The following is a 93,316-nucleotide window of genomic DNA, read 5'->3' as shown; positions in this document are numbered from 1 at the left end:
CTTGAACGAAAGAAATCCGCAGGGGGCAGAACGCCCCCTTTTCTCCGCTTGCTCTACTAGGGTTTGCTTAGGAGCATCGCACGGAATTGTTTCCGACGTTCTGCAACTCACAAATACCTATACACGCAAAAAACCGACAGCCGCTCTATTTCGAGCAAGCTGTCGGCTACATAACAACGAACATAAAAGTTAAACACGTCCTTATTCAGTTGTTTGGGCTCGCGTAAACCGCGTGTTCACGCGACTGTGTATTGTACGTTCAGCTGAAACCGTTTTGGAGATCTCAATATCATCCAAATTTGCGCGCTTGGTTTTCGAAAAACGAATCGTACAGGGAAATATGTCACACCCCAACCGTTGGGGCTGACTGCGCCGGAGCCATTCCTTGCTGACACAATGCCATATGAGGTCAACGACCTGCGTTGCCTCGCCTCTTCTTCAAAGATGCATTCCCATCAGGGGGCATGGTCACTGCGCTGAATGAAATGTGTCAATAGACATTCTCCTTTCCTCATTATACACGTTTCTAGGAGATATATCTCTTTCCTTGCATTTATCATATCATAAATCGGACTGTCATGCAATAGTTTTTTAGGGGGCATCATATCCCTGCTCCTGAGACTGCTATCGGAGAAATCAAAGTGCTTTCAATCATCATGGACTTCATCTTCCCGCCGCGCTGTCCGAACTGCTCCGCCTACGTCGAGCGCAGGGGGACTTTTTGTGCGCCCTGCATGCGCCGCCTCAGCACGGTGCATGCACTCGCGCACGCGGCGGAGATGATGGCGTATCTCGACGGAATCTGGGCGTTTGCCCACTATCGCGAGGCGGTGCGCGACCTCCTGCGCGCACTGAAATATCAGAAGCAGCGCTCCGCGCTCCCGGCACTCCATACGCTCCTCGTGGCGGGCGAGGACGTCCTTGATGATCTGCCGCGCCCGCTCGTTGCCGTGCCCGTGCCGCTTGCGCCAAAGCGGCAGCGCAAACGCGGCTTCAATCAGGCGGAGGAGATCTTTGCACCGTGGCTTGCAGCACATGGCATCGCACTCCGCCCCCTGCTCGTCCGCACGCGTGAGACGGCACCGCTCTACGAGCACACGCGCACGGAGCGGCAGCGGGAACTCAGAGGGGCGTTTGCCCTTGCGGCGGATGCAGATGCTGCGGGCAGAGATATTCTGCTTGTAGATGATATCATGACATCGGGTGCAACGCTGACGGAATGTGCGCGTACACTGAAACGTGCGGGGGCACGCCGCGTCTATGCCTTTGTTCTGGCGAGTGAGCATCTGTGATGTATGTCATAGGAAGCGTGGCAATTTGCTTGTAAAAAATACGGAAAAGTCCTATAATGAAAGAGTGTTATTATAGGGGGATTCCATCGAAAGTACCGATATGAGTCCCTTATAGGGGCGGATGATCGGTACTTTTGTTGTTTAGGAGGGGTTCTATTGCAGATGAATGGTGCACGCGCTCTCTTGGAGAGCTTGAAGGCGGAGGGCGTCGAGGTTGTGTTCGGCTATCCGGGCGGGGCAGTCCTCACGCTCTACGATGAAGTATATAAGATGAATTTTCCGCATGTCCTGACGCGCCACGAGCAGGGGGCAGCGCACGCGGCGGACGGCTATGCCAGAGCGTCGGGCAAGGTCGGCGTCGCCTTTGCGACCTCGGGACCGGGCGCGACAAATCTCGTGACGGGCATCGCGACGGCGCATATGGACTCCGTACCGATGGTCTGTATCACGGGACAGGTGGCGAATCCGTACATCGGCAAGGATTCCTTTCAGGAGGCGGATATTGTCGGCATCACGACGCCGATCACGAAGCACAACTATCTCGTAAAAGATGTGAACGACATCCCGCGCGTCGTGAAGGAAGCGTTCTACATCGCGCGAACGGGGCGCCCCGGCGTGGTTGTCATCGATGTGGCAAAGGATGTATTTGACACGCCGATCGACTATGAATATCCTGATGCCGCCATCCTACACGGCTATACGGGGGATGTCCCCTTTGATATGGAGGCGGTGCATGCGGCTGTGGAGGCACTTGCCTCTGCTCGTCAGCCGCTACTCTTCGTCGGCGGCGGCGTCGTGCTTTCGGATACGTCGGACTACGTGCGCGAGCTCATTGCGCTCACGGGGATGCCCTCCGTGGCGACCCTCATGGGAATCGGCGGCGTTGCAGCTGAGACCGAGGGCTATACGGGCATGGCGGGCATGCACGGTGCCTATGCCTCGAATATGGCGATTCAGGAGTGCGATCTCCTGCTTGCGCTCGGCACGCGCTTCAGCGACCGCGTGACGGGGAATACGGCGGCGTTTGCACCGAAGGCAAAAATTGTGCACTTCGACATCGACCCCGCAGAGCTGAACAAGAATGTGCGCGCGGACATCCCTGTCATTGGCGATTTACGCGAGACGCTGCCCGCGTTTGTGGATGCCGTGCGCGCGGTGCAGGAGGAGCTCAGCGTTCGCTACCGTCCGTGGCGCGGCGAGGTGCTCTCAATGGAGCGCGCCCATCCGCTCGGATGGAAGGCGTCGGAGGACATCCGCCCCGAGGAGCTCATCAGCCGCGTGCGTGAGCTTGTCGATGCGGATGCAATCTGTGTCACGGATGTGGGACAGCATCAGATGTGGGCGGCGCAGTTCTTTGGCTGTCACGACCCGCGTCGCTTTCTCACCTCGGGCGGACTCGGCACGATGGGCTACGGTCTGCCGGCAGCGATTGGTGCGAAACTCGCTTGTCCAGACAAGGAGGTTGTCCTCATTACGGGCGATGGCAGCATCATGATGAACTGTCAGGAACTTGCGACGATGGCGGACAACGACATCGATGTGAAGATTGTCATTGTGCACAACTCAATCCTCGGCATGGTCGGACAGTGGCAGCGCCTCTTTTACAGCCATCATTACTCCGCCTCGGAGCTCAAGGGCAAGACGGATTTTGTAAAGCTCGCTGAGGCAATGGGGGTCGCGGGCTGCCGTATCGAAACGCGGGAAGAGTTTGCGGAGGTGCTGCCGCAGGTTCTGCGCGCCAAGGGTGCGCGTCTCATCGATGTGATCGTACCCGAGGAGGCGGATGTCGTACCGATGGTGCCGGGCGGCAAGCGACTCGATCAGATGGTGCTCGGAGGGAGATAAGATGGATAAGTATTTGCTCGCCGTGCTCGTCGATAACAAGCCCGGCGTCCTCACGCATATCGCGGGGCTCATCAGCCGCCGCGCGTTCAACATCGAGAGCATCTCCGCCGGCTATACGGAGGAGGCGGATGTCACGCGCATCAACATCGTCGTCTCCGTTGCGTCGGAGAACGAACTGCGGCAGGTCGTTACACAGCTCTCGAAGCTGATCGACGTGGTGAAGATCGTCAACCTCACGCAGTTCGAGTCCATCACGCGCGAGCTGGTGCTCATCAAGGTACACGCGACGAAGGAGAACCGTGCGGAGATCATCGACGTGGTGAACATCTTCCGCGCGCGCATCGTGGATGTTGGCGTGGAGAATGTCGTCATTGAGCTGACAGGCGATGCAAAGAAGATCGATGCCCTCTCGGAACTGCTGTCCGACTACGGCATCATCGAGATCGCACGGACAGGGGCGATTGCGCTTTCGCGCGGCTCTGTGCCCGTCAAGCAGATGTAGTTTTTCGGTAGAGAAGGAGCGGTTTGACATGAATCTCAGGAAATGGGGGCTTCTGCTCCTGCCTGTAGCGTGCCTTTCGCTGACAGGCTGCGGACTGACGGGGGCGAGTTCGGATCGCGTCGTCTATGCAAACTACGACGATGCGGATGGTTTCTGTGCACAGATCAAAGATGCATTTGCAAACAAGGCAAAGGCGGACGGCATCGAGGTCGAGTTCCTCGACGCGAAGAACGACGGAAATATGCAGATTGACCAGCTGAACGAGGCGATTGGCAGGGGTGCGGGGGCGATTGTCCTGCTTGCAGCGGACGGCTCCAGCATCGTCAAGACCATCGAAAAGGCGAACGATGCGGGCATCCCGATCATCACGGTCAACCGCAGCGTTGCGGGCGGCAAGGTGCTCCGTGCCTACTCCGACGATGTGGAGGCAGGGCGTATGCAGGGGGAGTACATGGCCTCGCATCTGCCACCGAACGCGAAGATCGTGTATTTGCAGGGCGATGGGATGCAGAGCAGTGCCGTCGGCCGCTGGGATGGGTTCAAGGCAGCGTGCCTGGACAAGCGCCCCGACATTCAGCTGCTCTCGTTCGTGGATGCAGGATGGAGCAAGGCAGAGGCACTCAAGACCATGATGCTCTGGATGAATATGTTCCCCGAGATCAACGGCGTCGTTGCAGGAAACGATGAGATGGCACTTGGTGCAATTGCCGCGCTCAAGGGGGCAAACCGCCTCAGTGGATGCCTTGTCTCTGCGGTCGATGCCACTCCTGCGGGTCTCGCAGCAGTCGAGGCGGGAGAGATGGCGCAGACCATCAAGCAGGATGCAAAGGCGCAGGGTGAGGGGGCACTCACACTCGTAGAGGGCTTCCTTAAGGGAAATCCGCCCTCGGGTGACCTCGCCATACCGTTTACATCCATAACAGCGGACAATCTCGCGCAGGCGAAGTGAGGAGGGGAGTGCCATGAATTTACCATTCATCTCTGCGGAGGCAATGAAGGACTATGCCGTGCGGACAAAGGTGTTCATCCTGTCCGTATTCCTCTTGGCAGCCATCCTCGTTGTCGCGGTCGTCGGCATCTACTCGAACCATCAGGCTCAGCGGTCACTTGACGATATGTATCACCATAACCTCATGTCGACGCAGTATCTGAACGATGCAAATACGCGCTTGCGGAAAATCAGCGTCAACGTTCCGTACATCCTGCAGGAGAACATCACAGCGGATAACCGTAAGATTCTCGTGGATGATGTACTCGGCAATCTTGCGGTGATCCGCCACGATATGGAGGAACTGAAGGAGATCGATACGAGCGATCGCGCACAGGCGACGATCGCGGAACTGGAAAAGAATCTGAGCGTCGCGACGGACAAGGTCGGCGCGGTCAACAATATGGGGACGACACCCGAGGATCGTGTCGCGATCTTTGACAATCTCGCTTCGCTCACTGTCATCTCAAGCAATATGGCGGTGCTCACGCCTGACAACGTATTCCAGGGGAAGCAGCTCTTTGAGGCGAACAATGTACGCTATGAGCGTACGGTCTATAGCTTTGCCATCATCATCGTCATTGCAGTAGGTTTTGGCATCCTCGTGTCGCGGCGCATTGCAGATAATATCTCCGATCCGCTCGTTGCCTCCATCGGACATCTGAGTGCTGTCGCGTCCGGAGACCTTTCGCGTGAGATTCCGCGCGAACTCTCTGACCGTGCGGATGAAATCGGTACGGTCGTCAAGGCACTCGGAAAGATGCAGGGCTTTATGAAGCAGGTGCACGAGGAGGCGGAGCAGACCGATGCGATGGTTGCCGAGCTTGAGGAGATGCTGCAGGGGCTCAACAATGACACGCAGGACATGTCTGCCGTGACCGAGGAGATGTCTGCAGGCATGGAGGAGACAGCGGCGTCCACCTCCAGCGTCCAGCATCTCAGCGAGGGGCTCAGCGAGGGGATCAAGGGCGCGGCGGATGCAGCGCATGCCAGCGAGGCGTATACGCGTGAGGTGGAGCAGCGCGCTGCCGATCTCCAGACGAGCATGGAGCAGTCGCGCCTGAACACACGGCAGATCTACGGCGGCACGAAGGCCTCAGTGGCAGAGGCCATCGAGTCCGCGAAGGTCGTCGAGCAGATCGACCAGCTCACACTCGAGATTTCCGAAATCGCCGAGCAGACGAACCTCCTAGCGCTCAACGCGAGCATTGAGGCGGCGCGTGCGGGCGAGCAGGGACGTGGCTTTGCCGTGGTCGCGGGCGAGGTCGGCAAGCTCGCCGAGCAGTCGCGCGGCACGGCAGAGAAGATCAAGGGGCTCACGGGGCAGGTCACGGGCTCCGTGCAGGCACTCTCAAGCGGAACTTACAAGCTGCTTAGCTTCATTGACGAGAATGTTCGCAGCGACTACGACCTCATGGACAAGACGGCTGAGCAGTATAAGGGGGACGCAGAGTATTTCCGGAAGACAGCGGAGGTGACGACCTCGCGCTCGCGGAAGCTGCTCGACTCCGTCAGCGAGATGAACGCGGCGATGGAGGGCATCCGCAACGCGACCCACGAGGGCGCGGAGGGCAACACACGCATTGCGGAGAAGGTCGTCAGCATGGCGGCCGAGTACGAGAATATCCTTGCCAAGATTCAGAGCTTCAAGGAGGGGACGGCACGCCTCAAGAACCTTGTGGCGGCGTTCAAAGAATAAGATTTCACGACAAACAACAAAGAGCTTTTCGCGGCTCTTTGTTGTTTTTTTGACTTTTTTACAAAAAACTATTGACTTTTTGACTTAAAACCTTTACTATAGACATCGTAAGTTAGCACTCAGCAAATGAGAGTGCTAACACGATGAAAAATTGTTATGAAAACTAGGAGGCAGATACCATGATTAAGCCACTGGGCGAACGTGTTGTCATTGAAGTCGCGGAGAGCGATGTCACGACGGCGAGCGGCATTGTGCTCCCCGACACGGCGAAGGAAAAGCCGCAGAAGGGCAAGGTCGTTGCCGTTGGCACAGGCAAGCTGCTCGATAACGGACAGCGTGCAGAGATGGAGGTCAAGGTCGGCGACGGCGTTGTCTTCTCAAAGTACTCGGGCTCCGAGATCAAGGTGGACGACAAGGATTACCTCATCGTTCGTGAGAGCGATATTCTGGCGATTCTGTAATAGATAAATTTTGGAGGCAGTATAAATGGCAAAGCAGATTCTGTTTGACGAAGAGGCACGCCGCGCACTTGGCCGTGGTGTGGATGCACTTGCAAACGCGGTCAAGGTCACGCTCGGCCCCAAGGGACGCAACGTCGTGCTCGACAAGAAGTATGGCGCGCCGACGATCACGAATGACGGTGTGACGATTGCACGCGACATCGAGCTCGAGGATCCGTTCGAGAACATGGGCGCACAGCTCGTGAAGGAAGTTGCGACGAAGACGAACGACATCGCGGGCGACGGCACGACGACGGCGACCCTCCTCGCACAGGCGATGATTCAGGAAGGCATGCGCAACGTCGTTGCGGGCGCAAACCCGATGATCGTCAAGAAGGGCATCGAGACGGCTGTCAAGACGCTCGTCGAGGAGATCAAGAGCAAGGCGCAGAAGGTTGAGACAAAGGCGAAGATTGCACAGGTTGCGGCAATCTCCTCCGGCGACACCGAGGTCGGCGACCTCATCGCAGAGGCAATGGAGAAGGTTGGCAAGGATGGCGTCATCACAGTCGAGGAGTCCAAGTCCATGGACACGAACCTCTCGGTTGTCGAGGGCATGCAGTTCGATCGTGGCTACATCTCCCCGTACATGGTGACGGACACGGAGAAGATGGAAGCCGTCATGGACGATCCGTACGTACTCATCACGGATCGCAAGATTTCGTCCGTTGCGGACATCCTGCCGGTGCTCGAGCAGGTCGTAAAGCAGGGCAAGCAGATCGTCATCATCGCTGAGGATCTCGACGGTGAGGCACTCGCAACGATCGTTGTCAACAAGCTGCGCGGCACGTTCAAGGCGCTCGCAGTCAAGGCTCCGGGCTTCGGCGACCGCCGCAAGGCAATGCTCGAGGACATCGCAATCCTCACGGGCGGCACGGTCATCAGCGAGGAGATCGGCCGCAAGCTCGACAGCGTGACGCTCGAGGATCTCGGCCGTGCACGTCAGGTTCGTTCCTCCAAGGAGGAGACGACCATTGTCGACGGGGCAGGCGACAAGGCACAGATTGCGGCGCGTGTCGATCAGCTCAAGAAGCAGATTGCAGAGACGACGTCCGACTTCGACCGTGAGAAGCTGCAGGAGCGCCTCGCAAAGCTCTCCGGCGGCGTAGCTGTCGTTGAAATCGGTGCGGCAACGGAAGTCGAGATGAAGGACAAGAAGTACCGCGTCGAGGATGCGCTCAATGCAACGCGTGCAGCGGTTGAAGAGGGCATTGTTGCGGGCGGCGGCACGACGTTCATTGACATCCTCCCGGCACTCGACAAGATCCAGGCAGAGGGCGATGTGAAGGTCGGCGTTGAGATCGTCAAGCGCGCAATCGAGGCTCCTGTTCGTCAGATTGCGGAGAATGCAGGCCTTGAGGGCTCCGTTGTCGTCGACAGCGTGAAGAAGGCAGGCGATGGTGTTGGCTTCAACGCACTTGAGAACACCTATGTTGACATGATCGGCGCGGGCATCGTGGATCCTGCGAAGGTTACGCGCTCCGCACTCCAGAACGCAGCGTCGATCGCGGCGATGGTGCTCACGACCGAGACGCTCGTCACGGACAAGCCGGAGCCTGAAGCTCCGATGCCGGCAGGTGCGCCGGGCATGGGCGGTATGGGCGGCATGATGTAAGCCCTCCGCGCAGCGGTCTGATGTAAATACGAAAAGGTACGTTTCTTTACAAATGGAAACGTGCCTTTTTTTTGCGATAATGTTTACGCAAATTCAGTGAAAGTGATATTGTATGAATAGAAATGCGGTGCTATACTAAGTTCAGCACACAGCTGTAGATGTTCCACCGATGGGTGGGCGAAAGGAGTTTCGCAATGCTGAATATGGACAAGAAACTCGCCAAGCGCGAGGAAGAGGGCAAGATCATCCGTGCCGGCATCGTCGGCGCAGGTCAGATGGGGCGCGGTATGGTCACACAGATGGCGCTCATGAAGGGGATCATGCCCGCCATCGTCTCGGATATCAAGTTTGAAAACGTCATCAACGCCTTCCACTATGCGGGCATCAGCGACGAGGATATTGCCGTTGCAAAGACGCTCGAAGAGGCGAACCGCTACATGGAGCAGGGCAAATACGTCGCGACGGAGAACTCGGACTTCATCTCGCATGCGAACCTCGTTGAGGTCGCCATCGACGTGACGGGCGTGCCCGAGGTCGGCGTCAAGATCGCAATCGATGCGATGAACAACAAGAAACACGTCGTCATGATGGATGTCGAGACGGACGTCGTCATCGGCAGCTACCTCAAGAAGCTCGGCGACAAGAACGGCGTCATCTACACGGGCTCGGCGGGCGATGAGCCGGGTGCTGTCATGGAGCTTTTCTCCTTTGCGCGTGCGATGGGGATGGAAGTCGTGGTCATGGGCAAAGGCAAGAACAACAAGCTCGACTACGATTGCAACCCCGACACCGTACTCGAAGAGGCAACGCGCCGCAAGATGAGCCCGCGCATGCTCACCTCGTTCAAGGACGGCACGAAGACCATGGTCGAGATGACCGCCATGTCAAATGCGACCGGCTTCGTCCCCGATGTGATCGGCGGCCACGGCCCTGCGGCCTCGCCGAAGGATCGCTGCGCCGAACTCAACGAGATCTTCAAGCTCAAGAAGGACGGCGGTATCCTCAGTAAGCATGGCGTCGTTGAGTATGTCAACGGCATTGCGCCCGGCGTCTTTGTTACCGTGACCACGAAGAACGAAGAGATCGCGTATCAGATGGGCTATCACAGCATGGGCCCCGGCCCCCTCTGGACGCTCTACCGCCCCTATCACCTCTGCAACCTCGAGACGCCGCTCACCGTTGCGAGTATTGTCATCGACGGCGAGCCGACCATCATCCCGCTCGACGGCCCTGTCAGCGAGTGCATTACCGTCGCCAAGCGCGACCTCAAGGCGGGTGAGACCATCGACGGCATTGGCGGCTACACAACCTATGGCTCGATTGCAACCGCGCAGGAGACCTATGAAAAGGGGTACGTCGTCTATGCGCTTGTCAACAAGAACACGCGCATGAAATGCGATGTCAAGAAGGGCACCCTCCTCACCCTCGACATGGTTGACCTCGACACCTCGACGCAGCTCTATCAGGTACGCAAAGAGCAGGACAAGATGTATAACAACGGTTATGCGCTGAAGTAACTCATCGCCGGTATAACGAAAAATCCCTGCGGCATTGCTGCGGGGATTTTTTCGCTGTCTGGTTTTGTGCCTACTCAGAATGTCATGTGTACGCCGCCGCGCCAGATGCGGCCATCGTAGGCGAGCGCGTCGCTCTCCTTGTCGAAGATGTTGTCAATACCGAGGTAGGCGCTGAACTGCTCGTTGAACTTCTTGGTAACAACGAAGTTCGTCAGTGCGAGAGCCGCGTCCTTATAAACGGTGTGCGCAGCCCTGCCTCTGCCGACCTGCTCCGCATAGCGGTAGCCTGAGATCCAGTCCTGCCAGAGTGTTGCGTTCCAGCCATGACGCGGGTCATCGTAGCTGAGCTGGAGGCTCGCCTTGTGGCGGGCGCGTCCCATTAGGCGCGTGTTAGTCTTATCGTCCTGTGCGTCGAGGTAGGTATAGAGCCCACGCAGGGCGAAGCCGCTGCCGAGATCCTGTTTCGCCTCAAGCTCGACACCCTGTATCGTGGCGCTGTCGATGTTCTGATATGTACCAGTTGAGAGGATAGTAGGCGGCGGAGGACCGGGGATGACGGTGTTGACTACATTGACGTTGATCAAGTCTTCCACTTTGTTGTGGAAGTACGTGAGCTTACCGAAGGTCTTGCCGCGCTCGCCCTCGATTCCAAGGTCGAAGTTCAGCGCCTTTTCGGGCTTCAGATCGGGATTTCCAACAATATGGACATTCACCCGCGCAGCAGGTGTATGCCGCCAGTCAAAGTAGAGTTCGCTTGCCGTCGGAGCGCGGTAGGCAGTGCCAACATTCGCCTTGAAGCGCAGTCCTTTGCTCATTTTGTAAGTTGTGCCGAGCTTACCCGTCACCTCGCTGCCGAATACGTCGCTGTGATCCCAGCGGACAGACGGGATGATCGTCCAGCGCGGGCTGGCGAGCCACTCATCCTGCACATAAAGTGCGGCAAAATCCATCGAGCTGTCGCCAAGTTGATTGGTCACACCTTCAAGCGTCGTTGTCTTGGAGCCTCTGATGCGCGTGCTCTCGTAGTCCTCCTTGCGGTATTCGCCGCCGACGGTCAGCAGATGATCCTTTGCGATCTGCATGGAGCGTCTGCCGTCGAAGATCAGGGAGTTGTACGTCATATCGTCAAAGCTGTGGAGGCTGCCGTTGGTGCGGCTTCTTGTTCGCTGATTCTTGTCAAAATAGGTATAGTACACTTGCATCTCATAGTCGCCGCGGCTGTCGCGTCCCGAATACTTTGCGCCCGTCGAGATGCGGTCATGGTCGTAGGTTGTTTTCTGCGTGGCGGAGTCCTTCATGTCGAGATCTTCCTTCAGATAGTCGAAGAAGACATCGAGCCACTTGTCCCTTGCCACGTCCATACGGCCGTCGATGTTGAAGAAATACTTCTTGCCGTATATATTACTGATCGTGTCGGTACCGCGCTCGCGCACGCCCGTGCGCTTGAAGCTCGTGCTGAACGCCCATTTGCCGACCTTGCCGGAGTCGAGACGGAGACCTTCATTGTTCTGGCGCGTCGTCCAATCGAGGGTAACAGAGGTCTGCGCCTCGGCGGGGCGCTTCCGTATGACGTTGATGACGCCGCCGAGCGCCTCCGAGCCGTAGAGGGAGCTGACCGCGCCGCGCACAATCTCGATCCGTTCCACGTCGTCCATGTTGACGCGTTGCAGCTCATAGTAGTTCATCGTCTCGCTCGTATTCTCCGTACGGACGCGACGTCCATCGATGAGGATGAGCGTCTGATTTGTATTCATGCCGCGGATGGCGGAGCGGTTGCCGACCATCGTGTTTTCCTGCAGATCAATGCCGAGGGCGAGTTTGAGCGCCTGTACAAGGTTTTCCGCGCCCATCTTGTCGATGTCCGCGCGCGTGATGACCTCGACGGCGCTTGGTGTCTCCTTGATCTCCTGCTCCGTGCGGGATGCAGTAACGATAATCTCATCTGTTCGCACGTTCGTATTGGATGCACTTTCTGCAGCATAGGCGGGAACAGACATCGCGCCGAGGACGGCGGCGGTCAGAAGGAGTCTTTTCTTTGTGTGTCTGTGTAACATCTTTTCATCTCCGATCACTGTATATCAAAACTGTCTGCACCGAGTTCCATGTGCGAAACAGCGGCGCAGGCCCTGCTTTTCGTTCTGCTCTCCTATGAGTGTGTGCTGTTTTCCTGTGGATTCCTCCTTTCACTGTGATGCAGGATACATGATGTCTGCGAGCGTTTGGAGTGCATCCGCAGCGCGGATACCCGGGTTCACCGCAAAGAGATCATACGGCAGTACGTAGACGCGGCCGTTCTTCACTGCATCGACATCGGCCCATGCCTCGCTTTCCTGCAGATCGCGTCGCATCTTCGGTTCGAGGGTCTCTGCAGGACCATGTACGATAACGAAGATGACGGCTGGATTCTCGCGTGCGACGAACTCCATGGAGAGCGGCAGGTAGGCGCCGTCTCCGTCCGCGTGATCGGCAATATTGCCGCCGCCTAGCATCTCGATCAGACCGCCGGTAAAGCACTTTGACGTGCCCATGTTAAAACTGTCGGGCGCCCCGAAGACGAGGAGATTCTTCGGCGGCATACGCCCTTCGGTTTTTTTCTTTACGGAATCGAGCTTTTGCTGAATCGCTGCAATTTGTGTCTGGGCATTCTCTTCGTGTCCTGAGAGCTTGCCATATAGCTCGAGTGCGCCGAACAGTGAGGGGACGTCATCGAGCGCTCGAATGTAGAGCGGTACGCCTGCATTGCTAAGTGTTTCGACGAGTCCCGTGTGAAATGGTACATTCGTACCAATGACAAGATCCGGATGCAGCGCGAGGATCTTTTCGATATCGGGCTGATGTATGATGCCGACCTCTTCTGCGTCAGCTGTCTTTTCCTTTACCGTTTCGGAGAATACCTGTGAGGTCGGCTTCCCAACAATGTTTTCGGCACCGCCTGCTGCGACGTAGAGGTCGAGGTTTGAGGGATTGAGGATGACGACGCGTTGAGGATGCGCCGGGAGTGTGACTGAGCGTCCTGTACTGTCGGTTACCGTGAGCTCCGTTTCTTCCGGTGGCGCCTGCTCGTGCGGCCAGAGAAGGAAGAGGGCTGCCGACGCAAGACAGAGAATCGCTGCAATGATACCGAATTTTCGCATAGGAACCTCCGTGATGTATAGGTGATTATGTGTGTGAGGGAGCGCTTTGCTCATGCGCAAGATCCTTTGCAACACGCTCCGGCAGGCAGAGCTTCGTCTGACGCCCTGCAATCTCGATATCGCTGACGCGGCTCTCCACACCGTAAAGACCACGCACGAGTTCGCGTGTGAATACGGCGTTCGGCGACCCGTCTGCGAGAATCTCTCCGGCGCAGACGGCAATGAGCCGCTGCGCGCTGCGTACGGCCTGGTTGAGATCGTGCAGCACCATGACAACGGTGAGGCCGAGCGCATCGTGAAGCTCTTCCACGAGCTCCATGAGAGCGAGCTGGTGACGGATGTCGAGATACGTCGTCGGCTCGTCGAGGAGCAGTGCCTCCGGCTGTTGGGCAAGCGCCATCGCAAGGCGTGCCCGCTGACGCTCACCGCCGGAGAGGGCGCGGATCGGGCGCATGGCAAAGGACTCCATTCCAGTTCGCATCAGTGCCTCACGACAGATATCTCCGTCCTCTTTTGAAAACGTATCCCAGAACTTTCGATGCGGCAGCCGTCCCATGTGAACGAGTTCGAGCACCGTGATGTCGTCCGGGGGATCTGCACTTTGTGGAAGAAAGGCAATCCTCTGTGCGACCTCCCGCTCCGTTCTGCTCCAGATATCCGTGCCGAGGAATTCGACCACTCCACTGCGCGGTTTCAAGAGCCGGGCAAGTGCCTTGAGGAGCGTCGATTTGCCTGAGCCGTTCGGCCCGATGATGGCGGCGATCTCCGCGCGCCGAATGGAAATGTCGACGGCGTGAATGATCTCAGTACTGCCGTAGCTAACGGAAAGATCGTGTGTGCGCAGCAGTTCCTCCATGTCGTCACTCCCTTCTCATGCCCTTCTTGAGCAGGTAGAGAAAGAAGGGGGCACCCAAAAAGGACATGAATACGCCGACGGGGACTTCGATCGGAGCAAATGCGACGCGCGCTGCAGCGTCTGCACCTGTCACCAGCGCCGCGCCCCAGACCGCTGAGGCGGGGAGCAGCCAGTCGAAATCAGAGCCGGTCAGCAGACGTACCATATGCGGTACGACGAGACCGACAAAGCCAAGCATGCCGGCGGCGCTCACGGCAGACGCGGCAAGCAGCGCAGCGAGCAGGAGGAGGATGAGTCGGGCACGCGCGACATTTACACCGAGGCTGCGCGCCGTCTCTTCTCCGAGCTGCAGGGCATTCAGCCAGCGGCTGCCGAGCAGCGCTCCTGCGATTCCTACGAGTGTGTAGGGGAGCACCATTTCGGCATGGCTCCAGCTGCGTCCGGCAAAGCCTCCCGCCATCCAGTTCACGGTACCCTGTATGCGGTCGGAGTAGAACACCATCAGTGCCGTCATCGCCCCACCAAAAAATGCGGCAATGGCAACCCCTGCGAGTACCATGCGTATCGGATGTACGCCGTTCTCCCAGGAGAGGGCAAAGACGAACGCTACAGCGATCATTGCACCAACGAATGCGCCGAGCGGAACGAACTTCGTCTCAGCCGGGAGCAAAATCATGATGCACATGGCAGCAAGTCCTGCGCCTGCTGAGACACCAATGATACCAGGGTCAGCGAGCGGATTTTTCAGAATACCCTGTAGGATGCAGCCCGCCAGTGCAAGATTGATGCCCGTTAAAGCACCCGTGATGATGCGTGGCAGGCGAATATGCCAGAGAATACGGTAATCCTCAGGCGTTCCGTTTCCCAGCAGCGTCGGCAGAATATCATGAGGCGCAACCCTGACCGCACCCGATGAGGCGCTCGCAATCAGGGCAAGTATGAGTATGAAAAGGCCGATCCCGAGAGCCAGTCGCCGGCGAAACGCACGCGGGTGCGTGTCCGTGCAGGAGTTTCGTTCCAACACTTCCATAAAACACTCCATTCAAATATGATATAGATAATTGTTATCAATAATGAGGTAAAATAAAAAGGGAATACATCCCTCTATGATTATGCAGCAATGCGTTTATTGCAGAAATTTCCTTCTGTAATGATTCCATCATTTTCTCGTTGGTAGAATACATTATTGTGTGAATCTTGTCAACTTAAAAAATCAGATAAAAAAGGGATTACCGTATGAGGAAATTTTACATCCTCATACGGTAATCCCTTTGAATGAGTTTATTCGCCCATCACGACAATCGTGCATTTTCGCGTGCGGGCACGCGTGCGGTCGAAGTCGACGAAGTAGCAGTAGCCCGTTGTGCCGACGGCGAGCTTGCCATCCGCAACCTCGAATGTCTCCGAGGAGCCGATGAGGGTCGCCTTGAGATGCGCATCGCAGTTCCAGAGCGCCGTGCGGTCACCGGCAGGGAGGTATGCTTCGGCATCCGGCCAACTCTCGACGGCGCGGTAGTGCTCTTCGCCCGGATACTGGTACTGGTTCCAGCCCGTCTGGTTCGGGATGAGCTTCTCGAGGACGGCGTTCAGATCGTTCTGCAGGAACTCCGTGCCCGTCTCGTCTACATCGTGCACGAACTCCTCGAAGAAGACGGCGCAGGTGGTATGCGGTGAAATGACGGTTGCAATGCCCTCCTGTATGCCACTCTCGGCGATGGCGGAACGCAGCTCCTCCGTGATGTTGATAAAGGTCGGCGTATTTCCGTGAGATGTGAGCGACAGTTTTTTCTTGAATACAGCCATTTGATCTCTCCTCCGCGCCTATGCCGCACTGTCCTGTGACTCACGCACCTCGGCGGCGCGTACAATGGCCTCTGCCATCTCAAGAATCCGCTTTGCCGGATCGGGGGCGCTGAGGATGCCGCTCGTTGCACCGCTGCCGTCTGCACCGAGGCGTACGACACGATAGACATCGTCCGCCGTCGTGATGCCCGAGGCGATCATGATGCCGATGCCGGGGTCGATCGTGCGGATCTTCGCAACGATGGCGGTTGTGTAGCTGTCGTCTGCTGTCTTGCCCGTACCGATAAGGTCGGTCGGCTCGCAGAGGAGGATGTCGGGGCGGAATGCGGCGATTGCCGTGCCCTCGGCGAGGGAATCCGCGCAGGCAATCGTCTCGATGCCGAGCTCGCGCGCACGCGCAATCGTCTTGGCGAGCTCTGCCATCGTCATCGGGTTCTCCGCGTGGTTGAGGAAGGTCGCACGTGCGCCTGCCTCATAGATCGCCTCGGGGAGAAGATGTCCCATGCCGCGGCCGGGTCGCAGGCTCTCCATCGCCTGTGCCGTGACGATGATCGCCTCCGTGTTCTCACGAATGTAGCGGATGTCGGAGAACGGGCAGGTGAAGTAGATCTTCAGACCCGTCTCTTTGGCGGCATGATCGGCAGCGTGCGCGAGTGCGAGCGACTCCTTGCCGTAGAGATAGGACTTCGGGTTGACAACGAGGAATGGGGCAAGACTGCTCTTCATGATGCTGACCTCCTGTATGAGATAAATGATTACCATTGGTTAATAAAATGTTACCACAGGTAAAATACACTTGCAAGGGAATTTTTGTTGACAAAAGGACAAGTAATTCTATACTATAACAAAGGTAAAAGAGGAGGGCTGTTCATGACGGGCAAAAAACGCGAGCGTCTGCACGAGAAGATTCGCGATGCGATGGAGCGGCAGTTTGCCGACCTTGCGTATTTCTCTCCGATTCCGGGCGAGCGGGAGCTGTGTCAGATGCTCGGTGTGAGCCGTCCGACCGTGCGCAAGGCGCTCGAGCTGCTCGAGGCGGAGAACAAGATTGTGCGCATGCAGGGGCGCGGCTCGTTCTACACGGGGGAGAAGATCCCCGTGGATTACTCCGAGGCGGCAGAGCGCGGCTTCGGGTTGGCGCAGATGTTCTCGGCGGAGGGGCGCGTGACACGCAGCACAGTTCTGCAGCAGGTGGTCGAGCCCGCGCGCGGAAACCTCGCGGCGATGCTCAGCCTCACCGAGGGGACGCTCGTCTTTCATCTCAAGCGTCTGCGCTATGTGGACGAGAAGATCTATGCGGTCACAGACGACTATATCCCGCTTGCGTTCTGCCCTGAACTCGTGCACACGGATTTCACGGCGCATGGGCTGCTGCGTACACTTGCGGCACATGATGTCCACCCCTTTGCGGAGGACAAAACAATCGAGGTGATCCGCGCGACGCCCGAAATCGCGCTCTACCTAGAGGTGGAGGAGCAGGCGCCGATCTTCGTCACGCGCATATTGACAACAGATCGCGAGGGGCAAATCATCCAGTATGCAACCTCGAAGGCGGATGCGTTCCGCAGCCGATTCCGTGTGCGTTCGACAAAGAATTAACCACTGGTAAATAAAACGATTGACAAATGGACTCCTCTGAAATATGATAAGCACGAAATCAATGTGTTTTCAGAAAAGGAGGAGTCATTATGTTGGTCGATGGAAAATCCGTGCTTGATGCGGCAAAGGTAGGGCACTACGGTATTGTTGCGCCCGATTTTCTCACGCTGAACGCGGCGCGCGTCTTTGCGCAGACGGCGGACGCGCTCAGGACGCCGATCCTCCTCTCCTTTGCGCAGGGGCATGCGGGGCTGATCTCCCTCGAGGAGGCGGCTCTCGTCGGCAAGTACTGGGCGGAGAAGGTGGCAACCCCGATCGTTCTGCATCTCGATCACGGGCAGGATTTTGACTTCCTGCACCGCGCGATCGAGCTTGGGTTCACCTCCGTTATGCTCGATGCCTCGATGAAGGATATGGATGAGAACATCCGCCTGACGAAGGAGGTTGTCGCGTACGCGCATACGCAGGGCGTCAGTGTCGAGGCGGAGATCGGCCATGTCGGCGGCGCATCCGAGGGCGTTGAGGGCGAGACCTCCGAGAGCGTCTATACGACGGTGGAGGAGGCGGTGGCCTTTGTCGAGGCGACGGGTGTGGACTCGCTCGCCGTCTCGGTCGGCACATCGCACGGCGTCTACAAGAGCAATAAAACGCCGGAGCTGAACTTCGAGCGCTTGCGCGCACTTTCTGCCGCCGTACCCGTGCCGCTCGTTCTGCATGGCGGATCGGGCACGGGGGATGAGAATCTGCGGCGCGCCGTGCGCGACGGCATCACGAAGCTGAACGTCTATACGGACTTCCTCGTAGGTGCAATGGCGGAGATCAAGGCGGCGCATACGGATTCTCTCATCGAGACGCAGAAGGCGGCGGACGAGGGGATGCGCAAGGTGCTCACGCACTACATCAACCTCATTTCAAAAATAGCATAAACGGATACACGGAGCTGTCGCAATGCGGCAGCTTCTTTATATGCTGAACAAATGACAAATGATGGCGGCACAGCAAGATACATTTACAAAAATTCAACCAAGAATTTATTGTAAAAATATGTTTTATATGGTATAATTCAAATCGTTTCCATAGCAGAGTAGAGAGGAGGTAATTCCTTGCAGACAGAGATGCTCCTCGGCGGATTGTTCCTGCTCTTCGTCATTCAGGTTGTCGGCACACATCTGCAGGTCAAGGAGTATAAACACGCCGTGCGCGAGATGCACAAGCTCGGCAATGTCGGTATCGGTGCGCGCAGGCGCAAACTCGGCCCGTCGAACATTGTCGTGATTGCGTGCAATTCCGACGGCGTGATTCTGGACGGGCGGATCATGCAGGGGATGACCATCCTCAGCCGCTTTCGTCCGATGGCGGACATCGTCGGGCGGACGATCTACGACCTGCATGCGGAGTATGCGGCGCTGCCCGAGAAGCGGCGTGCGCACTACAAGGGGCATATGCAGGCGCTCGATGCCCTGATGATACGGCTGCACAATGAAGGAAAGCATGCGCCCGTATAGTTTTGTGTTTTGTTTTTGTGTTTTGTAAGACCCCGCATGAAGAGGGGATTTTATCACATAGGAGGAAAACGAATGCATCAATCAGTCAAGATTGTCGCCGGAAAGGGCGGATGGGGCGGACCTCTCGTACTCGTTCCGACGGAGGCGCGCAGCAAGATCGTCAGCGTGACGGGCGGCGGCATTCACCCGCTCGCGGCAAAGATTGCAGAGATGACGGGCTGCACGGCGGTCGACGGGTTCTCGACGGGGGTGCCGGATGAGGAGATCCTGCTCGCTGTTGTGGACTGCGGCGGTACGGCACGCTGCGGTGTCTATCCGAAGAAGGGCATCCTGACGGCGAATGTGCTGCCCGTCGGCAAGACAGGGCCGCTTGCGCAGTTCATCACGAAGGAGCTCTACGTGTCGGCGGTCGATCTCTCCTGCCTCTCCTATGCGGATGAGGCGGAGAGTGCAGCAGCAGCGGAAGCTGCGCCCGCACATGCACCGAAGAGTAAGGATCAGGCAAAGGCGGAGATCGCTGCAATGCAGGCGGGGCGTGAAAAGAATTTCGTCACGCGCCTCGGTATTGCGATCGGCGGCGTCGTCAACAAGTTCTACGCCGCAGGGCGTGAGACGATCGACATCACGGTCAAGAGTATCCTGCCGTTCATGGCGTTCGTCTCCATGATCCTCGGCATCATCTCTGTGTCGGGGCTCGGCAATGTCATTGCGAATACGATCTCGCCGCTTGCGAGTTCGCTGCCGGGCATGCTCGTCATCTCGCTCATCTGTGCGATTCCGTTCATCTCTCCTGTGCTCGGCCCCGGCGCCGTCATTGCACAGGTTGTCGGTACGCTGCTCGGCGCGCAGATCGGCATGGGGAACATACCGCCGCAGTATGCGCTGCCCGCGCTCTTTGCGATCAACGCACAGGTCGGCGCAGACTTCGTTCCCGTCGGTCTCAGTCTCGGTGAGGCAGACCCCGAGACGATTGAGCTCGGTGTTCCCGCCGTCCTCTACTCGCGCGTCATTACAGGCCCCTTGGCAGTGCTGATCGCCTACGCAGCAAGCATTGGGCTTTACTAATCGGGAGGGATATAGTATTATGGAACTGATAGCAGCAGCGGCAAACGGCTTTATGGATCTCTTCCGCGCAGGTGCGGCGACATTTACCTCGTGGGTCACGGGGATCATCCCCCTGCTCGTCATCATGATGACGGCAGTCAACTCGCTCATCAAACTCATCGGAGAGGATCGCGTGAACGGCGTGGCACAGCGTGCAACGCAGAACATCATCACGCGCTATACCGTCCTCCCCGTGCTCGCCGTCCTCTTCCTCGGCAATCCGATGTGCTACACGTTCGGCAATTTTGTCGATCAGAAGTATAAGCCCGCCTACTATGACGCAGCGGTCAGCTTCGTCCATCCCGTGACGGGACTCTTCCCCCATGCGAACGGCGGAGAGCTCTTCGTCTACATGGGCATTGCAGCGGGCATTACGACGCTCGGGCTGCCGCTCGGCGATCTCGCCGTCCGCTACTTCCTCGTCGGCATTGTCGTCATCCTGATTCGCGGCATTGTCACGGAGAAGATCTATCTCTACATGAAGAGCCGCGAGGCAAAACAGGCATAGGAAACGCAGCCCCTCGCTCCATATCCCGGAGCAGCGCGTTTTCGTCAGACAGGAGGATGCAGCATGAAGTATTATTGCGAAATCACAAGCTGGGGCGAGGAGTCCCTTCTCTTTCTCGATGATCCAAACGCCAATTTTATCATTATCTTCAACAACAATGCCCCGGCGGAGCTCGCCGAGTTCTCTGTTCTGCACACGCCTGCAAACTACAACGAGGATCCCGCCGTCGGTGATACGATGATCGTCTGCGACAAGGCATTTACGATCACGGCGATCGGTGACGAGGCGCTCCACACGCTGAAGGAACTCGGGCACTGCACGCTCTCGTTCAACGGCGGTACAACACCGGAGCGCCCGGGCTGCATCATGCTGGAAGGCGATGTGCCGCTCACGAAGGATGATGTCAAGATGGGGGCAAGCATCGAAGTACATTGAGTGTAATTTATGGGGAGCTGTCGCAGCAGCGGTAGCTCCCTTTTTCGGCAAAGTTATAGAAAATATGTCAATAAAGAATACAAAAGATAGAATGTGTTCCGAAGGTCATGAGAGGTTTTCCCGATGAAGAAAATTGTTGACGATGTGCGCCTCATCTTCAAATGCTGCAGTCTCTACTATCAGGACGGGCTGGGGCAGAAGGAGATCTGCGAGGCGCTCGGCATCTCGCGTCCGACGGTCTCGCGCATGCTCACCATCGGTAAGGAGCGCGGCATTGTCCGCATCGAGATCCAGAATCCGGACAATATCGCATATGGGAAGATGGAGCGCGCGCTGGAGAAAAAATACAACCTCCAGGAGGTCATTATCGTTCCGTCCAGTCCGATCTCGGACGGGCAGTACCCCATCAACTCCGAGATCGGCAGCGCGACGCTCGAGTATCTCTCCCGCGTCCTCATGGACGGCTACCTCGTCGGCATTACGATGGGGCTCGCGATCCAGAATGTCGTGCGCTCGGATTATTTCATCCGCAGCCCGATCAAGGCGACGTTTGTCCCGCTTGTTGGCGGTGTGGCGGAGAGCCGGCTCGACATCCACTCGAACTACCTTGCGCAGGAGTTCGCCGACCGCTTCGTCGGGGACTGCGTGCAGTTCTTCGCGCCTGCAGTGTTCTCGCGGCGGGAGGTGCTCGAGGGATTTCTGGAGGAGAAGACGATCCGCAATGTGATCCGCCTCTATTCGCGTCTCGATCTCGTGCTTATGGGCATTGGGATTCCCTCGACGGAGCACTCGACGATCCTGCAGACAGGCTATGTCGACCGCGCAATCCTCGATGAGTTCACGGCACGCGGGGCGGTAGGGGACATTGCGCTGCGTTATTTTGATGCCGATGGCGACACTACGCCGTTTACGGATTTCAACGAGCGCGTGGCGGGCATCCCTCTCGATACGCTGAAGAAGATTCCGCGCCGCGTTGGTGTGGCAGGCGGGCGCGCAAAGAAAGACGCCGTGCTCGGCGCAATTCGCGGCGGCTTCATCAACGTGCTCATCACGGACATCGACTGCGCGGAGAACCTTGTTTAATGCAGTTGTAAAAAATAAAATATATGGTACAATGCAGATGATTTCTTTCGGATGGGTGAGGTGCATATCTGCATGAACGATGAGAAAAATCTTGCGTGGCCGGTCTATCTCGTGCTGCTCGGCCTCATATCCTTTCAGATCCTCTTCGGGATCGGCGGGACGGCACTGCTCGATCCCGATGAGCCTGTCTATGCGGAGACGGCAAAGGAGATGATCCGCTTCGGCGACTACCTCTCGCCGCGGATCTACAATGAGTTCTGGTATGATAAGCCGCCGATCTTCTACTGGCTCGTCGTGGCGTCTCTGAAGATCTTCGGCGGATTCAGCGAGCTCGCGGCGCGCATCCCTGCCGCGCTCATGGCGATCGGCTCCATCCTCATGACGGCGCTCGCATCTGCACGGCTCTTTGGTGCGCGCACGGGCTTCTGGTCGGGGATCGTCATGGGGACGAGCATCATCCTCATGTATATGGGCAAGGCATCCGTGACGGACTCTACGCTCCTCTTCTTCATGACGGCGGCGCTCTTCTCGTTCATCCATCGACAGTACTGGCTCATGTACCTCGCCTGCGGGCTTGCGGTGATGACGAAGGGCCCCATCGGCGTGGTTTTCCCTGCGGGGATTGTCTTCTTCTATCTGCTCGTTACACGTCAGCTCGAGCAGATCTTTCGCATGCATGTCCTGCGTGGCCTGCTGCTCGTCGTTGCTGTGGGACTGCCGTGGTATCTCTATATGTACGAGGTGCACGGCATGGCGTTCATCTACGAGTTCATTGGCTTTCACAACGTCACTCGCTTCACTGCGCCGCTCCATCCCGTGCGCGCGCATTGGTGGTTCTACCTGCCCGTTCTCATTCTCGGGTTCTTCCCTTGGACAGGGCTGCTGATCCAGTCGGTCAAAAATGCCTTCCGCCGAAGTTTCGGTGAGGAGGCGCAGATGCTCGCCTTCTTTCAGGTCTGGTGGATCTTTGTGCTTGTGTTCTTCTCGATCGCCCAGACGAAACAGGTCTCCTATATGCTGCTGTTGACGCCTGCGCTCTCGACTATCATTGCATGGAATCTTGCACGCATGCTCGAGGACTGGAGGCAGACGCATTTCGCATGGGCGGGCGGGAGCGCTGTCATGTTTCTCCTGCTCGGGCTCGGCTGGCTCATGAGCGGGGACAGCCTCGCGCCGCTTGCAGAGGGCGGGCTCTGGCTCGGGGCGATTACGCTCATTCTCGGTGCGGCGATTGTCTACAGCATCACGGCATCACATAACCTCATCTTCGCTGCGTGGCTGCATGTCCTCGCGGGTGTTGTGACGATGGTCATTGCGTTCGCCTTTATGATGCCTGCAATCGAGGGGCATTTCAGTGTCAAGCAGGTTGCACTCAATTATGCAGCGAACTACCACGCAGCAGCTGAGGCGGAGGGGAGAGCCCTCTACATTGACAAGCAGCTGCGCCCCGGTGTCATGCTCTACACGGATATCCCTGGCATCGAGGTGGACACGAACCACGCGGAGTCGCTTGCTGCTCTGCGCACGGATGCACGCCCGAAATACATCATCATGCGTGACTCCATGTACCGCAAGATGATGGCTCAGCTCGACGCGGAGAAATGGCAGCTCGTCGAGGAGCGTGACGGACTCTGTATCTTTAAGGATGATAAAGAATGAGCGTACCTGTCCTCTATCTCGTCGTGCCCTGCTACAACGAGCAGGAAGTGCTCCGCGATACGGCAGAAAAACTGGAGCAAAAGCTGACACGGTTGATCGATGTGGGGGGTGTCGATGCAAAGAGCCGCATCGCCTTCGTCAACGACGGCAGCCGTGACAATACGTGGGAACTGATCCGTCAGTGCACGGAACGCAGCCCACTTTTCTCAGGGATCAATCTCGCGCACAACGAGGGGCATCAGAATGCCCTGCTCGCGGGGCTGATGACCGTGCTGCCGCACGCAGACGTGACCATCAGCATGGATGCCGACCTGCAGGACGACATCCATGCGATTGACCTCATGCTCGAGAAGCACGCTGCCGGGGCGAACATCGTCTACGGCGTGCGCGAGAATCGCGCCTCGGACACCTTTCTCAAGCGCTTTACGGCGGAGAGTTTCTACCGTGCCATGCGTGCCCTCGGTGCAGACATCGTGTTCAACCACGCGGATTTTCGCCTGATGGATCGGCGTGCACTCACGGCGCTTGCGGAGTACCCTGAGGTCAATCTCTTCTTGCGCGGCATTGTGCCGATGATCGGACTCTCGCATGAGATCGTCTACTACACGCGCAAACAGCGCCTCGCGGGCGACTCGAAATATCCGTGGCGGCGCATGGCGTCATTCGCTTGGGAGGGCGTGACCTCTCTCTCGGCGCGCCCCATCCGCATGATCTCGCAGATGGGCATGTTCATCTCATTCATCAGCGGACTGATGCTCATCTGGTCGATCGCCCGTCACTTCGTGGGCGAGACCATCGTCGGCTGGACGAGTCTCGTTGTCTCGCTCTGGTTCCTCGGCGGGCTCATCCTCCTCTCCATCGGTGTGATCGGCGAATACGTCGCGAAGATCTACCTCGAGGTCAAGCGCCGCCCGCGCTATCTCGTGCAGGAATTCATCGACGGAAACGCGCGTGGAAAAAAATAAATTTTTATTGAAAAATTTTTGGGAGAAAAGAAGGAGAATACTATTTTGTGGAGAATTATTATTTGTGAAAGACAAAATAGATAACGACTATGGCGTCTTCACACTCCACATTTGAAGGAATACTTCCTTCCATTTACTTTGCTGTGTATTTACGAAGAGGAAGCTCCAGGCTTCCACAATAGGAGGGTTATTTATGTCAGTTTTTTACGTTGCAGACAAGAAGCATATGATTGAGGTCTACGGGGATGAGGTTCTGGATCTCACGTGCGCAGGTGCTCCGCTGAAGGCGATTGTGCCGAACACGGTGGATGCGGCGAAGGAGAAGCACGTTCCCGTTGCGACCTATGATGCTGCGAAGAACGAGGTGCACGTGAGCGTCGGCTCCGTCGCGCATCCGATGACCGAGGAGCATCTCATCGAGTATATCATCCTCGTGACGAAGAAGGGCGTTCAGCGCGTTGATCTGACGGCGACGGATGCACCCGAGGTCACATTCCGTCTCATGGACGGCGATACCCCGGTCAAGGTGCTCGAGTACTGCAACCTGCACGGACTCTGGCAGGCAGAGATCTAAGAAATCTGTATAGAGAGAAAGCTGCTGCGCATTCGTGCGGTGGCTTTTTTACTGCATGGGCTTTGCACGCTGAAAGGAAGGTCATATCATGTTAGAGGCTCTGAAAAAACAGGTCGTTGCCTATGCGCTTCAGGCAGATCGAATGGGGCTGTGCAGGCATCGCTCCGGAAATTTCAGCATACGGGATGAGGAGACGCAGCTGGTCTGCATCACACCGACCGGCATGGATCGCGAGGAGATGTCCTATCATGACATTGTCGTCATGACAATGGATGCCAAAGTTGTCGAAGCAGAGACCGGGCAGCGTCCGACCAGCGAATCTCTGATGCATCTCATGGTGTATCAGACACGCCCGGATGTGCATGCGATTGCGCATACGCATTCGAAGATTGCGACGGCATTTGCAGTGCTCAACAAGCCGATTCCTGCAGTTGTCTATGAGATTATGGCGCTTGGCTGCAAGGAGGGCTACATTCCTGTGGCACCGTACGGCAGACCTGGCACACCCGCACTTGCGGAGTCCATCGTTGAGCCGCTGAAGATTTCAGATGTTGCTCTGATGGAGAAGCACGGCGTCATTGCCGTTGACAGCAAGGAACTCAAGGAGGCGCTGCTCAAGGCGTCCTACGTCGAAGAGATGGCAGAGATCTATCTCACGACGCTGACAATCCTTGGAGGCAAGGAGCCGCAGGCGGTACCGAAGAGCGAACTGCAGAAGTGGGAGTATCCGAAGGAGATCAAACTCCTTCCAAAGTAAATTTCTATCGCATTTCCAATATTTTTCGTGTATAATAACTCTCAGCGAGAGAGAAAACTTGGGTAAAAAGTAGGGGGCGATGGCATGCGATGGGCACAGGTGAGTGTTGTCACAACGCATGAGGGCGCGGATCTCATCGGGAATATTCTGATGGAACTCGGTGCTGCGGGCACGGAGATCGACGATCCGTCTCTCGTCAATGAGTACATTGATGCTGGGCTCTGGGACTATACCGATCTGCCGCGCGCCGAGGATACGGATACGGTGACCGTGCGCGCCTATCTGCCCGAAGATGCGCGTCTGGAGGGGAGTCTTCTTTCGCTCGCGGAGCGCATTGAGGGGCTGCGCCGTGTGGATGCGCCCATCGGTGCGGGCACGGTCTCACATACGTTCGTCGCGGATGAGGACTGGGCGGAGACGTGGAAAGCCTACATTCACACGGAGAAGATCGGACAGCGCATTGTCGTCCGTCCGACGTGGGAGGAGTATACGCCGACGGGTGACGAGATCGTCATCGACCTAGACCCTGGTGCGGCCTTCGGCACGGGGGCACATGCAACGACTGCGATGTGTCTGCGCTGGCTGGAACGTCTCGTATGTCCGCAGATGCGCATCTATGATGTGGGCTGTGGCTCGGGCATCCTCGCCATCGCCGCGTCGAAGCTCGGCGCGGGCGAAATCATTGCAATGGACTACGATCCCGTGGCGGTCTCGGTAGCGGAGGAGAATATCCGTGCGAACCATGTCACAAATGTCGCTGCCATTGAGAGTGATCTCCTTGCCGTCTGCACAGGTCTCGAACCCGCCCAACTCATCACGGCGAATATCATTGCGGACATCATCATCCGCCTGTTCGACCAACTGGATGCGTATCTTGCTCCCGGAGGCGTTCTCCTCGTCTCGGGCATCATCGACGACCGCATTGCGGATGTAGAACGCGCGGCGCGTGAGCACGGCTATACCGTCCTCGATATGACCTGTGAAAAGGAATGGGCGGCGATGATTATTCGCCGCAGTGAGGAGTTGGAACTCTGATGCGGCGTCTCTTCTATGCGGGAACGCTTGCGGAGGAAATCATGATCACGGGCGACGACGCTCACCATCTCGCACGCGTTATGCGTGCGCAGATCGGGGATGAAGTCATGGTTGCGGATGCGGACGGTAGGGTCGCCCGTATGGCGGTGGCATCCATTGCCTCGGATTCCGTATGTCTCAACCTTGTGGAATATCTGCCGCAGGAGGAGGAGGCTTCTACTGAGGTTATCCTTGTGCAGGCGCTCCTCAAGGGCGAGAAGATGGACTTCGTCGTCCAAAAGGCGGTGGAACTCGGTGCTGCGGCATTCTATCCCGTTATAACAGAGCATGTTGTTGTGCGCTATGATGCGAAAAAGGCGGCGGCAAAGGCTGCGCGCTGGCAGAAGATCGCGGACGAGGCGGCAAAGCAGTGCGGGCGGCGGGTGCTCATGTCCGTTGTAGACGTTGCGCCGCTCTCCTCACTTTTGCAGAATGCTGATCTGTTTGCGGCCTCCGACGCGGCAGTTATCTTTTGCTATGAAGGAGAAGAGGAGCAGTCTATGCGGACGGCACTGCGTGCGCTCACGGCACGGCGCATTGTACTCATTATCGGCGCGGAGGGCGGATTCTCTCCTGCCGAGGCAGAGGCAATCCGTGCATCGGGTGCTGTGTCCGTTTCCCTCGGACGACTGATCCTGCGTGCGGAGACGGCGGCACTTACAGCACTCTCCGTCACGCAGTACGAACTTGGTAACTTTGATCTTTAGGAAGGAAATTTATGAAGAAGAGATATACAGCACTGTTTGCAGCAGCATTTGCACTCAGCATGATCGCGGGCTGCGGCGGCAATGAGACTGCAGACAAGGGGACGACGGCGAGCGCACAGCCTGCCGCAGAGCAAGGCAAGGGCTCCGGTCTGCGTGGTGAGGCTGCGCCGACGTTTACGCTCAAGAACCTCGCGGGCGAGGATGTCGCCGTCGAGGCGAAGGGAAAGCCTTACATCATCAACTTCTGGGCGACGTGGTGCCCGCCCTGTCAGGCGGAGATTCCCGATCTCGCGGCGTTCCATGCGGCGCATAAAGATGCAGTTGACTTCTATGCCGTCAACCTGCAGGAAGACGCTGCGCCCGTCGAGAAATTCATGGCAGAGCGCAAGGCGGATCTGCCCGTCGTCCTCGATACACAGGGATCGGCGGCAAATCTCTACGGTGTGCGCGCGATCCCAACAACTGTCGTCGTGGACAAGGATGGTAAGGTCGCCTACCGAAAGACAGGCGGCGTGACGAAAGAGGAACTCGAAGATGTCATTGGCAAACTCTAAGCGCTTCGTGCAGGGAGGCTGCGGCACATGGAACTGACCCTGCTCGGCGGCGCGTTCCTTGCGGGCTTCCTCTCCTTTATCTCGCCCTGCGTTCTGCCGCTCCTCCCGACGTTCTCGCTCATTCTCGCGAAAAGCAGTCAGCAGGATGGCGGTGAATCGCGGCGACTCTATGTGAATACGACGGCGTTCCTCGCGGGCTTTACCCTCGTCTTCGTCCTGCTCGGTGCAACGGCATCGCTTATCGGTGCGTGGCTCTTCTCCTATCAGGAGATCCTACGGCAGGGCGCGGCAGTCCTCATCATCGTCATGGGACTCTTCATGACGGGATGGATCAAGATCCCCCTGCTTCTACGTGAGTATCGCCCGTTCCAGCGGCGCGGCTTCGGCGGCATCGGGGGCGCTTTCCTCCTCGGCTGCGGGTTCACCCTCGGGTGGACGCCGTGCACGGGTCCCATGCTTGCGACTATCCTCCTCTATGCGGGAGATACGACAACTGTCGCACAGGGGGCGCTTCTGCTTCTCGTTTACAGCCTCGGCTTCGCCGTGCCATTCTTCCTACTCGCCGTCATCTGGCGGCGGCACATCATGAAGCTGCGTGCGTTCTACCAGTATCTGCCGCGCATTCAGCAGGTCGCGGGCGTCGTCCTCGTCCTCCTCGGCGTTCTGCTCTGGTCGGACTCTCTCAGCTATCTCGTGCGTATCTTGTCGTAAAATCAAACTGAATATAAAAACCATGACATGGTGGGACTCACCTCTGTCATGGTTTTTTCTTTGTGAACTTATGCTTTTTGATATTCTCTCAAGATGCTTTCAAAGATACGCGAGCGTCCAACGCGCAGCACTGAGTCGGATACGCCCGGCGTGGTGAATCGCTGTACCATCATGCGCTCGATGTAGTCAACGAGGGATGCATGCGTAAATCCGTAGCGCTTTTCGAGGGCTGCGGCAGACTCCAGTATGGCCGCCTTGACCTCATCCAGCAGATCAGGGGGGTGCAGGACATCCTGCACGGTGGCAAGACCGTGGCGTTGTCCGAGATAGGCACTGACGGCACGACCGCAGTTGATGATGTAGATCTTGCGCTGCAGGTACATGGCGAGATCGTCGACGTACTCCGCACCCTTGATTGGTGTGCTGTCGGGATCGTCGAGCTTCTGCCGCTCGATGACAAGCTCGTAGGCGTCGCCAATCTCTACGCCCTCTTTCCCATGATGCACGCCGTCGAATACCATGCGGTCAACAGCGGTGTTGGGATAGACGGCCGCCTGATCGAGCTCCGCCTCCGTGATCTCGCCGCACGCCACCATTGCGCGCTTTAGATTGTCAGTGTTGCAAGCTTTGCACCTGCCGCCTTTGCCTTCTTGGCATTGACCGCGAGGCTCGCCGTCGTACCGGAGCCGGAGCCGATGACGAGGAGGTCGCCCGCACCGATTGAGGGCGTGGTTGGCTCGCCGACGAAATACGCCGTGAGGCCGAGGTGCATGAGGCGGTTTGAAAATTCCCGTGCGGCAAAGCACTGCTCCGCCTCGTATTCGCCCGCATCCATGATCTTTGCATCCGCTAGGATCTCCTTTTCCGGGAATGCCTTGCGGAACGCGCGGACAGCCGACATGCCGTACTCAATGATCATCGGCGTGCCGATCTCGATGATGTCGATGGAGCTGCGTACCTTCTCGCAGATGCGCGCATGACGCATTGGTATGATTGACATGGACGAACTCGTTCGTTAGACTTGGGAAAAGGGGAGGACGTGTCACATGGCTAAATTGAATGCGGCGTTACCCCAGCGCATGACTTCGGCATAGCTCCGGTGTTTGAGTGACTGGCAGAGAACTACGATACGAAGATGAAAATATGTCAGACGGCATTGGAACTTGTGCCGGAGCGATCGGCGGTATTCATTGACTCCGGCAGCACACTGCTCTGCTTTGCGCGTCTCCTGAAAAGCCGTGTGGGCTACACCGTCATTCAAGAAGATCGTCATTCAGAGTGCCATGACGCGCATTGTTGTCGCCGACAGCGCAAAGGCGCATTACTCCTCGATGGTGCAGTAGGCCTCGTGGAGTGAGATCGACTATCTCGTTACGGACAGCGGTCTGCCCGTGAAGACTCTGGAAGAGCTCAATAAGGAAACAAAGGTCATCTGCGCTGAGTGAACGGCAGATATGAATTTTGACAGAACAGCCGGCATAGCACAACAATAACCTCCGTGATGCAGATATAGAAGAACTGCATCACGGAGGTTATCTCATTCCTGCCATTGAATTTTAATGAGGTGAATGATATGATAGATAAAAGGAGATTCGATAACATGCAGAATAAAACGTATTTTACCACACAGGAAATTGTCTTTATCGCGCTGATGACGGCGCTCGTCTTTATTGCGACCTATCTGCCGCATATCCCGATCCCGCTCGGCTATGCACATCTCGGGGATGCAGTGATCTTCCTGCTTGCACTGCTTGCGCCGCGCCGCGCGGCACTTTTTGCCGCCTGCATCGGCTCGGCGCTCGCTGACCTCCTCGGAGGCTTTGCGCTTTGGATTGTGCCGACACTCGTCATCAAGCTCGTGATGGCGGAGATCGTCTATCGTGCGGCGCGCAGCGGTTCGAAGCTCGACGGGCGTACGCGCGTCCTCGCGGCGCTCCTCCTCTCAAGCCTTTGGATGGCGGCGGCATATACGCTTGCGGGCGCAGTCCTCTACGCGAGCCTGCCCGCCGCGCTCGCCTCGTCCCCGGGACTTCTCATGGAGGGGCTTGTCAACTCCGTTCTTGCACTGCTGCTTCTGCCCATGCTGCGGGAGCGGTTTCCGAAGTTTTGATATGGAGCTGTCGCTTTAGCAATACGATGTTTCTTTGACATAGCATATGTGGATAACATGCTGCGCATTTGATATTGCAATTTAGGACAAATTATAGATCCTCTGAGGAGGTAAATAATACGTTGACAACAGCAGATGAAGCTGTGCATCAGCTTAGCCGACTCAAGGGGCAAGGCTATCGCATTTACTATTTTATGCCGGATTTTTCATCAACGGAGGCAATCTGGCGCAAGGTATTCCGAGACTATTTGCGCACATATGGTGCGGAAGATAAAGTTGCCTTGTACTTGGATCTAGGGCAGGGGGCTTCTCCCTCGGAACTTGACGAGCTCATTGAAATCCTCTCTGCGCTCGGGGCACAAGCACCGCTTGTACTGGTTGGTGAGAGTAGAAATGATGTTTTTCGCTATATATTGCAGCAAGTGGATGTTTTGATTACAACACAAGATGGCATATTGCCTTTTTTTGTGGACTATGCAGACGCTAACATGGAGATTGTTTATGGCGGAGCTAGTCAAAGCAGGATCTTTAACATTCAGAAAGAATACGATATCAGTATAGGTGTTTTGACATACCAGCCGGATTATGAAAAATTATTTGTTACACTGACTTCTGTCATCCAACAGCAAGGATGCCGCTATGAGATTGTGGTAGGGGATGATGGCTCCTCGAATTTCGAGGAGCGGGAGATCGAGCTGTTCCTGCTGCGACACGGATTTAAGGACTATACCATACTGCGCAGCTCTGAGAACAAGGGAACCGTGCACAATGTAATGAACGTTCTCGATGCAGCACAGGGGCGCTATGTGAAGCTGATCTCTCCGGGAGATTATCTCTACAGCGAGCATGTTCTAGCCGATATGCTGCGTTTTATGGAGGAGAAGAGTTATAAAATAGCATTTGGCCGAGCATGTTATTACACGAAGGGGGATGACAAATATTATCTTGTCAATCGTATGAACCCCTTTCAGCTGGCGCCCTATCAATCGGGGGACTTTGCTGCGGTTAAGGAGGCATATCTTGTTTATCAAGATTATGTGGTCGGCGCTGCATTTATGGGGGAACGCCATATACTTGCTGCCTATACAAGGGATATCCTTGGACGTATTATCTTTACGGAAGATGCGATTTATCCTATAATGATTGCAGACGATATTCGGCTTGGCTTCTGGGATCAGAATTTTGTGTGGTATGAGTGCAGTGATGGCATCTCTAATGACACGACAGAGGAGTGGCGGGATCGTCTTCTATATGACAGCAACATGACGCTTACAATCATTGTAGAACGGCATAGCGATATATTGGATCTGGTTTTTGGGTCGGGAGATGGAATGCACCGTGATGATACGGCGTATATGAAAAGGCGAGCGGCGTATTACGCAGAAGCAGAGAAAAATTTAGTCGCAGGCGCCTATTTGAAAAATGTTGATCCGCTGGAACTGAAAAAACTGGTGCATGCGGAAGTCGTAGTTTAAGCTGAGGACAGTATGCAAATTGTAAAATATATTTTCAGCCGAATGGCGATGAGGGCGGCATGTTGAGGGGGTAACCTGCAGGCTGTATCAGACAACCTTGAGAATTGATGATAAACGGGGAGAAAATATGGTTGAGACTGAGAGAATTTCATACAGACCCGACATTGACGTTTCGGTATGTGTGCTTACCTATCGCGCGGAGCCGGCAAAGCTCTTTGCTACGCTTGCATCCATTGTCTGTCAGCGTGGATGCTCCTTTGAGATCATCATTGCGGATGATGGGTCGGCGGGTTTTTGCAGATCTCTGCTGGAGAAATTTTTTGCGCAGCAGAACTTTCACTCCTATACCATTGTGGCGAATCCGTATAACAGGGGAACGGTGAAAAATACCGCGAGCGCATTTCCTGTGATGCGCGGCCGCTATATCAAAGTTATTTCGCCCGGCGATTTTATGTATGATGAAACGTCGTTGCTACGGATGCTCCGATTCGTGGAACATCATCAATATCGCGTCGCTTTCGGCTGCACCTATCAATATCAACAAGCAGGGGAGCAGATCTACCATGTGCTCGGGCAGCTTCAGCCTACCAATCTGGAATCCTATCGCAGAAAGGCTGTTTCTGCAATCAGGAAGGAGTATCTGATCGCACAGGATTTCCCCATAGGCGTCGCTTTCTTTACGGAGGCGGCATTGCGCATCTCCTATACGGAGATGATTCTTGGGCGGATTATATACGGCGAGGACTGCATATACAACATTATGATCGCCGATGGCATTGAGCTGGGCTTTTTGGACGATCACTTCATCTGGTATGAAAAGGGCTCCGGCATCTCATGGAAGCCGGAGTGGGATCAGGTGATTCGGGCAGATCGGAATACCTACTATGCAATCATTGCGGAGCGCCATCCTGAGATGCGGGACCTGTGTAGCTGGAAGATTGCCCCGGAGCATCATGAGGGCGAGATCTATGAGGCGTATATTGACGAATATATCAATGAGGCAGAGCTGCGGCAAAAAAGGGAAAATGCAAGATATATGCAGCGGGTGGATCATTCTCATTTAACTCGCTGGATTACTTCGGGATTGCAGTACGCGGATCTGATCGGATGAGGACGGCATCTCGGGGGATTGGTCTCTTCTGCGTACGCGTATGGTGCAGCGATGAATCGGAATGGAAATGAGATAGTATTATGAATAAGAGTTTTGTCTTCTCTCCGGAGATCGCAATGTATTATTTACAGCAGATGCACAATCGACCACATCCGCAGCGCAGGATGAGGGTCCTTTTTCTCGTGCAAAATGATTTTGTCTGGACGAAACAGGTGCCTGTCTACGATGTACTCGCTGCAGATGAAGAGGTGGAGCCGATCATCGTGCTTTTGCCGAGCTACAGTGCAACGGATCTTTCTGCGGGTAAGGCAACGGGGGCGTACGAAGAATCCTATTGGCATTTTTTTCATGATCGCTACGCAGACGTCTATGATTTTACGAATGTTCTCGACTTGCGGATCTTTCAGCCGGACTATATCTTTCTTGCACTGCCCTATGAGGAGCTTCGTCCGCTTCCCGGGACGCATACGAGCGAACTCGCCCAAATTGCCAAGCTTTGTTACCTGGACTACGGGATACCCGGGACAAAATTTTTCCTTCGTACATGGTCTCAAATGCCGTTCTTTTCCTATCTTACGTTTTACTTCTGCGATTCGATGGAAGAAAAGCGGGAATTCGAGGCCACCAATGCATATGCCGTTGGTGCTGGCTTGCAGCATTTTGAAACGCTCGGCTATCCGGAGTATGAGGCGCATCTTGCCTATCAGGGCGTGCCCAAGCAGCGACGAAGAATCCTTTGGACGCCGCGCTGGACGGTCGAGGGGGCTGCCGGGGGCAGTCACTTCCTTGCCTATAAGGATTTGTTTGCGGCGTTTGCCGAACGACATGGAAATGAAGACTTCCAATTTGCCATTCGTCCTCATCCGTTCATGTTTGACAACTTTATCCAGCGCGGGCTCATGACGGTAGAAGAGGTACGCGCCTATAAAAATATGCTTACAGACCGCGGTATTGAGCTTGATGAGGGGAAATACGAGCTTTTCGACGCGCTTACGTCAACGGACATCCTGCTGACCGATTTTTCCTCGATCTGTATGCCGTTTTTCCTCCTTAATCGCCCGATTGTCTATTGCCCGTATGATCCGGATCTGACGGAGGACTATGCAGCAATGACGGGATCAAGCTATATTGCAGAGAGCTGGGCGCAGATTGAACACCATCTGGAGCATTTGATGCGCGGAGAAGATCCTCTGGCAGAGTATCGTACGGATACGGTTGCCGCATTTCGGACGATGCATATGGGGGCTGCAAAGCGCATCGTCGAGCGCCTGAAGAAAGATCATGCCGCGAGTCAGTATCCTGCAGCGATATACCTCCCAGAGATCGAAAAGTGGATCTTCGATCAAAAGAAAAGTGCAGCTGCCGTTATTGGGGGCGGAAATGGGGAACTGCTTCAATATTTTTGTGCACAGGAGTGGTATCCGCTCTACTTGGCACTCCTGCCTCTGCGCGTTCACAATGAAAACCTCGTGTGGGGGGAAGAACAGATCCTTGCAAAACTGCAAGAGAAGTATGCGGCTGCCAATGATGCGCAGCGCCGCTCCTGCCTCGTCCTCGCAATGCTTCTCTTTGCAGATCCTCTGACGCTCTCGGTTCCTCTTGAGATTGATCGATGGGCTGAGGGACTATATCAGGATATACAGGCGGTATTTCGACAGCATCGTACGCAGCTTGGCGTTGTCTGAGTACCAGACGGAGCATTGTGCGAGGAGGGCAAAAGTTTTTTCGTGTCCATTATACGTTCATCTCAAAGAGTATGATGGAGGCAGAATGATGTTTTAGGAATCGCTGGTCACATGACCACGTCAGATGGGTGATGAATTTATCCGTGCTTTCTTAAGGTGTGTAAGACAGATGAGGGCAGTATGCAGATTGTAAAATATATGTTTCAGCCGCATGGCGACGAGCGCGGCATGCTTGTCGCACTGGAGGAGTTCAACGACATTCCCTTCCGCATCAAGCGCGTCTACTATATGTATGATACGGTGGAGGGCGTTGTACGCGGACATCACGCCCACAAGGCCCTCGAGCAGATTCTGATTTGCATTCACGGGAGCTGTAAGGTTCGTCTTGATAACGGACGAGAGAAGAAAGTTATTCCTCTCGAAAAACCCTATGAAGGGCTTTATATCTCTCATGCCATGTGGCGGGAGATGTACGACTTCTCGCCCGATGCTGTCCTCATGGTGCTTGCCTCTGAGGTCTATGACGAGTCTGACTATATACGCGATTACGATGAGTTTCTGCGGATGGTGCGCGTGGGGGAGGCGCAGGCATGAATATTAACCTTGCTGTGCTTGGCCGTCAATATGACCTTCATGCCACAGAATACGAGGAGGCGGCGCTGCGTTCCCTGCGCTCCGGCTGGTATATTATGGGGCCTGAGCTGGAGGCATTTGAGCAGGAATTTGCTGCCTATACAGGGGCGTGCTATGCCGTCGGACTGAACTCGGGGCTTGACGCGCTCACACTCTCTGCTGCTGCGCTTGGCATCGGTGTAGGGGATGAGGTTATCGTTCCCGCGAATACCTATATCGCGACAGTGCTTGCCGTCACGGCAAATGGGGCGATGCCTGTCTTTGTTGAGCCGGATGCGTATTATAACATTGATGCCGAACGGCTCGAAGATGCTGTCACAGTGCACACGCGCGCGATTATGCCTGTTCACCTTTATGGACAGGCGGTCAATATGAAGCCTGTCATGGAGATCGCACGGCGGCATCATCTCGCCGTGATCGAGGACTGTGCCCAGTCCCACGGCGCACATTTCGGCGGAACGATGACGGGACGATTTGGCGATATTGGCTGTTTCAGCTTCTACCCGACGAAGAATCTCGGCGCATTTGGTGATGCGGGGGCAATCGTGACCGACGATGCCGCGCTCGCGGAGAAGATTCGCATGCTCCGTAACTACGGCAGCAAGGAAAAATATCACAACGAAATATGCGGTGTCAATTCCCGCCTGGATGAGATACAGGCGGCTCTTTTGCGTGTCAAACTGGGGCATTTGCCGGAGCTGATTGAGGAGCGAAAGAAAATCGCCTCGCAGTACATGGCGGGGATTTGCAATCCACACATTGTGCTGCCTGAGACGCGGAATGGGGCTGAGCATGTCTACCACCAGTTCGTTGTGCGTACGGCAGCACGGGATCATTTCAAGGACTACCTTGCGGAGAACGGCATCGAGACGGTCATACACTATCCGATTCCGCCGCATCTGGCGGAGTGCTATGTGAACCTCGGGTACGGGCGCGGCAGTTTCCCCGTGGCGGAGCGCTATGCGGATGAGGTACTGAGCCTGCCGATGTTCAACGGAATGCGGGCAGATGAGATCGCCTATGTGATTGATACAGTCAACAGTTATTGTCCATGACCCTTGAAAGGTGAAGCTATGCGAGATCTTCGACTCGAAGGACAAAATGTGTATTTGGCGGAAGTGGAGGAGCAATACTTTCCGTATATTATTGCGTGGCGTAACGATCCTTTGAACAATCGCTATCTGAATCAGCCTTTTCTTCTTGACATGGAAAAACAGCGGGCATGGTATGAACGCTACCTGTCTGATTCTGCACAGGGGCTTCTCGTTGTCGTGGACAAGCAGATGGATACCCCGTTCGCTACAATGGGGTGGACAGATCACGATATCGAGGAAAGAGTCTGTATTACGGGGCGCCTCCTTGTCGGTGATCGTCGCTATCGCAGCAGTACGCTCTTTGCGGAGGCAACAGTTCTCTTTGCGGACTATATGTACGGGTCATTTGGTGTTGACGCCTGCTATGCGCATATTGTATGTGAAAATTTGCCCTCCATTCGCTATCATGAGAAGTATGGGTTTCGTCGGAATGATGGCACATCGCGCTATCCACATGAGCTTATTGCCAACAATATGCGACAGGCGGAGTATGTGCGCACGGAGGAAGACTGGAACGCTGTGCGTCCTGTTGTAGAGGAACGACTGAGGCGAGCGTTGTCCTAGGAGTGAATCATGGATATTAAAGTGAGGCTTGATGGCAGAGAAGCATCTGTTCGCAAGATATTCACAGAGAACGGGACGACCTTGTTAACGGCAGGATATCGCTCCTACTTGGTAGACGGGACTATTAGAGGAGTGGGCGATGCCGCACATGTTCTGATTGGTTCTTACTCATCTCTAGGACCACGCATGACATTCCTCTTCCAGGAATCATTCGGATCATCCTATGCAAGCGGCTTTGCAGGCACTGAGACGGAAAACAATCCAATGGCAGCTCCTGTACGAAGCTGTGGCTCTCAGGTGATTATCGGCAGTGATGTCTGGATCGGCTGTGATGTGACCATTCATGGAGGAGTATATATCGGAAATGGGGCTGTGGTTGGTGCAGGGGCGGTTGTCACAGAGAATGTTCCGCCGTATACTGTTGTCGTCGGCAACCCTGTGCGCGTCGTTAAGAAGCAATTCGATGCGGAGACAATAGCACGGCTTCAGCACATCAAGTGGTGGTATTGGTCTGCAGAGCAAATCCATCAGCATATTTCACTATTGTTGGGTGATGCTGGTACATTTATTGCACGGTTTTCTGCATCGGAGGAGCAGATCCCTTCGGAGCCCTTTTTAGAGAGTCTTATTGAGTTTAAGAAAAGGGGGTATATACTTTATTATTTCATACCTGATTTTGAATCTGAGGATGGCGATATGGTGAGTCCGAGAGGAATTGTTCATTCCTTTACAGGTATCAGGACTGAAAAAGGACAATAAAAAAGCCCCCTCATAGGGGGCTATACGCTACATGTTCAAGCCCCCAACTCACATTGGTGGCTTTTTTATTACTGTGCCAGCGCGTTGACCTTCTTGGCAAGACGCGACTTCTTGCGTGCTGCAGCGTTCTTGTGATAGACGTTGTTTGCAGCTGCCTGATCGATGGACTTGTATGCCGCAACGAGGAGGTCTTTCGCCTCGTCTGCGTTGGCTGCTGCAACGGCGTCATTGACGCTGCGGATGGCGCGGCGGACGCGTGTCTTCTCCGCAACATTGCGTGCACGGCGCTTGGCGTCAGACTTAACACTCAGAATGGATGCCTTGATATTCGGCAAATCGTTCACCCCCTCAACGAAAAATGTACTGCGTTATTCTATCACACGGCTTTTGAAAATGCAAATTTTTTTTCGTACACCTGCGCAAGGTGAAGACTCTCGGTATTGAGCAGGATGAGGGCGGTGGAGGCTGCGTGCCAGAGCGCGCCCCCGAAAGGGCTTAGGATGCCCACTGCGGCAAGTCCGATGCCGATGAAGTTCATTGTATATCCAAAGATTGTATTTTGCTCGATTTTCTGCCGCAGCTGGTGTGCCGTACGCAGAAGGAGGGGGAGCTGAGAGAGATCGTCGCTCGCGCATATGATGTCTGCATCTGAGGCGGCGGAGCTGCCTAACACGATGTGCAGGTAGGCTTTTTCGGACGCACTGCGATTGTCCGTGCTTCCTTGAATGCACGCTGTGGAGACGGCAAAGGGATCGTTGGACGGGGGAAGCGCTGTCCGTATGTCACGGATGCCCGCCTGTGCTGCAAGCTGCGCAGCATCGCTTGTCCCGATGGGGGGGAGGAGTACGGGATGCATCCCCATGCGGCGGAGTTTGTCCATGAGCTGCGGCGCATCTGTCTGCATCGTGCCTGTCGGGGAAATGGCGCCTGTTGTAAAGGCGATGTTCTCCATATGTGAGAGCTGCTCCAGTATCGCACTCGTCCTTATGCGGATGCCGTGCGCTGTGAGCCAGCCGGCAGCCGCAGATACAGCCATCGGCTTAGCGTGGACAAAGGCGTAGGGGCTGAATGCGAGGAGCGCGGTAAAGGCGCGTATCAAATCGCCCGTGCCACAGTAGATCAGCACAGCAAAGACGAGGGCGACGGCGTAAAGTTTTAGAAGTGCTTTATTGTTTGATATGCTGTGCATTATGGGTGATCCTCCTTTTATCACACTGTGTGAGCAGTGCACTCGTGCAAAAGACGAACTTGTTTCAGTTTTGAACATATAGTACAATGGAAGCAGAGAAAACGTAAGAAACAGTTCGATGGAAATGTCCGTTATCGGACAAAATACGTAATATGTTCATGTGAGTGAAATAGAAAGAGAAAGTTTATGGAGCGACGCCGCAAAAAGACGAGACAGGCAATCCTTGCCGCATTTCAAGAACTCCTCGCGCACAAGCGCTATGAAAACATCATCGTGCAGGAGATCATCGAGGCTGCCGATGTCGGGCGCAGCACGTTCTACGCGCATTTCGAGACGAAGGATATGCTCCTGCGCGCCATGTGCGAGGATATGTTTGCCCATGTGCTCGAGGATGTGACAGACGAGGGTAGTCACGATTTCTCGCATGACCCCGACAATCCGGCGATGATCGTCTCGCACATGCTCTATCATATGCAGGATCAGCAGCGGAATATCCGAGGGCTGCTGACCTGTGAGAGCAGGGACATCTTTCTCCAATACTTTCGCGACAAGCTGCGCGAGACACTCACTGCGCGTGGGCATTCACTCCTGCGCGAGCACGCACTCCCAGAGGGCTTCCTCATCAACCACATCACGGGCAGCTTCGTGCTGATGGTGGAGTGGTGGATGCAGAACGGCTGCCGTGAGTCTCCCGAGGAGATGGCGGAGATGTACGCCGCACTGATCACGCCAATTTTTCATATATAAATGAAGCACGATGAATGGAAAAATTTGAACATATGACAAATGTCTTGTCAGAAATTTTTCTTTGTAAACTTCTTGATTCCGAGGCAAACATAGGGTACAATAATGATACGATAAATATGGGGAATGACAGGTACAAAAGTCCCTCCTCATTTTATGATTAATTTGAAAAAAGACTGAAAGCACGGCAAGAACTTGCAGGAAATTCGGCTTATTTATCGAATTAGGTAAGTATCATAAAACGAATCAAGGAGGATCAATACGACAGAAATGAGCGAAATCTCATTGAAATCGGCAGGAATACGGCGAAACGGATGGGCGTACGGCGAGCCCGACCGATTTGCCATTGCATATATGTTGGGGATACCACCCGGTATCCGTGAGGGGAGAAATACCTATGAGAAAAACAGAGTGCTTGGCAATGATTCTGGCAGGCGGACAAGGCAGCCGCCTTGGTGCGCTCACGAAGCGCGTCGCAAAGCCGGCGGTTCCGTTTGGGGGGAAATACCGCATCATTGACTTCCCGCTGAGCAACTGTGTCAACTCCGGCATCGAAAAGGTCGGCGTGCTGACGCAGTATCGTCCTCTGGAGCTGAACCAGTACCTTGGCTCGGGAAGTGCATGGGATCTCGATAAGCGCGACGGCGGGCTCTTCGTTCTGCCGCCCTACGCACGCGAGAAGGGGGCGGAGTGGTATCGCGGCACGGCAGATGCGATCTACCAGAACCTCAACTTCATCGACATGGCGGATCCCGACTATGTGCTGATCCTCTCAGGTGACCATATCTATACGATGGACTATGCGTGGATGCTTGAAACGCACAAGAAGAACAAGGCGCAGGCGACGATCGGCGTCTTCGAGGTGCCGTGGGATGAGGCGCCGCGCTTTGGCATTATGAATACGGACGAGAGCGGACGGATTGTCGAGTTTGAGGAGAAACCGGCGAAGCCGAAGAGCAATCTCGCTTCCATGGGTATTTATATTTTCAATCGGGACTACCTTGCCGAGTATCTCACAGCAGACGCCAAGAGCGAGACATCGAGCCATGACTTCGGCAAGGACATCATCCCGAAGATGCTCGCCGATGAGGGGCGCCTCTACTCCTATGCCTTCAACGGCTACTGGAAGGACGTGGGCACGATCGAGAGCCTCTGGCAGGCGAACATGGATCTCCTGCAGGATGAGCCGCCGTTCGAGCTCTCGGGCAAGTGGCGCATCTACTCGTTCAACCCGTCCATGCCGCCGCAGTTCGTTGGCAAAGAGGCGAAGATCACGCGCTCGATGATCAGCGAGGGCTCCATGATCCTCGGCACGGTTGAGAACTCCGTAATCTTCCCCGGTGTGCGCGTCGGCAAGGGCGCTGTTGTGCGCAACTCGGTTCTCCTTCCGTCTGCGGTCGTTGCGGACGGCGCGCTCGTCGACTATGCGATCCTCGCACAGCGCGCCGTGATCGAGGAGGGCGCGCAGGTCATCGGTCAGGAGTCGCAGATCACGGTCATCCCCGAGGGGGAGACGGTGTCGGCTGCCTCGACTGAGCAGCGTGTCGGCTGATTCGCACACAGAGAATGGAGTGAACATACAATGAACAGCGTGATGGGTCTCATCAACCTGCAGGAGGACGGCAGTCTCATTCGGGAACTCGCCGACCGGCGTGCGGTTGAATCCATTCCCTTCGCCGGACGTTACCGCCTCATCGACTTTGCTCTCTCGAGCATGGTCAACTCCGGCGTCAACAAGGTGGGCATCATGCTCCCCGATGAACCGCGCTCCGTGCTCGACCATCTACGCTCCGGCAAAGACTGGGATCTGGCGCGTCGCCACGACGGACTCTTCTACCTGCCGGCAGCAGCGGATGATGCCCAACGCCATAAGGGCGATCTCAAGAATTTCTATCACAACCTGGACTTCATCGAGCACGCCTCCTCGCGTTACATCCTGCTGACGAACGGCAGCTTTGTCTATAACATCGACTTTGGCAAGGTGCTGCGCTTCCATCAGAATACGGGCGCGGACATCACGCTCGTCTCGCATACGACGATTGACGAGAATACGGGCAACAACATCGTGCTCGACACGGCGGAGAACGGTCTCGTTCTCGACATTGCAGAGAAACCGGTCGCCTATCAGGGCATGAAGGTGTCCATGGGCATCTACCTCATGGACAAGCGCGCGTTCGTCGAGATTGTCCGCCATGCCTATGAGCGCGGGGGGCTCGACTTCATGCTCGATGGTATCATCCGTCGCGCAGGTGACTATACGATGTTCGCCTACGAGCATGATGGCTACATGGCACATGTGGACTCTATGTCGACCTACTATCGGGCGAATATGGAGATCCTCGATCCCAAGGTTTGGCAGGATCTCTTCATGGGCGAGCGTCCCGTCTACACGAAGATCAAGGACGGTGTGCCCGTGCAGTACAAAGAGACCGCCAAGGTCACGAATTCTCTCATCGCGAACGGCTGCATCGTGCGCGGTGAGGTGGAGAACAGCATCCTGTTCCGCGGGGTAAAGGTGGGCAAGGATGTGAAGATCCGCAATTCGATCATCATGCAGAAATGTGACATTCAGGATGGCGCGCTCGTAGAGAATGTCATCTGCGACAAGAACGTCGTGATTACGGCGGAGAAGTGGCTGAAGGGAGCCGCCGAATACCCGCTCGTGATTAAGAAGAATATCACAATTTAAAGAAGAGCTTGTTTTGCCGTTAGCGGTTCCTGCCCCGCTCCGACAGTCGGAACGGGAGGGGCTATAACGGCTTCTTGTTTCTAGGAATCGCTGATAAAATGAAGTCCTGTCAGATTACTGCCGGAGTTATCAGCGCTTCATACTTCTTATGGGGATTCCTGCCGTGTGCAGGAAAGGAATGTCGGGGGAAACAAGAGCATGGAAAAGGAGTGGACGATTTGGCACAGAAGGATCAGGTCAACCGACCGACGGGGAAGGCTCTCGAGACGATGAAGAAAATCTTGAAGAGTCGCTTCATCACAACCGCGCATGTTATGTTTGGCCGCGAGGTAGAAGAACTGACGGAGGTCGAGATCTACAAGACGATCGCGGCAACCGCCAAACAGTCCATCTCGGATAATTGGATCAAGACGAATAAGCAGTACGGGGAGCGCAAGGAGAAGCAGATCTACTATTTCTCCATCGAATTCCTGCTTGGGCGTCTGCTGAAATCCAACCTTATCAACCTCGGCATCGAGGAGGCGCTGAAGGATGTCCTCAAGGATTTCAAGCTGAACCTCTCGGATGCCTATGAGGCGGAGCCGGATGCAGGCCTCGGCAACGGCGGCCTCGGCCGCCTTGCGGCGTGCTTCATCGACTCGCTCGCAGCGCATCGTCTGCCGGGGCACGGCTGTACGATTCGTTACCAGTACGGACTCTTCGAGCAGAAGATTGTCGGCGGCAACCAGGTCGAGATTCCCGACAACTGGCTGCGTGATGGCTTTGCATGGGAGTATCGTAAGCCGGATAAGTCTGTCGATGTCAAATTCGGCGGCAACGCCTATATGCGTGACATGGGTGACGGCAAGCTCGAGCTTGTCCACGAGAACCCTATGATCGTCATGGCAGTGCCGTACGATATGCCGATTGTCGGCTACCACAACGCGACGGTCAACACGTTGCGTATGTGGAATGCGGAGGTTAACCGCGACTTCTCCGACTATGGCATGCTGACACAGGAGCAGATTCAGCAGCGCAACGACTACCGCAGCTTTGTCGAGTCCATCACGCGCTATCTCTATCCCGATGACAGTACATTCGAGGGGCGCCGCATGCGCCTCATTCAGGAGTACTTCTTCGTCTCCGCCGGCGTGCAGAGTATCGTCCGTCACTACAAGAAGACGGGGATGAGCATCTACGATTTCGGCAAGAAGATCGGCATCCACATCAACGACACCCATCCTGCGCTCTGCGTGGCAGAACTCATGCGTGTTCTCGTTGATGATGAGGGGCTGACGTGGGAGGATGCGTGGGCGATCACGCGCGACACGATTGCATATACGAACCACACAATCATGCCCGAGGCGCTTGAGACATGGGGCGTGGATATGTTCCGCCCACTGCTCCCGCGCATCTACATGATTATCGACGAGATCAACCGCCGTCATGTCGAGGAGGTGCGCCGTCGCTATCCGAACAATGAGGACAAGGTGCGTGCGCTCTCCATCATCCAGGACGGCGTCATCCACATGGCACGTCTCTCCATCGTTGGCGGGCACAGCGTCAACGGCGTCGCGAAGATCCATACGGGCATCCTGAAATCCACGACGCTGAAAGACTTCTACGACTATACGCCGCGCAAGTTCAACAACAAGACGAACGGCATCACGCATCGCCGTTGGCTCATGGGGGCGAATCCCGAGCTTGCCGCACTGATCGACGATACACTCGGCAGCCATGAGTGGCATCGCCATCCCGAGAAGATGGACGGACTGCACGACCATGTTGCGGATAAGAACTTCCGCGAGCAACTCATGAAGATCAAGCATCTGCGTCGTGAGGGGCTTGCACGCTACATCGAGCAGCACAACGGGGTGAAGCTGAACCCGGACTCCATGTTCGACATCCAGGTCAAGCGCATTCACTCCTATAAGCGGCAGCTGATGAACATTCTGCACATCATGTACCGCTACCACCGTGCACTCAGCGAGCCGGGCTTCCTGACGCAGCCCGTGACCTATTTCTTCGGCGGTAAGGCAGCGCCTGGTTACTATATTGCAAAGGAGACGATCCGCCTCATCAACGTGGTTGCAGATTGCATCAACAAGGACAAGCGTGTCAACGATTTCATGAAGGTCATCTTCATCGAGAACTTCGGCGTATCGATCGGCGAGCTGGTCTATCCTGCAGCGGATGTCAGCGAACAGATCTCCACGGCGTCGAAGGAGGCATCGGGCACGGGCAACATGAAGTTCATGATGAACGGCGCGATTACGCTCGGCACGCTTGACGGCGCGAACGTCGAGATCCGCGATGCGGTGGGCAATGAGCACTGCGTCATCTTCGGACTCAAGGCGGAGGAGGTCATGAACTACTACGCGACGGGCGCCTACTCGGCGTGGGATGAATACCACACGAACGAGAAGGTACGCACGGTGATGAACCAGCTCGTCGACGGCACCTATGGGGATTTCCGTTCGCTGTATGACTATCTCCTGCATGCGAACGATGAATTCTTTATACTCAAGGATTTCAATGCGTATGACAACGCGCGCATTGAGGTCATGCGGCGGTTCAAGGACAAGGACGGCTGGGCACGCACGGCGGCAATGAACGTCGCGCACTCCGGCGGATTCTCGTCCGACCGCACGATTGACGAGTATGCACGGGAGATCTGGGACATCCATCCCGTCATTATCTCGTAGACAGACAGGGGGCGGAGCACTCCGCACCCTCTAGGAAAATACAGGAGGGGATCGTATGAAGACATCTGCACTCAGTGAGTTTGATCTGTACCTCTTTCATCAGGGCACCAATTATCACGCGCAGGAAATGCTTGGCGCACATTTCGTCGAGCAGGACGGCAAAAAGGGCGTCCGATTTACGGTATGGGCGCCGAATGCGAAGGCAGTCAGCGTCGTGGGTGAGTTCAACGACTGGAATGTGTTCATCCATCCGATGAACCGCATCGACGACGGTGAGATCTGGGAGGTCTTTGTCGAGGGGATCGGCGAGGGCGAGATCTACAAGTACGCCATCGAGCCGCAGTGGGGCGGTCCCCGTATCATGAAGGCAGATCCCTATGGCTTCTACGCGGAGAAAAAGCCGCAGACAGCATCGCGCACCTATGACATGAACCACTATGAGTGGAAGGATGAGGCGTGGCAGAAGCGCAAGGAGCAGGAGTCCTCGTATGAGCGTCCCATGCTCACCTATGAGGTGCATGCGGGCTCATGGCGCCGCACGCTTGAGGGCGAGTACCTCTCCTATCGGGAGATGGCGGATCAGCTCATCGGCTACGTCAAGGACATGAACTACACGCACATCGAGTTCATGCCCCTCTGCGAGCACCCCTATGACGGCTCGTGGGGCTATCAGGCGACTGGCTATTTCGCCGTGACAAGCCGCTACGGCACGCCGGACGATTTCCGTTACCTTGTCGATACTGCGCATCAGAACGGCATCGGCATCATCATGGACTGGGTACCGGGGCATTTCTGCAAGGATGAGCAGGGGCTGCGTCATTTCGACGGCAAGAACCTCTATGAGTCCGACAATGAGACGCGCGCAGAGAACTGGGAGTGGGGCACCACGAACTTTGACTACGGGCGCACGGAGGTGCAGAGTTTCCTCATCTCGAACGCGCTCTTCTGGTTCGAGGAGTTCCACATCGACGGTCTGCGCATCGATGCGGTTGCGAATATGCTCTACCTCAACTACGGGCGCAAGGACGGCGAGTGGCAGCCGAACAAGTACGGCGACACGGGCAACCTTGAGGCGATGGACTTCCTAAAGAAGCTCAATGAAACGATCTTCAAGTACCATCCGCACGCGCTCATGATCGCGGAGGAGTCTACCTCGTGGCCGCTGATCTCGAAGCCTGTCTACATGGGCGGCATGGGCTTCAACTACAAGTGGAACATGGGCTGGATGAACGACATGCTCTCCTATGTGAGCCTTGACCCGATCTACCGCAAGTGGAATCAAGACAAGATCACGTTCTCCCTCATGTATGCGTTCTCCGAGAATTTCGTCTTGCCGCTCTCGCATGACGAGGTTGTGCACGGCAAGTGCTCGCTCATCAGCAAGATGCCGGGGGACTACTGGCAGAAATTTGCGGGTCTCAGAGGGTTCTTTGGCTACTGGATGGCGCATCCGGGCAAGAAGCTGCTCTTCATGGGCGGGGAGTTCGGACATTTCATCGAGTGGAACTTTGACGACAGCATGGACTGGCACCTCGTCGAGCAGTATCCGATGCACACGAAGATGCTCGCATACTCGAAGGCGCTCAATAAATTCTACGTCGACAACAAGGCACTCTGGCAGGTGGACTTCGATTGGAACGGCTTCCAGTGGATCGACTGCAATGACAGCGAGAACAGCATCATTGCGCTCGTCCGCCGCGCTGAGGATCGCAATGACTTCATCGTCTGCGTGCACAACTTTACGCCTGAGGTGCGCCACGGTTACCGCATCGGCGTTCCGACGAAGGGAACGTACGTCGAGGTGTTCAACTCCGACGAGGAGCAGTACGGCGGTAGCGGCGTGCTCAACACGGGCGATATTGTGAGCGAGGACTATGCGTTCCACGGGCGTGAACAGTCCGTCGTCATCACAGTGCCACCGCTGGCGACGACATTCTATCGCCTGAAGCGCCAGAGCGGGGCGGGCACACCCGTCAACGAGGTCTCCGAGACAGTGGATGCTGTAGCAAAAAAAAAAGCTGTAACTTCTAAAACGAGTGCTGCCGCCGCGAAGAAGGCAGATGCGGCGTCAAAGAAGGCCACGCCGAAGAAGCGGACGGCGACCAAGGCCTCTGTGGAAAAGGACGATGTGAAGCCAGCGGCAAAGAAGACGTCGCGGACAAGCACGGCTGCAAAGAAAGAGACAGAGGAAAAGCCAGCAAAGAAGACGACGGCGAAGAAGACGACCAAGACGACTGCGAAGGAGTCTGCGGCGGCTGAAAAGCCTGTGAAAAAGGCGGTGCCGAAGAAGTCGACGAAGGCAAAGACCTCGGCGGAAGCTTCCGCCGAGGAAAAGACGGCGAAAACGGCTGCAAAGAGCACGGCAAAGACAACGAAGTCGACGGCAATGACGGCAACGAAGAAGAAGCCCATGCGCAAGGCTTCCTTGGAGGTCGAGGAGAAGCCAAAGAAAACGCGTGCAGCAAAGTCGTAAGAAATAAAGGTGCTGCGCGTATGGAATAGGAGAATGACGAGAGCTGAGACACAGTATGATAGGCTCATGGGTCGGATGATTACGGCACCGACCGTGAGGTAAAGGAGGATATTGGGATGAAGGTACTTTATGTAGCATCGGAGGCAGTTCCATTTGTCAAGACCGGCGGTCTTGCGGATGTGGCGGGCTCGCTCCCTGCCGCACTCGTTCGGGACGGAGTGGACTGCCGCGTCATTCTGCCGAAGTACGGCGCGATTGCCGACGAGATTCGCAGCTCCATGGAGCATATCTATGACGGGGTTCTGAACGTCGCGTGGCGTGACAAGTTCGTCGGCATTGATAAGTATGTACTGGACGGCGTGACCTACTATTTTGTGGACAATGAGGAGTATTTCAATCGCGAGGGATTCTACGGGTATCCCGACGATGCGGAGCGCTTCTCGTTCTTCAGCCGCGCTGTGCTCAATCTCCTGCCTGCTCTCGATTTCTGGCCGGACATCATTCACTCGAATGACTGGCACGCTGCGCTTGTCAACGTGTTCCTCAAGCTGGAACATATGGACGACGCGCGCTATGCGGGGATCAAGACGCTCTTCACCATCCACAATCTGAAGTATCAGGGCATTTTCCCGAAGGATGTCATGACGGACGTGCTCGGGCTTGACTGGCAGTATTTCAACAACGGCGACTTCGAGTTCTTCGATGCGGTCAACTTTATGAAAGCTGGTATCGTCTATGCCGACTACGTGTCGACCGTCAGCAAGACCTACGCCGAGGAGATCCAGTACGACTACTACGGCGAGCATCTCGAAGGACTCCTGCGCAAGCGCCGCGAGGAACTCTTCGGCATCGTGAACGGCATCGACTACGATGTCTACAATCCGCAGACGGACAAGAACCTCTACGTGAACTATGACATCAAGAAGGCCGTTGAGGGCAAGAGCGACAACAAGGTGCATCTGCAGCGCGATCTCGGGCTCTCTGAGAACCGCCGCACGCCGATGGTCGCGATGATCACCCGCCTTGTGGCGAACAAGGGGCTCGATCTCGTCGTGCGCGTCTTGGACGAGATACTCCAGCATGAGAACATCCAGTTTGTCCTGCTCGGCACGGGCGACCGCGGCTATGAGGACTGGTTCAAGGAACTCGCGTGGCGCTACCCGAACAAGGTGTCGATCAACATTCGTTTCTCGAACGAGCTTGCACAGCGCATCTATGCGGCATCGGATATCTTCCTCATGCCGTCGATGTTCGAGCCGTGCGGTCTCGGGCAACTCATCGCCATGCGCTACGGCACCATTCCCGTCGTGCGTGAGACGGGCGGACTGAAGGATACGGTCGTGCAGTTCGATCGCTCGGACGTGGACAAGGGCAACGGCTTCCTGTTCTACGAATACAATGCCCATGAGATGATGTATGCCCTCAAGCGTGCGCTTGCCGCCTATGGCAATCTGCGCGAGTGGCGTCAGCTCGTCTTTACGGCAATGCACAGCGACTTTAGCTGGAAGCGCTCGGCGAAGGAGTACGAAAAGCTCTATGAGCGCCTCCTGCTCGAAAACTGAGCTGCTTCGCGAGAAATCCGATTTGTGCGTGAGTTGACCTTATTTGAGGTTTCTACGACGCACCCCCTATGAAACCGCTGGTGAATTGGTTCAAATAAGAACATTTGATTCGCCGGTGGTTTCTGTGCGTTTTGTTTTAGGAATCACCGGTAATAATGAAGTCCATCAGATTGGTGCAGAATTTATCAGTGATCCGTTAGGAAAGGAGAGGGTGCTATGCTGGAATCTTATCAAGTGGAGCACAACTCGCAGAATATATACTACCGCTCCATTGTCGGGGCGGCGGAGGCGGGGAGTCGTCTGCGTCTTGGCATCCGCATTCGTACCTACGAGCCCATACAGCAGGTGCTTGTGCGCCTGTGGCAGGATCAGACGGGGGAGCGTCTGATTCCGCTTGAGACGAGAGACACGCAGGGAGAGCAAAAATTTTATACCGCGTGGTTCAACCTCCCGGACTATGGCTGTCTCGTCTGGTATTACTTCATCATCACGATGGAGAGCGGTACCTATTTCTACGGAAACAATGCGGAGATGCTGGGCGGTGTCGGCGCACTCTGGGCAGAGGCACCGGCGTCCTATCAGATTACGATCTACAACAAAGGGGCGCGCACGCCCGACTGGTTCAAGAACGCCGTCATGTATCAGATCTTCCCCGATCGCTTTGCGCGTGCGGGGGATACGATCGTGAAGAAGAAGGGCGCAGTCATCCGTACGGACTGGACGGACGATCCCATGTATCTCAAGGATCCGGACACGAAGGAGATCATCGCCTATGACTTCTTCGGCGGGAATCTGCGCGGTGTCATGGAGAAGCTGGACTATCTGAAGGATCTCGGCATCTCCTGTATCTACTTCAACCCCGTCTTTGAGTCCGAGAGCAACCATCACTATGACACGGGGGACTATCACAAGATCGACCCCCTACTGGGCGACATCGAGGACTTTCGTGCGCTCGTCACAGCAGCGGAGCAGCGCGGTATCCGCATCATCTTGGACGGTGTGTTCAGCCATACGGGCAGCAACAGCATCTACTTCAACCGTCAGCAGCAATACGGATCGCTCGGTGCATACCAGTCGAAGGAATCGCCGTACTACTCGTGGTATCACTTCCGCAACTACCCAAACGAGTACGACTGCTGGTGGGACTTCGACACGCTCCCGAACGTCAACGAGACCGACCCTGCCTATATGGACTTCGTTATCACGGGCAAGGACAGTGTGCTCCATCACTGGATGAACGAGGGCATAGCGGGCTGGCGTCTCGACGTGATCGATGAGCTGCCGCCGACCTTCTCCAAGACGTTCTTCGCGGAGCTGAAAAAGCGCAATCCTGATGCCGTCATGATCGGCGAGGTCTGGGAGGATGCCTCGAACAAGGTCGCGTACGGCACACCGCGCGAATACCTCTCGGGCAACGAGATGGATTCTGCGATGAACTATCCGCTGCGCACCATCATGCTCGACTTCCTCACGGGGGCATCGGACGGGCAGCAGACCGCGCGACGCCTTGCGAGCCAGATCGAGAACTACCCGAAGGAAAATCTCTATGCGATGATGAACCTCATCGGCAGTCATGATGTGCAGCGTGCGATCACCATCCTCGCGGGCGTGCCCTACTACGAGGGGATGCCCGCCATCGAGCAGTCGCGCGTGCGCATGACGCCGGAGCAGTTCGACCTCGGCTCGCGCCGACTCCTCATGGCGACACTCTGGCAGATGACCTATCCCGGTGTGCCGAGCGTCTACTACGGCGACGAGATCGGAATGCAGGGGTTCAAAGACCCGTTCAACCGCCGCCCCTACGATTGGGAGCACGGCAACAAGGAGATTCGCGGCTGGTTCGAGCGGTTCATCGCCGTCCGTAACGAGAACGATGCCCTGCGCACGGGGGATATCCTGCCGCTCTACGGTGCGGGTGATGTCATCGCATACGCGCGCACGATCCGTTCGGGCTACGATGTATTCAATCAAGAAAAGGAAGACGGCGTATTTATCGCCGCATTCAACCGCAGCCTGACGGAGACGCTGACAATCGACGTTGATGTGAGCGACTTTGCCTGCGGCACATTCGAGGACGCATTCAAGCCCTCGCGCACCTATGAGGTGGAGCGCGGGCGGCTGCGCATCAAGATTCCGCCGCTCTTCGGACTGCTCCTGCGCGAGCGCAAAGAGCCGCGCCGCTACGAGCGCAAGGCGGGTGTACTCCTGCATCCGACGTCGCTGCCGTCGAAATACGGCGTGGGCGACTTCGGCAAGGAGGCGTACCGTTTCCTCGACTTCCTCGACGAGGCGGGGCAGAAGATTTGGCAGATCCTGCCGCTCAGTCCGGTCGGACATGGCTACTCGCCCTATCAGTCCATCTCCGCGTTCGCGGGCAATATCATGATGATCGACCCCGAGGATCTTGCCGCGCGCGGCTGGCTCAGCGAGAAAGACCTTTTCCTGCCGTATGAGGCGAACACGGCGTTCATCGATTTCGAGCGCGTCAAGCAGTTCAAGAAAGAACTGCTCGAAAAGGCGTTCCGCTCATTCCGCAAGACGAGTGCAAAGGACAAGGAGTTCAAGGCATTCTGTGAGAAAGAGGCGTATTGGCTCGACGACTACGCGCTCTTTCATGCGGCAAAGAAGGAATACGGGCGTTGCGCATGGACGGACTGGCCGGCGGAGATCAAACACCGTGAGCCCGCAGCCCTGAAAGCTCTTGCCGAGCGGCAGAAGGATGAGGTGGAGCTGGATCGTTTCAAGCAGTACATCTTCCATCTCCAGTGGAACCGCCTGCACGACTACGCGAAGAAGAAGAACATCGAGATCCTCGGCGACATGCCGATCTTCGTTGCGCAGGACAGCGCGGACGCGTGGGCACATCAGCAGCTCTTTGACCTGAACGAGGATGGCACGCCGCGTACCGTCGCGGGCGTACCGCCCGACTACTTTGCAGCGAACGGGCAGCTCTGGGGCAACCCGCAGTATAACTGGGATGCCATGAAGGCGGAGAACTACGCATGGTGGAAGAACCGCTTCCGGAAGTTGCACGAGCAGGTCGACATCATCCGCATCGACCACTTCCGCGCGTTTGAGGCGTACTGGTCGGTGGATGGCAAGGCGGAGACCGCAATCAACGGGCGATGGATCAAAGGGCCGGGCAAGGCGTTCTTCGATGAGATCGAGCGCGAACTCGGTGAGCTGAACATTGTCGCCGAGGATCTCGGCATCATCACGAGCGAGGTCGAGCGGCTGCGCGACGACTGCGGCTTCCCTGGCATGAAGATCGTTCACTTCATGCTCGAACCGAACGAGTCGGGGCGCGTCGGCTTCGTCACCCCGGAGAACAGCATCGTCTACACGGGGACGCACGACAACAACACCACCGTTGGCTGGTACACGCGCGATATCGACGAAGTGCTGCGCGAGACGCTCGCAAATCTGATGGGTACGACCTCGGATCGGCCGAAGACCATCTGCAAGCGCCTCATCAAGGCGGCGTACGCCTCGCGTGCGCGCATGGCGATCATCCCCATGCAGGATCTCCTCGCACTCGATGAGCGCGCCCGCATGAATACACCGGGCACCGTCGGCATCAACTGGCGCTGGAGCCTCAAGAAGGACTACCTCCTCGAACTCGACCCGAAAAAACTGAAAGCACTCTGCGTGCGTTATCATCGGTGAGCTTCGTAGGACGCAGTACGATCCCCTTTGCATTTCGGTGCGAAGGGGATTCTTTCTTTTTTCCCCATTTTATGGTATGCTAAAATAGATTTTCTGATAGGGAGGAAGAATCATGGCAGAGTACACATATACGGTTGAGAAACCGTGTCCAGTCTGTGGGGAAAAGACACATGCGACGAAGCTGAAGGCGCGTCTCATCACGCTGGGAACGGATGAGGATTTCTGCGTGCACTACGAGGGTGTGAATCCCTATCGCTATCGTGTCTGGCAGTGTGAGCACTGCGGCTTTGCCGCCGACGAGAAGCAGTTCACGGAGGAGCCGCTGAGTCCGCGTGACAAGGCGAAGATTCAAGAGCTCCTTGAGGGGCGCAAGATCAATCTGCCGTACAAGGAAGAGCGCACGGTGGAGGATGCGATCCGCGCCTACAAGCTCGGCATTTACTTTGCTGAGCGTCTCGGTTGGACGCTGCAAAAGCAGGCGGGCTACTGCATGGGCATGGCATGGGTCTACCGCGACACGGACGAGAGGGACAAGGAGGATGAGATGCTGCGCCGTGCCGCCGAGCTCTATGAGAAGTCGGTGATGACGGAACACTATCCGATCCATGGAATGAGCGACAGCATGGCACTCTATATTGCTGGCGCAGCGTATTACCGTCTGGGCTACTATGAGAAGGCGACGCAGATGCTCTCGCAGATCATGGGTGATCAGGAGGTACGCAAAAACGATGTGAAACTCTTCGAGCGCACACAGAGTCTCTGGCTCGAGCTGCGCGAGAAGAAGGCGGAAGCGGAGAAGGCAAAAAGTTAATGGTCATTGACATTCCTGCAAATTTTATCGAACAAGTGAAGAATATCGACTGGAGCGGTGTGCGCGAGGCGGTGAAAGACTACGGCCCCGTGCTCACAGTTCTGCGCGATACATGGGATCGTGAGACGCTGGCACAGATCGCCGACGGGCATCTCTTCGTGCGCGACGCCACGTTGAACGAGGCGATTGCAAAGAACATCGGGACGGAGGGAACGGTGCGCGGCATCGAGCTGCACTCGCATGCAGACGGCCGTCTCGATCTCATCTGCACGACATCGAAGAAGTATAAAAAAATCGAGCTGTCGGGCACAATCGAGGAGTTCGTTCACGATGGGGACAAGTCCTATGCGGTCTATCGCGTACGGAAGAAGAATATCCCCGATCACGGCTTCGTGTCGTGGGTGTTTTCGCGCGTCTCACTGTCGCTGGCGGAGCGCATGATGGGGCGTTTCGATGTGTCCGACACCCTGCCTGTGGAGATTCGCGGGAATAAGGTATACGTGGACTTTCACGAGGTGCTTGCCGCATCGAAGCTCGGACAGACGACGTTCCAGGGGCATAAGCTGACAGATATGATCGAGATTGAGGGCGCCTCGGTGCAGGAGGGCGGCATCATGTTTGACACGAAGCTGAATGTGCCCGATGATGTCAAGAATGCACTGCGGGCAATTGTTCGGGAAAGAGGCTCCGCTGCTGCAGGGGACGGCGCGGAAGAAGGAGGAGAACATTGACGAGATTTTCTTTGATTCGTACACTTTGTATTGCAATGCTGGCGCTGTTTCTTGTGCCGCAAGCAGTTGATGCGGCAAAGAGGGAGCCGATCACAGATAAGATTGTTTTCGTTCCGCATGACAGTCGTCCGATCTCGAGCAAGCAGACGGCGGACGTTGTGCAGCGTGTGGGATACGAGATCGTTGTTCCGCCGACAGAGCTGCTCGGGAACCGCGAGGACTGGGGACATCCGGACGAGCTCTGGACGTGGCTGGACGCAGCGCTCGCACAGCCGGGGGTAAAGGCTGCGGTCATCTCCTCGGATGCGATGATCTACGGCAGTCTTGTCGGCTCACGCAAGCACTCCTACACGCGCGATCAGATTCTCGCGCGTGCGGCGCGTTTCGAGGAGCTGCAGCGCGCTCATCCAAAGACACCGCTCTATGTGTTCGGCTCCATCATGCGGACACCGCGCTCGGGTGAGGCGTCGGGTCACGAGGAGCCGGAATACTACCGCCGCTATGGGGCGGACATCTTCCGCTATACCCTCTTGCGAGACAAGGAGGAGGTCGAAGGACTGACGCGCCGTGAGCGCAAGGAGTATGACTTTCTCGGACGTCTGATCCCAAAGGAGGCGCTTGCCGACTGGCTGGGGCGCCGCGAGAAAAACTATGCAGTCAACGAATACCTGATTGAACTCATGAAGCGGCACGATACATTCCGCTATCTGACCCTTGGGCGTGATGACAACGCACCGTTCTCGCAGACGCATCTCGAGAGCCGTCATCTGACGGAGACGGGTGCGAGTCTCGGCAAGACGCGCTTCCAGACGATGGCGGGCATCGATGAGATCGCGCTGCTCATGCTGACGCGCGCAGTGAACGAGCAGAAGCATGAGATACCCTTTGTCTTTGCACGCTACAACTGGGGGCGCGGCGCGGATACCGTGCCGGCGTACTCGGATGAGAAGATCAGCACCTCAATCTCGGATGCCGTACTCGCGGCGGGTGGCATGATGGTGCGCACGCCGGAGAAGGCGGATGTCGTGCTCACGGTGAATACGAATCCGGACGGGAGTACGTACGAGGCAAATGCCGTGATCAATGACGGCACGCCGCACGAGGGAACGGCATATTTTGCTGATCTCGTGTCGGACTATGTGGCAAAGGGCTATCCCGTCGCCGTTGCAGACATTGCATTTGCGAACGGTTCGGACAATGCGCTGATGGCGGAGCTGCAGAAGCGAGGACTCCTCTACAAGATTCACGTCTATGCGGGCTGGAACACACCGACGAACAGCTCGGGCTTTGCCCTCGGCGAAGGCATGCTCGTCCGACATATGGATGCGGATTCGGTCGATCATCTGCTGACGACACGCTATCTTGATGACTGGGCTTATCAGGCGAATGTGCGCAATACGATTGCGCGCCAGCTCACATGGCTGCGCGGGGATGGGTTCTACGGCAGCCTCGGAACGAAGATGGATGCGGTCTCCATGCGTTCGACGCGCATGATGAATCGCTTCATCGAGGAGAATCTGCCGCCGATTGCCGAGATCAATACGGTCACGGTGACATTCCCGTGGAACCGCATGTTTGAGTCGGACATCCTGCCGGAGGATACAGGCTTTGCGCAAGAGTATCTTGCAAGGAGGAAATAATATGCACGGGAAAATGCTGATTGCCTACTTCTCGGCATCCCCTTCGCGGCGGACGGCAACGGTGGCGCATAAGATTGCCGATGTGATTGGCGCCGATCTCCATGAGATCACGCCCGTCGTTCCGTATACGCAGGACGATCTCAACTGGAACGATCACAGCAGCCGATCGAGTGTGGAGATGCGTGACCCGAACAGCCGCCCCGAGATTGCAGGAGAGCCGCTTGATCTCGCGCCGTACGGTGTCATCTTCATCGGCTTCCCGATCTGGTGGTATAAGGCACCGCACATCATCAACACCTTCCTCGAGAGCTACGATCTGACGGGCAAGACAATTGTGCCGTTTGCGACCTCGGGCGGCAGTGCGATGGGACAGACGGTGGTGTATCTGCGCCCCTCGGCAGAGGGGGCTCTGGTGAAGGAAGGCCGCCGCTTCGAGATGGGTGAGACACCGATGGCGATCAACTCGTGGATCGCGGCGATTGGGATCTGATGCGATACTAAAAAATACGGCTGAGGTCAGCCGTATTTTTTAGTATGAGACCGTCCTTATATTGGGATGAGAATGCTGTCCTGAGATCGGATGATGTATTATGCCGAGCAAAGATTTTTGGATTATCACTGTACTCACGGTTATCATGAACGGCATGGGGGTTGCTGCGTATATCAGGCATCGGAAGATAGGAACACCTCGCCTGCGGAAAGCAGATCTGAAATATGGTCTCCTTGGGTGGATTCCCGTATGGACGATGGCATGGCTGTTTTCGGTTACAGGTTCCCGTGTACTCGCTATTGTATTTTTGTATACGATAAGTTTTTCCTGTTGCCTATTTCCACGCTATGCGAAAATCTTTATGGAGGAGCTGCCGAAGATTCCGGAACTCAGAGATCAGGAGAACTATTTATGGCGGATAAAGGACGCCGCAGAGTCGCCTTTGTTTTGGAGATTTTTTTCACTGGTGTTTTTTAGCATGGGGACGATCGTTCTGTATGAAATATGGACAGGGGTACGATGATGGAAATGTATTAAGGAATCGCTGATAGAACATGGATCTTTGTGCGATAGAATATAATAGAGGAGTGATAAATAGGTGATTTCATCAAAAGTTCGATTCCCCGTGATCTTCGTGGGGATCTTTACGGCTGCGATTCTCGTTGCGCTCTACGTTGCGACAATTGGCCGCATGGAGCGCGCGGATGCGGCGGAGAGCATCAAGCTATACTGCAATGCGTTCGTGCGGCAGGACGAGGCGGCGCAGAAGCAGCTCATGTCCTATGGCGCGCCGACGGATTCGTTCAATATGAAGGCGGCATTCTCGAACGCGCTTCAGACCTCTGGCGCGATGCTGTCCTCCGAGGAGGCGTCCGAGATCGCTGATGCCTATATGGAGTCGCTGCGCAATGCGACGGTGGAGACGATGGTGTCAGAGCAGGGAAATGGGGTGGCGACCGTTGAGGTGACGGTGACGCGGTTCAATATGATTGCGGCACGCGAAAAGGCATCCTCTCTGCTGCGTCAGCGCATGAAGCTTGACGGTACGCCTGAGGAGCTGCGCAAGACGGCGGTGGAGGCAACGGCGGAGGCATATCGTGAGCTCGAGCCTGTGGGCACGGTGACGTTCTATGTGCCCGTGCGCTACAATGAGGAAACGCGCATCTGGGATCCCGCCGATCCCGTGCAGTTTGGATTTGATCTGTCGAAGCAGACAATGGGGGTGGAATGATGGCACAGGAAGATTGGCGCGATACAGACCGCATGACGGCGGAGGGCAATCCGCGCCGTCCCGAAGGGGAGGCAGGGCGCGCGATGCTCGCGCGGATGAATGAGAGTCATGCACGTCTCGTCGATTGGGGCCTCTCACACATCGCGCTCCATGCGGGGGATACTGTCCTTGACATTGGCTGCGGCGGCGGCAACACGCTCGCGCGAATGGCAGAGCGTGTGACGGAGGGACATCTCGTCGGCATCGACTACGCCGAGACCTCCGTGGAAGCATCGCGTGCGTTCAACGCCGCGCTCATCGCGGCGGGACGCATGGAGATCCTGCACGGCTCGGTGGAAAACCTCCCGTTTGTGGACGGACACTTCGATGCGGTGGTAACGGTGGAGAGCTTCTACTTCTGGCCGAATCCCGAGGAGTGTCTGAAAGAGGTCGCGCGGGTTGTAAAGAAGGGGGGGACGTTCCTCCTGCTTGCAGAGATCTATGGGCGTGACGATCTGCCCGATAGCATCCGCGAGAAGATCGTGGGCTATGCGCTGACGAATCCGACACCCGACGAGTTCGAGCGGCTCTTCCGCGCGGCGGGCTTTTCTACGGTGGAGACGTATTTCAAAGACGGGGAATACTGGATTGCCGTGCGCGGCGTGCACTGACAAAAAAAAAGACTGCATACGCAGTCTTTTTTTTTTGTCTTAGTTCTGCTGTTCCTGGACGAAGCGGATGAATTCGTCCGTCTCCTCCTGCCCGGTGAGCTTTGCCGTATACATCTGGTTGCCCATCTGCGGCCACATCATCTCGGGCATGCGTTCGCACATGACGATCTTTCCCGCATAGCGGCGCAGGATCTCCTCGTGTGTATGCACATAGCGGTGGAAGTCGCGGCGGCTTGCGTACGCGCAGTAGCAATGTTCGTTTCGATCAGGAAGGAGACGGCGGTTCGCCGTAATCATATCCGCCCAGATCTCATACACATCGGTGGAGTGCGCGAAATTCATCATGTCCGTCGTATATCCTCCGGCAGGACGCATGTTGACCTCGAGTCCAACGAAGTCGCCGACATTTCCGAGCCCCGGCTTGTCCTTTGTCAGGCGGAAGAACTCGAGGTGGACAAAGCGGCTGTGTACACGGAACGCCTTGAGCGTAGCGCGTCCCGCCTTCTGCAGCGCATCGGGCACGCGATCCGTCGTGTAGTAGGAGAGGTCGAGCTGATAGAGCACGATGTCCATGACGGACGGCGGCCAGACGGTCATGGACTCGAAGACCGGATTGGAGTCCGCGTCGACAATAGCGTCATAGGAGCAGATGTCTCCCGTGACGAACTCCTCCATGACGTAGGGGACGGTCGGCTTCGATGCGTAGAAATGGCACAGTTCGTCGTGACTGTCGATGCGGTAGGTGTCCGTTGCACCGACGCCCGTGTCGGGCTTGACGATGACGGGATAACCGACCTCCGTGAGGAACTCCTCGGCGGCGGCAAGCGTTGTGACCTTCGCGAGGCGCGCGGTCGGGATGCCCGCCTTCTTGTAAAAGGGCTTCATTGCGGACTTGTTCTTGATGTGATCCATATCACCGCTCTGCCAGCCCGTGCGAATGTTGAAGTCCGTACGCAGGCGTGCGTCGCTTTCGAGCCAGTATTCATTGTTCGACTCGATCCAGTCGATGCGCCCGTATTTGAACGTAAAGAATGCAACGGCGCGCAGCATCTGATCGTAGTCGGCGAGCGAGGGAACGAAGTAATACTCTGTCAGCGACTCGCGTACCTCATGCTGGAGCTGGTCGTATGGTGTGTCGCCGATGCCGAGGACGTTGACACCCTTCTTTTTTAGACGGTCGCAGAAGTTCCAGTAGACGCGCGGGAACTGCGGGGAAACAAAGATAAAGTTCATGTGCTCACCTCATTTCACGCCTGCTCACGCAGGACGAAGGGGAGGAAGTAAACGAGCTGTTTCTTCCACCAGTCCCAATCATGATCGACATCGTAGCCCCAGAAATCGACCCACGCGTGAATGTCCTTGCTGTAGAGCACATCACCCATGAGTGCGGTCGTGCGGCGACCCTCCTCCTCCCAGCGGCCCTGCCCGACGCAGAGGACGATGCGCCGCCGGTTGTAGAGGTCGATGTAGGGATGGTCGCCAGGCATGTTAGCGAGGAAGTCGAGCGGCGAGTTGTCATAGAGGACGTCGTTCATCCAGCCGTCGGTGAAGAATTTCGCATCGTAGACACCTGAGAGCGATAGTACGCCGTCGAAGAGGTCGGGGCGGCGGAAGAAAACGATTGCAGCGTGCAGTCCGCCGAGGCTGCATCCTGCGGCGATGGGCAGGCGCTTGCTCGTGTTTTCCATGTAGATGCGGGGGACAACCTCGTCGATGATATAGGCGTAGTACTGCTCCTGCCGCTGGGCGCGCCATACCTTGTCGCCCCACAGATTCGACCATGTCTCCGTGTCGACCGTGTCCACGCAGAAGAGCTGAATGCGGCCGCGTTTCAGATCGTCCGCGACCGCCTCGATCATGCCGAAGTTCTCGAAGTTGTCACTCATCGCGTCCTGCGTCGGAAAGACAAGGATGGGCACGCCCGTGGGCGCACCGTAGACGCGTATATTCATCATGCGGTCGAGCCGCGTGCTGTGCCAGTTGATTTCTTTGCAGTTTGTCATAAAAACCTCCCTGAGTTTTCATCTGCTAACATCTATACTCTAACGAATCGCGTGTACTTTGTCAAATGGAGTGGTCACGCCTCCCGTTTAAGCGTGGGAATGCGAAAGACAAAGAAGATGACGTGCAGAACCCACATGACGCCGATCGCTATGCGCGCGTGCGGATGGTCGGTCAGCAGGAAGGAGATGCCCATGAGCGTCGTGACGGGGAGGATGATGCGCAGCTTCTGCCCGATGGTCATGCCGCGCCTTCCGCTCTGCATGAGCACCATCGTCTGGCGGTAGATGCGCGTCGTGCGCAGCCACGCATCCATGCGGCGCGAACCGCGTGCAAAGCAGAAGGCCGCGAGCAGGACGAACGGGACGGTCGGCAGGATGGGGAGAAAGGCTCCGAGAATTCCGAGCCCGAGGCTGATGAGCCCCAGCGCGACGAAGAAAATTTTTTTTAGTATCATATTGTTTTCCTTATTGTATGAGAATGATTCACCGAAAAGAGAATAGCATGAGAAGGAGAAAATGGCAACGCAACATTTTGTAGTTTTTTTGATTTGTGGTATAATGTAAAATGGTTTTTTCAGGGCAGCCCGATTCATGCAGCTGTCCCCGTTGGAGAGGAATGAGACGAATATATGATTCGCATGAAAAATGTCTCAAAGATATATGAGAACGGCGCGGTTGCCCTCGATCACGTGAGCATCGAGATCAGCAAGGGCGAGTTCATCTTTGTTGTCGGTGTAAGCGGCGCGGGCAAGTCTACATTTATCAAGATGCTCTTTCGTGAGGAACTGCCGACGGAGGGCGAGCTCTTCGTCAACGGTCACGATGTTGTCAACATGGATGTCAAGGATGTGCCGCATCTCCGGCGCGGGCTTGGCGTCATCTTTCAGGACTATCGTCTGCTGTCCGACAAGACGGTCTACGAGAATGTGGCGTTCGCGATGCGCGTCATCGAGGCGCCACGTCAGATGATCCAGCGGCGTGTGAACGCCGTGCTCGACGTGGTCGGGCTGCGCGACAAATACCGTAATTTCCCCTCGCAGCTCTCGGGCGGCGAGCAGCAGCGCGTTGCCATTGCACGCGCCATTGTGAACGATCCCGCGATCCTTATTGCAGACGAGCCGACGGGCAATCTCGACCCCGAGACGAGCTGGGACATCATGGACATCTTTAAGCGCATCAACGCGTCCGGTACGACAATCGTCATGGCAACCCATGACAAGAACATTGTCGATACCATGCAGCGCCGTGTCATCGCCATCGAGGGCGGGCACATTGTGCGCGATGAGCAGCGCGGAGGATATGGATATGAAGATTAGAACCGCGGAATACTATGTGCAGGAGGTCTTTCGCTCCCTGCGCCGCAACAACTGGATGACGTTCGCGGCAGTTGGCACAGTGGCGGTGTCGCTTTTCATCCTCGGGGTGTTCCTGATCCTCGCGCTGAATATGAACCGCGCGGCGTCAATGCTTGAGTCTCAGGTGCAGATCAGCGTTTATATGAAGGATGATCTCACGGAGGACGAGGAGGAGGCGCTCGGTGCGCAGATCCGCGCGCTGCAGGGGATCGAGTCCGTTCAATACGTCAGCCGTGAGGAGGCGCGTGCGCGTCTCTCGGAGCGCCTCGGCGAGCAGAAGTATCTGCTGGATGCACTCGGCGACAAGAATCCGTTGCCGAACGCCTATGAGGTGACAGTGCGTCAGCCGGACATGGTGGAGACGGCGGCGAAGCAGATTGAGCGCATGGACGGCGTCGAGTCGGCGAAATACGGGCAGGATGTCGTGGAACATCTCTTTGACATCACGCGTCTCGTGCGCATCTTTGGCGTGCTCCTCATCCTGCTGCTCGGCGGCGCGACGGTCTTTATCATTGCAAATACGATTCGCCTGACGGTCTTCGCGCGCCGGCGTGAGATTGCGATCATGAAATACGTCGGCGCTACGGATGAGTTCATTCGCTGGCCGTTCGTGCTTGAGGGCATTGTACTCGGCTGCATCGGCGGTCTGATCTCGGCGTTCGTCCTGCGCAGCTTCTATGCGGGTGTGGCGAACAAGGTCTACGATACGCTCGCCTTCTTCCCGCTCATACCGCAGTATCCATTCATGAACTATGTGAGCCTCGTCATCATCGGGCTCGGCATGGCAATCGGAGCGGTGGGCGCGTGGGTCTCGCTCAAGCGTTTCCTGAAGGTGTAATTATATATGAAAGAACTAATGAAAAAGACGCTCGCGGCAACGCTTGCCGCTGTCTTCCTTGCCGCAGGGCAGGGAGCGGCGGCGACACTCGAAGAGGAGCGCGACAGCTACGATGCGCAGGTCGAAGAACTCGGTCGCCAGAGCGACGAGCTCGCGGGCAAGATCGACTCGCTCTCGGAGCAGAAACGCATCCTCGACGAGCAGGCGGATACGGCGATTGCAGAGCATAAGGCGCGCCGTACCGAGCTGAATGCGACACTCGAACGCCTTGAGGAGAACGAGGAGAAGCTCGAGGTCGCCGAGCGGGACTACGAGCGCAAGAGTGACGCCCTCGGCAAGCGCGTGCGCGATATCTACATCAACGGGCAGATTTCCTATGTGGACGTGCTCTTTGGTGCGAAGGATTTCTCGGATTTTCTGACGCGTATGGATCTCCTGAAGCGTGTCATCAAGCAGGACTACGACCTCGTGCACGAGGTGCTCACGCAGCGCAACGCGATGATCGCGCTGAAGGAAGAGCTCGAAAAGGATCGTGCGGCGCAGGAACCTCTCGAGAAGAAGGCTCGTGAGGCGCGCCTTGCGATGGAGGATAAGGTCGCCGCGCAGCAGGCACTCATCGATCAGATGAAGTACGACAAGGCGACGATTGACCGCAAGCAGGACGAATCCCGTGCGGCATCGGAGCGCATCACGCGTATGCTGCAGCGCAGCGGACTCAGGAATCTCCCCGTGCAGGGCTCGGGCGCGATGATCTGGCCGCTCGCGGGTCCCATCACGTCGGATTTTGGCTGGCGCACGCACCCGATTACAGGTGCGCAGCGCTTCCACAGCGGCATCGACATCGGCGGCGACTACGGCGATCCGATCTACGCTGCACAGGCGGGGACGGTCGAGTACGCGGGCTGGATCTCGGGCTACGGCAATGCCGTTATCATCAATCACGGCGGCGGCATCTCGACGCTCTACGGTCACTGCCAGTCACTCGATGTGGGCACAGGGCAGAGCGTTGCGCAGGGCGAGCTGATCGCCGAATGCGGTTCGACGGGCAACTCCACGGGACCACACTGCCACTTCGAGGTGCGCGTCAACGGCGAGCCGGTCAACCCACTCGGGTATCTATAGTTTAAGCGAAAGAGGATATGAACAGAAAAAAATTAGGCACTATCATCGTCCTATCCACCCTCCTTGGGAGTATGCTGACTGTATTTGCGGCGGGTGCACTCCTGCGTTCGGCAGGGCTCTATGCGGACGATGTCTTGCGCTTCTTCGGCGTGATGAAATTCATCCAGTCGCGCTATGTGAATGCGCCCGACACCACGCGGCTCATTGACGGCGCGATTGACGGCATGGTCGCATCCCTTGATGACCCGCACTCCGTCTATATGCCCCCGTCGATGTTCAAGGAGCTGCGCCAGCATACGGAGGGCTCGTTCGGCGGTATCGGCGTGACGATGGGATTCAAGGACAATATTGTGCGGATCATCTCTGTGCTCGAGGGAACGCCGGGGGAGGCGGCAGGACTGCGCGCGGGAGATGAAATCCTCGCAGTGGACGGCGTGCCGACGAGCGAGCTGCAGAACGAGGAGGTCGCCCTGCGCATTCGCGGCGAAGCGGGCACGCAGGTTGTCCTGCGCATCCTGCGCGACGGTGTGGAGCAGGAGTACACGATCACGCGCGACGTGATACAGGTTGCGTCCGTGCGCGGCACGATGGTCGAGGGCACGACGATCGGCTACATCCGCATCGGCTCCTTTGCCGAGCATACGGGCGAGGAGTTTGCGAGTGAGATGAACCGTCTCGCGGGCGAGGGTATGACCGCCCTCATCATCGACCTGCGCGAGAATCCGGGCGGCCTCATCACAAGCTGTGTTGCCGTTGCCGAGCAGGTAGTACCGGCGGGCACGATTGTCTCCGTCATCGACCGCGACGGCAGTGAGGAGGTCTATCGCTCCTCGCTCAGCGCATGCAAATATCCCATCGCCGTACTCATCGACGAGAACAGCGCGAGCGCCTCGGAGATCCTCGCGGGGGCACTGCAGGACACGGGCGCAGGCACGATCATTGGCACGACATCGTACGGCAAGGGCTCCGTGCAGGCGGTTCTGCCGCTCTTCCACGAGGACGGGCTGAAGCTCACGATCGCAAAGTATGTGACGCCGAACGGCCGCTCCATCGACGGCACGGGCATCACGCCCGACATCGTTGTCGAGCGATCGTCGACGGACACGCGGGACGTGCAGTTTGACGCGGCAAAGCGGTATTTGCTGGAGCATCCTACGCTTTGAAGTGCGTTGGTGTTTCCTCTAACGCAAAAATAACAGTGTTCTAAGAAGGACTTAGCGCCCCTGCGTTAGCATGGGCGCATTGTTATATGGACAAATTTCCTAAGGAATCGCTGATATGCTGAATTTATCAGTGCTTCCCCTATCAGGAGGTCACTATGTATAGTCAATGGCGCAGAAGACAGCGGCGTGCGACAGCTGCGGCTGTCCTCGGCACAGTGCTCTTTTTGCCGTTTTCGGCGCACGCCATGAGTCTCACGCTCACGGAGGCAATCGACACGGCGCTTGCGGCGAATACGGCGCTGCGCATCACCGCGGAGGGCGAGCGCTCCGCGGATGCAGCGCTAAAGCAGGCGCGCGGGAAGAACAGTATTTCGGCTGAGGCGGGCGATACACTGCGCACGAGCAAAGCGAAGGACGAGGACGCACAGACGAGCAATTCCCTGTCTCTCTCGGCGCGTCTGCCGCTCTACAGCGGCGGTGCGAACGAGGCGAATATCGAGTCAGGGGAGATCGGCGCGCAGTCGGCGCGTCTCACGACCGAGCGTGCGCGTGAGGATCTGAAATATGAAGTGATCACCGCCTACTGGGATGCGGTGGAGGCATCGAAAAAGGTCGAGGTGCAGCGCGACACGGTGAACAAATACGATGCGCATCTGAAGAATGTCACAGCGCTCTACGACGCGGGTGCGCAGGCGAAGATCGATGTGCTCCGCTCCTCTGTGGAGCTCTCGAACGCGCGGCAGGAACTCATCAGTGCGGAGAACAGCTATGAGGTGAACCTCGCGACCCTGCGCAATCTGCTGAACATCGCACGCACCGAGCCTTTGACACTCACGACGGAGGTCACATATCAGCCCTTTGAGAAGCCGATGGAGGACTGCATTTCCTACGCCTATCGCAATCGCCTTGATCTCACTGTGGAGCGCGCAAAGCTCCGTCAGCGTGAGCTCGCCGTCGAGAGCGCACGGGCAGGGAAGAGGCCGAGCGTCAATCTCACGCTCGGCACGGGGCTGACCAGTCAGTTCCAACCGCGTCATGATACGAGCTCAGATGTATCCGCCTCCGTCGGCGTCAGCTGGAATATCTTTGACAGCGGCGTCACGCGCGGAGCGATTGAGGAGGCAGAGGCGGAGCGCGACATTGCCCTGCTGAACGTGAGGAAGGAGGAAGAGAGCATTGATCTGAACCTCCGCAAGGCGTACCTCAATATGCGTGAGGCGGAGCAGCGTTTTACCTCGACCGGGGATGTGGTGCGTCAGGCGCGTGAGGACTATCACATCGCGAATGAACGCTATCGTACGGGTGAGGGCATCCTCCTCGACATCATCGACGCGCAGACGGCACTTGCCACGGCAGAGACGAATGCGATCAGTGCACGCTATGACTACGCACGCTATCGCGCACAGGTCGAGAATATCATGGGAACAGAGCTGACAGAGAGCGAGCATGCGGCGGCTGAGGGACTTCCCGCCGTGACCGCAGAGGAACGTGCGGCAGCACAGGCGGCATACATTGAGGGCGGTACGGATGCTGCAGCGAAGAAGGTGAAGTAAATGAAACGTGGCAAAATTATCGGCATCGGTGCACTGGTGGCGGTGCTGGTCTCGGGCGGCGTGTATTGGTATATGGAGTCGAGTGCGGCGGAAAAGACGGCACAGGCCGTCGAGACGGTTGCCGTGCAGCGCATGGACATCAAGTCTACGGTCGAGGCAACAGGGACGATCCGCCCTGTGGACTCCGTGGAGGTCAGCTCCAAGATCACAGCACGCATCAATTCTGTCCTCGTCAAGGAGAATGATGTCGTTACGGCAGGGCAGGTGGTTGCGACGCTCGACGGCAAGGACTACGAGGCGAAACGTGACCAGGCGCAGTACCGTGTGACGAATACGCGGGCGAAGTACAACCGCATGAGCTACCTCGAGAGCATCGGGGCGAAGTCCAAATCTGACCTCGAAGATGCAGAGTACAACTACGATACGGCGCAGTCGACGCTCGAGGAAGCAAACTCAGATGCGAACGAGACGATCATCACCGCACCGATCTCGGGCGTTGTTGTGGGCGAACCGAAGACGGCAGGGACGATGGCAGTGCAGGGCTCAGACAATCCAACCGTCATCATGCGCATCGCCGACCTCTCGAAGAAGCAGATCAAGGCGAAGGTGGATGAGACGGACATCGGCAACATTCGCATCGGGCAGGAGGCGACGTTTACCGTCGATGCCTTTACGGACAAGAAATTCACGGCACGCGTCTCTAAGATCTCGCAGACCGACGTGACAAACAGCTGGGATACCAGTTCGTCCGCCTCGTCCTCCTCATCGGGGACGAGCGTCATCTACTACTATGTGACCCTCGATGTGGACGATCCCGAGAATCTGCTCCTGCCGGCGATGACGGCGCGCGTTGTCATCAATACGGCAGATCGGAACGATGCGCTCGTCGTGCCGCTCTCCACGCTCAAGACGGATGCAGCGGGATCCTATGTCCTCGTCCTGCAGGAGGATGGCACGCAGGAGACGCGCTATGTTGAGACGGGCATCTACAGCGATGAGTATGTGGAGATCCTTTCGGGACTCAGTGAGGGAGAGCGCGTCGTCAGTACCTACACGGCAAAGGTCGTTCCGATGAGTATGCAGGCGGGCGGACCGCCGCCGTTCTGATACGGGGGATTTTCGATGGAAGCAAAAGAAATGCCCGCGACCATTCGTCTGCACGGTATCCGCAAGCTCTACCGCATCGGCGGAGAGACCCTTCCTGCACTCGACGGCATCGACCTCGAGATTCGGCGCGGTGAGTTTGCTGCACTCATGGGACCCTCGGGCTCTGGGAAATCCACGCTCATGAATATCCTCGGCTGTCTCGACCGTCCGAGCGCGGGCTCGTATCTGCTCGACGGCGCGGAGGTCGCGGGACTCAGTGATGATGCTCTTGCCGCGACGCGCAACAAGAAGATCGGCTTTGTCTTTCAGAACTTCAATCTGCTTCCGCGCATCTCAGCACTCGATAACGTCGCTCTGCCCCTCGTCTATGCGGGCGTTGGGCAGCACGAACGTACGGAGCGGGCGCAGGAAATGCTCGCCGCTGTGGGGCTCTCTGACCGTGGGGCGCATCTGCCGAACGAGCTTTCGGGCGGACAGCGGCAGCGCGTCGCGATTGCTCGCGCCCTCGTGAACGATCCACACATCATCATGGCGGACGAGCCGACGGGCAATCTTGACACGAAGTCCACGAAGGAGATCATGGAGATCTTTGAGCGGATGCACGAGAAGGGGCACACGATCATCCTTGTCACGCATGAGCCGGAGATTGCCGTGCGTGCGAGCCGTCAGCTCCTCGTGCGCGACGGCAGGATCACGCGTGATGAGGGGAAGGGAGTGGCGATGGATGTTGTTTAAGGAATGCTTCGGCATGGCGGTGAACGCCCTGCTCGCGAACAAGCTCCGCTCCCTACTCACCATGCTCGGCATCATCATCGGCGTGGGCGCAGTCATTGCCATGGTCTCCATCGGAATGGGCGTGCGTACGAGCGTCGCCGACTCTTTTGCGAGCCTCGGCTCGAATATGCTCATCGTCATGCCCGGCTCTGCGAACACGGGCGGTGTACGAGGCAAGGCGGGCTCACGCAAGTCGTTGAAATACGATGATGCCAAGGCGATTGAGAGCAAGATCAAAGGGATTGACTACGTATCCCCCTCGGTCTCCGGTGCCTATCAGGTCGTGAACGGGAATCTCAACTGGAATACGACGGTGGAGGGCGTTACGCCGGAGCTGATGCAGATCCGCTCACTCAAGGTCGAGAACGGGTCGTTTATCACTGCAAACGATATGGCAAAGCGCAGCCGTGTCGCCGTGATCGGTCCGACGGTCGCCTCGAATCTCTTTGGCACGGAGAACCCCATCGGCAAGAACATCCGCATCCACAATCAGCCGTTCAAGGTCATCGGACTGACGGCGGAGAAGGGGCAGTCCATCGGGCAGGATCAGGACGACGTGATCTATATCCCAATCACGACAGCACAGGAGCGTATGCTTGCCATTACATACGTCCAAGCCATCAACATACAGGTATCGAGTCCCGATCGGATGAATCAGGTGCAGGCAGACGTTGAGAATCTGCTGCGTCAGCGGCACCACATTCGCCACGGGGCAGAGGACGATTTCACCGTTCGCAACATGACCAGTCTCATGGAGAGCTTTACGGAGAACACGAATATGATTACGCTGCTTCTCGGATCGATCGCGGGCATCTCGCTGCTCGTGGGCGGCATCGGCATCATGAACATCATGATGGTCTCTGTCACCGAGCGCACGCGCGAGATCGGTATCCGCAAGGCGCTCGGCGCGACCTCCTCGAACGTGCTCATGCAGTTCATGATCGAGTCGATGGTCATCGGCATTGTCGGCGGCGTTATCGGCATCGCGCTCGGTGTCTCTCTCTCAAAGGCAATCGGCGCGTTCGGCGGGCTCACGACCACCATCGCCGTCCTGCCCATCCTCGTCTCCTTCTCCTTTGCCGTCGGCATCGGCCTTTTCTTCGGCATCTACCCCGCCCGCAAGGCGGCGCGCCTCGATCCGATCGATGCGCTGAGGTATGAATAAATAGGGGACTCAGTCAATCAAAAAAGCCCACAACGGAATTTTTCCGCTGCGGGCTTTTCACGTTGTGTTACTTATTGATAATCAGCGCCATAAAGACGAGATCCTCGGTCTCGGAGGCGTTGGCGATGGCATGCACCTCGCCCTCGGCACAGAACGTCGTCGTGCCGGGGCCAATCTCGATCTCCGTGCCGTTGTCGTTGTAGCGCGCACGTCCCGAGAGAATGTGATAGGTCTCCGTATTGCCCTCGTGTTTGTGCACGCCCATTGAGGCATGGGGCGGGATCGTCACGCGCGCATACATCGCGCACTTGCCGTCGAGCTCGGTCGGACTGAGCAGCTTCTGAATGTGGATGGTACCGTTGCCGCCAAAACGCTTCTCGGCATCAATGTGCTCGGATTCGATGATTGCCATGAAATAATCTCTCCTTTGTAAATACACGCAGATTCTGCTAGAATGAACAGGGAAGCCACAGAAAGTACTTCCATATATTCTAAATATTCGCGATGGAGGCGTATTTTCCTTTTTTATGATTTATATTTTGAAATTCGGTGCGGCATGGATTCTGCCGCCGGGCATTTTCATCCTTGCGATGCTCGGGCTTGCCGTTTGCCTTTGGAAAAAACGGAATCAGCGGCGAATCGCGGGGCTGCTCGCCGCCCTTTCGCTTGCACTCTATCTGCTCTCCGTCGGCGCGGTTGCAGACCGTCTGATGGGAAGTCTTGAGCAGACGTATGAGGTGCCTGCGCACCCGCAGGGGGATGTCATCGTCATGCTCGGCGGTGGGGCGATTGCGGACGTGCAGGATGTGGACGGCGTGGGGATGCTCGCGCAGAGTCCGTCCTCGCGGCTTCTCACGACGCTGCGGCTCCATCGTCACTACGACTTGCCAATCCTCCTCTCGGGCGGACAGGTGTTCAGCGATACGGGCTCGGAGGCGGAGATCGCGCGGCGCGTTCTCCTCTCCCTTGGTGTGCCCGATGAGATGATCTATGTGGAGGGGCGCAGTCTTACCACGGGGCAGAACGCGCGCTATTCGGCAGAGATTCTGCGGCGTGAGGGCTTCACGCATCCGATTCTCGTGACTTCGGCGTTTCACCTGCCGCGCTCCGTGCTCAACTTTGAGAAGGAGGGGGTTGCGGTTACGCCCTATCCGACGGATTTCTGGGTGAGCGGTGCTCCGCAGCTCTATCTCATCAAATTCGCGCCGAATGCGAGTGCGCTTCTCACAAATACGGTTTATTTTCAAGAGAAGCTACGTATCTTCGTGACGAGGTATCTCGAATGACAAAGAATATGACGGAGGGTGAGCCCGTACGGCTCATCTTCTTTTTCGCACTGCCGCTTGTCGCGGGCAATATGATGCAGCAGCTCTATGCCTTTATTGATACGCTCATTGTCGGACGTTTCCTCGGGGTGAATGCGCTCGCGGCGGTTGGATGCACGGGCAGCCTCATGTTCCTCGCGCTCGGCTTCATCATTGGATTCTGCACGGGCGTGACGATTTACACGGGGCAGCGCTTTGGTGCGGGCGATCATGCGGGCGTGCGGCAGAGTGCGGCGACGTGCATCATCCTCGGCGTGGCTGTTGCGCTCACGCTGACCGCGATTGTCCTGCCTCTGACGCGCACGCTGCTCGTTCTGATGGAGACGCCGCCCGAGGTTCTGGACGGCGCGTATGACTTCATCTCGATCATATTTGCAGGGCTCATTGTATTTATCCTGCTCTATCTGCAAAACTGTCTCATCCGTGCGCTCGGCGACAGCAAGACGCCGACGATTCTGCTCGCCGTAACGCTCGGTATCAACATTGTGCTTGAGCCGGTTGCCATCCTCATCCTCGGCTGGGGGATTCCGGGCGCAGCACTCGCGACAGTTGTCTCGCAGGCAATCGGCGCGCTCCTCTTCTATATCTATATTCGTCGGCGCGTGCCCGCGCTGCATACACGCTGGGCGGACTGGAAGCCCGATCGTGCCGTTCTCATGGCACATCTGCGTATGGGACTGCCGATGGCGTTCCAGTCCTCTGTTATTGCCATCGGTGCGATCATCGTGCAAGTCGCGCTGAACAATCTCGGCGCCCTGCCCGTTGCGGCGTATGCGGCGACGCAGAAGATCGATGCCGTTGCTGTCATGCCTATGCTCTCGTTCGGTTATGCAATGGCGGCGTACACGGCGCAGAACTACGGTGCACAGAAATATGAGCGCATTCGCATGGGTGTGCGTGCATGTCTGCGCATGTCGATTGCGTTTGCCATCGGTATCGGCATTCTCCTGATTGCATTTGGGACACATGTGCTTGCGCTCTTTGTCGGCGCCGATGCGGCGGGCGCAGAGGAGGTCATCGCCTACGGGCAGACATACCTCATCGTCAACGGTGCCATGTATGTTGTTCTCGCGATACTGCTCGTCTATCGCAATGTCCTGCAGGGGCTCGGGCAGAGTGTCATTCCGACGATTGCGGGAGCGATGGAGCTCATCATGCGCGCGGTTGCAGCAGTCTTCCTCTGCAGTTCACTCGGCTTCCTCGGTGCGTGCATGGCGAGTCCGCTTGCATGGATCGGCGCGGGCATCCCCGTTACGCTCGCCTATTTCTGGACGGAGAAGACCTTGCGGCATGCTTCATAAGGAGTCGCTGATCAATTGGGCGGGTGAGACTGTCAATACGGGATCTATTTTCGATTCGTGCAGATGCCGAAAAATATAAATAGGGCGGTCATAGAGATGAAATTTCTCTATGACCGCCCTATTGTATTGCGACAAAGGTGAATGGGAAGATTACAACATATTCCTGAGAAATTCCCTCGTGCGTTCCTCCTTCGGCGCACAGAAGAATGTCTGCGGTTCGCCCTGTTCGACGATGATGCCGTTCTCCATGAAGACGACGTGGGTGGCTGCTTCGCGTGCGAATGCCATCTCGTGTGTGACGACGATCATGGTCATGCGCTCGGCGGCGAGCGCACGCATGGTGCGGAGCACCTCGCCTGTGAGCTCGGGGTCGAGCGCGGAGGTTGGCTCGTCAAAAAGCATGATGTCGGGCTTCATGGCGAGTGCTCGTGCGATGGCGACACGCTGCTGCTGTCCGCCCGAGAGCTGGCTTGGGTAGTAGTTCTCGCGGTCAGAGAGTCCAACCTTGGCAAGCAGTTCGCGTGCGTAGGGGAGGATCTCATTTCGTGAAAGACCTTTTACATGACAGGGAGCCTCGATGAGGTTCTCGATCACGGTCATATGGGGGAAGAGGTTGAACTGCTGGAAGACCATGCCTGTGGACATGAGGATACGCCGTATGTCGGCATTGCTCGCGTATGTTGCCGCCCGTTCTCCGTCCTTTGTCCAGCAGAGTCTTTCTCCATTGACCGTGATGTCGCCGCGGTCGACCGTCTCGAGTTTGTTGATGCAGCGCAGGAGTGTGGACTTGCCCGACCCCGACGAGCCAATGATGGCAAGCACCTCGCCGCGTGCAAGGCTGAGGTCAATGCCGCGTAGGACGCCGAGCTCACCGAAGGATTTGTGAATGCCGCGCATGGAGAGCATGATTTCGTTAGTTGTCGTATCTGCCATAGTGCGCCTCCAATTTCTTGAATCCATAGGTGAGCACAGCGGTCATTGTGAGGTAGAAGATGCCTGCGATGAGGAAGGGTGTCATGTCGAACTCGCGTTGAACGATGGTGCGTGCAACGCGCAGGAGGTCGTTCATGGCGAGGATGTAGACAAGGGAGGTGTCCTTGACGAGGTTGATGGTCTCGTTGCTGACGGGCGGCAGGGTGATGCGCAGCACCTGCGGCAGGACGATGCGCCGCATGGTGAGCGGGGCGCTCATGCCGAGCACGCGCGCTGCCTCGAACTGCCCGCGCGGCACTGCCTGAATCCCCGAGCGGAAGATCTCGGCGAAGTAGGCGGCGTAATTGAGGACGAATGCGAGGAGTGCCGCTGCAATATCGGGCAGCATGATGCCGACCATCGGGAGCGCGAAATACACGAAGAGGAGCTGCAGCATGAGCGGCGTGCCGCGCATGATCCAGATGTAGATCTCAAGCAGGCGGCTCAGCAGCTGAAAACGCGAAAGCCTCCCGAGCGCGGCAAAGAGTCCGAGCGGGAGGGAGAGGGCGAGCGTGATGCAGAAAATCTCGAGGGTGACGGTTGAGCCCTCGAGCATCAGCAGTGTTGTATCCAGTATCTTATCCATCAATTATTTCATCCTTGCAGGCAAAAAGAGACTGCCGCGCGGAGCGGCAGCCCCTTCTACCTTATTTTTATTTCGTGATGTCCTTCGTGAACCACTCGGTCGAGATCTTTGCCATCGTGCCGTCCTTCTTCATCTCGTCGAGGACTTTCTGAACCTCATCGCGCAGGGCAGTGTTGTCCTTTGCAAATGCAATGCCGAACTCGCTCATGGGGCCGACCACAACGTCGAGCGCCTCGATCTCCTCGGGGTGCTTGCTCATGTAGTAACGTCCGACAATCTCATCGCCGACAACGGCATCAAGGCGTCCGTTCTCGAGATCCATGAACGCCGCAACGTAGTCGGGGTACTTCTTGACCTCCTTGACCTCGTTCTTGTAGAAGTCGGTCGCGTCGATGTACTCCTCGGCGGTGCCGGCGCTCTGCGTGCCGACGGTCTTGCCTGTGAGGCTCTTCTCATCCGTGACGGCGGTGTTGCCCTTCTTTACGAAGATGATCTGACGGTTGTCCATGTAGGGGTTGGAGAAGAGCATGTTCTCCTTGCGCTTCTCGGTGATGTCGAGCCCGTTCCAGAGAATCTGGACGCGGCCGCTCTTGAGCTCCGCCTCCTTGCTCGACCAGTCGATCGCCTTGAACTCGACCTCGCGCCCAAGACGCTTCGCCGCCTCCTTAGCGAGATCGACATCGAAGCCGACGATCTCGTTTTTCTCGTTCTTGAAGCCCATTGGCGGGAAGTTGTCGTCGAGTCCGACGATGATCTTGCCCATCTCTGCCGCATTGTCTGTCGAAGGAGCCTTCTCCGTGCCGCAGCCCGCAAGCAGTGCTGCCGACAGTGCAAAGACCGCCGCGCCCGTAAAGATATGCTTCCAATTCATTGCCACATCTCTCCTTAACTCCTGTTGCTTTAATAAAATAAAGTGCTAACGTAAATTATTATACGTTATAGATTAAAATTATGTCAAGTTTTATTTCCAGCAAGCAGGTTTTTTTTCATAAAGGTCGAAATATTTATAGGTGCAATAGTTTCGTGCAGAATAGAGAGCATAAATCGAGGGAGGGCTTATCTTGCGTGCAATATCCGTGGACGATCTTGAAAATGGAATGATACTTGCGCGAACGATCGTCAATGCCAAACGTGTGGTTGTTGTGTCGGAAAATACGGAGCTGACGGCGGCGCATATCACGCGTCTCAAATTCCTGAAGGTTCCCGTTGTCTACATCAAGGATGAGACCGAGCTGCGGGAGGAGCGGTCTCCGATCTTCTCGCGTAGCAATCTCTTCATCAAGCAGTATGAGAATGTGGTCGGGACGGCGAAATCCATCTTTGAGGAGACGAAGAAGACGGGAAGTGTGCCCGTTGCCGAGACGAATGAGATGGTGCAGGCGGATCTCCTGCCGCTCTCACGCCGCAGCGGTACGATCGACTATCTGAATGAGATCAATCATCTCGCGAGCGACATCTACAACCACTCGCTGCGCGTTTCGATTCTCGCGGGCGTCTTTGCAAAGTGGATGCAGCTTGATCGCGAGACGGCGAAGGACATTGTCCTTGCAGGCTTCCTGCATGATGTCGGCAAGTCGAAGTTCGATCAGCGTCTGCTCGAGAAGAATGTTGAGACCCTCAAGGGAGAGGACTATGAGCGCTACATTCAGCACACGGTGGACGGCGCGCAGATCCTCAACAATGTCGCGGGACTCACGGAGGGGGTGCGCCTCGCCGCTCTGCAGCATCATGAGCGGATGGACGGGAGCGGCTTCCCGTTCAATATCAAGGGCGATGACATTCATCTCTATGCGCGCATCGTTGCTGTTGCCGATCTCTACGACAATATCACGATTGAGCGCGAGGGCTATGCGCGCCGCACGCCGTTCGATGCTGTGGCGGTGATTGCAAGCCAGATGTATACGGCGCTCGACCCTGCCGTCTGCATTCCCGTGCTGACGAATATCAAGAACGCCTTCCTCGGCTCGCGCGTGCTCCTCAGCAACCACCGTGAGGGCACGATCACGGCGTATCCGCACGGCGTTGTGCCGCTTCCGATTGTCACGATCTCCGAGGACGAGGTCATCGACCTCAACGAGAATAAAAAGATTACGATTGTGGAGTATAACCCCAAATAATCTGCATGCCAAAAAGCCCATCGGAGCGACTCCGATGGGCTTTTTCGTTGGCGTTTAGCTGAGGGTCTGCATGATGTTGTACCACTCGAGTACAGCATCATAGGTCGGCTTCATACGATCAGGCGAGAGTTTTAAGAGCTCGCAGCAGCTGATGACCTTGTCCCAGTCGCCCTGCTCGTAGGCAATGACAAGATCGAGGAGGCGGCGCAGGTCGTTCTCCTCGCCGAGCAGCGCAGCATTGAGATCGTCTGCAAGAGCGACCTCCTTGAGTACCTCATCCATGGGCAGGCTCAGCAGTACGTCGAGCAGAGAGAATATGCCGAGCAGGAAGCCCGTGTCCGGCGTAACACCTGGGCGTTTGAGATCCTGTGCAATGAGTTCGCAGAACTTTGCGCGGAGAAGGGACAGGGTAAAGAGTTCGGGTGGCTTGTCCTCGGAGAAGGTCTGCAGGCTGATGAGGGTCACCCAGCGCCGCACGCCGCTAGCACCGAGCAGGACGGTTGCCTGTTTCAGGTTGGATACGTGGTTCGTGAGCCCGATCCCTGCGGAGTTGATATAGGTGAGGAGCTTGTGAACGAGGTTCGTATCCGAGGAGATGACACCGGTGACGGAGGAGAAGTCGACGTCCTGACGGTTGACCTCCTTGACGAGGCGCATGCGTGAGAGTGCATTGCTTGTCAGGCGCTTCTGATGCAGGACGGCGGGCTTGCAGAAGAAATAGCCCTGAAAGAGGACGTATCCGAACTCTACCGCCTGACGAAATTCTTCCTCGGTTTCAATTTTCTCTGCGAGCAGACGAACGTGCTTTGGCAGAATTTCGCGCAGCTTCTGGCGCTCTTCAGGATCTGTTGTGATGCGGAAATCGACCTTGATGACGTCTGCCATCTCGATCAGTGGCTCGTAGCCGGGGCTAAGGACGAAGTCGTCGAGTGCGATCTTATAGCCGAACTCTTTGAGCTCCTGCACTGCTTCGAGGATTTCGGGCGTGGGTTGTACGTTTTCGAGAATCTCCACAACGACGTTTTCTGGCGGGAGAAGCTTTGGCGCACGGTTTAGGAGATTTTGTTCGGTGAAGTTGATGAATGCCTTCCGATTCGAGACAAGTTTTTTCATGCCAAAGTCGAGCATGGCGCCGACCATGACGCTCTGCGTCGCGATGTTGCCATCGAGGTTTGGGTCAAAGGCGTTCTTGAGGCCGCTGCGGAAGAGAATTTCGTATGCGTATACTTTCTTCTGTTGATCGAGTATGGCCTGTCGCCCGATGAATACTTCTTCCATGGGAGAACCTTTCTTTATCGTTAACGTATTATTGTCATCATTTCTTCCAAAAGGATGCTTTTGAAAGGTAAAATTATAACATTGTAACACTCGATGTATTATAGCATAAATTCTACGAAAAAGAAATGAAAAAGAAACTCTATAATGCTATAATGGAAAAAATAAAATTTGGAAGTGATTGCTCTTGATCAATGATATTCAGATTGGACGTTATCTGCCCGGAGACTCGTTTCTGCATCGCATGGATCCGCGCGTGAAAATTGTCCTGCTCTTTTTCTTTTTGCTTTTGATTTTCTTCGTGGAAAATGTAGCAGGCTTTACGGCGCTCTCCGTGAGCGTCGTGCTGCTGATGGTGTTTTCCAAGGTGCCGCTTGGGATGCAGCTGCGCTCGATCCGACCGATTCTCTGGATCGTGCTCTTCACGTTCGGCGTGCATTTCTTTATGACGCCGGGGACGGAGCTGTTTCGGATTGGCCCATTTGCGGCAACGTGGGAGGGGGTTGCGCGCGGCGGATACATCGGTCTGCGCCTTGTGCTCCTCATTCTGTTGAGTACGCTGCTCACGCTGACGACAAGTCCGCTGCGCCTGACGGACGGTCTGGAGGCGCTTCTCTCCCCGCTGCGCCGCGTGAACGTGCCTGTGCATGAGCTCTCGATGATGATGACGATCGCACTGCGCTTCATTCCGACACTGCTTGAGGAGCTAGACCGCATTATGAAGGCGCAGAAAGCGCGCGGCGCGGATTTCGAGCGTGGGAATATCGTGCAGCGGCTCAAGGCTGTCGTGCCCGTCCTCGTGCCGCTCTTTCTCTCGGCGTTCCGCCGCGCGGATGAGCTCGCACTCGCGATGGAGGCGCGCTGCTATCGCGGCGGCGAGGGGCGTACACAGATGAAGGAGCTGCGTACAGGACGGCTCGACTATGTAGCGATAGCCGTATTTTTCGTGGGTGCGGCGGGCATCTGCGCTGTGAGTCTCGGAGGGCTGAGCGTTGCGCCCTGAGAATGTAGCGCGTATGAAGGCGCGCGCGCGCAATATCGCGTTGAAGGTCGCCTATGCCGGGACGAACTACCATGGATTTCAACGACAGACGCCACCTGTCGTCGCCGTACAGAATGTGCTCGAGCGTGCGCTTGCAAAGGTCTGCGCGGAGGAGGTGGAGCTCGCCGCTGCAGGTCGTACGGACGCGGGTGTGCATGCCTATGGGCAGGTGGTGAACTTCTTTACGGACGGGCGCATCCCTGTGAAACGTCTGCCGCGCGCCGTGAACGGGCTCCTGCCGCCCGACATTGTCGTTACAGAGGCGTGGGAGGCTGCGCGGGATTTCAGTGCGCGCCACTCCGCGACGGGCAAGGCGTATGTCTATCGTTTGGAGCAGTGTACTGTGCCCGATCCCTTTACACGCAATTATGCGTGGCAGATCTTTCAGCCGCTCGATGTGGAGGCGATGCGAGCGGCGCTCGCCATGCTCGTTGGGACGCATGACTATTCTTCGTTCCGTGCGGCGGGTGGCGCGCCGATGTCGCCCGTGCGCACGCTCGATGAGATCCGTCTGACGGAGGAGGGGGCGGGACGCCTCTCCTGCTATCTCCACGGCAATGGCTTCCTCTATCACATGGTGCGCAATATCATGAGTACGGTGGTGAGCGTGGGGATTGGGCGCATCTCTGTGGAGCGCTTTGGCGAAATCTTCGCCGTGCGTGATCGGCGTTTTGCGAGTCCGACGGCACCCGCCTGCGGACTCTATCTTGTCAGTGTAGATTACGAAGAGGAAGCAGACGGGAAGAGTTGAAGGGAGTGCTATACATGGAGCGGGAGGCCGTACAGCGGCTCATCGCAGAGGCTGCGCGTGAACTGCGGCGCAGCTCGTCCGAGGACGGCACACGCGGCAGCGCTGTGCTAACGCTTGTCAATGCGATCCTAGAGACGGCGCTCGCAGAGGAGGCGACGGATATTCACCTCGAGCCGATGGGTGGCAGCCTGCGCATCCGCATGCGCGTGGATGGACTTCTGAGAGAGCGTCCCGTTCAGTTCCCGCCGGAGCTCGCACCCGTCATCATTGCGCGGCTGAAGGTGATGGCGGGCATCGACACGGCAAAGCGCAACCGCCCGCAGGATGGTCAGATCCGCTACCGCTATGGCGAGAGATTGATCGATATGCGCGTGGCGGTGCTCCCCGTACTTGGCGGAGAGCGTATGGTTGTGCGCATCATGGATGCCTCGGAACGGTTCCTGAGTTGTGCGGAGCTGGACTTCACGCCACGTAATCAGGAGACCTTCGAGCGTTTGATTCGCCGCCCGACGGGGCTGCTTCTCCTCTGCGGGCCGATGAACTCGGGCAAGACGACGACGCTCTATGCCGCTCTATCGGCGCTGAATGAGCCGAACTGCCACATCATGACGCTGGAGGATCCCGTAGAGCGCCGCATCGATGGGATCAGCCAGTTTCAAGTAAATGCGGAGGCGGGGTTGACATTTGTCGCGGGACTGCGCGCGGCTCTCCGGCAGGATGCGCAGAAGATTCTGCTCGGTGAGATTCGCGATCGTGAAACGGCGGAGATGGCGGTACGGATTGCACTCACGGGACACGCACTCTTTTCGACACTGCATACGGAGGATACAGTGTCGGCAATCTTCCGCATGATCGAGATGGGCGTTCCGCCCTATCTGCTCGCGGCAACTCTCTCGGGTGTGATTGCACAGCGTCTCGTGCGGCGCGTCTGTCCGCACTGCTGTGAGGAGTATGAGGTTGCGCGCGATGCACACGAGGCAATTCAGCTTGGCGATCTCTATCATGAAGAGGTACGGCTCACACGCGGGCGGGGCTGTGCGCACTGTCACGGCAGCGGCTATCGCGGCCGCATGGCGATTCATGAGGTTCTGCCCATCACGGAACGGATGCGTGCGGCGATTCTCGGCGCGAGCGATCAGGCATCGCTCCGCGCGGCGGCAGCAGCGGATCATGTGGAGACGCTGTGGCAGGACGGTGTGGCAAAGGCTCTTGCGGGAGATACGACACTTGCGGAGGGGGGGAGGGCACTCTATGGATGAGAGAGCAGTGTGGGCGGACATTCTTCATTGCATGATTGCGTCGGAGGCCTCCGATCTGCACATGGCACCGCAGCAGCGCGTGCAGATGCGGCACGATGGCGCGCTTGCATCAGAGTCGTTTATCCCAACTGCAGCGTACATGGAGATGCTGCTGGAGAATATGCTCACAGAGGAGCAGCGCGCAGATCTTCGTGCGCATGATGTCGATTTTGCATGGGTGTACGAGGGGCGGCGCTTTCGCGGAAATGCCTACCGTATGCAGGCGGGGCTTGGGCTTGCGCTGCGGCTCCTCCCCGAGCATATCATGACGCCCGAGGAGATCCATATGCCGCGTGCACTGCGGGCGCTGACCGAGGCGCGGGACGGCCTTGCACTCATCTGCGGCGCAACAGGTGCGGGGAAGACGACGACGCTTGCCGCTCTGATCGAGGGGATCAATCAGACGCGGAGTGCACATATCATTACGCTCGAGGATCCCGTTGAATATATTTTTTCGCCTGTGCGTGCCTTTCTCAGTCAACGTGAGTTGGGGCGCGACTTTGCTTCATTTCCCGATGCCGTGCGGAGTGCGCTGCGCGAGGATCCGGATATCCTCCTCGTTGGGGAGATCCGAGACCGTGAGACGATGGAGGCGGCATTGATGGCGGCAGCGACAGGTGTCTTTGTCCTCGGGACGCTACACACGCGCAGTGCTGCGCAGGCGGTTCTGCGCGTGGAGGGGATGTTTCCACCCGATGTGCGGGATATGGTGCGCTCACAGTTTGCTGATGTCCTGACGGGCATCTTTGCGCAGCGTCTTCTGCCGAGGAAGGGCGGCGGACGCGTTGCTGAATTTGAGGTGCTCTGCGCGACACCTGCCGTGCGGAATATCTTGCGGCAGGGCAGCTGCGGCCAACTTACCTCCGTTATGATGAGCGGCGCAGCACAGGGCATGCAGACAGCGGAGATGGCCGAGACGGCTCTACGGGCGCAGGGGATCATCGCATGAAGATGTTCTCGTATCACGCCCGTGCAGCAGATGGTACCCGCGTGCGGGGGAAGCTCGCCGCAGAGTCTGCGCCGGCTGCGGCGCGTATGCTTGCGGCAGAGGGGAAGATCGCTCTGCGCATTTACGAGCAGCACGATTTTTGCCTGCCGTCTCCACTGCATATGAGCAGCGGAATTACGGCAGAGGAGCGGATTGCGTTCCTGCATGAACTGGCAGCGCTCCTCGGGGCGGGACTCCCTGTGCATGAAGCATTGGAACACCTTGCCGAGGACGTGAGAAATTCTGCCTACGGGCGGACTGTTGCGGCACTGCATGCGGAGGTTTTGCGCGGGCTGCCGCTGTCGCAGGCGATGGAGATGCAGGCGAAGACATTCCCTCTGAGTCTGGTCGGCATGGTGCGCGCAGGTGAGGAGAGCGGAACGCTCGAGGGGATTCTGCGGGAGGCCGCCGCGGTTCTCACCGAGGAGCATGCTCTGCGTGAAGCACTGCGCAGCGCACTCCTCTATCCGATCTTCCTCCTTGCGGCAACCGTCTTTTCGGTGCTGATTATGACAGTATTCGTCCTGCCGATCTTTGCGGCGCTCCTGCGCGATCTCGGGGCGGCGCTGCCGCTGCCGACGCGGATGCTGTTGGGGGTGTCGGATGCTGTCTCGGCGCAGCCATATTTCGCTTTTGGACTCGTTGTCGGCATCTGTGTTGCAGTACCTTTGTTGCTCTCTCTGCCGTCTCTGCGCCTGTATGCCGATGCGCTTCTCCTGCGCGTGCCTGTGCTTGGGACGTTCGTGCAGCTCGCCGCGTGGCAGATGATCCTGCGCACACTTGCGATACTTCTGCGCAGTGGGATTCGTCTGGATCATGCCGTCAGACTTGCGCGCTCTGTGACGGGGAATCGTGCGATTGCGCGTCATCTTGCTCGCATGGAGCAAAGCCTTGTCGAGGGGCGCACATTCGGGCAGGTGATTGTGCACGAGTCCTATCTGCCAGCGCTTCTGTGCCCTATGCTCGCAGCAGGTGAGGCGGCGGGCGACTTGGAACGGCTCCTGCAGCATGCGGCGGATTACTGCCGTCGCAGGGCAGGGACGTACGCCGTGCGGATCGAGGCACTTGCCGAGCCTACGATGATTGTCTTTGTCGGGGGTGTCATTTTCTTTGTCGTTCTCTCGGTTCTCCTGCCGATCTTAGATGCGATGGATGCAATGATGTAGAGACAAAAAAGTCCCCCTGCACGGGGGGCTTTTTATCGTCATTTTCTCATGCGCAGCCGCTCGAAGAAGAGCGGCGCGCTCATGCAGGCGGCAAAGATCAGCGCGAGGTCGAGCTGATACTGCCACGTGCCGACAATGCCGCCGAATGACAGGTGCTCGTATAGGATTTTCTCGTAGATATGCGTCGTCACAAAGGCGTGCAGCCCTGCGATGATGAGGAGGATGCCGAGCGCGTCGAAGACGCGTGAGAGACCTTCGGGAATGCGCAGGGAGAGGCGGCGCAGGATGCCGTTCCAGATTACGCGCCAGTGGAAGCCTGCGTGGATGCCGACGATGAGATAGAAGAGGACGGCAGCCGCGAGATGTGTCCCGTGAACGTAGATGGACGTGAGTCCGCGCAGACGTACGATGGGAACCGCGTAGAGCGAGATCATGATGCCCGTTGCAATGACAACGAGGAGCAGAATGAGCATGACGGAATTGACGGTGTTGAGCGGTGTCACCCTGAGACGCAGGGTCACGAGCACAAGATGGATGCCGCCGAGCAGGAGGAAGATGAGTCCGAGATACTCGTGGATGGGTTCCGTTGTCAGCAGGCGATTTGGCAGAAAGAGGATCGCTGCCCAGATGAGAATATAGAGGAGGATGCGCATCAGTTCGTGTATCCCAACGAGGCGAGCCAGTTTGCGACCTCGAGCTTTGCCTGATCGGGGCTGTTATGCACGAATTTTCCTTGAATGCCGAAGCCCTGTCGCAGCTGCGCGCCCTTGGCAAAGAGCGGGATGTCCGCCTCCATGCCGCTCATTGCATTCCCCATGCCCGTACAGAAGGGAATGATCGTCTTGCCCGTGAAATCATAGCTTTCGAGAAAGGTGTAGACGGGCATCGGCAGATTCTGATACCAGATCGGGTAGCCGAGGTAGATCACATCATAGAGCTCCATATCCTCCACGCGTGTGGCGAGGGTGGGCCGCGCCTCCGTCGCCTGTTCCTCTTTTGCGACCTTTGTCATCTCCTGATAGTCGGCAGGGTAGGGATTTACGGTCTGAATCTCAAAAATTCGATCAGCGTGTGCGATTTCCGCAATCTGTTCTGCAATGATGTGCGTATTTCCCTTTTCGATGTAGCCGACCTCGAAGTTCTCGCCTGTGCGCGAGAAGAAGGCGACGAGCACGCGCTTGTCTGCAAAATCGTCCGGTGGCTGGACGGGGCGTGAGAGATCGAGCACGGCAGCATCCGCATGGTCGTCTTCGCTGTTATTTGAGCTTGTGTTCCCGCATCCGACGGCGAGAAGTACAATCATGGCAAAGAGCATTGCAAAGAGTTTTTTCATGACGGGACTCCTTTCGTGTTTTTGCTATTATATAGGAAAAAAGCCCTAATTACAATACGTTTATATATAGAAAAGAGTCAGCCTCTATGCATTGCATGCGGCTGACTCAAATAATGATAAGGTGATTTATTTGCCTGAAAAGCTGAATTTCAATGCCTGCGAGAGCGAGGGAACGCTCGTGCCCTCAAGCTCGATCTGTCCGGGCATGGATCCCTTCGCATTGAAGAGCAGGGTACAGTGTCCGCTCTCTCGGATCGTGTCGTTTGCGTTTTCACCGACGCGCACGACCTTATATTTCTGCTTGCCGATCGAGAGGGTGTCACCGGCGACAATGTCCGCCGTCAGCTCACCCGGCGTATGCTCAATGACCATCTCCGCAAGGTTCGGGTGCGCACCCTCATCCAGCAGGATGACGCTGTTGTTCGTCTCGAGAAATTTGCGCGCCAGCTTGCCGATGGCCGTGACACTGACCTCATACTTTACACTCATTGTAATGCCTCCCCGGATGGTAATCCGAATTTCCCAACGATTCCTTAAAATCATTCTACCACAAGCATTTCTCATTGTAAAATCTTTTCGCATGCGTCTGCATTGACAAGTGAAAAGGAAATCGGTACACTTTTACTGAAAGGAATCTGAAAGTATAGGTGGGGAGATTCCAATGCGACAATTTTATAGGGGGGACTTTTATGCAGGACATTCGTATTGACAGCCCGCTGAGGGGGCGGCTCATCCCGCTCTCGGAGGTGACAGATCCGGCATTTGCCAGCGGCGCGATGGGCCGCGGTGCCGCGATTGCCGACCCCGAGGGGCGTGTCGTGTCGCCTGTAGATGGCGAGATCACGGTGCTCTTTGGCTCAAAGCACGCGATTGGCATTCACTCGGCAGACGGGGTCGATCTCCTCATCCACGTCGGAGTGGACACGGTGAAGCTCGAGGGCAAGCATTTCACGGCGCACGTCGCTCAGGGCGATACGGTCAAGCGCGGGCAGCTGCTGCTCGAGTTCGATCCCGATGCGATTCGCGCGGAGGGCTATGAGACAACGACGCCCGTGCTCGTGACGAATGCGGCGGACTACGGAAAGATCACGCTCACGCTGGACGATGCGGAGATCTCCTCGGGCGGGGATGCGGCTGAGGAGGTAAAGGCAGAGACTACGGTGGTTGAGGACGACGTCGATCCGAATCTGCCGAAGGAGGAGCGCGTCGCAAAGCTCATCTGGAAGTACGTCGGCGGCGCGGGCAATGTGCGCAGCGCCGAGCACTGTGCGACGCGTTTGCGCCTCATCGTCAACGACAAGGAACTCATCGATGAGAAGGCAATCGAAAACATCGACGGCGTAAAGGGACAGTTCTTCGCCGCCGCGCAGTATCAAATCATCCTCGGCACGGGCTTCGTGGACAAGGTCTTCGACGCCTTTGTTGCGGGAACGAATCTCGTGGGCGCGGTGAACAGCAAGCAGGAGGCGTACGATCAGATGACGCCGCTGCAGAAGGTCTCGCGCACGCTCGGCGACGTGTTCGTTCCGATTATCCCTGTGCTTGTTGCCACGGGTCTCTTCATGGGACTGCGCGGTGCGGCGCAGAGTCTCGGTGTCGAGATGAGCGACAATCTGCTCCGCATCAGCCAGATTCTCACCGATACGGCGTTTGCGTTCCTGCCCGCGCTTGTCTGCTGGTCGACGATGAACCGATTCGGCGGTACGCCCGTCATCGGCATCGTGCTCGGTCTCATGCTCGTTGCACCCCAGCTGCCGAATGCGTATGCGATTGCGGCGGGCGCTGCCGTACCGCTCTCGATGGAGATCTTTGGCATTCCGATTCCCGTCGTCGGGTATCAGGGATCGGTACTGCCCGCGCTCGTACTCGGCATCTTCGCCGCGCGCCTGCAAAAGTGGTTCAAGACCTTTGTGCCCGACATCATCGATCTCATCGTGACGCCGTTCCTCACGCTGTTCGTCTCGATGCTGCTCGGTCTGCTCATCATCGGACCCATCATGCACACGCTCGAGATCGGTATCTTCGGTGCAGTGCGTGCCTTCCTTGAACTCCCGTACGGCGTTGGTGGCTTCATCGTCGGCGGCCTGCAGCAGGTCATTGTCGTGTTCGGCGTACACCATGTCTTCAATGCCCTTGAAGTGCAGCTACTCGCGTCGACGGGTCTCGATCCGTTCAACGCGATCATCACGGGTGCGATCGTCGCACAGGGCGGTGCAGCGATTGCCGTTGCGGCGCGTACGCATGACGCGAAGAAGCGTGCGCTCTACATCTCCTCGGCAGTTCCTGCCTTCCTCGGCATCACGGAGCCGGCGATCTTCGGTATCAACCTGCGCTTTATGAAGCCATTCATCTACGGACTCGTCGGCGGCGCGTGCGCGGGCGGGATTGCGGGCTTCCTGCATCTCGCGGGCACGGGCATGGGCATCACGGTGCTGCCCGGCACGCTGCTCTACCTCGACCGCCTTGCTGAGTACTTCCTCGTGAACGCCGTCGGCTTCGGCGTGGCATTCGGTCTGACCTTCACCTTCTTCCGCCCCGAGGAGTGAGAGCCGTGGAGAATTTTGACAAGCGGGCGATTGATGCAAAACTCGCGGAGGGCTTTCCCTTCACGCATCGTTGGCACAATCGCTTTCATCTCGAGATGCCGTTCGGACTCATCAACGACCCGAACGGCATGACCTACCACAACGGTGCGTATCATATTTTCTACCAGTGGAATCCCTACGGCTGCGCGCACAAAAATAAGTCGTGGGCGCATACGAAGACGCGCGATTTCTGTACCTATCAGATTCCGCAGCTCGCGCTCTGGCCGACGGACGAGCACGACAAGGATGGCTGCTACTCGGGCTGCGGCACGGAGGAGGACGGGCATCTGCGCGTCCTCTACACCTGCAATGCGAAGGACGAGGCGGGGAACCGCAGCTCTGTGCAGCGCTTCGGCACCTATACGAAGGCGGCGGGTGCGGTCAAGAAGGAAGAGATCATTATCGACGGTCCGCCCGCAGGCTTTACGGCACATTTCCGCGACCCGTATCTCTTCGACTGGCGCGGCGTGCGTCATCTCGTCATCGGTGCACAGACGGAGGACGAGCGCGGCTGCGTGCTCGTCTACCGTGAGGCGCCGATGCGTTGGGAATGCCTCGGCGAACTGCGCACGCAGCTGAAGGATTTCGGTTATATGTGGGAGTGCCCGAACCTTCTCTCCTTCGGTGACTATGACGTGCTCGTCTTCTGCCCGCAGGGCGTTGCGGCGCGTGCCTACGACCGCCAGAATGTCTATCAGGCGGGCTACATCGCGGGGCATGCCTCGATGGACGCGATGGAGATGCTCATGCACGGGCGGTTCAAGGAGCTCGATCACGGATTTGACTTCTATGCGCCGCAGATCCTGACGCACGAGGGGCGGCACATCCTCATCGGATGGATGGGGATGCCTGACCGCGAGGAGGACTATCCGACGCGGGAGAAGGGCTGGATGCACAGCCTGACGTTGCCGCGCGTGCTGACACTGCGTCAGGGACATATCTTCTCCGAGCCTGTGCGCGAGCTGAAGGCGCTGCGCCATCGAGATACGGAGCGCGCCCTCGAAGCGGAGGGAGAGAGCGAGTTCTCCACGACACTCTACGACCTCACAGAGCTGATCCTCGACCTCACAATGGGGGATGCCTACAGCGTCTCTGTCGAGCTCGTCTTCGGTCTCGAAAAACTCGTTTTCCGCTACAACCGCCTCGAGCAGGTCATGACCATCGACCGCACGGGGATGAAGCTCGGTGGGCGTGGTACGCGCGTCTTCAAGCTCTATGCCGAGGAGACGCTCTCGATGCGGATGTACGTCGATCACGGCGCGGTGGAGGTATTCTTCCAGCACGGCGAGGAGGCGGCGACCATTGCCCTCTTCCCCGAGAAGAACATCCGCCCCGCGCTGCGTGTCTTCTCCGATGTTGATCTGAAACAGCTCTCGGGCGTGCTCTGGGAGCTTGAACCGTTTCACTACGAAACCATATAGAAATAAAAGAGAACCGACGGGCATTTGCTGCCGCATCGGTTCTCTTTTTTCTGCTGTTAATGTGTATGATGGCTGTCCTTCAGAATGCCAACCATTGCCTTCTGCACAACGTCGAGTACATCGTGGAGCAGGGCGTTATACATCTCGCCGCCGTCGACGACACCGCGCCCGTTCTCCGTGAGGAAGAATTTCTTCGGATGCTCCGATGCCGCATATGCCTCATCAAATTTTGCCTTGACCAGTGCCTCAAAATCCATGAAAAGCCCTCCTTAAACACAATAACCGATGAGAACATTATAGCATATTTTTTTTATTCTGTCCCGCTTCTTTTACAGATTTTTGCGAAAAATATCGGTCATTCTTTAAGGAATGAGCATGCAGTTGGATAGCCCTGTGAGCCCCAGGGATCGCAGCTTGAGACGCAGATCCTCGAGCGGTGCAATGAGCGGGGCAAAGGCGAGGCGCATCTTGAAGCGCGTAAGCGTGTGCATATTCGCGCCGAAGATGGGGATACGATCCATCTGGTAACGTCCCTCCTCGGGCGTTGACAGCCCGTAGTGCACGGTGAACCCGCCGCGATAGCCCGCCGCACGCGTGATCTCCTCGATCTCCTCGTTGACACGCCCACCGGGGTAGGCGATGTAGTGCATATCGTAGCCAAGCTTTTCCGAGAGGAGGTCATGCGAGTCCGCGATCTCGTGGTGCAGATCGTCGTACGAAGTCAGCTCCGCAAGATTTGCGTGTGTCATCGTGTGGCTCTCAAAGTGGATGAGCCCGGACTCTTTCATCTCGTTGATTTGTTCCCATGTCAGATAGTTCGGATAGGTGTTTGTAAAATCATAGATGAGGAAGATGGTCGCCTTGAATCCGTATTTTTTCAAAATGGGATAGGCGTACTCGTAGTTGTCCGCATAGCCGTCGTCGAATGTGATGATAACGGGCTTTTCGGGCAGGGGCGTTCCGTTTTCGAGGGCATCCATCATCTCGTCGATCGTCATCGTCGTATAGCCCTCGTCAGCGAGATACGCCATCTGCGCCTCGAACTGATCGGGCCAGAGGGTGAGCGGGTTGCCGTTCTTCTCCTCGACCTGATGATAGTTGAGGACGGGGATTCCGGGCGCAGAGTGCATGAGCACGCATGATGTGATGAGAAGCAGTCCGAGGACGGTGAGCAGGGCGAACAGGAGTCGCCTTTGCGAAAATTTCACGTGAATTACCTTCTTGTTATTGCATTAGAATCAATACTGCGACAAGTGTAGCTTATAGCTTGCTTCATGTCAAGCACTCTGTTTCCGTCGTGCTCGATGAAAAGTCTTTGATAAAAATGGAGTTTCGGTCTATAATGCAACAGTAGACTATAGATAAGGGGCGAAGCAATGAATCGAAACGATATGTGCTGGTGTGGCAGCGGTAGGAAATACAAGAAATGTCATGCGGATTTTGATGAGCGGATTGCATCTATCCGCTACGATGTGATCAAGGGGCAGGTGCGTCCGCCGCGCAAGATCATCAATAACGCAGCAGATATTGAGGGGATTCGCCGTGCTGCCGTCATTAACGACGGCGTGCTCGACCTCATGGAGACGCTCGTGCGCCCAGGCGTGGATACGGAGTCGCTGGATCGCGCGGCGCATGACTACATTGTCGAGCGCGGCGGCATTCCTGCCTGCCTTGGATTCGAGGGATTCCCGAAGAGCATCTGCACCTCGATCAACAACGTGGTCTGCCACGGTATCCCGTCGAAGAAGGATGTGCTCAAGGAGGGCGATATTGTCAACGTGGACTCGACGGTTATCTACGGCGGCTACTATGCGGATGCCTCGCGCATGTACCTCGTGGGCAAGGTGCCGGCGGCGGCGGAGCGGCTTGTGCAGGTGACGAAGGAGTGCATGGAGCGCGGCATTGCGGCAGCGCGCCCGTGGCATTTCCTCGGGGATGTGAGCGCGGCGTGCGGCGATTGGGCGCATGCAAACGGATACTCTGTCGTCACGGCACTCGGCGGACACGGCGTTGGCAAGGACTTCCACATGGAACCGTTCGTTCCGCACGAGGGCGAGGCGGGCACGGGCATGCTCATGGTGCCCGGTATGGTGTTTACGGTCGAACCGATGATCAACGCAGGTGATTACGATGTAACGGTGGACAAAGAGGACGGATGGACGGTGCGGACGAAGGATCATACGCTTTCGGCACAGTGGGAAAAGACCATCCTCATTACGGAGACAGGCGCAGAGGTGCTTTCATCATGACGCATTTCGATCAGCTCGGCGTGTCGGAGACGTTGTGTGCACTGCTCAAAAAGCAGGGCATTACGGAGCCGACACCAGTGCAGGAACAGGCAATTCCGCCCATGCGCGCGGGACGCGATGTCATCGCGCAGGCGCAGACGGGCACGGGAAAGACCCTCGCCTTTCTCCTGCCGCTGCTTGCAAAGATCAAGCCGCAGGGAGCGGCAGCACAAGCACTTGTCATCGCGCCCACGCGCGAGCTTGCCATCCAGATCGCACGCGTTGCGGAGCCGCTCGGCGCAGAGCTTGGCATTGGAACGATCGTCATCTATGGCGGCGCGGATATCGAGCGGCAGAAGGAGAAGCTGCGCCGTCATCCGCAGCTCGTCATCGGCACGCCCGGCCGCCTGCTCGACCATGTGCGGCGTGGGACACTCGCGCTCGGCAGCGTGAACAAGATCGTGCTCGATGAGGCGGATGAGATGCTCAAGATGGGCTTCATCGAGGATGTTGAGACGCTGCTTGATACGGTGGCGCAGGACTACCAGCTCGCGCTCTTCTCCGCGACCCTGCCCGAGCGGATCGTGCGCCTTACGAAGCGGTTCATGACGAACCCCGCGCATATCCGCATTGAGGGAGAGCGGACGACGCTCTCGAATGTCGAGCAGGTCGTGCTCTCCGTCAGCGAGGGGACGAAGCTCGATCGTCTCTGTGCCTCCATCAACGAGGAGGCACCCTATCTCGCGATGGTCTTCTGCGCGACGAAGGAGCGTACGCGTGCCCTCATGATGGAACTCGCACGCCGCGGCTATCTCGTCGATGCGCTCAGCGGCGACCTCACGCAGACGCAGCGCGGGTTTGTCCTGCGGCAGTTCCGCGAGGCAAAGCTGCAGATCCTCTGTGCGACGGACATCGCCGCGCGCGGGCTCGACATCGAGGGCGTGACGCATGTCTACAACTACGATCTGCCGCCGACCGTCACGGACTACATCCACCGCATCGGGCGCACGGGACGTGCAGGCGCGGCGGGGAAGGCGATCACACTCGTTGCGGCGCATCAGCACGAGAAGCTGCGCAAGATGGAGGCCGCACTCAAGGAGCGTCTGCGGCGCACGGCTGTCAAGAAGAAGCCGCGTCCACGTCCCAACGAGGCGGGCGGACAGGCAGCCGTGCAAAAAGGGAGGCAGAAACGGTCTGCGCCGAAAAGCGCAAAGCCAAAGCCACGTAGCAGAAAGTCTGGCAAGACCGTAACAAATATTGGGCGGCGCAGTCGGAAACGATGAACCTCACCGTGTATGCTCCACGCGAACATAGAGTTTCGCTTAGCAGCATTATACGGTTGCCGCTCATCCTCCTTTCGAGCTGCGACATCAAAAGTTTTCCCGTGGCAGGAAAACAACGTATTTCGTCGAATCCCTTATAGTGTACAGACAATTCCAAAGAGGAGGCATATTCATGATTGGGATCAAGAATGTCATTGCGATCATCTGCGGGGGTGGCCCTGCGCCCGGCATTAACAGCGTTATCTCGGCGGTGGTCAGCGAGGCAACGCGCCACGGCTGGGATGTGCTCGGCATCTATGACGGTTTCTCGCGCCTCGCACGCGGCGAGAAGAACTACGTCCGCCTCGAGCCCGCCAGCATCAGCCGCATCCACCTCACGGGCGGCTGTATCCTCAAGATGTCGCGCTTCAACCCGACGAAGAAGGAATCCGACCTGCGCACCGTCGTCGAGACCCTGACCGAGCTCGGCGTGACCCACGTCGTCACCATCGGCGGCGACGACACGGCGTTCAGCTCGATGGCGGTCTCCGAGTATGCCCGCAAGATGGGGCGCACGATCAACGTCGTGCACGTCCCGAAGACCATCGACAACGATCTGCCGCTGCCCGAGGGCGTCCCGACGTTCGGCTTCGAGACGGCGCGCGCATTCGGCACGATGGAGATCGAGAACCTCATGGAGGACGCGAGCACGACGAACAACCGCTGGTACTTCACCATCGCCATGGGCCGCACGGCGGGACACCTCGCCCTCGGTATGGGACGCAGCGCGGGTGCGGCGATCACGATCATCCCCGAGGAGTTCGCGCAGGATAAGATTCCTCTGCAGCAGGTCGTCGACGTCATCGTCGGCTCAATCGTAAAGCGCTACCTCACGGGACGCAACTACGGCGTCGCCGTCATTGCAGAGGGCGTCATTGAGAAGATTGCAGAGGAGGACTTTGCAAAGCTCGGCAACGTCGTCACGGACGAGCACGGCCACATCCGCTACAGCGAGCTCGACTTTGGCGAAATCCTGAAGCAGGCGGTGCTCGCCGAGACGAAGAAGCTCGGCATCACGATCTCCATCATCGACAAGGAGATCGGCTACGAGCTGCGCTGCACGGCGCCGATTGCGTACGACATCGACTATTGCCGCTCCCTCGGTTACTCGGCGGTCAAGTTCCTCATGAGCGGCGACTCGGGCGCGATCATCACGATTCAGGACAATCAGGCGGTGCCCATGCGCTTCGATGAGATCCGCGACCCCGAGACGGGCAAGACGAAGGTGCGCAAGGTCAACATCAACTCCGTGCACTACCGCATTGCGCGCGGCTTCATGATGCGCCTCGAGAAGGGCGACCTCGACGATCCGGGACTGGCAAACGCCTACCGCATGACGCACGAGGCGTTCAAGGAGCGCTATGCCTACCTCTTCGACGGCGATGCCGCTGAATAACATACAACGGGAAAACAGTGGAGCAGAAAAATTCTGCTCCATTTTCTATTTTAGCTATTGACGAGAAGCCGCCTTTGCCGTATAATATCGTCTTGTTAGCGCAATGCGCAAGCAAATTTATCGCGGGGTGGAGCAGTCGGTAGCTCGTCGGGC

Annotated in this window: 90 protein-coding genes; 67 read left to right on the top strand and 23 right to left on the bottom strand. The window is 56.8% G+C overall.

The genetic code is table 11. From position 1 onward, the window contains the following. Nucleotides 1-641: 641 nt before the first annotated feature. The 8 genes from HMPREF9163_RS07385 to HMPREF9163_RS07350 all read left to right on the top strand — a co-directional run bounded on the left by HMPREF9163_RS07385 (nt 642) and on the right by HMPREF9163_RS07350 (nt 9,958). Nucleotides 642-1,292 carry a ComF family protein gene (locus HMPREF9163_RS07385; protein ID WP_037346622.1) on the top strand — a complete coding sequence of 217 codons (651 nt, stop codon included), beginning with the start codon at nt 642-644 and terminating at the stop codon, nt 1,290-1,292. A 162-nt stretch (nt 1,293-1,454) separates the two neighbouring features. After that, on the top strand, nt 1,455-3,137 hold the full coding sequence (gene ilvB, locus HMPREF9163_RS07380; protein ID WP_009441123.1) for a biosynthetic-type acetolactate synthase large subunit: 1,683 nt from the start codon (nt 1,455-1,457) through the stop codon (nt 3,135-3,137). Nucleotide 3,138: 1 nt separating this feature from the next. Beyond that, nucleotides 3,139-3,639 carry an acetolactate synthase small subunit gene (gene ilvN / locus HMPREF9163_RS07375; RefSeq protein ID WP_009441122.1) on the top strand — a complete coding sequence of 167 codons (501 nt, stop codon included), beginning with the start codon at nt 3,139-3,141 and terminating at the stop codon, nt 3,637-3,639. 28 nt (nt 3,640-3,667) lie between these two features. Beyond that, nucleotides 3,668-4,588 (top strand): sugar ABC transporter substrate-binding protein, encoded by a 921-nt coding sequence (locus tag HMPREF9163_RS07370; protein WP_009441121.1) that lies wholly within the window; start codon nt 3,668-3,670, stop codon nt 4,586-4,588. 13 nt (nt 4,589-4,601) lie between these two features. After that, a complete protein-coding gene (locus HMPREF9163_RS07365) occupies nt 4,602-6,326 on the top strand; it encodes a methyl-accepting chemotaxis protein (RefSeq protein WP_009441120.1) in 1,725 nt (574 codons plus the stop codon). Nucleotides 6,327-6,505: 179 nt separating this feature from the next. After that, nucleotides 6,506-6,787 carry a co-chaperone GroES gene (gene groES / locus HMPREF9163_RS07360; protein ID WP_009441119.1) on the top strand — a complete coding sequence of 94 codons (282 nt, stop codon included), beginning with the start codon at nt 6,506-6,508 and terminating at the stop codon, nt 6,785-6,787. A 25-nt stretch (nt 6,788-6,812) separates the two neighbouring features. After that, nucleotides 6,813-8,441 carry a chaperonin GroEL gene (groL, locus tag HMPREF9163_RS07355; RefSeq protein WP_009441118.1) on the top strand — a complete coding sequence of 543 codons (1,629 nt, stop codon included), beginning with the start codon at nt 6,813-6,815 and terminating at the stop codon, nt 8,439-8,441. A 194-nt stretch (nt 8,442-8,635) separates the two neighbouring features. Then, nucleotides 8,636-9,958: an NAD(P)H-dependent oxidoreductase gene (locus HMPREF9163_RS07350; RefSeq protein WP_037346620.1), complete on the top strand. Its 1,323-nt coding sequence runs from the start codon at nt 8,636-8,638 to the stop codon at nt 9,956-9,958. A 74-nt stretch (nt 9,959-10,032) separates the two neighbouring features. Here the strand turns inward: HMPREF9163_RS07350 and HMPREF9163_RS07345 are convergent, their stop codons facing one another. The 6 genes from HMPREF9163_RS07345 to HMPREF9163_RS07320 all read right to left on the bottom strand — a co-directional run bounded on the left by HMPREF9163_RS07345 (nt 10,033) and on the right by HMPREF9163_RS07320 (nt 16,477). After that, entirely contained in the window at nt 10,033-12,012 is a 1,980-nt protein-coding gene (locus HMPREF9163_RS07345) for a TonB-dependent siderophore receptor (RefSeq protein ID WP_037346618.1), read from the bottom strand. A gap of 129 nt (nt 12,013-12,141) precedes the next feature. Next, on the bottom strand, nt 12,142-13,092 hold the full coding sequence (locus tag HMPREF9163_RS07340; RefSeq protein ID WP_009441115.1) for an ABC transporter substrate-binding protein: 951 nt from the start codon (nt 13,090-13,092) through the stop codon (nt 12,142-12,144). Nucleotides 13,093-13,117: 25 nt separating this feature from the next. After that, nucleotides 13,118-13,948, bottom strand: a complete 831-nt coding sequence (locus HMPREF9163_RS07335; RefSeq protein ID WP_009441114.1) for an ABC transporter ATP-binding protein — start codon at nt 13,946-13,948, stop codon at nt 13,118-13,120. Between the two features lie 4 nt (nt 13,949-13,952). After that, nucleotides 13,953-14,978, bottom strand: coding sequence for an iron ABC transporter permease (locus HMPREF9163_RS07330; RefSeq protein ID WP_037346616.1), 1,026 nt, complete (start codon nt 14,976-14,978; stop codon nt 13,953-13,955). A gap of 251 nt (nt 14,979-15,229) precedes the next feature. Then, nucleotides 15,230-15,751, bottom strand: a complete 522-nt coding sequence (locus HMPREF9163_RS07325) for a YjbQ family protein (protein WP_009441112.1) — start codon at nt 15,749-15,751, stop codon at nt 15,230-15,232. Nucleotides 15,752-15,769: 18 nt separating this feature from the next. Next, nucleotides 15,770-16,477 carry a triose-phosphate isomerase gene (locus tag HMPREF9163_RS07320; RefSeq protein WP_037346614.1) on the bottom strand — a complete coding sequence of 236 codons (708 nt, stop codon included), beginning with the start codon at nt 16,475-16,477 and terminating at the stop codon, nt 15,770-15,772. A 144-nt stretch (nt 16,478-16,621) separates the two neighbouring features. Here HMPREF9163_RS07320 and HMPREF9163_RS07315 point away from each other — a divergent pair, with 144 nt between their 5' ends. From HMPREF9163_RS07315 to HMPREF9163_RS07245, 15 genes are all read left to right on the top strand, one after another. Further along, a complete protein-coding gene (locus tag HMPREF9163_RS07315) occupies nt 16,622-17,350 on the top strand; it encodes a GntR family transcriptional regulator (protein ID WP_009441110.1) in 729 nt (242 codons plus the stop codon). A gap of 89 nt (nt 17,351-17,439) precedes the next feature. Then, nucleotides 17,440-18,276 (top strand): class II fructose-bisphosphate aldolase, encoded by an 837-nt coding sequence (locus HMPREF9163_RS07310; RefSeq protein ID WP_009441109.1) that lies wholly within the window; start codon nt 17,440-17,442, stop codon nt 18,274-18,276. Nucleotides 18,277-18,453: 177 nt separating this feature from the next. Then, nucleotides 18,454-18,855, top strand: coding sequence for a transcriptional regulator GutM (locus HMPREF9163_RS07305; protein WP_037346612.1), 402 nt, complete (start codon nt 18,454-18,456; stop codon nt 18,853-18,855). A gap of 72 nt (nt 18,856-18,927) precedes the next feature. Continuing rightward, nucleotides 18,928-19,920, top strand: coding sequence for a PTS glucitol/sorbitol transporter subunit IIB (locus tag HMPREF9163_RS07300; RefSeq protein ID WP_009441107.1), 993 nt, complete (start codon nt 18,928-18,930; stop codon nt 19,918-19,920). 19 nt (nt 19,921-19,939) lie between these two features. Next, entirely contained in the window at nt 19,940-20,467 is a 528-nt protein-coding gene (locus tag HMPREF9163_RS07295; protein WP_009441106.1) for a PTS glucitol/sorbitol transporter subunit IIC, read from the top strand. A 63-nt stretch (nt 20,468-20,530) separates the two neighbouring features. Beyond that, nucleotides 20,531-20,902: a PTS glucitol/sorbitol transporter subunit IIA gene (locus tag HMPREF9163_RS07290; protein ID WP_009441105.1), complete on the top strand. Its 372-nt coding sequence runs from the start codon at nt 20,531-20,533 to the stop codon at nt 20,900-20,902. Nucleotides 20,903-21,025: 123 nt separating this feature from the next. Next, entirely contained in the window at nt 21,026-21,985 is a 960-nt protein-coding gene (locus HMPREF9163_RS07285) for a sugar-binding transcriptional regulator (RefSeq protein WP_009441104.1), read from the top strand. Nucleotides 21,986-22,057: 72 nt separating this feature from the next. Continuing rightward, nucleotides 22,058-23,644, top strand: coding sequence for a glycosyltransferase family 39 protein (locus HMPREF9163_RS07280; protein ID WP_037346808.1), 1,587 nt, complete (start codon nt 22,058-22,060; stop codon nt 23,642-23,644). Continuing rightward, the gene (locus tag HMPREF9163_RS07275; protein ID WP_009441102.1) at nt 23,641-24,609 is read left to right on the top strand and encodes a glycosyltransferase family 2 protein; all 969 of its coding nucleotides are present in this window, start codon (nt 23,641-23,643) and stop codon (nt 24,607-24,609) included. Before HMPREF9163_RS07280 ends, HMPREF9163_RS07275 begins: the two co-directional genes overlap by 4 nt. A gap of 193 nt (nt 24,610-24,802) precedes the next feature. After that, a complete protein-coding gene (locus HMPREF9163_RS07270) occupies nt 24,803-25,183 on the top strand; it encodes a desulfoferrodoxin family protein (RefSeq protein ID WP_009441100.1) in 381 nt (126 codons plus the stop codon). An 88-nt stretch (nt 25,184-25,271) separates the two neighbouring features. Further along, nucleotides 25,272-25,940 carry a class II aldolase/adducin family protein gene (locus HMPREF9163_RS07265; RefSeq protein ID WP_009441099.1) on the top strand — a complete coding sequence of 223 codons (669 nt, stop codon included), beginning with the start codon at nt 25,272-25,274 and terminating at the stop codon, nt 25,938-25,940. 84 nt (nt 25,941-26,024) lie between these two features. Further along, nucleotides 26,025-26,975, top strand: coding sequence for a 50S ribosomal protein L11 methyltransferase (gene prmA, locus HMPREF9163_RS07260; protein ID WP_009441098.1), 951 nt, complete (start codon nt 26,025-26,027; stop codon nt 26,973-26,975). Further along, a complete protein-coding gene (locus HMPREF9163_RS07255) occupies nt 26,975-27,721 on the top strand; it encodes a 16S rRNA (uracil(1498)-N(3))-methyltransferase (RefSeq protein WP_009441097.1) in 747 nt (248 codons plus the stop codon). Before prmA ends, HMPREF9163_RS07255 begins: the two co-directional genes overlap by 1 nt. An 11-nt stretch (nt 27,722-27,732) precedes the next feature. Beyond that, entirely contained in the window at nt 27,733-28,275 is a 543-nt protein-coding gene (locus HMPREF9163_RS07250; RefSeq protein WP_009441096.1) for a TlpA disulfide reductase family protein, read from the top strand. 27 nt (nt 28,276-28,302) lie between these two features. Then, nucleotides 28,303-28,986 carry a cytochrome c biogenesis CcdA family protein gene (locus HMPREF9163_RS07245; RefSeq protein WP_009441095.1) on the top strand — a complete coding sequence of 228 codons (684 nt, stop codon included), beginning with the start codon at nt 28,303-28,305 and terminating at the stop codon, nt 28,984-28,986. Between the two features lie 68 nt (nt 28,987-29,054). Here HMPREF9163_RS07245 and HMPREF9163_RS07240 read toward each other — a convergent pair whose 3' ends face one another. Further along, nucleotides 29,055-29,582, bottom strand: a complete 528-nt coding sequence (locus HMPREF9163_RS07240; RefSeq protein WP_009441094.1) for a mannitol dehydrogenase domain protein — start codon at nt 29,580-29,582, stop codon at nt 29,055-29,057. An 8-nt stretch (nt 29,583-29,590) separates the two neighbouring features. Beyond that, the gene (locus HMPREF9163_RS11780; protein ID WP_198142777.1) at nt 29,591-29,986 is read right to left on the bottom strand and encodes an orotidine 5'-phosphate decarboxylase / HUMPS family protein; all 396 of its coding nucleotides are present in this window, start codon (nt 29,984-29,986) and stop codon (nt 29,591-29,593) included. A gap of 111 nt (nt 29,987-30,097) precedes the next feature. Here HMPREF9163_RS11780 and HMPREF9163_RS11775 point away from each other — a divergent pair, with 111 nt between their 5' ends. The 9 genes from HMPREF9163_RS11775 to HMPREF9163_RS12685 all read left to right on the top strand — a co-directional run bounded on the left by HMPREF9163_RS11775 (nt 30,098) and on the right by HMPREF9163_RS12685 (nt 38,417). Next, a complete protein-coding gene (locus HMPREF9163_RS11775) occupies nt 30,098-30,343 on the top strand; it encodes a hypothetical protein (protein WP_255351105.1) in 246 nt (81 codons plus the stop codon). 243 nt (nt 30,344-30,586) lie between these two features. Next, nucleotides 30,587-31,096 (top strand): ECF transporter S component, encoded by a 510-nt coding sequence (locus HMPREF9163_RS07230; RefSeq protein WP_037346608.1) that lies wholly within the window; start codon nt 30,587-30,589, stop codon nt 31,094-31,096. A gap of 122 nt (nt 31,097-31,218) precedes the next feature. Further along, a complete protein-coding gene (locus HMPREF9163_RS07225) occupies nt 31,219-32,571 on the top strand; it encodes a glycosyltransferase (protein WP_037346606.1) in 1,353 nt (450 codons plus the stop codon). Nucleotides 32,572-32,698: 127 nt separating this feature from the next. After that, nucleotides 32,699-33,682 carry a glycosyltransferase gene (locus HMPREF9163_RS07220; RefSeq protein WP_009441088.1) on the top strand — a complete coding sequence of 328 codons (984 nt, stop codon included), beginning with the start codon at nt 32,699-32,701 and terminating at the stop codon, nt 33,680-33,682. 80 nt (nt 33,683-33,762) lie between these two features. Then, complete coding sequence (locus HMPREF9163_RS07215) at nt 33,763-35,367, top strand: CDP-glycerol--poly(glycerophosphate) glycerophosphotransferase (RefSeq protein WP_009441087.1); 1,605 nt, start codon at nt 33,763-33,765, stop codon at nt 35,365-35,367. 180 nt (nt 35,368-35,547) lie between these two features. Then, nucleotides 35,548-35,961 (top strand): FdtA/QdtA family cupin domain-containing protein, encoded by a 414-nt coding sequence (locus HMPREF9163_RS07210; RefSeq protein ID WP_009441086.1) that lies wholly within the window; start codon nt 35,548-35,550, stop codon nt 35,959-35,961. Continuing rightward, the gene (locus HMPREF9163_RS07205) at nt 35,958-37,055 is read left to right on the top strand and encodes a DegT/DnrJ/EryC1/StrS aminotransferase family protein (RefSeq protein ID WP_009441085.1); all 1,098 of its coding nucleotides are present in this window, start codon (nt 35,958-35,960) and stop codon (nt 37,053-37,055) included. Before HMPREF9163_RS07210 ends, HMPREF9163_RS07205 begins: the two co-directional genes overlap by 4 nt. 18 nt (nt 37,056-37,073) lie before the next feature. Then, the gene (locus HMPREF9163_RS07200; protein WP_009441084.1) at nt 37,074-37,658 is read left to right on the top strand and encodes a GNAT family N-acetyltransferase; all 585 of its coding nucleotides are present in this window, start codon (nt 37,074-37,076) and stop codon (nt 37,656-37,658) included. A gap of 9 nt (nt 37,659-37,667) precedes the next feature. Then, nucleotides 37,668-38,417 carry a DapH/DapD/GlmU-related protein gene (locus tag HMPREF9163_RS12685; RefSeq protein ID WP_009441083.1) on the top strand — a complete coding sequence of 250 codons (750 nt, stop codon included), beginning with the start codon at nt 37,668-37,670 and terminating at the stop codon, nt 38,415-38,417. Nucleotides 38,418-38,485: 68 nt separating this feature from the next. On the opposite strand, the gene rpsT is transcribed toward HMPREF9163_RS12685, so the two are convergent. Next, nucleotides 38,486-38,752 (bottom strand): 30S ribosomal protein S20, encoded by a 267-nt coding sequence (gene rpsT / locus HMPREF9163_RS07190; protein ID WP_037346603.1) that lies wholly within the window; start codon nt 38,750-38,752, stop codon nt 38,486-38,488. A gap of 41 nt (nt 38,753-38,793) precedes the next feature. After that, a complete protein-coding gene (locus tag HMPREF9163_RS07185) occupies nt 38,794-39,606 on the bottom strand; it encodes a hypothetical protein (protein ID WP_009441081.1) in 813 nt (270 codons plus the stop codon). A 186-nt stretch (nt 39,607-39,792) separates the two neighbouring features. On the opposite strand from HMPREF9163_RS07185, the gene HMPREF9163_RS07180 reads away from it, so the two are divergent. The 14 genes from HMPREF9163_RS07180 to HMPREF9163_RS07115 all read left to right on the top strand — a co-directional run bounded on the left by HMPREF9163_RS07180 (nt 39,793) and on the right by HMPREF9163_RS07115 (nt 58,977). Next, entirely contained in the window at nt 39,793-40,353 is a 561-nt protein-coding gene (locus HMPREF9163_RS07180; protein ID WP_009441080.1) for a TetR/AcrR family transcriptional regulator, read from the top strand. A 394-nt stretch (nt 40,354-40,747) separates the two neighbouring features. Then, nucleotides 40,748-41,902 carry a glucose-1-phosphate adenylyltransferase gene (locus HMPREF9163_RS07175; RefSeq protein WP_037346599.1) on the top strand — a complete coding sequence of 385 codons (1,155 nt, stop codon included), beginning with the start codon at nt 40,748-40,750 and terminating at the stop codon, nt 41,900-41,902. A 30-nt stretch (nt 41,903-41,932) separates the two neighbouring features. Next, nucleotides 41,933-43,039 (top strand): glucose-1-phosphate adenylyltransferase subunit GlgD, encoded by a 1,107-nt coding sequence (gene glgD / locus HMPREF9163_RS07170; protein WP_009441076.1) that lies wholly within the window; start codon nt 41,933-41,935, stop codon nt 43,037-43,039. Between the two features lie 218 nt (nt 43,040-43,257). Further along, entirely contained in the window at nt 43,258-45,723 is a 2,466-nt protein-coding gene (locus tag HMPREF9163_RS07165) for a glycogen/starch/alpha-glucan phosphorylase (RefSeq protein ID WP_037346596.1), read from the top strand. Nucleotides 45,724-45,778: 55 nt separating this feature from the next. Then, nucleotides 45,779-48,196, top strand: a complete 2,418-nt coding sequence (gene glgB, locus HMPREF9163_RS07160; RefSeq protein ID WP_009441074.1) for a 1,4-alpha-glucan branching protein GlgB — start codon at nt 45,779-45,781, stop codon at nt 48,194-48,196. Between the two features lie 116 nt (nt 48,197-48,312). Continuing rightward, nucleotides 48,313-49,758: a glycogen synthase GlgA gene (glgA, locus tag HMPREF9163_RS07155; RefSeq protein WP_009441073.1), complete on the top strand. Its 1,446-nt coding sequence runs from the start codon at nt 48,313-48,315 to the stop codon at nt 49,756-49,758. A gap of 216 nt (nt 49,759-49,974) precedes the next feature. Then, nucleotides 49,975-53,424 (top strand): 4-alpha-glucanotransferase, encoded by a 3,450-nt coding sequence (malQ, locus tag HMPREF9163_RS07150; RefSeq protein ID WP_009441072.1) that lies wholly within the window; start codon nt 49,975-49,977, stop codon nt 53,422-53,424. Between the two features lie 112 nt (nt 53,425-53,536). Further along, nucleotides 53,537-54,235, top strand: coding sequence for a DUF2225 domain-containing protein (locus HMPREF9163_RS07145; RefSeq protein WP_009441071.1), 699 nt, complete (start codon nt 53,537-53,539; stop codon nt 54,233-54,235). Continuing rightward, entirely contained in the window at nt 54,235-54,966 is a 732-nt protein-coding gene (locus tag HMPREF9163_RS07140; protein WP_009441070.1) for a hypothetical protein, read from the top strand. Before HMPREF9163_RS07145 ends, HMPREF9163_RS07140 begins: the two co-directional genes overlap by 1 nt. 35 nt (nt 54,967-55,001) lie before the next feature. Then, nucleotides 55,002-56,606: a DUF4127 family protein gene (locus HMPREF9163_RS07135; RefSeq protein WP_009441069.1), complete on the top strand. Its 1,605-nt coding sequence runs from the start codon at nt 55,002-55,004 to the stop codon at nt 56,604-56,606. Nucleotide 56,607: 1 nt separating this feature from the next. Continuing rightward, on the top strand, nt 56,608-57,096 hold the full coding sequence (locus HMPREF9163_RS07130; protein ID WP_009441068.1) for a flavodoxin: 489 nt from the start codon (nt 56,608-56,610) through the stop codon (nt 57,094-57,096). A 249-nt stretch (nt 57,097-57,345) separates the two neighbouring features. Further along, entirely contained in the window at nt 57,346-57,573 is a 228-nt protein-coding gene (locus tag HMPREF9163_RS12510; protein ID WP_157049429.1) for a hypothetical protein, read from the top strand. Nucleotides 57,574-57,694: 121 nt separating this feature from the next. After that, a complete protein-coding gene (locus HMPREF9163_RS07120) occupies nt 57,695-58,327 on the top strand; it encodes a hypothetical protein (protein WP_037346590.1) in 633 nt (210 codons plus the stop codon). Continuing rightward, the gene (locus tag HMPREF9163_RS07115) at nt 58,327-58,977 is read left to right on the top strand and encodes a class I SAM-dependent methyltransferase (protein WP_037346588.1); all 651 of its coding nucleotides are present in this window, start codon (nt 58,327-58,329) and stop codon (nt 58,975-58,977) included. The genes HMPREF9163_RS07120 and HMPREF9163_RS07115 overlap by 1 nt, the downstream gene beginning before the upstream one ends. Before the next feature lie 39 nt (nt 58,978-59,016). Here the strand turns inward: HMPREF9163_RS07115 and HMPREF9163_RS07110 are convergent, their stop codons facing one another. The 3 genes from HMPREF9163_RS07110 to HMPREF9163_RS07100 all read right to left on the bottom strand — a co-directional run bounded on the left by HMPREF9163_RS07110 (nt 59,017) and on the right by HMPREF9163_RS07100 (nt 61,435). Beyond that, nucleotides 59,017-60,210: an acetyl-CoA carboxylase biotin carboxylase subunit family protein gene (locus HMPREF9163_RS07110; protein ID WP_009441063.1), complete on the bottom strand. Its 1,194-nt coding sequence runs from the start codon at nt 60,208-60,210 to the stop codon at nt 59,017-59,019. Nucleotides 60,211-60,224: 14 nt separating this feature from the next. Then, a complete protein-coding gene (locus HMPREF9163_RS07105; RefSeq protein WP_009441062.1) occupies nt 60,225-60,980 on the bottom strand; it encodes an esterase family protein in 756 nt (251 codons plus the stop codon). Nucleotides 60,981-61,054: 74 nt separating this feature from the next. Beyond that, a complete protein-coding gene (locus tag HMPREF9163_RS07100; RefSeq protein ID WP_009441061.1) occupies nt 61,055-61,435 on the bottom strand; it encodes a YbaN family protein in 381 nt (126 codons plus the stop codon). 174 nt (nt 61,436-61,609) lie between these two features. Between HMPREF9163_RS07100 and ftsE the strand changes: the two genes are divergently transcribed. From ftsE to HMPREF9163_RS07060, 8 genes are all read left to right on the top strand, one after another. Next, complete coding sequence (gene ftsE, locus HMPREF9163_RS07095) at nt 61,610-62,296, top strand: cell division ATP-binding protein FtsE (RefSeq protein WP_009441060.1); 687 nt, start codon at nt 61,610-61,612, stop codon at nt 62,294-62,296. Next, the gene (ftsX, locus tag HMPREF9163_RS07090) at nt 62,286-63,173 is read left to right on the top strand and encodes a permease-like cell division protein FtsX (protein ID WP_037346585.1); all 888 of its coding nucleotides are present in this window, start codon (nt 62,286-62,288) and stop codon (nt 63,171-63,173) included. Before ftsE ends, ftsX begins: the two co-directional genes overlap by 11 nt. Nucleotides 63,174-63,179: 6 nt before the next feature. Next, a complete protein-coding gene (locus tag HMPREF9163_RS07085) occupies nt 63,180-64,295 on the top strand; it encodes a murein hydrolase activator EnvC (protein ID WP_009441058.1) in 1,116 nt (371 codons plus the stop codon). A 17-nt stretch (nt 64,296-64,312) separates the two neighbouring features. Further along, on the top strand, nt 64,313-65,458 hold the full coding sequence (locus HMPREF9163_RS07080; RefSeq protein WP_009441057.1) for a S41 family peptidase: 1,146 nt from the start codon (nt 64,313-64,315) through the stop codon (nt 65,456-65,458). A 155-nt stretch (nt 65,459-65,613) separates the two neighbouring features. Further along, nucleotides 65,614-67,011: a TolC family protein gene (locus tag HMPREF9163_RS07075; RefSeq protein WP_009441056.1), complete on the top strand. Its 1,398-nt coding sequence runs from the start codon at nt 65,614-65,616 to the stop codon at nt 67,009-67,011. Beyond that, the gene (locus tag HMPREF9163_RS07070; RefSeq protein ID WP_009441055.1) at nt 67,012-68,118 is read left to right on the top strand and encodes an efflux RND transporter periplasmic adaptor subunit; all 1,107 of its coding nucleotides are present in this window, start codon (nt 67,012-67,014) and stop codon (nt 68,116-68,118) included. It begins immediately after the preceding gene. A 15-nt stretch (nt 68,119-68,133) separates the two neighbouring features. Then, complete coding sequence (locus HMPREF9163_RS07065; RefSeq protein ID WP_009441054.1) at nt 68,134-68,853, top strand: ABC transporter ATP-binding protein; 720 nt, start codon at nt 68,134-68,136, stop codon at nt 68,851-68,853. Beyond that, on the top strand, nt 68,843-70,057 hold the full coding sequence (locus tag HMPREF9163_RS07060; RefSeq protein ID WP_009441053.1) for an ABC transporter permease: 1,215 nt from the start codon (nt 68,843-68,845) through the stop codon (nt 70,055-70,057). The genes HMPREF9163_RS07065 and HMPREF9163_RS07060 overlap by 11 nt, the downstream gene beginning before the upstream one ends. Before the next feature lie 67 nt (nt 70,058-70,124). Here HMPREF9163_RS07060 and HMPREF9163_RS07055 read toward each other — a convergent pair whose 3' ends face one another. Next, nucleotides 70,125-70,469, bottom strand: coding sequence for a cupin domain-containing protein (locus HMPREF9163_RS07055; RefSeq protein ID WP_009441052.1), 345 nt, complete (start codon nt 70,467-70,469; stop codon nt 70,125-70,127). Between the two features lie 115 nt (nt 70,470-70,584). On the opposite strand from HMPREF9163_RS07055, the gene HMPREF9163_RS07050 reads away from it, so the two are divergent. Together HMPREF9163_RS07050 and HMPREF9163_RS07045 are read left to right on the top strand one after the other, a co-directional pair. Next, nucleotides 70,585-71,343, top strand: a complete 759-nt coding sequence (locus tag HMPREF9163_RS07050) for a YdcF family protein (RefSeq protein WP_009441051.1) — start codon at nt 70,585-70,587, stop codon at nt 71,341-71,343. Continuing rightward, a complete protein-coding gene (locus HMPREF9163_RS07045; RefSeq protein WP_009441050.1) occupies nt 71,340-72,683 on the top strand; it encodes an MATE family efflux transporter in 1,344 nt (447 codons plus the stop codon). Before HMPREF9163_RS07050 ends, HMPREF9163_RS07045 begins: the two co-directional genes overlap by 4 nt. A gap of 150 nt (nt 72,684-72,833) precedes the next feature. Here HMPREF9163_RS07045 and HMPREF9163_RS07040 read toward each other — a convergent pair whose 3' ends face one another. From HMPREF9163_RS07040 to HMPREF9163_RS07030, 3 genes are all read right to left on the bottom strand, one after another. Continuing rightward, nucleotides 72,834-73,616, bottom strand: coding sequence for an amino acid ABC transporter ATP-binding protein (locus tag HMPREF9163_RS07040; protein ID WP_009441049.1), 783 nt, complete (start codon nt 73,614-73,616; stop codon nt 72,834-72,836). After that, complete coding sequence (locus HMPREF9163_RS07035; RefSeq protein WP_009441048.1) at nt 73,597-74,241, bottom strand: amino acid ABC transporter permease; 645 nt, start codon at nt 74,239-74,241, stop codon at nt 73,597-73,599. Before HMPREF9163_RS07035 ends, HMPREF9163_RS07040 begins: the two co-directional genes overlap by 20 nt. 67 nt (nt 74,242-74,308) lie before the next feature. Further along, entirely contained in the window at nt 74,309-75,112 is an 804-nt protein-coding gene (locus tag HMPREF9163_RS07030; protein ID WP_009441047.1) for an amino acid ABC transporter substrate-binding protein, read from the bottom strand. Between the two features lie 226 nt (nt 75,113-75,338). On the opposite strand from HMPREF9163_RS07030, the gene HMPREF9163_RS07025 reads away from it, so the two are divergent. Next, the gene (locus HMPREF9163_RS07025; protein ID WP_009441045.1) at nt 75,339-76,358 is read left to right on the top strand and encodes an HD-GYP domain-containing protein; all 1,020 of its coding nucleotides are present in this window, start codon (nt 75,339-75,341) and stop codon (nt 76,356-76,358) included. A gap of 54 nt (nt 76,359-76,412) precedes the next feature. On the opposite strand, the gene HMPREF9163_RS07020 is transcribed toward HMPREF9163_RS07025, so the two are convergent. Next, nucleotides 76,413-77,636 (bottom strand): EAL and HDOD domain-containing protein, encoded by a 1,224-nt coding sequence (locus tag HMPREF9163_RS07020; RefSeq protein ID WP_009441044.1) that lies wholly within the window; start codon nt 77,634-77,636, stop codon nt 76,413-76,415. A 184-nt stretch (nt 77,637-77,820) separates the two neighbouring features. On the opposite strand from HMPREF9163_RS07020, the gene HMPREF9163_RS07015 reads away from it, so the two are divergent. From HMPREF9163_RS07015 to HMPREF9163_RS06995, 5 genes are read left to right on the top strand one after another with little or no spacing between them, the layout of a single operon-like run. Continuing rightward, nucleotides 77,821-78,636 (top strand): energy-coupling factor transporter transmembrane protein EcfT, encoded by an 816-nt coding sequence (locus tag HMPREF9163_RS07015; protein ID WP_037346578.1) that lies wholly within the window; start codon nt 77,821-77,823, stop codon nt 78,634-78,636. Nucleotides 78,637-78,649: 13 nt separating this feature from the next. Further along, nucleotides 78,650-79,426 (top strand): tRNA pseudouridine(38-40) synthase TruA, encoded by a 777-nt coding sequence (gene truA, locus HMPREF9163_RS07010; protein WP_009441042.1) that lies wholly within the window; start codon nt 78,650-78,652, stop codon nt 79,424-79,426. A 14-nt stretch (nt 79,427-79,440) separates the two neighbouring features. Next, nucleotides 79,441-80,685 carry a GspE/PulE family protein gene (locus HMPREF9163_RS07005; protein WP_009441041.1) on the top strand — a complete coding sequence of 415 codons (1,245 nt, stop codon included), beginning with the start codon at nt 79,441-79,443 and terminating at the stop codon, nt 80,683-80,685. Then, complete coding sequence (locus HMPREF9163_RS07000) at nt 80,678-81,673, top strand: type IV pilus twitching motility protein PilT (protein ID WP_009441040.1); 996 nt, start codon at nt 80,678-80,680, stop codon at nt 81,671-81,673. Before HMPREF9163_RS07005 ends, HMPREF9163_RS07000 begins: the two co-directional genes overlap by 8 nt. Then, complete coding sequence (locus HMPREF9163_RS06995) at nt 81,670-82,878, top strand: type II secretion system F family protein (RefSeq protein ID WP_009441039.1); 1,209 nt, start codon at nt 81,670-81,672, stop codon at nt 82,876-82,878. Before HMPREF9163_RS07000 ends, HMPREF9163_RS06995 begins: the two co-directional genes overlap by 4 nt. Before the next feature lie 38 nt (nt 82,879-82,916). On the opposite strand, the gene HMPREF9163_RS06990 is transcribed toward HMPREF9163_RS06995, so the two are convergent. From HMPREF9163_RS06990 to HMPREF9163_RS06980, 3 genes are all read right to left on the bottom strand, one after another. Further along, a complete protein-coding gene (locus HMPREF9163_RS06990) occupies nt 82,917-83,531 on the bottom strand; it encodes a DUF4405 domain-containing protein (protein WP_009441038.1) in 615 nt (204 codons plus the stop codon). Beyond that, a complete protein-coding gene (locus HMPREF9163_RS06985) occupies nt 83,531-84,211 on the bottom strand; it encodes a flavodoxin (RefSeq protein ID WP_009441037.1) in 681 nt (226 codons plus the stop codon). Before HMPREF9163_RS06985 ends, HMPREF9163_RS06990 begins: the two co-directional genes overlap by 1 nt. 126 nt (nt 84,212-84,337) lie before the next feature. After that, nucleotides 84,338-84,700, bottom strand: a complete 363-nt coding sequence (locus HMPREF9163_RS06980) for a PTS glucitol/sorbitol transporter subunit IIA (protein WP_037346574.1) — start codon at nt 84,698-84,700, stop codon at nt 84,338-84,340. A gap of 200 nt (nt 84,701-84,900) precedes the next feature. Between HMPREF9163_RS06980 and HMPREF9163_RS06975 the strand changes: the two genes are divergently transcribed. Both HMPREF9163_RS06975 and HMPREF9163_RS06970 read left to right on the top strand, forming a co-directional pair. Further along, on the top strand, nt 84,901-86,757 hold the full coding sequence (locus tag HMPREF9163_RS06975; RefSeq protein WP_009441035.1) for a glucose PTS transporter subunit IIA: 1,857 nt from the start codon (nt 84,901-84,903) through the stop codon (nt 86,755-86,757). A gap of 5 nt (nt 86,758-86,762) precedes the next feature. Continuing rightward, entirely contained in the window at nt 86,763-88,217 is a 1,455-nt protein-coding gene (locus HMPREF9163_RS06970; RefSeq protein WP_037346572.1) for a sucrose-6-phosphate hydrolase, read from the top strand. 56 nt (nt 88,218-88,273) lie between these two features. Here HMPREF9163_RS06970 and HMPREF9163_RS06965 read toward each other — a convergent pair whose 3' ends face one another. Further along, nucleotides 88,274-88,474 carry a hypothetical protein gene (locus HMPREF9163_RS06965; protein ID WP_009441033.1) on the bottom strand — a complete coding sequence of 67 codons (201 nt, stop codon included), beginning with the start codon at nt 88,472-88,474 and terminating at the stop codon, nt 88,274-88,276. A 105-nt stretch (nt 88,475-88,579) separates the two neighbouring features. Then, entirely contained in the window at nt 88,580-89,425 is an 846-nt protein-coding gene (locus tag HMPREF9163_RS06960; RefSeq protein ID WP_009441032.1) for a polysaccharide deacetylase family protein, read from the bottom strand. Between the two features lie 168 nt (nt 89,426-89,593). Here HMPREF9163_RS06960 and map point away from each other — a divergent pair, with 168 nt between their 5' ends. The 3 genes from map to pfp all read left to right on the top strand — a co-directional run bounded on the left by map (nt 89,594) and on the right by pfp (nt 93,163). Continuing rightward, complete coding sequence (gene map / locus HMPREF9163_RS06955) at nt 89,594-90,466, top strand: type I methionyl aminopeptidase (RefSeq protein ID WP_009441031.1); 873 nt, start codon at nt 89,594-89,596, stop codon at nt 90,464-90,466. After that, the gene (locus HMPREF9163_RS06950; RefSeq protein ID WP_009441030.1) at nt 90,463-91,728 is read left to right on the top strand and encodes a DEAD/DEAH box helicase; all 1,266 of its coding nucleotides are present in this window, start codon (nt 90,463-90,465) and stop codon (nt 91,726-91,728) included. The genes map and HMPREF9163_RS06950 overlap by 4 nt, the downstream gene beginning before the upstream one ends. A 172-nt stretch (nt 91,729-91,900) precedes the next feature. After that, nucleotides 91,901-93,163: a diphosphate--fructose-6-phosphate 1-phosphotransferase gene (pfp, locus tag HMPREF9163_RS06945; RefSeq protein WP_009441029.1), complete on the top strand. Its 1,263-nt coding sequence runs from the start codon at nt 91,901-91,903 to the stop codon at nt 93,161-93,163. Nucleotides 93,164-93,316 lie beyond the last annotated feature (153 nt).

The organism is Selenomonas sp. oral taxon 138 str. F0429 (assembly GCF_000318175.2).
GTDB classification, from domain to species: domain Bacteria; phylum Bacillota; class Negativicutes; order Selenomonadales; family Selenomonadaceae; genus Centipeda; species Centipeda timonae.
This window is presented reverse-complemented; position numbering and strand designations above follow the sequence as displayed.

Coding starts and splice junctions, on each gene's coding strand:
- HMPREF9163_RS07080 (WP_009441057.1), top strand. CDS start 64,313: ATGAACAGAAAAAAATTAGGCACTATCATCGTCCTATCCACCCTCCTT.
- ilvB (WP_009441123.1), top strand. CDS start 1,455: ATGAATGGTGCACGCGCTCTCTTGGAGAGCTTGAAGGCGGAGGGCGTC.
- HMPREF9163_RS07105 (WP_009441062.1), bottom strand. CDS start 60,980: ATGACAAACTGCAAAGAAATCAACTGGCACAGCACGCGGCTCGACCGC.
- HMPREF9163_RS07290 (WP_009441105.1), top strand. CDS start 20,531: ATGAAGTATTATTGCGAAATCACAAGCTGGGGCGAGGAGTCCCTTCTC.
- map (WP_009441031.1), top strand. CDS start 89,594: ATGAATCGAAACGATATGTGCTGGTGTGGCAGCGGTAGGAAATACAAG.
- HMPREF9163_RS07285 (WP_009441104.1), top strand. CDS start 21,026: ATGAAGAAAATTGTTGACGATGTGCGCCTCATCTTCAAATGCTGCAGT.
- HMPREF9163_RS07085 (WP_009441058.1), top strand. CDS start 63,180: ATGAAAGAACTAATGAAAAAGACGCTCGCGGCAACGCTTGCCGCTGTC.
- HMPREF9163_RS07040 (WP_009441049.1), bottom strand. CDS start 73,616: ATGGCAGATACGACAACTAACGAAATCATGCTCTCCATGCGCGGCATT.
- HMPREF9163_RS07030 (WP_009441047.1), bottom strand. CDS start 75,112: ATGAATTGGAAGCATATCTTTACGGGCGCGGCGGTCTTTGCACTGTCG.
- glgB (WP_009441074.1), top strand. CDS start 45,779: ATGAAGACATCTGCACTCAGTGAGTTTGATCTGTACCTCTTTCATCAG.
- HMPREF9163_RS07020 (WP_009441044.1), bottom strand. CDS start 77,636: ATGGAAGAAGTATTCATCGGGCGACAGGCCATACTCGATCAACAGAAG.
- HMPREF9163_RS07320 (WP_037346614.1), bottom strand. CDS start 16,477: ATGAAGAGCAGTCTTGCCCCATTCCTCGTTGTCAACCCGAAGTCCTAT.
- ftsE (WP_009441060.1), top strand. CDS start 61,610: ATGATTCGCATGAAAAATGTCTCAAAGATATATGAGAACGGCGCGGTT.
- HMPREF9163_RS07135 (WP_009441069.1), top strand. CDS start 55,002: ATGCTGGCGCTGTTTCTTGTGCCGCAAGCAGTTGATGCGGCAAAGAGG.
- HMPREF9163_RS07215 (WP_009441087.1), top strand. CDS start 33,763: ATGAATAAGAGTTTTGTCTTCTCTCCGGAGATCGCAATGTATTATTTA.
- HMPREF9163_RS06965 (WP_009441033.1), bottom strand. CDS start 88,474: ATGGATTTTGAGGCACTGGTCAAGGCAAAATTTGATGAGGCATATGCG.
- HMPREF9163_RS07205 (WP_009441085.1), top strand. CDS start 35,958: ATGAATATTAACCTTGCTGTGCTTGGCCGTCAATATGACCTTCATGCC.
- HMPREF9163_RS07045 (WP_009441050.1), top strand. CDS start 71,340: ATGACAAAGAATATGACGGAGGGTGAGCCCGTACGGCTCATCTTCTTT.
- pfp (WP_009441029.1), top strand. CDS start 91,901: ATGATTGGGATCAAGAATGTCATTGCGATCATCTGCGGGGGTGGCCCT.
- HMPREF9163_RS11780 (WP_198142777.1), bottom strand. CDS start 29,986: ATGTCAATCATACCAATGCGTCATGCGCGCATCTGCGAGAAGGTACGC.
- HMPREF9163_RS07060 (WP_009441053.1), top strand. CDS start 68,843: ATGTTGTTTAAGGAATGCTTCGGCATGGCGGTGAACGCCCTGCTCGCG.
- truA (WP_009441042.1), top strand. CDS start 78,650: ATGAAGGCGCGCGCGCGCAATATCGCGTTGAAGGTCGCCTATGCCGGG.
- HMPREF9163_RS07110 (WP_009441063.1), bottom strand. CDS start 60,210: ATGAACTTTATCTTTGTTTCCCCGCAGTTCCCGCGCGTCTACTGGAAC.
- HMPREF9163_RS07035 (WP_009441048.1), bottom strand. CDS start 74,241: ATGGATAAGATACTGGATACAACACTGCTGATGCTCGAGGGCTCAACC.
- HMPREF9163_RS07185 (WP_009441081.1), bottom strand. CDS start 39,606: ATGCACAGCATATCAAACAATAAAGCACTTCTAAAACTTTACGCCGTC.
- HMPREF9163_RS07345 (WP_037346618.1), bottom strand. CDS start 12,012: ATGTTACACAGACACACAAAGAAAAGACTCCTTCTGACCGCCGCCGTC.
- HMPREF9163_RS07370 (WP_009441121.1), top strand. CDS start 3,668: ATGAATCTCAGGAAATGGGGGCTTCTGCTCCTGCCTGTAGCGTGCCTT.
- prmA (WP_009441098.1), top strand. CDS start 26,025: ATGCGATGGGCACAGGTGAGTGTTGTCACAACGCATGAGGGCGCGGAT.
- HMPREF9163_RS07275 (WP_009441102.1), top strand. CDS start 23,641: ATGAGCGTACCTGTCCTCTATCTCGTCGTGCCCTGCTACAACGAGCAG.
- HMPREF9163_RS07200 (WP_009441084.1), top strand. CDS start 37,074: ATGCGAGATCTTCGACTCGAAGGACAAAATGTGTATTTGGCGGAAGTG.
- HMPREF9163_RS07175 (WP_037346599.1), top strand. CDS start 40,748: ATGAGAAAAACAGAGTGCTTGGCAATGATTCTGGCAGGCGGACAAGGC.
- HMPREF9163_RS06980 (WP_037346574.1), bottom strand. CDS start 84,700: ATGAGTGTAAAGTATGAGGTCAGTGTCACGGCCATCGGCAAGCTGGCG.
- HMPREF9163_RS07065 (WP_009441054.1), top strand. CDS start 68,134: ATGGAAGCAAAAGAAATGCCCGCGACCATTCGTCTGCACGGTATCCGC.
- HMPREF9163_RS07055 (WP_009441052.1), bottom strand. CDS start 70,469: ATGGCAATCATCGAATCCGAGCACATTGATGCCGAGAAGCGTTTTGGC.
- HMPREF9163_RS07050 (WP_009441051.1), top strand. CDS start 70,585: ATGATTTATATTTTGAAATTCGGTGCGGCATGGATTCTGCCGCCGGGC.
- HMPREF9163_RS07130 (WP_009441068.1), top strand. CDS start 56,608: ATGCACGGGAAAATGCTGATTGCCTACTTCTCGGCATCCCCTTCGCGG.
- glgA (WP_009441073.1), top strand. CDS start 48,313: ATGAAGGTACTTTATGTAGCATCGGAGGCAGTTCCATTTGTCAAGACC.
- HMPREF9163_RS07340 (WP_009441115.1), bottom strand. CDS start 13,092: ATGCGAAAATTCGGTATCATTGCAGCGATTCTCTGTCTTGCGTCGGCA.
- groES (WP_009441119.1), top strand. CDS start 6,506: ATGATTAAGCCACTGGGCGAACGTGTTGTCATTGAAGTCGCGGAGAGC.
- ftsX (WP_037346585.1), top strand. CDS start 62,286: ATGAAGATTAGAACCGCGGAATACTATGTGCAGGAGGTCTTTCGCTCC.
- HMPREF9163_RS07330 (WP_037346616.1), bottom strand. CDS start 14,978: ATGGAAGTGTTGGAACGAAACTCCTGCACGGACACGCACCCGCGTGCG.
- HMPREF9163_RS07335 (WP_009441114.1), bottom strand. CDS start 13,948: ATGGAGGAACTGCTGCGCACACACGATCTTTCCGTTAGCTACGGCAGT.
- HMPREF9163_RS12685 (WP_009441083.1), top strand. CDS start 37,668: ATGGATATTAAAGTGAGGCTTGATGGCAGAGAAGCATCTGTTCGCAAG.
- HMPREF9163_RS07100 (WP_009441061.1), bottom strand. CDS start 61,435: ATGATACTAAAAAAAATTTTCTTCGTCGCGCTGGGGCTCATCAGCCTC.
- HMPREF9163_RS06950 (WP_009441030.1), top strand. CDS start 90,463: ATGACGCATTTCGATCAGCTCGGCGTGTCGGAGACGTTGTGTGCACTG.
- HMPREF9163_RS07250 (WP_009441096.1), top strand. CDS start 27,733: ATGAAGAAGAGATATACAGCACTGTTTGCAGCAGCATTTGCACTCAGC.
- HMPREF9163_RS07230 (WP_037346608.1), top strand. CDS start 30,587: ATGCAGAATAAAACGTATTTTACCACACAGGAAATTGTCTTTATCGCG.
- HMPREF9163_RS07025 (WP_009441045.1), top strand. CDS start 75,339: ATGATACTTGCGCGAACGATCGTCAATGCCAAACGTGTGGTTGTTGTG.
- HMPREF9163_RS07270 (WP_009441100.1), top strand. CDS start 24,803: ATGTCAGTTTTTTACGTTGCAGACAAGAAGCATATGATTGAGGTCTAC.
- malQ (WP_009441072.1), top strand. CDS start 49,975: ATGCTGGAATCTTATCAAGTGGAGCACAACTCGCAGAATATATACTAC.
- HMPREF9163_RS07280 (WP_037346808.1), top strand. CDS start 22,058: ATGAACGATGAGAAAAATCTTGCGTGGCCGGTCTATCTCGTGCTGCTC.
- HMPREF9163_RS06995 (WP_009441039.1), top strand. CDS start 81,670: ATGAAGATGTTCTCGTATCACGCCCGTGCAGCAGATGGTACCCGCGTG.
- glgD (WP_009441076.1), top strand. CDS start 41,933: ATGAACAGCGTGATGGGTCTCATCAACCTGCAGGAGGACGGCAGTCTC.
- HMPREF9163_RS07210 (WP_009441086.1), top strand. CDS start 35,548: ATGCAGATTGTAAAATATATGTTTCAGCCGCATGGCGACGAGCGCGGC.
- HMPREF9163_RS06985 (WP_009441037.1), bottom strand. CDS start 84,211: ATGAAAAAACTCTTTGCAATGCTCTTTGCCATGATTGTACTTCTCGCC.
- HMPREF9163_RS07220 (WP_009441088.1), top strand. CDS start 32,699: ATGGTTGAGACTGAGAGAATTTCATACAGACCCGACATTGACGTTTCG.
- HMPREF9163_RS07315 (WP_009441110.1), top strand. CDS start 16,622: ATGACGGGCAAAAAACGCGAGCGTCTGCACGAGAAGATTCGCGATGCG.
- ilvN (WP_009441122.1), top strand. CDS start 3,139: ATGGATAAGTATTTGCTCGCCGTGCTCGTCGATAACAAGCCCGGCGTC.
- HMPREF9163_RS06990 (WP_009441038.1), bottom strand. CDS start 83,531: ATGCGCATCCTCCTCTATATTCTCATCTGGGCAGCGATCCTCTTTCTG.
- HMPREF9163_RS07255 (WP_009441097.1), top strand. CDS start 26,975: ATGCGGCGTCTCTTCTATGCGGGAACGCTTGCGGAGGAAATCATGATC.
- HMPREF9163_RS12510 (WP_157049429.1), top strand. CDS start 57,346: ATGGACGATGGCATGGCTGTTTTCGGTTACAGGTTCCCGTGTACTCGC.
- HMPREF9163_RS07350 (WP_037346620.1), top strand. CDS start 8,636: ATGCTGAATATGGACAAGAAACTCGCCAAGCGCGAGGAAGAGGGCAAG.
- HMPREF9163_RS07265 (WP_009441099.1), top strand. CDS start 25,272: ATGTTAGAGGCTCTGAAAAAACAGGTCGTTGCCTATGCGCTTCAGGCA.
- HMPREF9163_RS07245 (WP_009441095.1), top strand. CDS start 28,303: ATGGAACTGACCCTGCTCGGCGGCGCGTTCCTTGCGGGCTTCCTCTCC.
- HMPREF9163_RS07000 (WP_009441040.1), top strand. CDS start 80,678: ATGGATGAGAGAGCAGTGTGGGCGGACATTCTTCATTGCATGATTGCG.
- groL (WP_009441118.1), top strand. CDS start 6,813: ATGGCAAAGCAGATTCTGTTTGACGAAGAGGCACGCCGCGCACTTGGC.
- HMPREF9163_RS07325 (WP_009441112.1), bottom strand. CDS start 15,751: ATGGCTGTATTCAAGAAAAAACTGTCGCTCACATCTCACGGAAATACG.
- HMPREF9163_RS07145 (WP_009441071.1), top strand. CDS start 53,537: ATGGCAGAGTACACATATACGGTTGAGAAACCGTGTCCAGTCTGTGGG.
- HMPREF9163_RS07300 (WP_009441107.1), top strand. CDS start 18,928: ATGCATCAATCAGTCAAGATTGTCGCCGGAAAGGGCGGATGGGGCGGA.
- HMPREF9163_RS07140 (WP_009441070.1), top strand. CDS start 54,235: ATGGTCATTGACATTCCTGCAAATTTTATCGAACAAGTGAAGAATATC.
- HMPREF9163_RS07365 (WP_009441120.1), top strand. CDS start 4,602: ATGAATTTACCATTCATCTCTGCGGAGGCAATGAAGGACTATGCCGTG.
- HMPREF9163_RS07070 (WP_009441055.1), top strand. CDS start 67,012: ATGAAACGTGGCAAAATTATCGGCATCGGTGCACTGGTGGCGGTGCTG.
- HMPREF9163_RS07240 (WP_009441094.1), bottom strand. CDS start 29,582: ATGGTGGCGTGCGGCGAGATCACGGAGGCGGAGCTCGATCAGGCGGCC.
- HMPREF9163_RS07295 (WP_009441106.1), top strand. CDS start 19,940: ATGGAACTGATAGCAGCAGCGGCAAACGGCTTTATGGATCTCTTCCGC.
- HMPREF9163_RS07075 (WP_009441056.1), top strand. CDS start 65,614: ATGTATAGTCAATGGCGCAGAAGACAGCGGCGTGCGACAGCTGCGGCT.
- HMPREF9163_RS07005 (WP_009441041.1), top strand. CDS start 79,441: ATGGAGCGGGAGGCCGTACAGCGGCTCATCGCAGAGGCTGCGCGTGAA.
- HMPREF9163_RS06975 (WP_009441035.1), top strand. CDS start 84,901: ATGCAGGACATTCGTATTGACAGCCCGCTGAGGGGGCGGCTCATCCCG.
- HMPREF9163_RS07115 (WP_037346588.1), top strand. CDS start 58,327: ATGGCACAGGAAGATTGGCGCGATACAGACCGCATGACGGCGGAGGGC.
- HMPREF9163_RS07180 (WP_009441080.1), top strand. CDS start 39,793: ATGGAGCGACGCCGCAAAAAGACGAGACAGGCAATCCTTGCCGCATTT.
- HMPREF9163_RS07310 (WP_009441109.1), top strand. CDS start 17,440: ATGTTGGTCGATGGAAAATCCGTGCTTGATGCGGCAAAGGTAGGGCAC.